Below are 112714 nucleotides of genomic sequence, written 5' to 3'. Positions count from 1 at the left end.
CGACGTCCACCCGGCCAGGTTGTGCAGATCCGCGACGGCGGACAGCAGGCGCGCCCGCACGGTGTCCGAGGCTTCGGCGGTCAGAAGCTGTTGCGCCCAATAGATCCGCACGACGACGGCGTCGCGGCACGCCCCTCCGCCGTACTGGTAGTCGACCGAGCGCAGCGAACGGGTCTGCGCCTCCAGTTGCTCCACATCGCTCGTGCCGATGCGGCTGGAGTGCGGAGGAGGGAAGTACGCAGGATCCGCCATGGAGTACACCTCTGCGCCGCCGTTGGAATCCGAGCGTAGGGCGTGTGCGACCTGCTGAGAAGGGGGCCGGAGTCGAATGGAATCCTGCGGAAGAAGTGATTGAGCAGGTATAAATCCGGGTATACCTGCTCTGGCCGGTGCGAGCATTCTGTGCCTTATGAGGCGACGTGCGCATCTGCGGCTGGTGACCTCCTGCGAGGTCGTGGACACGACGCTGACGGCGGTTCTCAACGCCGAAGACCTGGCTGAGGAGCTCGGCCTCGACCCTGAAGCCCGGGTGACGTGTGGCCGGCATCGCTGCTGGTTGCACCAGTGCGTGGCCTCACCGCCGGACACCGCGGCGAATCGCCAGTTCGTCCGGGCCTACCGGACGAGCATCGCGGCGATGAACGCCGGAACGCACACGCGGTAGAACGACCCGGAAGAACTAAGCCTGGTGGGTGAAGACGGCGGCCTCCGGGAGATGGCTCGGAGGCCGCTGGCTGTCCTCCGGCACGTCGAGCAACGCCCAGATGATGTGCCGGCCGCCACCGGCCGGAGTCTCGCCCATGGTGAAGTTGCAGACGGCGATGGACGCGATGTTGTGCCGCATGACGTGCCACTGCTTGAGGTCGAAGCGTGCGGTCGTGCGCACGGCAACGGACATCTTGTCGCCGCGCATGCGCAGCAGCAGCGCGAGAGGGCTGTCGTCCTCGATGTGCGACACGAGCTCCACGGCCACCTGCGGCGCCACGTCGAGCAACGACTGGACGCCCCACCGTTCGCAGGCGCGTTCGGTGATGCGCTCGGCCACGTGCGGCAGGCAGCGGCACGACGGCAGTTGCGCGTCCACCCGGTCCTCGTGCCTGAGCCGCACCACCGAGGCCAGCGCTTCCGGCGTCGTCGAGTACAGCGGGATGTGCCGGGGGAGACCGCGTGACTCCAGCGTCGACCGCAGCCGGTGATCACTCACGACGAGGCTCAGCGAGATGCCCGGCCAGCGCGCCGCGGACAGCCACACGACGTCGAACAGCACGAGCAGCGCGGGCGACTCGGCGACGAGATCGTCCAGCTCCACCACGACGCCGACGAGTTCCTTGGTCGCGCAGTCGAGCAGCACGTCCTGCGCGCGCATGTACGTCGTCCAGTCGAGTTGCCCGCTGAGCCGGACGACGAGCACGCCGTTCTGCTCCCGGACGTCCACCCCGAGGCTGTCACCGGCCACGATCCTGTCCCCTCCCACAGGCACGTTCCCCAAGCCCCCAAGCCTGATGGGGTCACCGCATGGGACCTAGGGGGTAACTACCCGTGTTTCGGCGTTGGTGCCTCCGGGGGACCGCGTTGCAGCGGGAGATCGCACCGACCTAGGGTGCGGCTGTGGGCGGTTCGCTTTCCCCAGTGCGCAGAGGCAATTTGCCTGCTGACACAACTACTTTCGTCGGCCGCAAGCACGACGTCGCCGAGGTGCGAAGGCTGCTGTCCGAGTCGCGCCTCGTCACTCTTACGGGTGTCGGTGGCGTCGGCAAGACACGGCTGGCGTTGCGTGCTGCCGCCGAGACGAGCAGGGCGTTCCGCGACGGGGTGTGGTTCGTCGAACTGGGTGGCGTCACCGACCTGGAACTGGTCGTGCACACCGTTCTGGAACAGCTGGGCGTGCACAACGACACGGTCCGCATGCACCGCACCGTTCTGATCGAACACTTGCACGACCGGCAGATGCTGATGGTCCTGGACAACTGCGAGCACGTCGTCGGGGCCGTCGCCGACCTCGTGGACGCGTTGCTGCGCGGGGTTCCCGGCCTGCGGGTGCTGGTCACGAGCAGGGAACGCCTCGGAGTCGACGGCGAGCACCTCCACCAGGTAACGCCGCTGCCGCAGGAGCCGGCGCTGGCGCTGTTCGCCGAACGGGCCGCCGCCGTCGAACCCGGATTCGTCCTCACCGCGCGCAACCACGCCGAGGTCAGCAGGATCTGCGCCCTGCTCGGTGGGATCCCGTTGGCCATCGAGCTGGCCGCGGTGCGCCTGCGCGTGTTGAGCCTTGACCACTTGTCGTCCAGATTGGACAACACCTTCCGGGTGCTCGGGGACGGCAAGCGCGGCGGCGATCCGCGCCACCAGACGCTGCACGCCGCGGTCGACTGGAGTTTCCACCTGTGCACGCGGCCCGAGCAGATCCTGTGGGCGCGGGCGTCGGTGTTCTCCGGCACGTTCGACCTGGAGGCGGCGGAACGGGTCTGCTCCGGTGACGGCGTCGCGCCCGAGCAGGTCATGCACTCGCTGATGGGCCTGGTCGACAAGTCGGTGGTGGTGTCGGAGCAGCACCCGTCCGGCACCCGGTTCCGGCTGCTGGAGCCGTTGCGCCAGTACGGCCTGGAGAAGCTGCGCGACGCCGGCCGCGAGCAGGTGTTGCGCGAACGGCACCGCGACCACTTCATCGAGTGGGCCGAGCGGCGCGAGCGGGAGTGGTTCGGTCCCGCCCAGCCGCAGATCTTCTCGCTGACACGCCTGGAACACCCGAATCTGCGGTCCGCCCTGGACTTCTGCTTCGACCAAGACACCGACCACTGCGTGCACCTGGCCAGCACGCTGTGGTTCTACTGGGCGGGCTGCGGCATGCTCGGCGAGGGCCGCCACTGGCTCGACCGCGCCGTGGCGAGCGCGAAACCCGGCCCCTTGCGGGCCAAGGCGTTGTGGGTCAACGGTTATGTGTCGACGTTGCAGGGAGATCTGCCCGCGTCGACGCGGATGCTGGACGAGTGTCGCGAGTACGCCGTCGCGTCCGGTGACGGTCCCGCGCTGGCCTACGCTACCCACCGTCTCGGTTGCACGCATCTGATCGGCGACGACCTGGACCTCGCGGACAGCCTGTTCGAGGAGGCCATGCGCCTCTACCAGGGCCAGGGCACGGTCAACAGCCACACCATGCTCGCCGGCGTCGAACTGGCGATCTCCGCGACGTTCCAGCACGACTTCGCCGCCGCGGAACGGCTCTGCGTCGAGGCCAAGGCCGTCGGCGAGGAACACGGTGAGCTGTGGGCGCAGGCGTACGCGGTCTACGGGCTGGCCCTGTGCGCGTGGGTCAGCGGTGACTTCGTGCGCGCCGACCGGCTCGGCCGGGAGTGCCTGCGGATGAAGCGCTCGTTCCACGACCTGCTGGGCATCGTGCTCGCGATAGAGGTGCTGGCCTGGATCTCCGCCTCGCAGGGGGACGCGGTGCGCGCGGCCACGTTGCTGGGCGCCACCAACGAGATCTGGCAGTCGGTGGGCTATCCGATGTTCGGGTCGCGCTACTTCGGCACCCCGCACGGCGAGTGCGAGTCGGCGACGGTCGCCGCGCTCGGCGAGCACGAGTTCCGGGAGATGTTCCGCAAGGGCATGGACCTCCGGCTGGAGGACGCCATCGCGTTCGCCATCGGCGAGGAACAGGCCGAGGACCCGGCTCCGGCCGTGACCCTGACCCCGCTGACCCGCCGCGAGCAGCAGGTCGCCGACCTCATCGCCGGCGGCAAGTCGAACAAGGAGATCGCGGCCAGACTGGTGATCGCGCGGCGGACCGCCGAGGGGCACGTGGAGCGGATCCTGCAGAAGCTCGGCTTCACCTCACGCGCGCAGATCGCCACCTGGGTCACCGAACGACGCAGCTAGTCGATGCACGGAATGCCGTCGTTCGGCGGCGGGGGCGGTGGGGCCGTGGCCAGTTCGGTCACCTTCGCCCGCACCTTGGCCTGGTCCACCTTGTTCACGTCGAGCCCGCCCAGGTGCGCGCCGCCCTCGATCGGCAGCGTGTCGAACCGCACCTCGGAGGGGATGTTCCCGGCGAACTCGACCAGGTCGAACCGCGCGTCCAGCACGACGTCCTGCTTCGCCATGTCGATCATCGCCTGCACGGCGGTGACGTCCGCCCCCTTGAGTCGCTTCGTCACGGCCGACAGGAACGCCTGCTGCCGTCGCGTGCGGTCCAGGTCGCCGTTCGGCAGACCGTGCCGCTGCCGCACGAACGACAGCGCCTGGCCCGCGTCGAGGTGCTGCGGCCCCGCCGGGAAGTCCGCGCCGGACAACGGGTCCTTCGCCGCGTTGCGCAGGCACACGTCCACGCCGCCGAGCCCCTCGGCGATGTGGAAGAACCCGATCAGCGAGATCTCCACGAGGTGGTCGATCGGCTGGCTCAGGAACGCCGACACCGTCTGCACCTGCGCCCTGCGCCCCGCCTCACGCCCGGCGCGTTCCAGCTCCCGCTTGTCGTGCGTGCCGGCCTCGCGCAGCCGGTCCTCCTCGACGATCTTGGCCCGGCCGTAGGCCTCCTTGATCTTGCCCTCGCCGCCCGAGGTCAGCGGCACGAGGTTGTCACGCGGCACGGACATCGCCACCGCGGGCCCGGAAACGGGGATGTGCAACAGGATCAACGTGTTCGCGTTGTAGCCGCCGCGGTCGCTCTCGCCCGCCTGCATGCGCCGCAGCACGTCGTCGGGCAGCGGTTCGCCGTGCAGGTCCAGCCTCGTGGTCAGGCCCATGATCAGGATGTTGCGGCCGGACTCCGACCGGGGCGCGTCGTCCGGGATCGCGTAGGACCGCTCGACGCCGGTCGAGAGGGTGGACACAGTGGACCAGGCGAACGCCGAGGCGGCGAGCAGGACCGCGCTCAGGGCCAGCCAGGCGGTGCGCGTCAGAACGAGAAAGACCGTGCGGTGATAGCCACCACCTGATTGCATGAACAGGACACCCCCTGAACTATTCTAGGTGCTCATGGGGGTTCAACTGCCCAGTCTCGCCGCGCTCGCGATGCTGGCGGTGTTCACGCAGACGGGGGTCTGGGTGGACGGGGGCGACATCGGCTGGGCCTTCGGCGTGTGGCTGGTGGGCGGCACGGTCGTGGCCTCGGCACTGGTTCGTCGCATCGGGTTGTGGACGGTGGCACCGGCGCCACCTCTCGTTTTCGTCGTCGTCGCGGTGGGCAACGCGGCCTGGGAACGGCAGTCGAAGAGGTACCCGCCGTGGGGGAGCAGCAAGGAGTTCGCCGCGGACGCGATCCCGTGGCTGGTGAACGGGTTTCCGTGGATGGCGGCGGCGGTCGTCGCGGCACTGGTGGTCGTGGTCGTCCGCGTTTTCATTGGGGGAAGAAGCAAATGCAGGTCTTCGTCGACAGAAACGGCGGTAGACGGGTAGCGGCGAGACTCGTCAGCTGGACCGTCGCGAGTGGACTGATCCTGTTCGCCGCGGTCGTGGGCGGCACGCTGCTGGGAGCGTGGTGAAGCACACGCCGCGGTTGCACTGGATCTCGATCCTGCTCGGGCTGCTCGTGCTGATGGGCGTGGTGTCGTTCCACGCCTACGCCGCGATCAAGCCCGGACCCGCGCGGATCGCCGGGGAGCACCGGGAACTGCCCGACGGCACGCTCGCACTGGCGTTCCACGGCGGCCCCGACCCGAAGTGGACGCCGCGCACCCTGGAGAGGCTGCGGGCCGCCGGCATCAAGGCGACCTTCTACGTCACCGGCGCCCAGGTCACCCGCCACCCCGACGTGGCACGCCGGATCGTCGCCGAGGGACACCGGATCGGCCTCGACGGCTTCCGCGCCGAGGGTGATCTCGCCAGTTCGCTCAACCTCGCCTTCGCCCAGGCCGCGCTCGCCGACGCGCTGGGAGTCCACACGCGACTGGTCGGCGCCCCGGCCGAGGTCGACAGCGGTGACCGCGAGTACCAGGACATCGGCACCCTGGTCCGAACGGCGTTGCGGGAGAAGGGCGGCGTCGTCAGGCTGCACGACGACGGCAGCATCGGCGGCGACATCGCCCGTGAGCTCGCGAAACAGCCCGGCTACCGGTTCGTGCTGATCAGCGACGAGCAGCCGGTCGCGGCCTCCGCGCGCGAACGGTTCACCGGCGCGGTCACCACGTGGTCGCAGCGCAACGGCGGCGTCGTGCTCGTGCTGTTCGGCACGGCCATCGCGATCGCCGCTTTGCTCGGCCTGCTGCGCACCCTCATGCAACTCGGCCTCGCGCACACCGACCGCCGGCTGCGGCGCGAGAGCGAGGAGGAGCCGCCGCCGTGGTTCGCGCCGCCGGTCTCGGTGGTCGTCCCGGCGTTCAACGAGGTGCTGAACATCGTCGCCACCGTCAGGTCCATCGCCGGGAACAACCACCTCGCCGACGTCGAGGTGATCGTCGTGGACGACGGCTCGACGGACGGCACCGCGGACGTCGCCGAGGAGCTGGACCTGCCCGGCGTCACCGTGATCAGGCAGACCAACCAGGGCAAGCCTGCGGCGCTGAACGCGGGCATCCGCGAGGCGACGCACGACGTGCTGGTGCTGGTGGACGGCGACACGATCTTCGAACCGGACACGGTCGGCCAGCTCGTGCAGCCGTTCGCGGACAACGGTGTCGGCGCGGTCTCCGGCAACGCGAAGGTCGGCAACCGGCAGGGCCTGCTCGGACGCTGGCAGCACCTGGAGTACTGCGCGGGGTCCAACCTGGACCGGCAGATCCTGCACGCGCTGCGCTGCATCCCGACGGTGCCGGGCGCGGTCGGGGCGTTCCGCAGGGCCGCGCTCGTCGACGTCGGCGGCGTCAGCGACGACACGCTGGCCGAGGACACGGACCTCACGATGGCCGTCACGCGCGCGGGCTGGCGGGTCGCCTACCGTCCGGAGGCCAAGGCCTGGACCGAGGCACCGGCGACCGTCCACGGCTTGTTCAAGCAGCGTTATCGCTGGTCGTACGGCACTTTTCAGGCGATGTGGAAGCACCGCGGCGCGTTGGTGGAGAACGGGCCGATGGGCCGGTTCGGCATCCTCTACCTGCTGGCGTTCCATCTGCTGCTGCCGTTGCTCGCACCGGTGATGGACCTCTTCGTGCTGTACGGGTTCCTCGTCGCGGACGCACCGCTCGCGTTGATCGTGTGGATGGTGTTCCTGCTGGTCCAGACGGCGAGCGCGGGCTACGCGCTGAGGCTCGACGGCGAGTCGCTCAAGCCGTTGTGGGCTTATCCGCTGCAACAGGTCGTGTACCGGCAGCTGATGTACGTCGTGGTGATCCAGTCGTTGATCACGGCGGTGCACGGCACGCAGCTGCGGTGGATGTCGGTGCGGCGCACGGGTCGGCTGGCGGATGCGCCCGGCGGTACGGTGCACGTCACCTGAGTCACGGGAGGCAGGCGTTGGGTCGCACGCCTTTGGACGCACCGGCGCGTCAGCAGGAGGTCTTCGCCGCCGTGCTCGGAGTGCTGGCCGAGGTCGGGTACGCCCGGTTCAACATGGACCTGGTGGCGGGCAGGGCGCGGGCCAGCAAGGCGAGTCTCTACCAGCGCTGGCCGTCCAAGGCGCGGCTCATCACGGACGCGCTGAAGGCGAACCTGCCCCAGTTGCCGCAGCCGGACGAGGGGACGTTCGCCGAGGACGTCCGCCAGATCCTGCTGGCGTGGGGCGAGCCGATGCCGTTCGACACCGCCGGGATCTTCCTCGGACTGCTCGAGGGCAGCCGCCAGGACGCCGATCTCGCGTGCCTGCGCGAGGAGCACGTCGACCGCGCCTACACCGAGCACCTCCGGGTCGCCGTGGACCGGGCGAAGGCGCGCGGCGAGCTGCCGGAGCGGCTCGACGCCGACATCCTCATCACCGCGCTGATCTCGACGTTCGTCCTGCGGTCCGAGGAACCGGGCGTGATCGACGGCATCGTCGACGGCCTGCTGAGACCGTTGATCAGTACATTTCGGACCAAATAACTCGTCAGATCGTAGTCGTTGCGCTACGTTCGGTCATGGATTCAAAAGAACAGTTCTGTTCTGTTGAGGGGGATTTCCCGTGACCGACACTGCCGTCTGCCCGGTCCCGCACGAGCGCGACCACCCGCTGCAGCCGCCGACCGGCTTTCCCGAGGCCGTCGGCGACGGACCGGTGAAGATGCTCTGGCCCAACGGCGTCGAGGCGTGGGTCGTGTCCAGCTACGCCGGTGTCCGGCAGGTGCTGTCCGACTCGCGGTTCATCACGCGCAAGGGCGGCCATCCCGAGATGCGCACCGACGAGGGCGAGACCGTGCTCGACCCCGACCAGCCGGGCAACATCAACGGCATCGACGGCGCCGAGCACATGCGGTTGCGCCGTCCTCTCTCGCGCGGCTTCATGGTCAAGCGCATGAACGAGCTGCGTCCGCGCATCCAGCAGATCGTCGACGAGCACCTCGACGTGATGGAGGCCAAGGGCGCTCCCGCCGACCTGGTCACCTCACTGTGCCTGCCGCTGCCGTCGCTGGTGATCGCCGAGCTGCTGGGCGTGCCGCCGGAGCACCAGGAGCTGTTCCAGGCCACGGCCGGTGACCTCTTCGGCAAGAACGGGTCGAAGGACGAGTACCTCGCGCACGCCACCAAGCTCGCCGAGGTGCTCGCGCCGATCGTCGCGGAGAAGAAGGCGGCCGGCACGAACGACGACATGATCGGCCTGATGGCCAACGACACCGACTTCAGCATGGACGAGCTGATCTTCCTCTGCATCGGCCTGCTGGCGGCCGGGCACGAGACCACGTCGAACTTCCTCGGCCTGTTCACGCTGCACCTGTTCGAGAAGCCCGACCAGCTGGAGATCCTCCGGCGGGACCCGAGCCGCGCCGACGTGGTGGTCGAGGAGCTGATGCGGTACACGGTCGGTCAGCTCGGCGGCGCCGGTCTGACCCGCAGGGCCACCGAGGACGTCGAGGTCGACGGCGTGCTGATCAGGGCGGGGGACTGGGTGAGCGTGTCGCTCATCGCGAACCTCGACGAGGAGCTCTGCCCGCGGGCCGAGGAGCTCGACCTGGACCGGGACGCCGTGTCGCACCTGGGGTTCGGCTTCGGGCCGCACCAGTGCCTCGGCGCCAACCTCGCTCGCGCGGAGCTGCAGATCGGGCTGCGGTCGCTGTTCGAACGGTTCCCGAACCTGCGGCCCGCCGTGCCCGTGACGGACATGAACTACCGCAACGACATGATCACCTACGGCGCGGCCGAGATTCCGGTGGTCTGGTGACGACAGTCCGGATAGACCAGACGAAGTGCATCGGATCGGGCCAGTGCGTGCTCGCCGCACCGGACGTGTTCGATCAGTCGGATGACGACGGGATCGGCGTCGTGCTGGTCGCCGAACCGCCCGCGGAGCTGCTGCCGGGCGTTCGTGACGCGGTGGACAGGTGTCCCGCTCAGGTGGTGAGCCTGGAAGAGTGACTTGATCGGCCGTTCCGGTGAGGAGCAATTACCGGAAATGGATTCAGTTCGGCGATGCTGACACCTTGTTGGCCCCTTTCCGATCACCACGGCCGTCCGAAATCGTAGGCGCGGCCACCACGGCGTTGTGGTGGCCGCGCCGACGTGTCCCGGGAGAGTCCAAAGACCCTTCCCGACCAGGCCCTACAGAGGGATGGTGGCGGCGGCGCGGTGAATACCGGCGGTGTGTAACGGGTATCTGCACAACGGGTGCGCGGCGCACGTCAGGAGGGCCAACCTATGTTCAGCAGCGATGCTTTTCCGGCTCGCGTGGACAAGACCGACGTGCGGCATGTCGAAACTCTGACAAATGCGCTGCGGGCACTCGACCACGAATACGGCGGCGGCGCCTGCCGGGACGCTTGCGTCGCATTGCTGAACTGGGCGAACCCGCTGCTCGACAGCGGCTCCGGCGGACAGGTCCTGCACCGCCTCCAGGTGGCCATCGCGGACCTGCACAACCTGGCCGGCTGGGCGTCGTTCGACATGGGACTGCTGGAGTCCGCGCACCTGCACTTCGGCCGTGCGATGGGCCTCGCGCGCGCGTCCGGCAACACCGCGCTGGAGGCGAACATCCACTACCGGATGGGCCGCGTGCACCTGCACTACGAGCTCGCCGAGGACGCTTTGTCCTCGTTCCAACGAGGTCTGCCCATCGCGCAGGCCAGCGGGTCCACGTTGGCCGTGTCGATCCTGCACGCCAACGAGGCGTGGGCGTTCGCGAAGATGGGCGCGGAAAGGCAGGCGCTGCGCCAGTTCGCGCGTGCCGAGGACGAGTTCGGACAGTCCGTCGCGGAGGACGCGCCGCCGTGGGCGCGGTTCTTCGACCTCGCCGACCTGGTGTCCATCGGCGGCATGGTGCACACCGAACTCGCGCGCACCTGCGACGTGAAGTACGCGCGGACGGCGATCCCGCTGCTCACCAGGGCCATTTCCACCGGGGGAGAGGAAACGTCGCGCAGCCAGTCGTTCCGGCTGGCCGCGCTGGCGATGAACTACCTGGTGCGGAACGAGACCGAACGCGCGCGCGAGGTCGGGGAACAGGCGATCGCGGTGTCCGGTCCCATCCGCTCGGCCCGCACCCGGGATCGCATGCGGCCGTTGAAGCAGGAGGCGGAACGGTTGCGGGGCAACGAGGCCGCGGACGATCTGGCGTCACGTCTGGGGAAGTTCATGACGTCACAGGGAGCAGCCTGACTCTGGAGGCGCCACCGGGACCCGAGGAGAGGTTTGGGCTTCGGGCCCCGGCGACACCGTCTGGGGAGGAGCGGCGCCCCGCTGGGGGGCCAAGACGCCGCTCCGGTCTGGTGCGTCAGCAGCGGATGCTGGTCTCGGCGCGGTAGGTCGCGGCGCCGGAGGACCACTCGGCGTACGCGTTGGTGCAGGTGTCCAGGGTGTCCGTTCCGTGCGACCAGAGTTCCTGCTGCCGGTAGCCGCCCCCGTGGGCGTACGACTCGCTGCCCCACTTCGCGATGATGAAGAACAGCGGGGTGTAGGGCGCGCCCGCGTTGTGCACGCCGTTCCAGGTGTAGATGTAGGCCCAGTTCTTGCCGCAGCCCTTGAACTGCTTGACCGAGGCCCACTTCTGCCCGCCGGAACCTAGGTAGCCGGTGGTGCCGATCGGAGTCACCGGTCCGCAGCCGGGGCGTTCTCGGCCTGGGCCTGGCCGGACATGGCCACTCCCAGGAACAACGCCGCGACGGCCAGGAAGGTTGTCCGCTTCATGGGCGAGAAGCATCACGCGGCCCGCTGACATTTCGCTGACACCTCGGGTTACCGGCTGGTTAGGATCGGGCCCATGCAACGCCGGTGGGAGTTCAAGGTTCTCGGATCGTTGCAGGTCACCGACTCGGGCCGGGCGGTGGAGCTGCGCTCGGCCAAACAGCGTGTCCTGCTCGCCGCGTTGCTGATGAAGGCGAACGCGCCGGTTTCGTCCTACGAGCTGATGGAACACCTCTGGGGCGACGAGCCGTCAGGTGCGGCGCGCGCGACGTTGCAGACGTACGTCATGCGGTTGAGACAGTCGCTGGACGACCTGGCCGACCGCAAACTCGTCCGCACGTGGCCGACCGGCTACTCGATCCACGTCGAGGACGACCAGCTCGACCTGCTGACGTTCCAGCGGCTGCGCGCGGAAGCCCGCCGTGCGCCCGATCTGGAGACGGAGGCGCGGCTTCTGGGCGAGGCCGCGGCGTTGTGGCGCGGACCGGCCCTGGACCAGGTGTCGTCGCTGCGGATGGAACAGACCGACGTGCAGCGCCTGAACGAACAGCGCTGGGAGGTGCTGGAACGCCGCAACGACGCCGAGCTGCAACTGGGCCGGCACGACCAGATCGTCGACGAACTGCGCTCGCTCGTCGCGGAACACCCGCTGCGCGAACGCTTCTGGTACCAGCTCATGCTCGCCCTGCACCGCACCGGCCAGCAGGCGCAGGCGCTGGACGTCTACCGCAGGGCCAGCGACGTGCTCGCCGACGAGCTCGGCATCGACCCGAACGCCGAGCTCCGCGCCCTGCACATGGAGGTCCTGGCGGGCTCTTCTGCACCCGTGGCCGTCCAGTCCGGACCGTCCTGGCTGCCGCCCGCGGTCGGTGACTTCTCCGGGCGGTCCGAGGAGGTCGTGCGGCTCACCGCCGGATTGCGCGCCGGTGGGACGTGGACGATCACCGGGCCTGGTGGCGTCGGCAAGACGTCGCTGGCCGTGCACTGCGCTCACGCCGTCCGGGACGCTTTCCCCGACGGGCAGCTGTACCTGAACCTGCGCGGTGGTGAGCAGAAGCCCGTCGAGGCCGCAGCGGCGCTGGACCGGTTGCTGCGCGGCCTGGGCGTGTCGGGTGGCGCCATTCCGTCCTCTGTGGAGGATCGGATCGATCTGTACCGGGACCTGTTGTCGGACCGGCGGATTCTCGTCGTGCTGGACAACGCGGTGAACGAGGCCCAGGTCCGGCCGCTGCTGCCGGGGACCACCTCGGGCGCCGCCCTGGTGACCTCGCGGGCCGCGCTGGCCGGGCTGGAGGCGGCGCACGTCGTGCCGCTGGACGTGCTGCCGTCCGCGGACGCGCTGGCGTTGCTGCGGGCCGCGGTCGGCGAGGCCCGGTGCGCCGCCGAACCCGGTGCCGCGCAGGAGATCGTGACCTACTGCGGCAAGCTGCCGCTGGCGTTGCGGGTGGCCGCGGCCCGCCTGGTGGCGCGTCCGCACTGGCAGCTCGCGAAGCTGGCCGGCCGGTTGTCCGACGAACGCCGCCGGTTCGACGAGCTGTCGCTGGGCGACCTCGACGTGCGGGCTTCACTCGCGTTGTCCTACGACGGCCTGGACAAGACGCACCAGACCGCGTTCCGGCTGCTGTCCCTGGTGGACACCCCGGACTTCCCGGCGTGGGTCGCGTCCCCGTTGCTGGGCCTCGATCTCGACGACGCCGAGGACCACGTCGAGGCGCTGGTCGACGCCCGCCTGGTCGACTACGCGGGCCGCGACGGGCTGGGGCAGGTGCGGTACCGGCTGCACGACCTGTTGCGCGCCTTCGGCCGGGAGGCCGCCTCCGAGGACCCGGCGGTCGCGCTCCAGGAGTTGTTCGAGCAGTGGCTCGACCTCGCGATGCGGGCCGACGCGGAGCTGCCGCACCAGGGCGTCCGGCTGGAACCCCTTGAGCTGGAACGGTTCGACCTCGGCGACGCGGCCGACTGGTTCGACGCGGAGTGGCTGAACATCCACGCCGTGATCACCCAGGCGGCGGCGCTGGGGCTGGGCGTCCTGGCCGCCGAGCTGGCGATCCGGTCGGCGGCGTTCTGCGACCTGCGGGCCCGGTTCGACGACTGGGAGCAGATCAACGACCTCGGCCTGTCCTGCGCGCCCGAGTCCCGCCGGCCGATGCTGTTCCAGCAGCGCGGGATCCTGAGCGCCCGACTGCACGACTACGCCGCGGCCTCGGCTCATTTCCAGGCCGCACAGGAGGGTTTCGCCGCCGCCGGAGACGTGTGGGGCGAGGCCTACGCCTGGTACGGCATGGGCTGGATGCACGAGTGGAGCGGACGGTCCTCGGAAGCCCGTGAGGCGCATCGCGAGGCCAAGGCGCGGTTCGCCGCCTCCGACAACCCGCACGGCGAGATCGAGGTGCTGTGCTCGCTGGGCGCCATCGAGCGCCGCGCCGGCGGACTGGTCGCCGCGCAGGGCTACCTGGAGCGGGCCTGCCGGCTCGCCGGGCAGATGGGGGACTCGCAGAGCGAGCTGATGGCCACGCTGGAACTGGGGCGGTTGCACCAGTTCACCGGCGAGCTGACGCTGTCGGTGGAGTTCCTGAGGGCCTCCCTCGCCGCCGCGCAGAAGTTCGGCGACCCGGACCTGGCCGCGAACATCCGGCTGTTCCTGGCGGACACGCTGATCCGGTCCGGGCAGGACTCCCTCGCGGAGGACCAGCTGCGGCAGGCCTGGGAGTTCTTCGAGGAGCACGACGACCGGCAGGGCCGCATCTGGGTGTGGCGTCTGAGGTCCGGGATGACCACCTCGGCGGAGGAGGCCCTGACGCTGGCGTCCCTGGCCATGGAACAGGCCCGCGAGATGGGGTCGCCGCCGGAGTTCGGGCGGTCGTTGCGGGTGCTGGGCAACGCCCTGGAACGGGCCGGGCGGCTGGACGAGGCTCGCGAGCACTGGCGGCAGGCGGAGGAAACGCTGACGGCGGCCGGGTTCCAGGCCGAGGTGGACGAACTCCGCCTGGCGACTAGCCCTGGTTCTGGCTGAGCACCGTGTCGACCGTGACCCCGGAAGCGATGATCATGCTGAGCAACGGGTCCGGCACCGGGCGGTGGAACTGCACGACGTAGTTGTCCGCCGTCGAGAACATGGCCTTCGCCATGCCCTGCCAGGTCTTGGTGATGCGCGCGACCTCGGTGTCGGTGTGGTCCTGCAGCGAGAAGTTCCACGCGCGCCAGTTCTCCGCGTAGATGCCGCCCACCTTCATCCCGTTGCACACGTAGGCGAAGCGGACCTTGCCGAAGACGTTCTCCTGCACGATCTCGCCGATCGGCATGCCGTCGCCGCGCTCGACCAGGACCTTGGACTTCCACATCGTCGCGGGACGGGTGACGCGCAGCAGCGGAAGTCCCTGCACGTCACGGATCTCCAGGCGGACGTCGAGCATCGCGTCCATCTTGGTGAAGGCGCGCAGGGCTTTGGCGGCGCCGGACTGACCGACCTGTTCCACGGTGCCGATGTGGCGGGCGTGCTGGTCGTAGATGACGTAGGAGTTCGACATCTCGACGAGCTTCGCCTTCTGGTTCACGACCAGGACGGGCTCGGTGAACAGGGTGCCACCGCCTCCGCCGACGACGCCCTGGACGCCGGCGCGCTGCACCTGCCGCGCCACCCGGTCCTGGCCGGTGCCGCCCATCTGCACCTCGGCGTGGTGGGCGTCGGCCTGTTCCTGGCGCGGCTGCACGTGGGGCGTCCACTGGGTGCCGTCCCACCACCGCACGAAACGCGGGTCGGCGTTGTCCGGGTACCAGCCCGGGGCCGTGTTCATGCCGAGAGCGTACGACTTCGCGCGGTCGTTGGAGCCAGGCGACGGGGCACGGGTGTCGCCTGGCCGCTCTTCAACGCGGCGCGGATCAGCTGATCGTGATCGCGCCCGCCGGGCACAGGCTCGCCGCTTCCTTCGCGGTGGCCTCGTGCGCGGCGTCGGGGTGTTCTTCCAGCAGTACGACGGTGCCGTCGTCTTCGCTCTGGTCGAAGAGGTCGGGGTCGGTCAAAACGCACATTCCCGAACCGCAGCACTTCGTCTGGTCGACGGAGATCTTCATGCCGTCCACGCTACTGGCAGCGAGTGAACCCCGTAGATCCCCATGTCGGTGCGCAGCGGCACCTCCTCGGGGTCGATGTCGAGCCGGAGGTCCGGGAACTCCTGGAACAGCCTGGAGAAACCGATCCGCATCTCGATGCGGGCGAGCTGCTGACCCAGGCACTGGTGGATGCCGTGCCCGAACGCCACGTGGCCGCCGGCCGGGCGGCGCAGGTCGAGCTCCTCGGGGTTGCCGGAGAACTTCTCCGGGTCGCGGTTGGCCGCCGGTACGTGCATCACCACGGTGTCACCGGCCTTGATGAGGTGACCGTCGATCTCCACGTCCTCGACGGCGGTGCGCGTCGGTCCGAAGTGGATGATCGACAGGTATCGCATCAGCTCCTCGACGGCGTTGTCGACGACCTCCGGCTCGTCGCGCAGGATCTTGAGCTGGTCCGGGTGCTGCAGCAGCGTGAACGTGCCGAGGCCCAGCATGTTCGCCGTGGTCTCGTGGCCGGCCAGCAGGAGCAGCAGCGCCATGTTCGACGCTTCCTCGTCGGTCGGCTCACCGGTGGCGAGCAGATCGCTGATCATGTCGTCGCCCGGGTCGGCCTTCTTGCGGACGACCAGCTCGCGCATGAACTCCTGGATGCGCGCCATCGCCTCCATGGCCTCTTTGAACGTCGACTCCAGGCTCAGCATCTTCGTCGTGTCTTCCTGGAACCTGTGCCGCTCGTCGTAGTCGACGCCGAGAATCGCGCAGATCACCAGCGACGGCACCGGAAGCGCGAACTCCTTCACGAGGTCCGCGTGGCCGTCGAACGTCCGCAGGTGCTTGAGCTGGTCGTCGACGATCGTGCCGATCCACTCGGCCAGCTGGTTCATCCGCCGGACGGTGAACTGGCCCTGCAACATCCTGCGCAGCCGGGTGTGGTCCGGCGCGTCCTGGTTCAGGAACATGCCCGGCTCGACCTTGCGCCTCTCCGCCGGTGCCTCGCCCTGGAACCTGACGTCCAGCAGGTGGTGCCTGGAGGGGTCGTTCGTGAACTTCGGGCTCCCCAGGACCTCACGCACCTGGTGGTGACCGGTGACGAACCAGCCGAGGTGACCGTCGGCGAACTTCAGCCTGCTGATGCGGGCCTGCTCGCGGATCGCCGTGACCTCGGCGGGCGGGTCGAACGGGTTCTGGCGCGTAGTGGGCAGTTTCTCGGAGATCAGTTCGGTCATCTCGCACACCTCCCAGTGCTCGGTAGAGGACCTATTTCGAAGCTACAGAACTTTCATGACTCCGTGAAGGTGGATCGAGGGCCACGGACCGCCACGAACCGAAATCTGTCCGCATCTGCCGGTCGTGGGTCGCGACGGCCACCGCCGCACGGGTCTGGTCGAGTGCTTCGGTCAGTTCGCCGACCAGGGCGATCGACAGGTGGTTGGTCGGTTCGTCGAGCAGCAGGACGTGCGGAGCGCTGCTCAGCAGGATCGCCAGCTCCAGGCGCCTGCGTTGTCCAGTGGACAGCCGGCCGACCGGGCGCACCAGGTCTTTTCCTCTGAGCAGACCGAGTTCCCCCACCCGCGAACACAACTGCGCGGCTGTGGCGTCCTCGTTCTCGAACGCCGACTCCTGGGCCAGCAACGCGACCCGGCCGACGTGGTGCACCGTGCCGTTCGACGGCCGCAGGCGGCCCGCCAGCACGTTCAGCAGCGTCGACTTGCCCGCCCCGTTCGGGCCGGTGACCAGCAGCTTCTCGCCCGCGCTGAGGGAGATCGGCTCGGTGAGGGTCAGCCTTCCGGGTACTTCGAGCGGGGTGGCGTGCAGCAGGTCCCCGCTCGCCTCCAGTTCCGGCGGCGTGAAGCGCATCGGCGGCGGGGGAGCGTCGACGCGCTGGTCGTCCAGTTCCTCCAACCGGCGTGCGACGTTGCGCATCTTGTTCGCCGCACGGGTGGTGCGCTGGTGCCTGCCCGTGCCCTTCGGCGGACGCCAGCCGTCGATCAGGCGGGACTGGGCGCGGTCGACCTTCTCGGCCAGTTCGCCGTGCTCGGCTTCCTCCTGGGCGAACCGCTGTTCCCAGCGCCGGCGTTCGGCACGTTTGGCCTCCTTGAACGCCCGGTAGCCGCCACCGTGCAGGTGCACCTCGCCGTCCGGGGACGGGTCGAGGTCGAGCAACTGGGTGCAGACGTCGTCCAGCAGCGTGCGGTCGTGGCTCACGAGCACCACGACGCCATGGTGCTGCTGCAGGCGTTCGGTCAGGAACGCCAGCGCGTGCGCGTCGAGGTGGTTGGTCGGTTCGTCCAGCAGCAGGACGTCCGCGCGCTCGGCGAGCAGGCAGGCGAGCCGGACGCGATACCGCTGCCCGACGCTGAGCCCGGACAGCCTGGTCGCCCTGGCGTGGTCGGCGTCGAGGGCCTTGAGTGCGATGTCGGCGCGGCGCTCGGCGTCCCACGCCTCGATGTTCTCCGCGTGGGCCAGGGCTTTCTCGTAACGCTGCTCGTCGAACGGCTCCGCCGCACCGTCCAGTTCGGACAGTGCCTGACGGCTTTCGCGCAGCGCCTCGGACAGCAGGTCCCCCACCGTTTCGGTTGCGTGGAACGGCATTTCCTGTTGCACGAGGCTCAACGAACCGTGCCGGGTGACAGTTCCCTGGTCCGGCACCAGGTCCTCGGCCAGCAACCGGAGCAGGGTGGTCTTGCCACGGCCGTTCTCGCCGATGATGCCGAGACGCTGGCCCGCGGAGACCTTCAGCGAGATGCCGTCGACGACGGGCCCGGCCTCATAGCCCTTGGTGAGATCTTGGGTCGTCAAATGAACGTGCGAACGCACGGGAATCCTCTTCTGGGTACGCGAAATCAGGACGTGTAGCGCGGTGGCACACGTCCGTGATCAGAGGTAGAAGACCCCGTACCCGAATCCCATGAAACCCACGGTACTTACGGTCGCAACGCTTTTTCGACGGCCTTGCGGAGGTCCCGCACGCTCTCCTCGGTGCCCGGCTCCGGCCCGACCGTGCTGCCGCCGCCGACGAGCCGGTAGAAGAGCAGGCCCTCCAGGAACGCGGTGAAGTGCGCGCCCGCCCGTTCGGGATCCTCGTGGCCCAGCATCTTCGCGATCGCGGTGGCCTGCTCGCGCGGGGAGTGGACCATGATCGACTTCAGCTCGGGGTGGTGCGTGGCCTCCAGCATCGCCGCGTACCGCGCGAGCGTCCTGTTCCGCTCGACGAGCCAGCTGTCGAGCGTCCTCGCGATGCTGCCCGCGACGTCGTCGGGATCGGGCACGACGTCCAGCCGCTCCTGGTCCGCGAGCCGCGCCACGAACCCCTCGATCAACGCTTTGCGCGTGCGGAAGTACGCGCTGGTGGAGCCTTCCGGCAGCCCTGCCTGACGGTCGACCGCGCGGTGGGTGAGCCCGCGCATGCCCTGTTCGGCGACGAGCTGGATCGCGGCGTCGGTGATCAGGTCCTTGCGCACTGTGCTCCTCATCTCTCTACAGCTGTAGTCTACAGATGTAGAGTCCTCTACACCTGTAGAGGAGGATGCGATGAAGGCGATCGTGGTGGGTGGCGGCATCGGCGGGCTGGCGGCGGCGGTGTCGTTGCGCCGCGTCGGCTGGGAGGTCGTCGTCCACGAACGCGCGGCCGCCTTCGGCGAGATCGGCGCCGGCGTGGGCGTGATGCCGAACGCGCTGCGGGCGCTGAAGTGGATGGGCGTCGCCGACGAGGTCCGGCGGCTGGGCACGCCACGCGTGTCCGGCGGCGTCCGGGCGGTCGACGGGCGCTGGCTCGTGCACCTGCCCGACGTCGGCCAGGAGAAGGTCATCGCGATGCACCGCGCCGACCTGCACGGTGTCCTGCTGCGCGCGCTGCCGTCCGAGATCCTCCGCACCGACACCGAGGTGACCAGCGCCGACGACCTCGACGCGGACCTCGTGGTGGCGGCGGACGGCATCAACAGCCGCCTGCGCGCGGAACTGCTCCCCGACGCGCCGGGACCGGTGTACGCGGGCGCCACGGCGTGGCGAGGGGTGGCGCCGGGCCCCTGTGACCTGCCCCTCTCGCAGACGCTCGGCCCCGGAGGCGAGGCGGGCGTCCTGCCGCTCGGCGACGGCAGGGTCTGCTGGTACGTCGCGGTCGTCGCGCCCGCCCAGGCCGACCTGGACCCGGTCTCGTTGTTCGCGGACTGGCACGACCCGCTGCCGCACCTGATCGTCTCGACAGCCGACGTGATCCGGCACGACATCTACGAACTGCCGCTGCTGCCCACGTTCGTGAAGGGCAGGGTGGCGCTGCTGGGAGACGCCGCGCACGCGATGACGCCGTACCTCGGACAGGGCGCCTGCATGGCGCTGGAGGACGCGGTGACGCTGGCCTCGGTCGACGGTGATCTCGCTCGCTACGACGCGCTGCGCAGGCCGCGCTCGCAGTCGGTGTGGAAGGGCTCGCGGATGGCGGGCCGGTTCGGCATCGAGGTCCGGTCGCCGATCGCGCTGGCGTTGCGGAACTTCGCCTTCCGGGTGGTGCCGTCGTCGCTGGCCGTGCGGGGGATGACCCGGTTCTCCACGTGGGAGATTCCCGCGATGCCACGATGATGCGTACACAATGGACGGCACGGAGCACGTCAGTGCGATGCGCGCGGTGGTCTCCGCGCGGTGGAATCGTGAAGTTCACTCGAACGGGTCGAATCCAGTGGTGAGCTGAATCACTGGTCAATGTTTGATGTCGGCGCGATAACGGACGAGAACCACCCTTTGTAGCGTCCATTGTCACCCGGTTGCGGTATCAAGTAATCGCTGTGCGTACCGGACGCGGTCCAGTGATCCAGATGGCGTAACGCGACAGGCGGTTCCCGCTCCACGAAAGCGCAACTACGGTGCCTCGCCATGACCCCCGTCCCGACTGATGTGCTGCCCCGTTCCCTCACGGCGCTTCCCCCGGCGCAGGTCGAGAACATCGGCGAGTTCGACATCTCCGAGGCTGAGGACTTCGTCCGGCAGCACCACGCCGAACACCCGGAACTCGGTCCCGTCGAGGCCAGGCTGGCCGAGGTGCACGCGGAGATCGCCGCGACCGGCACCTACCGCCACACGACCGCCGAACTGACCTTCGGCGCCCGTGTGGCCTGGCGCAACAGCTCACGCTGCATCGGCCGCCTGTACTGGCGGAGCTTGAAAGTGCGCGACCAGCGCGAGGTCTCGGCCCCCGCCGACGTGGCGGCGGACTGCGTCGAGCACCTCCGCGTCGCGACGAACAAGGGCAAGATCCGGCCCGTCATCACGATCTTCGCCCCCGCCGAGCCCGGCATGGACGCGCCGCAGATCATCAACGAGCAGATCATCCGCTACGCCGCCTACCGCGGCACCGACGGAGGAGTGCTCGGCGACGCGCGGAACCTGGCGCTCACCGACCTCGCGGTGAAGCGCGGCTGGCAACCGCCCGCCACGCGCGGCCCGTTCGACGTGCTGCCGCTCATGGTGTCCTGCAAGGGCCACGACCCCGCGCTCGTCGAGATCCCCGCCGACGCCGTGCTGGAGGTCCCGCTGGCGCACCCGGACTTCCCGTGGCTCGGGGCGCTCGGCGTGAAGTGGCACGCCGTTCCCGCCATCAGCAACATGCGCCTGCGCATCGGCGGCATCGACTACCCGTCGGCGCCGTTCAACGGCTGGTACATGGGCACCGAGATCGGCGCCCGCAACCTGGCGGACAACGACCGCTACGACCTGCTGCCGTACCTCGCCAAGCGAATGGGCCTGGACATGTCGTCGGAGGCGACGTTGTGGCGCGACCGAGCTCTCGTGGAGCTCAATCGCGCCGTCCTGCACTCGTTCGGCGAGGCCGGCGTGACGATCACCGACCACCACACCGAGTCGAAGAGGTTCCTGACCCACCTGGAGAAGGAGGAGGCCGCGGGACGATCCTGTCCCGCCGACTGGTCCTGGATCGTGCCACCCGTGTCGGGCGGGGTGACGCCGGTCTACCACCGCTACTACGACTCCGGTGAGCTGCTGCCGAACTTCTTCCCCGCGGACAAGCCCACCGGATGCCCCGTGTCCCACTGATTCGGAAGGCGCGTTCCCCCGGCCGCGGCGGCGGCCGGGTCCGGGCGCTCGTGAACGCTCGGTGAGCGCGTCGTACCGGCGATTGGGCTGGTGGGGTGCCTGACATCGGCCGGTGCGATGGACTGGCAACTGTGATGTGGCCCAGGTCACCTTTGATCGCGTAACGTGCGTACGGTGAAAGTGGGAACCCCCGCAGAGTCGCGGCCCGCCGAGCGCCGAGTCGCCTGCGTACCGGAAACGGTGTCGTCGTTGGTCGACGCTGGACTGACCGTGCACGTCCAAGAAAACGCCGGGCGTCATGCCCACGCCCCCGACGCCGCCTACCGCGCGGCCGGGGCGACCGTGACGCCCGAGGACCCGACGCCGGAATCCGACGTCGTCGTGTCCGTGCAACCGCTGACCACCGACCAGGCCGAGAAGCTCAAACCCGGCGCGGTCACCATCAGTTTTCTGCAGCCCCAAGGCGAGCGGGAACTACTAGAGGTCTATGCGCGGCGGAACGTCACGTCGTTCAGCTTCGACCTGCTGCCCAGGGTCACCCGTGCCCAGAGCGCGGACGCCCTGTCCTCCCAGGCGCTGGTCGCCGGCTACCGGGCCGTCCTGGTCGCCGCCGAACGACTGCCGCGGTTCCTGCCGATGTTCACCACCGCCGCCGGCACCGTGCCGCCGGCGAAGGTGCTGGTGCTGGGCGCGGGAGTGGCGGGCCTGCAGGCGATCGCGACCGCGCGCAGGCTCGGCGCCGTCGTCGAGGCCTACGACGTGCGCAAGGCGGCGGGCGAGGAGGTCCGCAGTCTCGGCGCGAAGTTCCTCGAACTCGAACTGGAGACCCAGTCCGGCGTCTACGCGTCCGTGCAGTCCGAGGAGTTCCTGGAACGCCAGCGAGAACTCATCGGCGAGCACGTCGCGGCGTCCGACGTCGTGATCACCACGGCCGCGATCCCCGGTCGCAAGGCCCCTGTGCTGGTCACGACCGACATGCTCAAGGCCATGACGCCCGGCTCCGTGCTGGTCGACCTGGCGGCGGAGTCCGGCGGCAACTGCGCTGCTTCCGTTGCGGGACAGGAGACCTGGGTCGGCGAGGTGCTCGTGCACGGCGCGTTGAACCTGCCGTCGTCCATGCCGGTGCACGCGAGCAAGCTCTACTCGCGCAACGTGCTGAACCTGCTCAAGCTGATGATCGCGGACGGGTCGGTGCGGCCTGACCTCTCCGACGAGGTGCTCGACGGCTGCTGCCTCACCCACGACGGTCAGATCCGCAAGGAGTTGCCGTGATCGACCTGCTGACGATCTTCGTGCTGGCCGTCTTCGTGGGCTTCGAGGTGGTCTCGAAGGTGTCCACGATCCTGCACACGCCGCTGATGTCCGGCGCCAACGCCATTCACGGCGTCATCCTGGTCGGCGCGATCCTGATCACGGGGTCCGCCGAGAGCACCCTGGAGCTGGTTCTGGGGCTGCTCGCGGTCTTCCTGGCCACGGTCAACGTGGTCGGCGGCTTCGTGGTGACCGACCGGATGCTGGAGATGTTCAAACGATGACGGTCCAGCTGATGTACCTCGTCGCGTCCGTGTGCTTCATCCTGGCGCTGAAAGGCCTGAGCTCGCCCAAATACGCGCGCTACGGCAACTTCATCGGCGCGTTCGGCATGCTGGTCGCGGTCATCACCGCGTACGTGCACGGCGTCGTCCACAACGGACTGTGGATCCTGATCGCCGTCGCACTCGGTGTCGTGGTGGGCATTCCGGCCGCGCGGTCGGTGAAGATGACGGCCATCCCGCAGATGGTGGCGCTGTTCAACGGCGTCGGTGGCGCGGCGGCGGCGCTGGTGGCGCTGGCCGAGTTCTTCGCGGTGCCGGGCACCGACGTCATGTTCCGGCTCGCGACCGTGCTGACGGTGCTGATCGGCTCGGTCAGCTTCTCCGGTTCGGTGGTCACGTTCCTCAAGCTGCAGGAGCTGATGACGACCCGCCCGGTGCTGTTGCCGGCCGGGCAGCAGCTCGCGATCGCGGCCGCCGTGTCGTCGGTCGCGTTGTGCGCCTTGACGATGGCGGTGCCGAACGGGTTCCTGCTCTGGCTGCTCGCCGTCGTCGGGCTCGCCCTCGGTGCGCTGTTCGTGCTGCCGGTCGGTGGCGCGGACGTGCCGATCGCGATCTCGTTGCTCAACGCGTTCACCGGCCTCGCGGTCGCCGCGTCCGGCTACGTGCTGGCGAACACGCTGCTGATCGTCGCCGGCACGCTCGTCGGCGCGTCCGGCACCATCCTGACGCGGCTGATGGCGCAGGCCATGGGGCGGTCGCTCACGAACATCCTGTTCGGCGCGTTCAAAGCGACGACCGTTGCGGTGCAAGGGGAAGAGCAGCGGACGGTCAAGTCGGGCACGGTCGAGGACGTCGCGATCCTGCTGGGATACGCGAACAACGTGGTCGTCGTGCCGGGGTACGGGCTCGCTGTCGCGCAGGCACAGCACGCCGTCCGTGAGCTCGTGTCGCAGCTCGAACGGCGTGGAGTGTCGGTGGCGTACGGAATTCATCCCGTCGCGGGCCGCATGCCGGGGCACATGAACGTGTTGCTGGCCGAGGCGGACGTGCCGTACGAGCAGCTCAAGGAGCTCGACGACGTCAATCCCGGCATCACGTCGGTCGACGTGGCCGTGGTGGTCGGCGCGAACGACGTGGTGAATCCGGGCGCGCGGGACGAGCCGACCAGCCCGATCTACGGCATGCCGATCTTCGACGTGGACCGCGCGAAGTCCGTGGTGTTCATGAAGCGCTCGATGCGGCCCGGGTTCGCCGGCGTGGACAACGAGTTGCTCTACAACCCGAAGACGACGCTGCTGTTCGGGGACGCGAAGGACTCGCTCACGAAGCTGCTGGCGGCGGTGAAGCAGCTGTAGTCAGCAGCTCGGTCACCTCGGCCGCGGTCAGGGCGGGCAGCAGTCCGATCACGCCGTCCGCGCCCGCCTGTCGCCAGTGCTCGGCGTCGGCGAGGGTGTGCACCTCGTCGACGCCGAACCGCACGCCGAAGCCGTGCACGGTCGCGATCAGGGCGCGCATCGCCTGGTACAGCGGGGAGTCCGGGCTGGGCGCTGGTGCGCGGGTGATCACCGAGCGGACCGGTACCTCGGTCAGCACGGCCAGTTCGTCGTGGCCGCCGTGGAACCCGTCCAGTGCCGTGACGATGCCGTTGTCGTGCAGCACCACCGCGTTGTCGTCGCCCGCCAGCACCGACGCGATGTCCAGGGAGATCCGCAGCCGCTCGGCCGGCAGGCCCGTCTCGTCGAGCGCTCGTTTGACGTCGGCGACCAGGTCCTCGTCGCGGGACTGCAAGGCGCCCAACGCGATGTGCAGCGTGGGCGCCCGGTCGCCGAACTCCGCCACCCATCTCGCGGCCTGCGCGCACGCCTCCCGCAACAGCCACCGGCCTATCGGCAGTGACAGGCCCGTCGAGTCGGCCAGCGCCATGGTGTCGTTGTGGCTCAGGTCGTCCCAGTGCAGCCGGGCGACGGCGCCGAGCACCTCGCTCGTCTCCAGGTCGTGCACCGGCGCGTAGACGATCTCGATCTCGCCGTGCTCCCACGCGCCCGGCATCGACGCGGCCAGCGCGTACTTGCCGCGGCGCCGGGCATCGTCGTGCGGGTCGTGCAACGCCCACTGCCGCTTGCCGCGCGCTTTCGCCTGGCGCAGCGCGGAGTTCGCGCAGCGCATGAGCTCGGCGGCCGTGACGAACGCCGGCGGCCGGTCCACCACGCCGATGCTCGCCGACAGCGCGATGCCGTGATCGTCCACGAAGGTCGGTTCGCCGAGGACCTCCTGGATCTCCTCGACGGTCGAGGTGACGGTGTCCGAGGCGACCAGGATCGCGAACTCGTCGCCGCCGACCCGCGCCACCATCGCGCCCTTCTCGGCGGCGAACCTGCCCAGCCTGGTCGCGACGATCTTGAGCAGCTTGTCGCCGGTTTCCTGGCCGAGCCCGTTGTTCACGACCGAGAACGCGTCCAGGCCCAGGTGGTACAACGTGATCGGCCGGCCGTCGAGCTGACGTTCCACCTGCGAGATGAAGTGCTGGCGGTTCGACAGACCCGTGAGCGAGTCGTGCAGCAGTTGGTGGTCGAGGCTGCGCTGCAACAGGTGCAGCTCGCTGATGTCCTCGACCATCGTCACGTGGTGCGTCGGCTCGCCGTCCGCGTCGCGCAGCACAGACACCGCGAGGTGCACCCACACCGGTTCGCCGTCCACGCGGATCAGCTTGCGCTGGTCGCGGAACCTGTCGACGTGCCCCTCCTGCACCTTCCGGTACGAGGCGCCCAGGGCGGCCACGTCCTCGGGGTGGTAGAAGTCGCGCAGGTCGCGGTCGTTGACGTCGGCGCCCGACTCCAGCCCCACGATCTCGGCGAGCGCGTCGTTCGCCTGGACGCACCTGCCGGTGAAGTCGGTGATCGCGATGCCCAGTGCCGCGGAGTCGAACACCTCTTGGAACCGCGCCTGGCTGACCATCAGCGTGCGCTCGACCCGCTGTTTGGCCCGCACGATCGCGACTTTGATCTCCTCCTGCTGGTCGAACGCGTCCATCCGCATTGCCTGGGCGTACGCGGAGGCCATGCGGGCCAGCACGGGTAGTTCGAACGCAGGCGAAAGGACCTCGATCGTGGCGCGCAACGAGTCGGGACCGGTTGCGTGCAGTGACACCAATCGATAGGCGACCGATTCAGGCGACCCCGGAAGCTCACGCAGCGAATCGAGCAACGCCTGCTCGATTTCGGCGTGGGACAGCGGGATGTACGCGGTGGGAGTCAGCGCGTGCATCCAGCGGGCGGCGAGTTCCGGAAGTTCCATGCTGTTCACAGAGCGTACGGATTCACCGCTGTCCGGCCAACAACAACAGGCGCACTACACCTTCCGGCCGACGGCGGCGTAGATGCCCGCCTTGTCCGGATCGTCGGTGTCCGTGCCCTCCGGCCGCCACAACGGCGTCGGCACGATGCCGGGCTCCACCAGTTCGAACCCGGCCAAGAGCGCCTCGATCTCGCTCTTCGTGCGCGGGTACATCGGGTTCTGGCTCTTCTTCATGACCTCGACGATCCCGGCCATCTCCTCGGGCTGCAGGTCCTGGGTGAACTGCGAGACCGCGAGGTAGCTGCCCGCGGGCACGGCGTCGCGGTAGGCCGCCACGACCGCGTTCGGGTCGGCCTCCGGTGGCACGAAGTGGAAGACGCCGGCCGTGAGCACTCCGACGGGCTGCGAGAAGTCGATCAGACCGCTGTCCCGCGCCGCCTGCAGCACCGCATCGGGCCTGGTCATGTCCTCCTGGATGATCGCCGCGAGCGGGTCGCCCTCCAGGATGAGCTGGCTGTGCGCGACCGCGACCTCCTCGAAGTCCACGTAGACGACGTGCGCCTCGGGGTCGGCCTTGCGGGCGATCTCGTGCACGTTGCCGACCGTCGGGATGCCGGAGCCGAGGTCGAGGAACTGGCGGATGCCCTCGTCGATCATGAGCAGCACGGCCCTGCGCAGGAACGCCCTGTTCTGCCGGGCGATCGTGCGGGCGTTCGGCTGGGCCTGCAGGAACTTCTCGGCGAGTGCCCGGTCGGCGGCGAAGTTGTGCCCACCCCCGAGCAGGTAGTCGTAGAGGCGCGCGGCGCTCGGCCTGCCCGTGTCGACGCCTTCCGGAACCCAGCTCACCCGTTCAGACATGTGACCAGGCTACTGAGACGCCACACGCGTGCGGCAGTGCTTGAGCGCCATTGCTCCAACAGAACGCTGCTATCACTGGAAAGTGTGAATCAGGAGCGTCGCCAGTGCGACGCCCAGTGCCGTGCCGAGGCCTCGCGCGACGTTGACCAGCCCGCTGCCGACACCGGCCGACCCGTCCGGAAGCACGCCCATCACCCGTTTTGTGCAGGCCGGCGCGATGATCCCGAGCCCGATGCCCGCGACGACGAGCTGAATCACCTGCGGCACAGGCAGGATCAGCGCAACAGCCGTGATCAGTGCTCCGGTCCTGATCCCCGTCCTGTTCAGCAGCGTGGCCGCGACCGCGAACCCGAGCGGCAGCGCAGCGACCATGAGTCCTATATGTGCCAAGGGTTGTTTCATGGTGAACGGCAGCAACGTCATCGGCGCGAACAACGCGGCGTAGGTGAGCAGCACGCCCACCAGCCCCGGCAGCACCTTCCACGTCGGCTTTCCCTTGTCCCGCGCGGTCTTCGTGCGGGGGAGCAGGTAGTGGCCCATGACCATCGCGACGACGCCGATGGGCACGTTGATCGCGAACACGGCCTGCCACCCGTAGTTCTCGGTCAGGTACCCGCCGAGCAACGGCCCCGCAGCCAGCCCGGTCGCCTGCGCCGCGGCCTGAACTCCGAGCGCCTTGCGCCGCTGCTCGGGCGCGACCGCCGTGGTGACCAGCGCGACGCTGTTCGCCTGCAGCATCGCCGCCCCCACGGCCTGCGCGATCCGGGCGGCGATGAGCGAGTCGAACCCCGGCGCGTACACGCACGCGATGGACGCTCCGGTGAACAACGCGAAGCCGTAGATGTAGACGATCTTGCGGCCGATCCGGTCCGCGATCCTGCCCATTGGGACGAGCAAGGCCACGAGCGTGATCAGGTAGCTGAGCGAGATCCACTCCGGATCGGCCTGGAAGTGGGCGCTCATCGCGGGGAACGCCAGCGTGACGATCGAGGCGTCGAGCTGACCCATGAACGCGCCGAAGCAGACCGTCGCGATGACCAGCCAAGGCGCGTACGACCGGCGGGCGATCCACGCCGGTCTGGGCGACTCCGTGACGAACCAGTTCATCGTGGTCAGATTATATCTGACACAGAGCTATTGCCCCGCGTTCAGTAAGATTTCCGCATGTCAGACGAAGCCCGCACGCTCACCGACGTCGTCACTCGCCTGCGCCGGGCGTTGCGGACGAGCATCCGGGCCGACTGGCCGTGGGAATCCCTGCCGATGGCGCAGGTAGAGCTGCTGCAGACCCTCGCGGAGCGCCCGCCGATGAAGGTCGGTGACCTCGCCGCGGCCCTGCGACTGGCCCCCAACACGGTGTCCGGGCTGGTGTCCCAACTGATCGACTCGGGCCTCGTCGTCCGCGGCGGAGACCCCAAGGACAGACGGGTAGCCCGGCTATCCGTCTCACCTCGTGGACACGAACAGCTGCTCGTCTGGCAGCGCGAACACGAGAAGCGGATCGGCGCCGCACTGGGCAAGCTGGAGTCCTCGGAACGGGAGGACGTCGTGCGCGCGTTGAAGGCCCTGGACCACCTGGTGGAGCACCTTGCCGAACCCACGACCTGAGTCTCGACCACTGGCGTTCGTCTCGTTGGTGTCGCTGGGCGGCGGGCTCGGGGGAGTGGCGCGCTACGGCCTGTCGGTGTTCGTGCCGGGCGCGTGGGGGCTGTTCGTCATCAACGTGCTGGGGTCGTTTCTGATCGGCGTGCTGATGGGGCTGGTGCCCAAGCCGTTGGTGCGCGCGTTCTTCGGGGTCGGGATGTTGGGCGGCTTCACGACGTTCTCGTCGTACGCGGTGTCTTGGTCGTGGGCGCTGCTCGCCACGCCGGTTTGTGCTGTGCTGGCGGCGTTTCTCGGGTTGCGGGTGACGCGGTGACCGTGCTGGTGGTGTTTCTCGGGGCTGCTTTGGGTGCACCTTGTCGGTACCTGCTCGACCGGTTCGTGCAGTCGCGGCACTCGTCGGACTTCCCGTTCGGGACTTTGACGGTGAACGTCGTCGGGTGCCTGCTCATCGGGTTCGTCGTCGGGACGTCGTGGATGCCGCTGCTCGGGGTCGGGTTCTGCGGTGGGCTCACGACGTACTCGACGTTCAGCTACGAGACGGTGAAGCTGCTGGAGGCGGAGAAGTACCGGTCAGCCCTGCTGAACGTCGTCGTCAGCGTGGTGCTCGGAGTAGGGGCGGCGGCCGTCGGTCTCGCTCTGGCGCACTGACCCCATCGCGGCACGACCTGGGGAGAGCCTGGGGGGCGAACAGCCGCCACCCAGGCTTTCGCTCGGCCGTTACGAAACGTCCTTCAGGCGGGACAACATGTCCGGCAGCGTCCCGGTGTGCACGACGCCGAGCCGTTGCGTGGCGCGGGTCAGCGCGACGTACAGGTCCGACGCGCCACGCGGCGACTCGGCGAGGATGCCGTCCGGGTCGACCACGACCACCGCGTCGAACTCCAGGCCCTTCGCGTCGGTCACCCCGAGCACCACGACCTGCGCCTCCTCCAGCTCGTTGCCGACGGACGACCCCGGAACGGCGGAAGCGATCGACGAACCCACCGACGACAGCAGTGCGGCCGGCACGATCACCGCGATCTTGCCGTCGCCGACCGCGGTGACCTCGCGCGCGATCAGTGCCGGCACCTCGGACGCGTACGACGTCACCGTCGAGACCCAGGGCGCCACACCGGTTTCCCGCACCGACGTCGGTGGCACCAGGGAGGCGTCGACCGAGGCGAGCACGTCCGCGGCCACCTCCATGATCTCGGCCGGCGTGCGGTAGTTGACCGTCAGTTCCGTGAGGCGCCAACGGTTCTGCACGTACGGCGACAGCACGGAACCCCACGAGGTGGCTCCGCCGATGTCACCGGTCTGCGCGATGTCGCCGACGACCGTCATGGACTTGCTGGGGCAGCGGCGCATCAGCGTGCGCCACGCCATCGCCGACAGTTCCTGGGCCTCGTCCACGATGATGTGGCCGAACGTCCAGGTGCGGTCGGCCGCGGCACGTTCCGCGGCGGTCTCGTAGCGGTCGACGCCGTGCCGCTCTGCCAGGCGGTACGCGTCCATCAGGTCCGTGGCCGTCAGCATGTCGGGGTCCGCGTCGTCCTCCAGGTCGAGGATGTCGAGAACTCCCTGGGCGTACTCGACGGCCTGGCGGCGCTGGCGTTCGGCGCGGGCCTTGGCCTCCGTGTCGTCCTCGCCGAGCAGTTCGGCGGCCTCGTCCAGCAACGGCACGTCGGCGGGCGTCCAGTCGTCCGTCGAGCGCTGCAGCAGGTCGCGCTCCTCGCGGGTGAACTTCGACATCGCGCGGTTGCGGCGCTTCGGGTTCGCGTAGAGCTCCGAGAGCAACGAGAACGGCGTCAGCACCGGCCACAGCGACGAGATCGCGGCCTGGACCTCCGGGGACTCGCGCAGCTCGCGGCGGATGTCGTCCACGTCCGCCTTGTCGAGCAGATGACCACCCAGCCGGTTCACGACCATGCCCGAGAGCGTCGAGACGATCTCGCGGGCGAACGTGCGGCGCGCCTCGTTGTGCGCGCGGCGGGTCCGGCGGGCCCTGCCCCGTGCCTCGGCGATCGCCCGCCGGTCCAGGCGCAGCACGTCGTTGTCGAAGCGGATCTCGACGGACGGCGGCGCCTCCTGGCGGTCCCGCACGGCCGCGGCGATCACGTCGGCCATCTCGAGGCGGCCCTTGACCGCGGCCGCCGCTGCCGACTCGCGGCCGGTGGCCGTCAGGTTGGGGTAGAGCTCGCCGACCGTGGACAGCAGGACGCCGGTCTCGCCCAGCGATGGGAGGACCTGACTGATGTATCGCAGGAACGTCGTGTTCGGGCCGACGACGAGAACACCGCGTTTCGCCAGCTGTCGACGGTGTGTGTACAACAGGTATGCGGCTCGGTGCAGGGCCACCGCGGTCTTGCCGGTGCCGGGCCCGCCCTGCACGACGACGACACCGTTGAGCTCGGACCGGATGATCTTGTCCTGCTCGGCCTGGATGGTCGCGACGATGTCGCTCATCTGGCCGGTGCGCGACTCGTTCAGCGCGGCGAGCAGCGTCGCCTCGCCGGTCAGGCTGTCCTTGGACGAGCGGCTGACCGAGTTGATGTCGAGCACCTCGTCGTCGAGGCCGATCACCTTGCGCGAGCGGGTCCGCAGGTGCCTGCGCCGCCGCACGCCGTCAGGGGAGGCGGCGGTGGCGAGGTAGAACGGCCTGGCTGCGGGTGCCCGCCAGTCCATCAGCAGCGGCTCGTAATCCTTGTCCTCGTCGAAGAGACCGATTCGGCCGATGTAGAAGCGGTCTTCGTTGTGGAAATCGAGCCGGCCGAACGCGAGTCCGTTCTCGACCGCGCTGTACTGGGCCAATTGATCTGTGTACATCGCGACGGAGGTGTCGCGCTCGGACCGCATCTGATGCGTGCCGCCGGTTTGTCGCAACGATTGTGCGAGTCGTTTCGACGTCTGTTCGCGGAGGTCGTCGAGCCGGCCGTACAACATGGCCACGTATTCCTGCTCCGGCTCCATTTCGGCGAGCCGGAGGTCATCGGAGGGGCTTGACAACTTGCCTCATTTCTCGATATCATGCGGCGTCGGCTTTTATTCCGATTCGCACTGTCCTGCCCGCGCTGTGGTCGCTGAGCGCAGACTGTCTAATCTACACGCATATCAGCGTGATGCAGGTACGCCTTACGCAGCAGTGTGGCCAACGTATCGCGCTCGTGCGGAGTCAACGGCGCCAGCAGCTCGTCCTCATGTGCCCGCGCTGCCTCCAGTCGCTCCAGCAGCGCCTGTCTGCCCTCTTCGGTGATCGACACGGTGAACCGCCGCCGGTCCCTCTCGTCCCGTCTGCGCTGGGCGAACCCGAAGCCCTCAAGCACGTCGAGCACCGACACGAGGTCGCTCGGGTCCATCCGCACCCGGTCGCTGATCCGCTTCTGCGCCACCGCCTCCTGCTCGGAGAGGTACGCGAGCACCGTCAGGTGAGGGCCCCGCAGGTCCGCTCGCCCGATCCGGCGCGCTTCCCTCACCAGCCCGAGCATCAGGTAGCTGGGAAGGCGCAGAAGCTGATCGATGCTCATGTCGTCAGTCTAGAAAAGATCTGTCCCCCGATCGTGGATAGCGCTGCGTGAGGAACCGCCTCGGACGGGGGCCGACAGGGTGAGCGTTGGGGTGACGTTTCTCCGCAAACCACCAGGAAACGGCAAGGTGGGGGTATGACGCGTGCGGAGATCGTCCGGCTCGCCCGTTGCGTGGTGCGCCGGCCCCGGTGGCAGCTCGTCGTGGCGGTCCTGCTGTCCGCGTGGACGCTCGCCTGGGTGCTCGGCCAGCTCGCCGAAGACCCCCTGAGCCCGCTCGGGCTACTCGCCTGGACCGGCATTCCCCTCGATTCGGCATCCCTATGGGCTCAGGAGCGCGCGGAGGTCCTGGCCTGGCTCGCCACGCTCGGCGGCTTGAGCTGGGCGGCCACCACCGAACAGGGTCAGCTGCCCGCTCTCGCCGGGTGGTTCGCCGTGCTGGTCGCGGGAGAGGCGGCCGGATACGAGCACGCGGTGCAGCGGGCGATGCTCAGCATGGTCGTGTTCCTGCTCGTCCTCGCGGCCGTGTCGATCACCGGGCGGCGCGCGTTCGTCGTCGATCGCGTCGCCGTCATGCCGAAGGACGTCGTGCGGGCGGGCATCACCGCCGCCGTGCTGACCGCCGTGGTCCCGCTCATCGCTCCTGGTCTGGCGCTGACCCGTCTCGTTCGCCCTTACGTGACGAAACCTCCACGCCAGTTGAGGCGGGTTGAGGTCCCTTTGCTGCGGGAAACCGGGTGAGGTGAGCGACTACCTGCCCCCTCCCGCACCCCCGCGCAGTGCGCTGACCTTGCGGTTGTGGCTGGCCGGGTTCGGGCTGGTCTTCAACTCGGTCGCGGGCTGGCTGGCGCTGCGAGCCGACTTCACCTGGCTCGGAATCCTGCTTTTACTACTCGCCGTCGTCTGCCTCGTTGACTTCGGCTGGGTGGTTCATCGCAAACGGCGCGGAGATCCGGGCTGAACCTGTCAGGAACCTGTGCTGGGCAATGAGCACACTTATGGATAAAGATGTTCGTGTGCATGAAGATCCGGCAAAAGGCAGGTTAGCCAGGGTGATGCGCCGGCAGCCTGTGCAACAGCGCGGCGCGGCGACTGTCTCCGCGATCCTGGACGCTTGTGCGAGCCTGCTGAACGAATACGACTACGACGACATCACCACGGCTCGCATCGTCGATGTGGCCGGAGTGCCCATTGGTTCCTTCTATCAGTACTTTCCCGACAAACGATCCGTTGTGCACGCTCTGGCACTTCGCGGTATGGAGACCTATCTCCGCGAGGTCGGGGAGCTGTTCGCCGCGGATCTGATCGCGGACACGTGGCGCGAGGCCATGGCGCAGATCGTCGCGGTGTACATGCGGATGCTGACGGACGTGCCGGGCTTCGGCCGGGTGCGGTTCAGCGACATGCTGGACAGCCACCGGCTCGACTCCAGCGTCGACCAGTACGAGCTGATGGCCGAACGGCTGGCGGAGATGTTCGTCAACCGGTTCGGCGCCCACGGCGACGCCCCGGTGATGCTGACGTTCCGGATCGCCGTGCAGACCGCGGACGCGCTGTTCAAGCTCGCCGAACGGGTCGACGAGGACGACCGCGCGTATGTGGTCGGCACGGCGAACGAACTGCTCACCGGCATGCTGGGGTCGGTGCTGGAAAAGCCCCAGGATCCGATTCAGAGCCCGTAGGACTCCAGCAACCGCAGCCACACCTCGCTGATCGTCGGGTACGAGGGCACCGCGTGCCACAACCGGTCCACGGTGACCTCCCCGACGATCGCGACGGTGGCCGAGTGCAGCAGCTCGGCGACGTCCTGACCGACGAACGTGACACCGACCAGCGTCCGCGTGCGCTCGTCCACGACCATCCGCGCCTTGCCCTTGTACCCGTCGGCGTGCAGCGACGACCCGGCGACCGCGATGTCCAGGTCGACCACCTTGACGTCGCGGCCCTGAGCCCGCGCCTCCTCGGCGGTGTGCCCGACGAACGCCACCTCGGGGTCGGTGAACACGACCTGCGGCACGGCCACGTGATCGGCCCACGCCTGGCCCGCCGACCACTGCTTCGGCTCGAACCCGCGCGACCGCTCCAGGATCGCCGTGCCGACTGCCCGCCCCTGGTACTTGCCCTGGTGCGTCAGCAGCGCCCGCCCGGTGACGTCACCGGCCGCGTACAGCCACCGGCCGTCCACACCGGACACCAGGCCGGAGTCGTCGATGGTCAGCGGCTTGCCGTCCTTGGTCGCCGGTACCCGCCCGGTCGCGACGAGGATGTGCGCCCCCTGCACGACCCGGCCGTCCTGCAACGTCAGCTCGCCCGGCTTGATCGACGAGGCGCGGCCGCCCAGCAGCACCTCGACGCCGTCCTCCTCCAGCCCCTCCACGACCAGCGGGCCGACGAACTCCTCGAACTTCGGCAGCGGCCGGTCGCCGGACACCACCAGCTTCACCTTCGAGCCGAGCCGCGCCCACGCCTGCGCCATCTCGACGCCGACGACACCGCCACCGAGCACGACCAGCGACTCCGGCACCTCACGGGCCGACGTGGCCTCGCGCGAAGTCCACACAGGAGTGTCGGCAAGACCTTCCAGCGGCGGCATCTTCGGCACGCTGCCGGTGCACACCACCACGGCCTGGCGGGCGCGGTAGACCTCTCCGCCCACGGTGACCTCGCGTTCGCCGGTGACCTCACCGTCGCCGCGGATGACGTGGATGTTCTCCGACTCGGCCCACTTGACCTGGCCGGTGTCGTCCCAGTTGGAGGTGAAGCCGGTGCGCCGCTCCAGCACCGCCGCCGCGTCGAGCGACCCGCCCACCACACCCTTGACCCTCTTCGCGGCGGCGAGCGCGTGCCCGGAACGCAGCAGCGCCTTCGAAGGCATGCACGCCCAGTACGAGCACTCGCCGCCGACGAGCTCCTTCTCGATCATGGCGGTGGACAGGCCACCCGCGGCCGTTCGCCAAGCCACGTTCTCACCTACGGGGCCACCACCGATGACGATGACGTCGAAGTCCATGGCCGCCAGACTAGGCCTGGATCAGGAAAGCCACATGAGGCAGAAGGGGTGCCCGACCGGGTCCGTGTACACCCGGAACGTGTCGTCGTTGTCCTTGCTCACCAGCTTCGCGCCGAGTTCCAGCACCTTCGGCTCGGCCTCCTCGACGTCCTCGACCAGCACGTCGAGGTGGAACTGCTGCGAGCCGCGCGGATCCGGGAACGTGGGTGGCTGGTACTCCGGCGCGAGCTGGAACGCGATCCGCGTGCCTCCGGTGACGATCACCACCCAGGTGTCGTCGTCTCCGGGAAGGCGTTCGGCGCCGAGCAGTTCCTCGTAGAAGGACGCCAGTTCGGAGGGATTCGGGCAGTCGAGCACCACTGAGCGAAGTTGTCCGACCATGCCCTCCACCCTCTACCGGGTGGTGGGAAGCCGCAACGCCTGCTTGGCGATCGGGTCGAGCGTCTGGTCGCCCGCGCCGCCCGACCACACCGCGAACGCCAGCGTCACGTGGCTGCCCTTGGTGCCGTTCGCGAAAGCCGCGCTCTCCAGCGGTTTGCCGTCCAGGCCGTGCACGCCACCGGATCCCGGCAGCACGACGACCGCGTGCAACGACTTCGCGCTGGGCGCGTCGTACAGGTCCATGTCCGCCACCAGTACGGTCGCCGGCTTGCCCTGCACCGTCGTCTCGTAGGTGGCGCGCAGCAGCACACCGCAGTCGTTCGCGATCAGCCACGCCTTCACGTCGCCGAACGCCTGTGCCTGGCAGTCCTGGTCCTTCTTCATCTCCTTCGGCACGAACGTCGTGCCGTCCACGACCACCGTCGTCGGCTGCGTGGACGTCGGTGCGGGCGTCGCGTCGGCCGGCTTGTCGTCGCCGGGCAGCGCCACCACCAGCCAGGTGACGAGGATCAGCGCGACCACCGCCGCGACCGCTAGGTAAGGCCAGGTCAGCTTGCCCGGCAAGCGTTTGCGCGAGATGAGCTGCCCCATCGCGGCCTTGGGGATCAGCATCGTGTTGGCGGACGCGAGATCGGACACCGCGTCGCTGAAACCCTCGGAGAGCAGTGACCGCGCGTCCGGCGGCGTGCCGGTGGTCTGCAGGATCGCGAGGAGCTTCACGGCGTGGTCGGCCGTGCAGGGCACGGTCGACGTCGCGAGTTCGCGGGCCGCACTGAGCAAAGTGGACGGTTTGGGGTGCAGCACCCGCACGCCGCGGTTGAGGTCGACCGTCGGCTGCACGACCTGGTCCACGAACGGGCCGACCGCCACGACGGTGCTCACCGGGAGCGGTTCCGCGCGCATCGCCTGGATCCGCTGCGCCACCGCGGTCGCCGCCGCCACGGCCTCGGTCGCCGGGTTGGGCGCGCCGTCCTGGGCGACCAGCGGCCAGCCGTCGATCGTCCACTGACCGCCGAGCGGTGCTTCCAGCTTCAGCGCTGGGTCGGGCAGGTCGACGCCGACGATCACGAGAACGCCCTTGGGCAGCACGACGATCGCGTCCAGCGGCACCGGGCAGTCGGGTGGTTGCACGCCGATGAGCGCAACGCCACCCAGAGCTTGGGTACCCGCGCCGCAGGCCGTGAGGGCGGCACGGACGTCCGCCCCAATGGCCGAGGGTTCAGCGCCCAGACGGATCAGCCGCACGAGTCCCTACCTTTCCGCACGGGGGGACACCGTAGCGGTCCGGGGTCATCCCAACGCAGCCGGTCGAGACATTGCGTGATGCCCGTCACCGATAAGTGGATCACTCGTTAGGTGGATTGCCTGCCAATGTTCACGGAGGGTCCATGTACACACGCGCTGCACTGCTCGCCGTACTGCTGGTGGCCGCCGCATCCCCTGTCGCGACGGCCGCACCGACCTCCACGGTCTACGTTCACGGAGCCGACATCACCGCCGCGGAACAGGCGGTGGAGGCTGCCGGTCTGCAGAAGCTCACGAGCTTCCGCAAGATCGGCGTCGTGGCCGCGCGGGGTGACTCCGCGCGGATCTCCTCAGCCAGGGCCAAAGCGGGCGTGACGCGCGTCGAGGTCCAGCAACCGATCAAGTACCTCGGATCGACCTCGCACACCGCCACGCGCGGCCTGGACGCCCGCAACAGTCTCGGGCTGACCGGCGCGGGAGTGTCGGTCGCGGTGATCGACTCGGGCGTCGATCCGAACCACCCGTCGTTCGGCGGCCGGATCGTCCGCAACCTGAAGAGCCTGTGCCTGGACGGCTCGACGCAGACGAACTGCATCGTGCCGGTGCCGAACTTCCTCGACACCGACACGACGTCGTTGGGCGGCCACGGCACCCACGTCACCGGCATCGCGATCGGCGGCGACGTGCAGACCACCGGCGGACCGGTGATCCACGGCGCGGCGCCGGGCGCGAAGGGCGTCGTGATCTCGACCGGCGCGGCGATCCTCATCCTCGGCGCGGACGCCGCGCTGAACTGGGTGCTGGAGAACCACCAGGCCCCGTGCGGCGCCGGCGTGCCCGCCTCGACCTGCCCGCCGATCAAGGTGATCAACAACTCCTATGGTCCATCTGGCGGCGGTGCGTTCGACCCTGAGTCGGTCACTGTCAAACTGCAACGACAGCTCGTGGCCGAAGGCGTCGTCGTGGTGTGGGCGAACGGCAACGACGGCGGTGATGGTTCAGCGAACCTGTCGAACCCGCCGGGCATCGACCCGACCCCCGGCGTGATCTCGGTGGCCTCCTACAACGACCAGGAGACCGGCACCCGCGACGGCGCCGTGTCGGACTTCTCGTCCCGCGGTCTCGCCACGGACTCCGCGACGTGGCCGGACATCTCGGCACCGGGGGAGAACATCACCTCGTCGTGCCGGCTGTACCTGCCGATCTGCGCGACCGGCCTGAAGCCGCAGAACGGGCCGGGACTGCTCGACCTCGGCACGTTCAACACGATCAGCGGCACGTCGATGGCGGCGCCGCACATCGCCGGGATCGTCGCACAGCTGTTCCAGTCCAAGCCTTCAGCGACGCCCGCCGACATCGAGCGGGCGCTGAAGTCGACGGCCCACAAGTACGGCACCGGTTACGGGCCCGCAGGCCCCTACACCTCGTCGTTCGACAAGGGCACGGGTCTAGTCGACGTGGTGGCCGCGGTAAACGCTCTGTAGATCACGATCAGGCATCGCTCGGCCGGGAGATCGGGACTTAAGACCTGTATCTGCCCCGGTCGGGTGATGATCGAGCTGGTTCTTATGGCGGACTTGCCTCAAGTCGAGGCAGAATGCAGCGAACGGGTTCCACGGTGATCACCTCACACTCGACAAAGGCGTAGGGGAAGACGTCCCTCGTCGAGTAGCGGAGGTCAGCAGTGAGCACCCGTGGCAGCACCAGTGGCGTGGTTTACGTCCACTCGTCGCCGTCTGCGGTCTGTCCGCACGTCGAGTGGGCGATCTCGGGCACCCTCGGTGTCCGGGTAGACCTCAGGTGGGCAGCGCAACCCGCGGCACCAGGCCAGTTGCGCGCTGAATGCGCATGGACCGGAGACGCCGGCACCGGCGCCAAACTAGTGGCTGCGCTGCGCGCGTGGCCCATGCTCAGGTTCGAGGTGACCGAGGAACCGTCCTCCGGTCAGGACGGCGAGCGCTTCTGTTTCGCACCCGTTTTGGGGCTGTGGCACGCCCGTACGTCGGCGAACGGTGACATCGTCGTGAACGAGGACCAGCTGCGTTCCCTGGCTGTACGTGCCAGAGGCGGCGAATCCTTCGCGCACGGCGTCGACGAGCTGCTCGGTGCGGCGTGGGACGACGCGCTGGAACCGTTCCGTCGCGCGGGCGACGGCGCTCCGGTGACCTGGCTGCACCGTGTCGGCTGACGGAACTGTTCAGTCCAGTGTGGACCCCGCTCACCGTTTGGGCAGCGGGGTTTCCTCGCGGTGGGTGGGATCCCAGGCCAGCATGAGCTGCCCGTAGAGCGCGGACGTCTTGAGCAGGTGCTCGTGGGAGCCGAGCAACGGCTTGCCGCCGTCCATGACCAGCACGCGGTTCGCTCGCAGCGCCGAACTCAGCCGGTGCGCGATCACCACGAGAATCCCTTCCCGTCGCGCGAAAGCCCGTTCGACCCTGGCTTCGGCGGCGGGGTCCAGATGTGAGGTCGCCTCGTCGAGGATGACGACGCTCGCGGACGTGACGAAGACCCGCGCGAGTGCCAGCAGCTGCGCCTCACCAGCGGAAAGTCCTTCTCCTCCATGGCCGAGCGGAGCGTCCAGGCCACCGAGTCCGTCCAGAAGTGGTTTGGCGCCAACCTTCTTCACCGCGTCGACGAGATCCTCGTCGGTCGCCCACGGCGCGAGAAGCGTGAGGTTTTCTCGCACAGTGCCCGTGAACAGGTAAGTCTCCTGCGGAATCAGTGCGATCGCGTGGTGCCTGATCGTCGGCGCCACCCGGTCGACGGGCGCGCCGCCGAACAGGACGCAGCCGTTGTCCGGTGGCATCAGCCCGGTGAGCAGACTGGCCATTGTGGACTTGCCGATGCCGGACGGCCCGACCACCGCCAGGTGGTCGCCGGGGCGCAGGTCGAGCGACAGGCCTCGCAGCACCGGTTCCGCGTCCGGGCTCCAGCCGAACGTGACGTCCCGCAGCACGAACTCGCCGTTGGCCGGGATCTCGGTGCCGATCTCCCTGCCGGAGCGCGGCGCGGCCTCCTGAAGTCGTTTGAGCGCGACCATCAACCGCATCACGACGGTGCTGGTGGTGCGGGCGAGGCCGTGCAGCGCGGGGTTCACGCTGCTGGTCAGGTAGACGACCGCCGCCAGGACCGCACCCGTGGTGAGCTGCCCCGAGGCGACCAGCGGGGGAGCGAACGCGACCAGCATCACGATCGGGGTGAAGCCGCCGATCGCGATCACCGTGGCGCGCAACGCGTTCGCCCACGCGACGGTGACCGAGGCTTTGGCCTGGTGGTCGACCTGCCTCGCGACGTCCTGGTACGCCTCGGCCGACGCGGTGCAGGCGGCGACGTCGCGCAACCCGGTCAGCACCGCGCCGGACGCCTCCGCCGTGCGTTCGTCGGCCATCACGACATCGCGTTGTCGTTTGGCCAGTGAGGGAAGCAGCAGGCCGAAGAGCACCAGTGCGGCCACGATCGGCAGCACGACCAGCCAGATCAGCGCGGCGGCCGTGGTCGCGAGGCCGATGAGCGCGGCGACCGTCGTGACCAGAAGTGCACGAGCCTGCACCAGAACGCCCGCGGTGGCGTCGCGAACCACCTCGACGTGCCGGGTGATCATGGCGACCGCGCTGGCGTCCGGTGTCCTGCGGTGCGTCGGGTCGTCCAGCACACCGTTCACGACCCGCGTGACCAGGGCGTCGCGCATGGGTTCGACCACGTCGCCGAGCCGCGCGAACACCTGCCGCTGGCCGAGTGCGCCCGCCACCGCGAGCGCGGCGAACGCGAGCAGCCACAGCACGCCCGCCAGCGGATTCCCTGCGGCGAAGCCCTGGTCGACGGCGGTGCCGACGAGCTTGCCGCCGAAGAACGCCGGGATGCCCTCGAGCATGGACCAGCCGAGCAGGATCAGGACGCCTCTGCGGTGCCCTGCCAGCGTGGAGAGGTAGAAACGCATCACTCGCCCCCGGTGAACACGGCGCGGTAGTCCTCGTCGGTCCACAGCTCCCGGTGGGTGCCGGTGCCGCGGATCCTGCCTTCTTCCAGCCACACCACGAGATCCGCTCTCGCGGCCGTGGCCGGGCGATGCGTCACCACCACCCTGGTCCGGCCGGGAAGTGCTGTCGTCAGCGCGTTGTCCACTTTGGCCTCGGTCACGGTGTCCAGACTGGCGGTGGCGTCGTCGAGGACGAGCACCTCGGGATCTCTCACGATCGCGCGGGCGAGGCCGATCCGTTGCGCCTCGCCACCGGACAACGGGGCGTCGGCCAGCGGCGTCTCGTAGCCCTGCGGCAGACGGATCAGCACGTCGTGCACCTGAGCGGCGACGGCCGCGTCCCGCACCTGGATCTCGTCCGCGTCCGTTCCATAGCCGATCGAACGGCCGATGGTCGCGCCCAGCAGCGCCGGACGCTCGAAGGCGTAGCCGACGGAGCCCTCTCCCGACACCTCACCCGAGTCCACAGGGGACAGTCCGCCGAGCACCGCCGCCAGCGTCGACTTGCCGGCGCCGGAGCTGCCGACCACGGCGGTGAACGCACCCGCGGGGATCGTCAGGCTCACGTCGCGCAGCGCGCCCTCCACGCTGACGTCGCGCAGCTGAATGCATCCGCTCGACGGCGCGGAGACGGTTTTTCCCGGTACCGGGGTGTCGAGGACCTCCGCGATCCTGGTGGCGGAGGCGCGCGTGCGTTCCAGGGCGGTGAGCTGCGGGATCTGCCCGACGATGCTCATGCCGAGCGCGGTGTAGCCGAGGGCGGCGAGCACGTCACCGGTGCTCAGCCTGCCCTGGAGAATGCCGAAACCGGCGGCGACGAGCACGGCCAGTTCCACCGCCGGCAGCAGGAGACCCGCGCGCCACATCATCTTCGCCTGAGTGCGCCACATGCCGCCGCCCGCCGCGGCGAGGCGGGGGAGTGGCTGCAACACCCGGCCGGACTCGCGTTCGGCGATGCCCGCCGCGGCGATCGTGTGCCTGCCGGCCACCGCGTCGAGCAGACGGGCCGAGATCTCGCCGGAGACCTCCTGGTAGGCCAGCACGTCGTCGGCGGTGAGCTGCATGTGGGAACGGACCAGGAACGTCGCCAGCGGGACACTCACCGCGAACACCGCGGCGAGCCGCCAGTCCAGCAGCGCCAGTGCGATGACGGCACCCACCGACGACACCGCGGCGATGATCAGGGACAGCACGGTGACCACGACACCGCCGGCATTGCCGCAGTCACCGGTCAGCCTGCTCACCGCGTCACCCGCGGCGAACCGCGGCGGATGACCGAGCAGGAGGAGATGGCGGGAAAGCCGCTTGCGCAGCCACGCGGTGGCGCGGGCGGTGATGCTCGCCGCGAGCACGATGCCGATCGCGTCCCCGACGATCTCAACGGCCGCGAGCAGGAGTAGCAACAGGACGGTGACCAGTACGAACGTTCCGCTCAACGCCATGTCCACGGCGTTGGCGAGCGCGGTGGGGAGCAACAGGGCGCTGGTGGTGGCCACCGCGGCGTTGATCAGCAGCAGCCACGGGCGCACGTCCCGCCGCACGACGGAGAACAGCAGAGCGTCACCGGGTCTGGCCATCGGCTGTTCCTCCGGGGGTCGTCAGGGCGCATCATGAGCAAGGGCCCGACAGCTGGCCGGCTGCCGGGCCCTGCAGTTGGCGGGTGAGCGGCATACTTCGCCTATGCCGCTCACTCACCGCGGTGGTTCAGTTGAGGCGATGTCAGCAGGCCAGCAGGCTGACGGTGCTGTGCGAGCAGGGGAGCAGCAGCGACGCGTTCGACGCGGTCGTGGAGCCGCCGCCACCGCCGCCGCCACCCGACGCCATCGCGTTGCTCGGCGCCTCGGGGGTCTCGAGGTCCTGCATGTCGAGGATGAAGCCCATGACTGTCTCCTAATTTCGAGGGATCGATCTTCTTGCTACCGGTCGGTGAGGACCGGCGTTCGTGAGCCCAGGAAGGGCAGTGGCGAGCGGCCGTCCACTGTGGACGCGATGGCGAGCAGAACGCCCGCGCCGCCGGTGTTGAGGTCCATGGAGAGCCGGCGCAGCTGAATGCCGGGGAACGCGATCCCGGCACCGAAGCGCACGGCGTGCCAGCCGAGTGCCCGCAGGTGCACCTGGACCGAGCGTTCGAGCTGTTCGTCCGGCCGGTGGCGCGTCGCGTGGGCGAGGGTGGCCATGAGTCCGGCCCTGCCCAGCGTGAAGGCGGGCTGGATGACGAACTCGCCGGTGCAGCCGCTGAGCAGACCTGACAGCTTCTCGACGCACGGGCGTTCCGGTGCCACCGCGGCGAACTCGGTGAGCACCATCGCGATGCCCGCACCACCGATGCCGACGTACGGCAAGGACCGGAAGGTGCCGTCGCGCACCTGCAGCGATCCGTCCAGCGCGACCATCGTCTCGGCCAGGTCGCGTTCGAGCGCCTGCTCGGACACCTTGAGCCAGCGTCGTTCGCCGGTGTGCTCGAACATCCGCAGGAAGAACAACGCGGGTCCCGACCAGCCGTGCAGCAGACCGGCCCTGGCCTTGTCGCCGGGTCCCGGTGCGCCGGCCAGTTGCTTCGCGAGCCGTTCGGCCAGCTCCTCGGCCTGCGCGGCGAAGCTGTCGTCGCGGCGGGTGTCCGCGAAGTGCAGGAGGTTGAGCCCGATGCCGGACAGTCCGGCACTCAGCCCGTGGTCCTGCGTGGCGGGGACGAGCGCGGCATAGCGCTCGACCAGTTCGGTCGCGACGTCGTGGTGGCCGAAGTTCTCCAGCACGTGCGCGATGCCGTGTGCGCCGACGAAGAAACCCGGCTGTTTCGGCGGGTCCCGCAGCACGGTCCTGATCAGCCAGTCCTCGTGCTCGGGGTAGCGGCCTTCACCGCTGACGTCGAGCGCGTGCAGCACACCCGCCGCGCCGTGACCGAAGCACGTGCCGCCGACCTCGAACTGCTCGATGTCGCCGGGGAACAGCCGGTCGGTCCGTTGTGGAGTCGCGCTGTGCAGGATCGCCGTGGCGATCTCCTTGCGCACGACCGTCCAGTCCGGGTTCTCCTCGTCGAACTGCGTGAACGCCGGGTCGGCCGGTGGGTCGACGCGCGACGTGAGCACGCCGGCGATCGACTGGCAGTACTCGTCGGAAAGCCCGAAGCGTCGCTTGATCACCTGCAGGTGCTGGGGAAGCTTCGCGGGTGCGAGCTCCAGCACCGTGTTGAGCGGCAGGAAGATCCACAGCTTGAGCGCGGCCAGCGGGTGCTCGTCGATCTCGAAGCCCTCGCGGTCCGCGGGCGCCTGGAAACCCGGCGCTCCGAGCGTGGGCCGGTGCACGTTCTCGATCGTGGACGACAGCTCGAAGTCGATCAGCGAGATCTCGTCGTCGTCATCGACCAGGATGTTGAGCGTGTGCAGGTCGCCGAACACGACCCCGCGGTCGTGCACCCGCGCCATCAGGTCCTCGACCCTGCCGATGAGGGCGAGCGCGCGCTCCCTGTACTCGACGAGCTTCTCGTCGGTGGCTTCCTTGTGCGTCAAGGGGTAGTTGTGGCCGAGCCACTGCCCGAGCGAGCGCCCCGGCATGAACTCCATCGCGACGAAGAGGTGCTCCCACTCGGTGAAGCGGTCGTACACCTCCGGCACGCCCTTGACGCCGCTCAGCCTGGTGAGGATCTGGTGCTCGAGCTCCAGCCGTGCCACGGCGTCGCGGCCCTCGCGGTCGAGTCCGGCGTGCGGCCGCGCCTCCTTGAGCACGACCTCCTTGCCGTCGCTCTTGCGCGTCGCCAGGTAGACACCGCCGCCGTTGGAGAAGTGCAGCGAACGCTTGATCTGGTACGGGAAGGCTTCCGGGTCGCCGGCGTTGCGCTCGGCGAGGTGCGGCGCCAGGAAGTCCGGCAACTCGACCCACTCCGGCACGCTGAAGACCGGCTTGCGCTTGTCCGCGACGAGCACGCCGTCCGGTCCCTCGATCGCGAGCACCTGCTGCCCGTCGACCTCGAGCCACTGCTCGGAGAATCCGCCGTAGCGCACGTAGAGCGGTCCCTTGCCGTACCGCAGGTCGCTGAGGACGTAGGCCCCGTGCTCGCCGGTGAGCACCGCGCCGAGCTCGGTGAGGATCTGCTGGAGCTGCTCCGTGCCCGTCGGGTAGATCGTGATCAGCTTGCCGCTGCCCTCACGGGGCGCGTACTTCGAGTTGCGGGCGAGCACGATCGAGATCGTCTGCAGGTACTTGAACGGGATCCGGCGCTCGACGCAGTAGTCGAAAGCCGCCTTGAGCACCTTGCCGGCGTTGTCGAGTCCAGCGGAAACGTGGATCTTCCAGCCCTGGTTGGGGAGCTGCACACCCGTCGGGTGGTGGTGCCTCCACACGTTGCGCTCCACCGTGACCCAGTCGGGAGGAAGCGCGGGGAGTTCGGTGGAGAAGTCGTCCTCGGGAGTGGTTTCGGTGCTGCTCTGCAGATCGTAGAACTGCCGATCCGCGAAGCAGTACGCCTCGTATCTGAGGTCCACCGAATTCGCCTCCCTGACTCGTTTTTCGTTTCTTTGATGCGCATATTTCCGCACAATCTCGGAGCTATGGGGAATCCGCCGTTAGGGTCATATGGGTCCCCCGTTCGTGTCCGAAAGAACATCGGTTACCGGTGCGTATGTGACTTCTCGTGATGAGGTTTGGGTCCATCTCACCCGGTTGAGATGTTTGCTGCCGGTCGGTTTGCCCGGGGTATGCCGTGTTTTCGCTAAACGGCACCGAGGCGTTCCTGATCTCGGGCGCCTCTGGGCTGCGGTATTCCAGCTCGATCGCGACGTATAGTTACATGGGTGCAAACGTCGTGTACGCGCTGTGTCGGTTGCTCTTTACGAGTGAAGCCAAAATTGGCTGCCATTGCGTGTTTGATACGGCCGAATGGCGGTAAGGCATGCCCCGTTGGAACCCATTCGTAGGATGAGATTGGTTACCGACTTATTATGTATCAAACATTGTCTTGCTACATGCAACTGCCCAAATCCCTATGTGATGTAATCGTTCGAGTGAAATCCATGTTTTGATGTAACGAGACACGTTTCGTGAGCGGCCCTCTGCTGCCCGGCGTGTCGTGCGGCTAGGCTGCGCGTGTGGGGAGCGTGGCAAGCCGCTGGCTGGTGCCGGCCGTGGTGGTGATCACCGGTGCCGCGGTGGCGGCAGGGATGGTGGGCCGGACCGTGTACTCGCGTCCGGCCGAGGCCAAGGGGGCGCCCGTGGTCGCGTCCTCGTCCGTCGCCGGGCCGTTGCCGGGGTCCGCGGAGGTCCGGCTGAGCCCGGACTCGTTCACACATCCCGATCGGACCGCTGTGCAGCGGGTGCTGCAGGCCTACTTCGACGCGATCAACTCCCGGGACTTCGACGCCTGGCGCGGAGTGGTGTCGGCTCGGCGGGTTTCTTCCACGCCCGAGGCTTCTTGGGTTGCCGCGTATGAGACCACTCAGGACGGCGGGATGGTGGTGCAGCGGGTCGAGACCGATGTGGTCACTCGGCGGCTGCGGGTGTTGATCTCGTTCGTGTCCACTCAGGACGTCGCCAAGGCTCCGCCCGCGTTGCCGGAGGGGTGTATTCGGTGGCGGGTGGTGTACGTGCTGGTGTGGGAGGGCGGGATGTTGAAGGTGGATGAGGCTGCGGAGAACCGGAACCCTCAGATGGAGAAGTGCTGAGGCGTTCGGCTTTGCCCCGCCTTGCCCCGCCTTCGGCGTGGGCGCGTTGGTTGCGTAGGTCGTCTCCCTGTTTCGTTGGCGGGCGCCGGTTTGTTGTTCGTAGGTGGGCTTGTTGAGTGCGTGCGTGGCGGCTGCTTCCTGGGGACTCCGCCCCCAGACCCCCACAATCTGATCAAAGACCGGCCCACGCCACACGCGGGTTGATGGCACGCCTGTTGCTTTGGGCGGAGGCGCGTTGCTTCGTGGGGTGCGTTGGTGGGGACCACCCCACCCTGACCGCGCGGTAAGGACAGCTCGCCTTCGGCATCGCGTGCGGTCTGGGGATCCCATGAGCGCGCGATCGGACGGGCTCGCCTTCGGCTTCGCGTGTGGGGTGCCTGCCCGTGAGCGCGCGGTAGGGACGGCTCGCCTTCGGCATCGCGTGCGGACCCCCGCCCAGCTCGGTGTTGCCTTGCTCCGCCCAGCTCGGTGTTGCCTTGCTCCGCCCAGCCCAGAGTTGCTCAGCCCAGCCCAGCCCAGCCTCGCTCCCCCTTGCCCCGCCTTGCCTTGCCCCGCTTGGCTCCGCCTCGCTCGGTCTCGCCCTGCTCCGTCCCGCTGTCCCGTCTCGCCTTGCCCCACCTGCCGTTCTCGCCCTCGCGGGCCTGTCAGACCCACTCGCTACGTTGGGTCGCGGGGGACGCTGAACCCAAGGGGACCCCTGCGCGAGCGTGCCCAAATCCCACGGCCACGGCGGAAAAGCGCAACGCCCCGGGCCGCTGGGCGGACCGGGGCGTTGCGAGTGGAACGGGTGGTGCTCAGGCCGGGGTGAAGGCCAGGGCCACGTTGTGGCCGCCGAACCCGAACGAGTCGTTCACCGCGGCGTCCAGCTTGATCTTGCGGGGTTCGCCCGCCACCACGTCCAGCGTGACGGCCGGGTCGAGGTTCTCCAGGTTGAGCGTCTGGGGAACGATGCCGTCGCGGATCGAGAGGACGGTGATGATGGCCTCGACCGCTCCTGCTGCTCCCAGCAGGTGGCCCAGGGAGCCCTTCGGGGCGGTCAGGACCGGGTGGTCGCCGATCGCCTTGCGGATGGCCACGGTTTCCGCGACGTCGCCCACCGGGGTGGAGGTGGCGTGGCAGTTCACGTGGCCGACGTCGGACGGGTCGATGCCGCCGGAGCGAAGTGCTGCGGCGATGGCGCGCGACTGGCCGACGCCCTCGGGGTCCGGGGCGGTGATGTGGTAACCGTCGGCCGACGTGCCGATGCCGGCGAGACGGCCGTAGATCTTGGCTCCGCGGGCCTCTGCGAACTCGCGGCGTTCCAGGACCATGACGCCCGCGCCCTCGCCGAGGACGAAGCCGTCGCGTGCCGTGTCGAACGGGCGCGAGGCCTTCTCCGGCTCGTCGTTGCGGGTGCTCATGGTGCGGGCCTGCGAGAAGCCCGCTACCGGGATCGCCGTGATGCACGCTTCCGCGCCGCCTGCCACGACCACGTCGGCTTCGCCGGACATGATCATGCGGTAGGCCCACGCGATGGCCTCCGCGCCTGACGCGCAGGCGGAGACCGGGGCGTGCACGCCCGCCTGTGCCTTCAGTTCCAGGCCCACGTGCGCGGCCGGGCCGTTCGGCATGAGCATCGGGACGGTCAGCGGCGACACCTTGCGCAGGCCGTGCTGCTCCAGGAGGTCGTCCTGGGTCAGCAGGGTGATCGCGCCGCCGATGCCCGTGCCGATGATCACGGCGAGGCGCTGGCGGTCGACGGTGTCGTCGTCGTGTCCCGCGTCGGACCAGGCCTGGCGGGACGCCACGATGGCGACCTGCTCGGAGCGGTCCAGGCGTCGAGCTTCCACTCGGGGGAGCACCTCGGTCGGGTCCACCACGAGCTCGGACGCGATCTTGACAGGCAGGTCGTACTTCGCGACCCACTCGTGGGTCATCGGGGCGACCCCGCTCTTGCCTGCCAGAAGCGCGTCCCAGGTGGACGTGACATCACCACCGAGCGGGGTGGTGGCACCCAGCCCGGTGATGACGACCTCGATGCCCGAACTCACTTGTTGCTGGTGATGTAGTTCACCGCGTCACCAACGGTCTTGAGGTTGGCCAGCTCGTCGTCCGGGATCTTCACGCCGAACTTGTCCTCAGCCTGGACGGCGATCTCGACCATCGACAGCGAGTCGATGTCGAGGTCGTCCACGAAGGACTTCTCAGCGGTGACGTCGTCGGCGGCAACGCCGGCGACCTCTTCGACGATCTCGGCAAGACCGGTCAGGACGTTGTCGCTCACTGAAGTTCCCTTTCGATTGAAACGATGAACAAACTCTGGGTGGTACTCATGGGCACCGGACCACCTGTCCTGCGTAGGACAGGCCCGCGCCGAACCCGACCATCAACACCACGTCTCCGGAGGAGATCTCGCCCGCCGACCGCATGTGGTCCAGCGCCATGGGGATGGAGGCCGAGGAGGTGTTGCCGGATTCGACGATGTCTCGAGCGACCTTCAGGTCCTCGCGCGCACCATTGTTGCGCAGGCGCTTGGCGATGGCCTCGATGATCCTGAGGTTGGCCTGGTGCGGGGCGAACACGTCCACTTCGGACAGTTCGACACCCGCGAGTTCGGCGGCACGGAGCGCTACCGGTGCGATCTGGGTCGTCGCCCACCGGAAGACCGTCTGGCCTTCCTGGTGGATGAACGAGTCGCGGTCGTCGATCCTGATGACCTCGGACATCGAGCCGTCCGAGCCCCAGGCGACGGGGCCGATGTGGTTCTCGTCGCTGGCGCCGACGACGACGGCACCCGCGCCGTCCGCGAAGATGATCGCGGTCGAGCGGTCGTCGGGGTGGGTCCAGTCGGTGAGCTTCTCCGCGCCGATGACGAGGAAGTTGCGCACCGCGCCCCCGCGGACGATGTCCGCCGCGGTCGCGACGGCGTAGCAGAAGCCCGCGCACGCGGCGTTCAGGTCGAACGCGGCCGCGGCGGTGATGCCCAGCCGGGTGGCGACCTGCGCGGCGGCGTTCGGGATCGTCGACGGCATGGTGCACGTCGCCACGATCACGCCGCCGATGTCGGCTGCCGTGAGGCCCGCGTCCGCGATCGCCTTGGTGCCCGCCGCGACGGACATGTCCACGACGCCCTCGTCCTTGGCCGCCACGTGCCGGTTGACGATGCCGACGCGCTCGCGGATCCACTCGTCCGAGGTGTCCATGCGCTGGGCGAGGTCGTGGTTGCTCACCACCGTCTCGGGCTGGTAGCTGCCGAGACCGATGATGCGGCTACCCGCAGCTGCCTGCGGGGACCGGAAGACTGTCACTTAGTGGCTCCAACGGTCTCGAAGAGCTCCGCGACCTTCTCGAACTGGTCAGGGGTCTTCAGGGCGAGGGTGGCGGTGCCCTTCATCGCGCGCTTGGCGAGACCCGTGAGCGCGCCGGCGGGCGGCAGCTCGATCGAGCCGGCGATGCCCTTCTCGACGAGGGTGGCCTGGCAGACGTCCCAGCGGACCGGGCTCGTGACCTGCGAGACCAGGCGCCGCAGCACCTCGGTGCCCTCGGTGACGACCTGACCGTCCTTGTTGGACAGCAGCGGCAGCAACGGGTCGTGCGTGGTGACTTCGGCGGCACGCGCGCGCACGGCGTCTTCGGCCGGCGCCATGTACTTGGTGTGGAAGGCACCCGCGACGGCCAGCTTGCGGACCTTCGCCGTGCCGGGTGGGTTCTCCGCGAGCTCGTCGAGCGCGGCACGCGGACCGGCCGCGACGATCTGGCCGGCGCCGTTGCGGTTGGCGGGCACGAGGCCGAGCTCCTCGAGGCGCGCGAGCACCTCCGGCTCGTCGCCACCGAGCACCGCGGCCATGCCGGTCGGCTCCAGGGCGCAGGCCTCGGCCATCGCGGCGCCGCGCACGGCGGCCAGGGCGACGGCGTCGTCGGCGCTGATGACGCCCGCGACCGACGCGGCGGCGAGTTCGCCGACCGAGTGGCCGCCGACGATCACGGCGGAGGGCAGTTCGACGCGGCGGCGCAGCTCACCGAACGCGAGCAGCGCGAGAGCCACGACGAGCGGCTGGGTGATCGCGGTGTCGACGATCTCGTCGGCCTCCGCGGTGGTGCCGAGACGCACGAGGTCCAGGCCCGTGATCTCCGACCACGACCGGACCTGCTTCTCGGCCCCCTCCAGTTCGAGCCAGGGGGTGAGCATGCCGGGCGTCTGGGACCCTTGTCCGGGCGCGAGGAGTGCGATCACGTCGATTACTAAAGCTGGTGAACCCACCGGTACCCCATGCTGTAAAGAACGAAGTACTGCGATCGTATTTGTAGAGATCCTACAAAAGTGTCTGCCAGGTGAACGCTCCGAGACGTAAGCCCAGCTCAGCGCGATGAGGGGTCGTTTGGTCCTCACCCTAACGGATGTGTGCGAAGTCCGTCACAGCCCGTTCGACTACCACAGGCCCCGGGCGCGAGCAAGGCGTCCTACAGACAAAGCGACGCGAAGCACAAGCGCGTCTCGAGCGTCATGTGCATTTCTTCCCGTCATTTCCTGAACGCGCCGAAGGCGATATCTGACCGTGTTCGGGTGCACGAACAGTCTTTTCGCGCACGTCTCCAGCACGCCCCCGACCTCCAGGAAGGCGTCCACGGTCTCCAGCAGCGCGCCGCCGGCGTCCTCCAACGGCCGCGCGACCCTGTCGACCAGCTGCCATTCGGCCTCCGGGTCACCGGCCAGCGCCCGTTCCGGCAGCAGGTCGAGCGAACGAACGGGCCGGGGCGCGGCGGGCCAGCCGACGACCGCGCGCAGGCCGCTCAGCGCGTCACTGGCACTGCGATGAGCCTCGGAAAGGCTGGTCACGGTGGGTCCGGCGACCACAGGACCCTCGCCAAAACCTTCGGCGATGCGACCCAGCACGTCCTCGCCGGTCTCGGTCGGGCCGCCGAGCACGACGACGAGCCGGGAGCCCTGCACGGACAGCAGCACCGGCCGGCCCGCGCGGGCGGCCTTGCTGCGCACCGAGTAGATGATCGTCGGGGGGTCCTCGCCGCCGGGATTGCCGACCAGCACCGTCGCCTCGATCGCCGGGTCCCAGCCGAGCGCGGCCGCGCGGGACAGCAGCGACTCCTCGGGGTCGCCACGCACGATGCCGTCCACGACCAGCGCTTCCAGCCGCGCGTCCCAGGCGCCGCGAGCCTCGGCGGCGGTCGCGTAGGAGGTGGCGGCCGAGAAGGCGATCTCCCGCCCGTACCGCAGCACGCCCTCCATCAGCAGCGCGCGCTCCGCCTCGTCCGCCGCCATCTGCGGCATCTGCTCCTCGAACAGCTCCAGCGCTATCCGGACCAGTTCCACGGTCTGGCGCAGGCTGACCCAGCGGGAGATGTCCTTGGGAGCGCTGCGGAACGCGTCCGCGGTGAGCCGGATCGCCTGCTGCCGGTCGTGCAGCCACTCCACGAACCCGGCCACGCCGTTCTGGATCAGCAGCAGCACGCTCGCGCGCTGGTCCGCGGGCATTCGCGCGAACCACGACAGCCGCCGTTCCATCTCGGCCACGCTGGCGGTGGCGAGTGAGCCCGACGCGCGTTCGATCTTGCGCATCGTGCGGGCGGAGAGCGTGGGCGGGTGCTCCTCCTTCGCCTTGCTGCTGGTCATACCCGCAGCTTAGGGCTCGGGAGGGGACATCACCGGGATGGGTGACAGAACCCATGTGGGTGTTTGCGCGGCCATACCGTCGGGCGGCAGAGCTCTATCAGTGCGGCGCGGAGGTTCGTCTTGCGTAGGTTCCCGGCACTTGCCCTGAGCGTGGTGGCGTTGCTGACGACGAGCGTGACCGCCGCGGCCGATCCGCCCGACCCGCTCGCCGAGTTCCACGCCCAGCCGGTGAAGTGGGCGCAGTGCGGCGGAAAGCTCGCTGAACTGGAGTGCGCCACGCTCGTCGCGCCGCTCGACTACGCCAAACCCGGCGGCGACAGGATCAACCTGACGATCAGCAGGAAGAAGGCGGTGGCGGCCGACCGCAGGCGCGGCGTGCTGTTCACCAATCCGGGTGGACCTGGCGGTTCCGGGCTCGGCCTGCCGCTGTTCCTGGGGAAGTCCGAGCTCTCGCAGGTCTACGACGTGATCGGCATCGACCCGCGCGGCGTCGGTGGTTCGACGGCGCTGAACTGCCGCACCGCGCCCGCGATCGCCGAGCCGGAGTCGCGGCCGGTGGACGGCGAGTTCGGCAAGTGGGCGGCCGAGGCGCGCGAGGCCGAGGAGGCCTGCCAGAAGTCGGGCGGCGGGATCCGGCAGTTCATCAGCACCGCGAACACCGCGCGGGACATGGACGTCGTGCGTGCCGTGCTGGGCGAGCAGAAGATCAACTACTTGGGCTACTCCTACGGCACGTACCTGGGCGCGGTGTACGGGACGTTGTTCCCGAACCGGCTCGACCGCAGCGTGCTCGACTCGGCCGTGCATCCGGAGTGGGTCTGGCACGAGCAGTTCCGCCAGCAGGCCGTGGCGTACCGGATGGACGTCGAGGCCTGGGCGGCGTGGGCGGGGGAGCGCAACGAGAAGTTCGGGCTGGGCAAGTCCCGCGACGAGGTGCTGGCCGAGGTCGAGAAGGTCGCGGCGAAGCTGCACTCGTCGCCGATCGGTGAGCACGACCGCTCTTCCTTCGACGGCGCAACGGGTGTCGGCGCCCGCTACCGTCCACTGTGGTCGGACCTGGCGTCGATCGTGATCAAGCTGCGGTCGGGGGAGAAGCCGGACAACGCCGAGGGCGCCAAGGCCGGTGAGGTGCTCGCGAAGACCGGGCTGGAGGAACTGCGGTCCGGCGTGTTCGACACGGTCACCTGCGAGTCGGACTGGCCGACCGACCTGCACGTCTACTACGAGGACATGCGGATGTTCCGCGAGCGCTACCCGTACGGCTTCGGCATCGTCCGCGCGGCACCGATGACCTGCACGTTCCGTTCGTTCACGCCGCCGGAGTCGCCGGTGAAGATCGTCCGCAACGGCTACCCGATCGGCGTCGTCGTGCAGTCGGAGGGCGACACGCAGACCCAGTACGCGAGCGGCCCGGCGATGGCCCAGCGGCTCGGGCACAACCTCATCACGGTCACCGACGAGGGCAAGCACGGCCTCTACAACGGCGGCAACAAGTGCGTCGACGACAGGGTCAACCGGTACCTGATCGACGGGGCGCTGCCGGGCAGCAGTTCCGAGTGCGCCGGCGACCCGCGGCCGGACGTGCCCAAGGACGGTCAGGGCGGGGCGGCCCCCGCGTTGTCCCCCGAGGGGATCCAGGCCTATCTGGACGGCCGGGGGCTGTCCGCGCGACCGTAGAAATGTGGAAGCGCCCGCCACGGAGCGTGGCGGGCGCTTCCCTCTCCCCGGTCCCCACCGGTGGTTCCACTCTGGACTGTATTGCGACAAAAATCCACGTCAGCCACCCTTTCGTGTAGCAGTGTCGAAGTTGTGGAGCGGTGTGATCCACGAAACGATCACCTCGTCTGATCTTCACTCACCGCAACTTTGTTCATAGGAGGGCCCGTGGGCTCGCAAATCACCGAGGGCCTGGGCCAGGCGTGGGCGATGATCGCCACGTTCGTGCCGAAGCTGCTCGGCTTCCTGCTCGTTCTGGTCATCGGCTGGTTCATCGCGAAGGCGCTCGCCAAGGGCGTCCAGTTCCTGCTCAAGCGCGTCGGCTTCGAGAAGCTCGTCGACAAGTCCGGCCTCAACGGCGCGATGCGGCAGTCGTCGATGGACGCCTCCGGCCTGATCGCCAAGATCGTGTACTACTTCGTGCTGCTCATCGCGCTGCAGCTGGCGTTCGGCGTCTTCGGCGCCTCGAACCCGGTGAGCACGCTGCTCAACGAGGTCATCGCGTACCTGCCGCGCATCGTCGTGGCGATGGTGCTCGTGATCGTCGCGTCGGCCATCGGCACGGCGCTGAAGGGCCTCGTGACCGGCGCGCTCGGCCAGCGCTCGTACACGAAGATCCTGGGCAACATCACCTACGGCTTCGTGATGGCGCTCGGCGTCATCGCGGCGCTCAACCAGCTGGGCATCGCCGTCTCGGTGACCATGCCGGTCCTGATCGCCGTGCTCGCCACCGTCGCCGGCGTGATCGTCATCGGTGTGGGTGGCGGCCTGGTCCGCCCGATGCAGCAGCGCTGGGAGGGCTGGCTGACCCGCGTGCAGGACGAGGCGCAGGTCCAGTCGCCGATGCCGCGTGCGTCGCAGGAGATGCCGTCCACCGTGGGTGCCCGCACGGGTGACATGCAGACGCCTCCGTCGGGCACCCCGATGTCCGAGAGGTAGTTCTCAGTACCTGGAGGGGCCCTGCGCGAAACATCTCGCGCAGGGCCCCTTTCTGGTGTTCTGACAGTTCTCCAGTTTCGATCCAGTGCCCGGCCGCAGCCTCGTGTCCACCCGAACTGTTCCGTCGCGGTGGAGGACCTATGAAAGCCCTTGTGCTGTCCGCGGGCGTACGCCCGGCCGGATACTCGCTGCCACGGCAGATCGTCCCCATCGCGAACAAGCCGGTGCTCGAGTACGTCGTGGAGAACCTGCGGGACATCGGGATCACCGACATCGGCATCGTCGTGGGTGATGGCGCGCAGGAGATCTCCGAGCTGTTCGGCGACGGTGCGTACCTGGGTGTCTCGATCACCTACATCCAGCAGGACGTGCCGCTGGGCCTCGCGCACTGCGTGCGGATCGCCCGGCCGTTCCTCGGCGACGAGGACTTCGTGATGTACGTGGGCGACAACGTTCTCGTCGAGGGCATCGCCCAGATCGCCGACGAGTTCGAGCGGCTGCGGCCGTCCGCGCAGGTGCTCGTGGACAAGGTCGAGGACCCGCGCCTGTACGGCGTCGCGGAGGTGGACGAGAACTCGCGCGTGACGCGGCTGATCGAGCACCCCCAGGAGCCGCGCAGCGACCTCGCGATGATCGGCGTCTACTTCTTCACCCCCGCGATCCACGCCGCCGTCGACGCGATCGAGCCGTCGTGGCGCGGCCAGTTCGAGATCACCGACGCGTTGCAGTGGCTGGTGACGCACGAACGCGATGTGCGGGCGCGGATGTACTCCGGGTTCTGGAAGGACACCGGCAAGGTCGAGGACGTGCTGGAGTGCAACCGCGAGCTGCTGATGGGGCTGCGGACCGACATCCAGGGCATCGTCGACGACGAGTCCCGGCTGATCGGTGACGTCGTGGTCGAGGAGGGCGCGCGCGTGGTGCGATCGTGCATCGTCGGGCCCGTGATCATCGGCGCCGGGACTCTGGTCGAGGAGTCGATCATCGGGCCGTACACGTCGATCGGCGCGGACTGCCGGATCGTCGAGTCCGGGGTGGCCGACTCGATCGTGCTGAACGAGGCGTCCGTGCACAACGTGTCGGGAATCGAGACGTCGCTGATCGGCCGCCGGGCCCGCGTCGGCTCGGCGCGCCAGCACCGGTTGGTCGTCGGTGACGGCGCGCACGTCGAAGTCGCCGCCTAGTTGATCCAGTCCTGAAGGCGGTCGCACTCCTCGGCGACCGCCTTCTGCCTGCTCCTGTCCAACTGGTCGATGTAGTCGACGGTGATCCGGCGCTCTTTGGTGATCGCCCAGGTGGCGACCACGTAGCCGTCGACGAGGACCGTGGGCCTGCCGCCGATGACGACGCCGAGCCGGTCGTCGGCGATGACCCTCCTGCGGTCGGCGTGGGCGAGCAGGATGTTGTCGAACTCGGGCAGGAGCCGGACGGGGACCGGGGTGTCCGGGTCGGGGCGCGGGGCGTCGGGGAGGTCGAAGAGCTCCTTGCCCGCCTCGCTGCGGAACGTCGCGAGCCGCGGGCGCAGTGCCGCGAACGTCTCGGCGAGTTTCGTGAGACCGGACCACTGCTGGGCGTCCATGACGGTGGCCGGCCCGAAGGCCCTGAGGTAGCGCAGGACGAGTTCTTCTTTGTCCATGGCGTTCTGAGGCCCGCCCAGCCAGTTCTCGACGGTCGTGCAGACGGCCCTGCCGCTGCTGTGCCACAGGCCGCGCGGCGGGAGCTGGACCAGGGCGAGCTTGTTGCGCAGCGCGTTGCCGAGAACGGTGTGTTCGCGGTCGGGCCAGCGTTGCTTGAGCTGCTTGCCGGCGTCCGCGGTGCCCTGCGGGGTCTCGTCGAGGATCTCGCGGCCCGCCTCGGCGATCTCGTCGAAGTCGAGGCCCCTGAGGCGAGCGGCGAACGGGCCGCTCTGCAGTTCGCGGTCGAGCCGGAGCTGCATGTGGGGGCGCAGACCGAGCGCGTCCCGTGCGCTGACCAGGTGGATCGTGCCGCGCATCAGGAGCATGCGGACGGCTTGTCTGGTGGTCAGGAGGTCTTCGAGCTCGTTCGGCTGGAAGTTCTGAAGGCGCGTCCAGAGGCCGACGTAGGGCGACTTCGGTTCCTGCGCCTGGATGCCGAAGAGGTGCTCGATGGTGGCGAGCGCGCTCTGGTTCGCGCGCTCGCGCAGCATCTGGCGTTCGATCAGCGCTCTGTTGAGCTGGTCCAGGCTCAGAGTCCCCATCGGGACAGGTTATGCCGGACGAACGCGAATCCGGTGCCGTTCGGGCGTTCGCCGTCGTGGACGACGAGCAGGTTCAGCTTGCCCAGGACGATGTCGGCGCCGTCGGAGTGCTCGACGTCCTTGATCCGGAAGTCCTTCAGCGGCTTCATGTCCGCCTTGCGATACGCGACGAACCGCGAGTCGCCCTGGCTGGACGCGAGCAGCACGTCGTTCGCGATCGTGAGGCCCTCGGCGTCGGCTTCGAGCCACTTGCCGCCGAAGCCGGGGTTCGGGCCGTCGGCCTCGCACTCCTCCGTCTCCGGGTTGTACTTCTGCGGCGCGCCCCACGTGCGGACCTTGTCGACGAGCTGCGGCCTGCCGAAGCCGTTGGAGCGCAACGGGATGCGCCAGATGCCGACGTCCTCCTGCGCGGCGTACAGGGTGTTCGTGCTCTCGTCGATCACCATTCCCTCGACCTGCGGGCCCTCGCCGGGCTCGCCGCACACGGTCCACTGCGTGCCGTTGGGCAGGGTGAAGGTGCTCGGAAGGTCCAGAGTGGACACCTTCCTGGTGTCGTAGGTCCTGCCCTTCTGAACCTGGAGGAGCGCGATGCTGGTCTCGTTGCGCCGGCTGGTGACGACGACGTCCTTGCCGTCGACGTGACCGGCGGCCAGGCCGTACGCGGTGTGCTGCTCGTCGACCTCTGCCTCGGTCGTGGAGAACACCGGCTTCGTGTCGGGGTTCGTGACGTCCTTCGCACCGCGTTCGTCCACTTGGAACACGCGGATGCGGTCACGGCCGCGGTCGCTGACGAACGCCAGGTCACCGAGCACGTCGACGTTGTTGAAGCGGCCGGGCTTCGCGTCCGGCGCGGGTGGCAGTGGCGCCGGGTGGACGCCGATCGTGCGGCCGTTCAGGTCGAACGCCGCCAAGCCGCCTTCCTTGAGTGTGCCCAGGACCACACTGCGTTCGGTGTTGCGCGGGTTCACCCAGATGGCGGGGTCGTCCGCGTCGGCGGGCTCCTCGAACGTCTGCGTGATGACCGTCGGTGTGATGACGGGCGTGGCCGGCGCGGTCAGGAACAAAGGGACGAGCGCCAGTGCTAAGGAAGATGACATGGTGGGACCGTAGGAAACACCGATGTACTGCGACTGAACCGCGGGGGAACAGACCGTGTGGTACGACGTGGGATTGACGCTCTTCGGCCAGAAGATCGCTTACACGGAGCTGGTCGGGCAGGTGCTGGCGCTCGCGGTGGTGTTCCTCGCGCAGCGCCGTTCACTCTTGACCTGGCCCGTTCAGCTGGTCTCTGTCGCGTTGCTGTTCACCGTCTACATGTCGGCGCACCTGGGTGGCCTGGCGACCAGGCAGGTCGCCGTTGGTGCGATCGCCGTCTACGGCTGGTACGCGTGGGTGCGTCGCCGTGACCCGGTCTTCGGTGTGGTGGTGCGCAAGGGTTCCTGGCGGGAGCGTGCCGCCGTGGCCGCCGCGTTCGTCGTCGGCACGGTCGCGTTCGCGCTGGTGCTGGACGCTCTGGACGCCTCGTGGGCACCGTGGCCGGACGCCGCGATCTTCATCGGCACGATCCTGGCCTTCGCGTTGCAGGGCCTGGGGTTGGTGGAGTTCTGGCTGGTGTGGCTGGTGGTCGACGCCGTCGGCGTGCCGCTGCAGATCCAGTCGGGCCTGTACTTCAGCGCGTTCGTCTACGTGATCTTCGCGGGCCTGGTGATCCACGGTTTCATCGACTGGAACCGCACCGCCCGCCGGTTGACACAGGCGGCAAAGTCTCCTCTATGAGGGGACTGTTGATCGCGTTACTGACCGCTGTCTCGTCGCTGGCAGCCGTTCCGGCCGTCGCCGCACCTGCGCCGCGCACCGGATTCGAGCTCACCGGCAAATGGACCACCGAGGCCGAGGAACAGGCCTACCTGCGCGCCACCGGCCTCCCCGTCACGGAGATCGGCGTCACCGCCCAGGGCCGTCCCGTCCAACTCGTGCGCGTCGGCTCCCGCTCCGCGCGCACGGTGGTTCTCTTCATCTGCTCCCAGCACGGCGACGAACCCGCCGGCCGCGAGGCGTGCCTGATCCGCATGCGCTCGCTGCCGCGTTCGTCCGACGTGACCTACCTGTTCGTCCCGAACGCCAACCCGGACGGCCGCGTCGCCGACACCCGCGGCAACTCCGCCGGCATCGACATCAACCGCGACCACCTGCTGCTGCGCTCCGCCGAAGCCCGAGCCATGGCCTCGGTGATCCGCGACTGGCAGCCCGACGTCATCCACGACCTGCACGAGTTCGGCCCGTCCGAGCCCTACTACGTGAAGGACGTCCTCTGGCTGTGGCCGCGCAACCTCAACGTCGCTTCTGGCGTGCACGACCTGTCCGAGTCGCTGTCCCGCTCCTACGTCCGGCCCTCGGTGGAAGCGGCCGGTCGCACGTCCGGCGTCTACGGCATCTACGTCGACCCGGTGACCGGCGAGCCCGTGCGCCAGGTGGCGGGCGACGGTCAGGAACGCATCCTGCGCAACACGGGCGGGTTGAAGCACGGCATGGGCCTGCTGGTCGAGACCAACGTCGACAACACCCCGGCCTACCGCGTCCAGTCCCACCTGCTCGCCCTGGACGGCACCCAGTCGTTCGTCCGCGCGAACCGGTCCGGCATCGAGACGGCCAACGCGGCGTCACGCGCGGTCCGCACCGGCCCGATCTACTTCGGCGGCGCCGACAACCAGGCCCCGGACCCCTCGGACGTGGTGACCACCCCGCCGTGCGGGTACGTGCTGACCGGCGCCCAGTACCACGACGTGCAGGACGAGCTGGCCCTGCACGGCGTCAAGTCCCAGTACCTGCGAGGCGGCGACCGGATCGTGCCGCTGAAGCAGGAGGCCCGCGCCCTGGTCCCGCTGCTGCTGGACGCGCGGGCCGACGGCCCGCTGCTGAGCGCCCAGCCCGTCGCCCAGTGCTAGGCCGACTGATATATCGGCTGCTCTGACCTGCGCTTACCCACCGGATGCAAAGGACGTTTGCGGACGCCCGCAAACGTCCTTTGCATAACCGATATATCAGCCAGCCTGGTCGTCGTGAGCCGCAGTGCCGTCCTACAGGCCTCTGAGGACGGTGAGGCCGTCCACCGGCGTCTCGGGTTCACCATCGCCGGTCAGCTCACCGAGCACGCCCTCAGGGCGTGCAAAAGGGCCGCCCCGCGTGTGCGGAGCGGCCCCTCGGTTCAGCGAGTGGCTACGCCAGGCCCGCGTCGCCCGTGGAAGGCCCAGCGGCCTGCACGTCGTTGATGCGGTACTTGCGGGACGCCTCGACGACCTTGGCCTGCTCGACCTCGCCGCGCCGGGCCAGTGCGGCCAGCGTGGCGACGACGACGGACTCCGCGTCCACCAGGAAGTGGCGGCGTGCGGCCGGGCGGGTGTCGGAGAAGCCGAAGCCGTCCGTGCCCAGGGTCGTCATGTCGGTCGGGACGTACGGGCGGATCAGGTCCGGGATCGCCGACGCCCAGTCGGACACCGCGATCACCGGGCCCTGCACGTCCTTGAGCACCTGCGTCACGTACGGCACGCGCGGCTCGGCGTCCACGTGCAGCAGGTTGTGGCGGTCGGTCTCGACGGCGTCGCGGCGCAGCTCCGAGTACGACGTGGCGGACCACACGTCCGCCGACACGCCCCACTCCTCGGCGAGCAGCTTCTGCGCCTTGAGAGCCCACGGGAGGCCCACGCCCGACCCGAGGATCTGGGCACGCGGGCCACCGGTCTGCGGGCCGTCCTGGTACTTGTAGAGGCCCCGCAGGAGGCCTTCCACGTCCAGGCCCTCCGGCTCGGCCGGCTGCACGTACGGCTCGTTGTAGACCGTCATGTAGTAGAAGATGTTCTCGGCGTTCTCGCCGTACATCCTGCGCAGACCGTCCTTGACGATGTGCGCCACCTCGAAGGACCACGCCGGGTCGTACGAGACGACGGCCGGGTTCGTGTGCGCCAGCAGCAGCGAGTGGCCGTCGGCGTGCTGCAGGCCCTCACCGGTCAGCGTGGTGCGGCCCGCGGTGGCACCCAGCACGAAGCCGCGCGCCATCTGGTCCGCCGCCGCCCACAGGCCGTCGCCCGTGCGCTGGAAACCGAACATCGAGTAGAAGATGTAGATCGGGATCATCGGCTCGCCCTGCGTGGCGTAGGACGTGCCGACCGCCGTGAACGACGCCGTGGAACCCGCCTCGTTGATGCCCTCGTGCAGGATTTGGCCCTGCTCGGACTCCTTGTAGGCGAGCATCAGGTTGGCGTCCACCGAGGTGTACGCCTGGCCGTTCGGGTTGTAGATCTTCTGCGTCGGGAACATGGAGTCCATGCCGAACGTTCGTGCCTCGTCCGGGATGATCGGCACGATGCGCGGGCCGATCTCCGGGTCCTTCGCGAGGTCGCGGACGAGCCGGACGAACGCCATCGTCGTGGCGACCTCCTGCTTGCCGGAGCCGCGCTTGATGCCCTCGTAGACCTTGTCGCCCGGCAGCACCAGCGCCTTGGACTTCGTGCGGCGCTCCGGCAGGAAGCCACCCAGCTGACGGCGGCGCTCCAGCATGTACTGGATCTCCTGGTTGTCCTGCCCGGGGTGGTAGTACGGCGGCAGGTACGGGTCCTTCTCGAGCACCTCGTCGGAGATCGGGATGCGCAGGCTGTCCCGGAAGCCCTTGAGGTCGTCCAGGGTCATCTTCTTCATCTGGTGCGTCGCGTTGCGCGCCGCGAAGTGCTTGCCGAGCGAGTAGCCCTTGATCGTCTTGGCGAGGATGACGGTCGGCTGGCCGACGGTCTCGGTTGCCGCCTTGTAGGCCGCGTAGACCTTGCGGTAGTCGTGGCCGCCGCGCTTGAGGTTCCACACCTCGTCGTCGGTCATCGGGTCGACGAGCGCCTTCGTCCGCGGGTCGCGGCCGAAGAAGTGCTCCTTGATGTACGCGCCGTCGTTCGCCTTGTACGTCTGGTAGTCGCCGTCGGGCGTGTTGTTCATCAGGTTGACGAGAGCGCCGTCGCGGTCCGCGTGCAGCAGCGCGTCCCACTCGCGGCCCCAGACGACCTTGATGACGTTCCAGCCGGCGCCGCGGAAGAACGACTCCAGCTCCTGGATGATCTTGCCGTTGCCGCGCACCGGGCCGTCGAGGCGCTGCAGGTTGCAGTTGACCACGAACGTCAGGTTGTCCAGCTGCTCGTTCGCGGCGAGCTGGAGCAGGCCGCGCGACTCGGGCTCGTCCATCTCGCCGTCGCCGAGGAACGCCCACACGTGCTGGTCGGACGTGTCCTTGAAGCCGCGGTCACGCAGGTAGCGGTTGAATCGCGCCTGGTAGATCGCGTTCATCGGGCCGATGCCCATGGAGACCGTGGGGAATTCCCAGAAGTCCGGCATGAGGCGCGGGTGCGGGTACGACGGCAGACCGCCGCCCGGTCCGGCGTGCGAGTACTCCTGGCGGAAGCCGTCGAGCTGGTGCTCGCTCAGCCGGCCCTCGAGGAAGGCGCGAGCGTACACGCCGGGGGAGGCGTGGCCCTGGATGAAGATCTGGTCGCCGCCGCCGGGGTGGTTCTTGCCGCGGAAGAAGTGGTTGAAGCCGACCTCGTAGAGCGACGCGCTGGAGGCGTAGGTCGAAATGTGTCCACCGACACCCACGCCGGGCCGCTGCGCGCGGTGCACCGTCATCGCGGCGTTCCAGCGGATCCACGCACGGTAACGACGCTCCACCTCCTCGTCACCGGGGAACCACGGCTCCCGCTCGGTGGGGATGGTGTTGACGTAGTCGGTGCTGGTCAGCGAGGGGATGCCGACCTGGTTCTGGCCCGCGCGTTCCAGCAGGCGAAGCATCAGATAGCGAGCCCGCTGTTGCCCGCCGCCCTTGAGCACCTCGTCGAACGACTCCAGCCACTCGGACGTCTCTTCGGGGTCGATGTCCGGCAGATGGGCTGCGAGACCGTCGCGAATGACACGTACCCGCTCGGGGCCTGTGTTCTGCGGGCTCAAGGTGTCTCCTCGGCTTCGTTGGCGGTACACGCGATGGCCCGGAAACCGTGCCACGCGCTCCTATCGTTGTCCTTGCGTGGCGACTTCGTCATCGCTACCGGTCGGTAGTTCTGGATCGTGTCGCTCACGCGCGCGCGATAAGAGGTATGTAGAGCGTGCCTCATGCCAGTCTAGGGAACTCCACAGGGGTACCCGTTACGGCGTGTCAAGTGGTCAACAGTTGCGCCGGAGGTAGCTGACAGTGTTCGCTAGCCCGAGTAACGGACTCTGGCGGCAGTCTTAGGGCTGTCGCTCTTGCGTAGTTGGAGGAGTGAAAACCGTGGTCGCCGCGGAAGACGCCGGCAAGATCGGCGTCGCCGAGAAGCTCGGGATCGAATCGGGCATGGTCGTCCAAGAACTCGGCTGGGACGAGGACGTCGACGACGCCTTGCGTGCCGCAGTCGAGGAGCGGATCGGGGGAGATCTCCTCGACGAGGAGGCCGATGAGACCGTGAGCGTCGTGCTGCTCTGGTGGCGGGAGGACGACGGCGACCTGGTTGACGCCCTTCTCGAGGCCACCGGCGTGCTCGCCGAGGACGGCGTGATCTGGGTTCTCACCCCGAAGACCGGCCGCCCCGGCCACGTGGAGCCGAGCGACGTCGCCGAAGCGGTCCCCACCGCTGGCCTGTCCCAGACCTCCAACATCAGCGTCGCCGACGACTGGGCGGGCATCCGCCTGGTGTGGCCGAAGTCGGCCAAGGCCAAGCGCTGACCCTCATCGGGCTGACATAGGGTTGAACCACGGGCGCCCAGCGCGTTCGTGGTCCTTTGTCGCACCGGAGGGGTTTGGCTCATGGCGGTCGAGGTCGGTTCGGAGGCCCCGGACTTCACGCTCAACGACTACAACAAGCAGCGTGTGACGTTGTCGTCGTTCCGTGGCGGGAAGAACGTGCTCCTGGTCTTCTATCCGTTCGCGTTCAGCGGCACCTGCCAGGGCGAGCTCTGCCAGTTGCGCGACGAACTGGCGACCTACGAGGACGAGAACGTCCAGGTGCTGGGCGTGTCCGTGGACTCCCCGTTCGCGCTGAAGGCGTGGGCGAACCAGGAGGGCTACCAGTTCCCGCTGCTGTCGGACTTCTGGCCGCACGGGGCCGTCGCGCAGTCCTACGGCGTGTTCAACGAGGCCGTCGGCATGGCGCTGCGGGGCACGTTCCTGATCGACACCGCCGGCGTCGTCCGCTTCGCCGAGGTGAACGCGCCGGGTGAGGCCCGCGATCAGGACGCCTGGAAGAAGGCCGTAGCCTCGCTCAAGGCATGATGTAGCTGTACCCCAGCGCTTCGTGGCGCCGGGCCGGGGCGTGTAGCTCAGCGGAAGAGCACTCGGTTTACACCCGAGCGGTCGCAGGTTCGATCCCTGTCGCGCCCACCAGCCAAAACGGCCCCTCTGAGAGTTGCTGAGGGGCCGTTGACATCACCGATTGACATCAGTCGGGGTCTGAAAGCCGGTCCATGCTGGCTGCCAGCTTCCGTTTCGCCTCGTCCAGCACGTGCCCGTAGATATTGGCGGTGGTCGAGATCGAGGCGTGGCCGAGCTGCTCCATGACCTCTCTGATCGTTGCGCCGTCCAGCAGCAGCAGGGTCGCTGCCGTGTGCCGGAGGTCGTGTACACGCGCCGGATCCAGCTCGGCCCCCTTGAGTAGCCGCCGCAGCATCGTGTTCACATTGCGAGGCTCGATCACTCTGCCCGTTGCGGTGACAAAGATCAGGTCGCTCGGCTGACCTGGCGCTGGGTTGAGCTTTGTTCTCTTGCGCTTCGCGGTCTTCTCTTGATGCTTGGCCAGAGCGGCCAGGCATACGCGGCCGAGGTAGAGCGTCCGAGTGGACTTCTTCGTCTTCGTTTTTCCGAAGAGCAATTTTCCTCGGACTCGCTGTACAGTCCGGCGGACTTTGAACGCGCCGGTCTCAAGGTCTACGTCCGACCAGGCGAGTCCAAGTACCTCACCCTTGCGAAGGCCTGTCGTAATGAGGATCAGCCATAGCGCGTAAAGCCAGTGCTCGGTGGCGGCCCTCACGAACTTGCGAGCCGCAGACTCAGGCATCGGGTCTACCTCAAAAGTTCCCCGTTTTGGAGTCTCAACTAGCTTTGCGACATTGCGGCCAATCAGTTCCTCTCGCACTGCCGTGGTGAGGGCGCTCCGCAGGGTTTCAAATACGTTCTGCACGTACCTGTCTGACAGCGGCTCTCCGAGAACGGTCTTCGCCTTGCGGAGCTTGGCGATGAACTGCCGGACGTGCGTAGGCGTCAACGCGTTCAGCTTCTTCGAGCCCAGGTTGGGCCTGATGTAGCGACGCACAACGATCTCGTAGCCCGAGTAGGTCGACTCCCCGCGCTCCGCCTTGATGACCTCTTCCAGCCACCACGTGAGGTAGTCGTCCAGCTTCATGCTCGATGAGATCGACGGCACGCCTTTTCGGTTGTTGTCGAGCATCTCAACGCGCTTGTTGTTCGCGTCCTCCCAGCTCGACCCGTAGACGTACTTGCGTTTGCTTTCTCCGGTGGAGGTGAGCACGTAGACGGCCGCCTGGTAACGGCCATCCTTGCGCTTGACGATCGTGCCCATTCCATTTGCTGCGCGACCAGCCATCAGGCGGCCTCCGGTTCCTGGAGAAGCGTCTCGATGTACGCGTGGATCGACGTGAGAGGAACTCGGCGAGCGCCAAAGATCTTCACGGACTTCAGTTGGCCCATCCGAATGAGGTCAAAGACGCGGGTCCGTCCGATGTTGAGCAAGCGTGCGGCCTCCTCAACCTTCAATAGCAGTGGAGGAGAAATGAGGGGATTCGGGCTTTCGGCCACGGCTGTGTTCCGATCTGTGAGGTGGTGCGGTGGCCGTCCGGGCGGTGCGTGGTTGGCGGTTCGAGCCGTCCGGACGGGCGGGAGGTTGGTGAGCGCGGGTGTGCGGGGAGCGACGGTAGAAACCCGGAAACCCGGAACTGTGCCTTGGCAGGGCTGTGAGCTGCGGTGATGTGGGCCGGGTTTGGCGCGCGGCTAAACCCGGCGCAAACCCGGTGGAAACCCGGAGGCGGGTCTAAACCCGGTCCGACGGGGCGGGGTAGCCCTGCTAGCCGCGGCTAGATCAAGGCCGTCTGTTGCTCGACGGCCGGCGTCTGGTCGTGCTCGGCTTGGTCGGGTTCGGTGTTGGTCTCGACCCAGAACACGAGGGAGTTGGCGCTCTTGTCGTGCCTGCTGCGCAGGACGTGGCCGCCGTGCCAGCGTCCGATGTGGCCCGTGAGCAGCTTGCCCATGCTTTTGGAGGTGGGGATGCGGTCGCGTTCGTCGGTGAGGAACGTGCCATCCCACCGGTCGGTGACCTTGGTCCCGTTGACCTCGGGTTCGGCGCTGTGGCACAGCACGCGCGCCCGCAGCTCGTTCTTGCCGTGCAGTTCGTGCCACTTCGCGAGGAACGCGGTCCATTCGGTGTTCTCGTCGTCGGCCTCGCGCATCTCGGCGAGGTTGTCGAGGAACCCGTCTACGCCGTGGTGGGCGAGGAATCCGCCGGCCGCGCCCGCCCAGGTGCTGAACTGGCGCATGGTGTGCCCGGAGCGGGGTGCTCCGGCGTTGATCCAGTCCATGACCAGGATGAGCAGGTGCCGCAGCACGGTGACGCGATTGGCCGGCTTCTTGAGCCACTGGTCCAGGTGCGGGATGCCGAACCCGGTCTGGTCGCGCTGGTCGGGGTGCGGGTCGTTGGGGTCCAGGCGCACCAGGGCGGTGCGGGTGGCCATGTCCCCGCCCAGCCGGATGTTGTTGCCCGTGGCCAGCCACAGCCGATCGTTGACGGCCTCGAACCCGGCGCTGTTGGAGCCCAGGTTGCGGTCGTCCCACTTCGGGCCGGTGAGCAGCTTGGCCAGCACCGCGGAGGAGACCTCGGTTCCTTCGGCGAGGTTGTCCCACAGCATCACCGCGGCGGTGCTGTGCAGGGCGCTGGTGATGGACTTCTGTAGCTCGTTCTCGTCGTTGTTGCGCCACACCAGGTGCTTGAGTCCGTAGATGTAGCCGGGGATCTCCGCCAGCAGCGTCTTGCCGGAGCTTTGCGTGGTGGCGGAGATGAGGCCGAACGGGGTCAGGCACCCGAGGTAGGGGCGCAGGATGGGGGCGATCATGAGGCCGATGTGGTTGGCCTTGTCGGCCGGGGCGACGAACGGGAAGTCGCGCAGCAGCGTGCTTGTCACGAACTCCAGTGCTTCGCTGACCTGCTCTTGGGACGGTTGCGCGGGAATGGCCGGCATCGCCACGGTGGGCGCGTAGTACAGGCCGGTGCCGATGTCGTATCCGGCGGTCTGCAACAGGGTGCCGTCCGGGCGCAGCACCGGCGAGGTGACCACACCGACCAGCGGACGCACGTCGGGCCAGTAGCGCGACGACAGCACCGCGGACAGCGCGGCTTTGGTGGGGCTGGCCTCCGCCTCCTCCCACTGCTCGGTGTCCTTGTTCTTCTTGCGGCGGAACACGAACGCGTGGTGCGCGAGCAGCCACGCCAGCGACGGCGAGGTGATCGGATCGGCCTGCACCGGCAGCGCTGCGGCGTCGACCTGGTGGGCGTGCTCGGCGGCGCTGGCGGCCTTGCCCGACACCCGCGACAGGTGCACCAGCTGCCCGCCCGAGACGTAGACGTCGGGCAGCGCGCCCTGTCCCAGCGCGGACGTCAACGCCCGGATCGTCTCGGCTTCCCCGCCGATCTGAATGGCCGGCTTCTCCGCGGGCTCTCCCGCCGACACGTCGGTGGTGCTGGTGTTGGTCATCAGGGCGGTGATCTCGTCCGGGTCGGTGAGGTTCGGGGTGGTCATCGGCGGGTCCTCCTTCCTGGCTGGGGTGGGGCTGGTAGTCCGGATCAGGCTCACGCGGCGCTCCGGATGTCGGGGACAGGAAGCGGGCGGCCGAACCCGGACGCCAGGACGTAGCGGATCTCTGCGGCCGGGAGTCCGGCGTGCCGGGCCGCGTCGATGAGAGCGGCCTCGACCACCGTGCGGTCGATCCATCCGGCCTGCGCCATACCGGCCAGGCGGGTGGTGGAGCGGAACAGCTTGCGGTTGCGGCCGGTGTCGGGCTCCATCGCCGCCAGCTCGGCGCACGCGGACCGCAGGGCACCGGCGGCGTAGCGGGCCGGGCCGGTCTGCGCGTCGACCACGGGCATGGCTGCGGCGAGCCTGGCGGCGGCCGGGGCGGTGGTGGTGCGGTCGTGGCCGGTGCGGGTCAGGGCGTCGGCGAGCCAGGTGTCCATGTGTCGGGGGGGTCGTGGTGGTTGAGGAACGCTGGTACAGACCCGCTTCGCTGGTGGAGCCGGGTAGTACCACATAGCCGCCGTAGCACTTGATGTCGATCTGCCAGCCCAGTCCGGTTCGGACAGTGTCGTCACCGTCGCGGACCTTGCCGTGACTGCCTTTCCACTGTCTGGTGGTGCTGTAGATCAGGTGCAGGCCACCAGACGGGGTGTCGGTGGTGAAGGTGTCGGTGCCGACCGTGCCGCCGGACAGCGCGGCGAGGGTGGCGTAGGTGTCGAGCCCATCGGCCGGCGGCGGCTCATCCTGCGGCCAGGGCAAGCCATTGAGCGGCTGACGCGGCGGCGCAGTGGGACGGGTGTCGAGGTCTACGGCCAACAGCCCGGACGTCCACAGGTGTACGGCCCAGACGCTGGTGTGCCAGCGCTGTGCCCAGCGGGCGATCACGCCGGGGTCGGTGGTGGCGGCCCACACGCCGTGGCACAGCGCCCCGTCGCCGCGTGCCAGGCACGGGCAGGTCTGCGGGGTGTGGTCGCAGTGTTCGGCGCGGCAGTCGACGCAGCCGCGCATCGGGGTTTTGGTGCCGTAGTTGAGCGGCAGGACGTGCCAGCCGCGGTGCACCGCCAGCCACAGCGCGGCGTTGGCGGCGTTCTGCACGGTCCGGTTCGTGGTCATGGTCGCGTGTCCTTCCCTGGGCTGTGGTGGTTGTGGTGCAACGGGAAGCGGGGCACGGCCTGGTGTGGTCGTGCCCCGCTTCGGGTGGGGGTGGGCTAGCTCGTCAGCTGTGGCGGCGGGTCGCTGTCGAGGTGGGCGGGCAGCACCGTGGCGGTGACGTAGACACGGCCCAGCATCGACGTACCCCGGTTGGGATAGAAGCTGCTGACCTGCAGCACCTCGAAACCGTGGGCGAGCGCGGGCACGGCCGCGTCGATCTCGTCACGGGTGCCCTCCAGGCGGATCTTCATCGCTGCGCCTCCTGCGGGGTGTCGACGCGCAGCACCAGGGCGGTGGTGTTGTCGCGCTCGGATGTGGACGGCACGGACAGGGCGGCGGCCACGAGGGCGTGGGCCAGCTTCTGAGGGTCGTATGCGAGAGCGATGGCCACGTCGGCGATCTCGTCGTTGGTCAGTACTTTGTGGACGCCGTCGCTGGTGAGGATCACCAGGTCTGCCACGACATCGACGACGGGAATGCTTGCCACGATGGCGTTGGCGATGCTGGTCCGTACCCAGTTGTCGTGCAGTTCGGCGTGGTGCTCGTTGACGCCGACCATGCGCAGTAGCTCGCCTACGGTGTGGTCGGCGGTGTGCTGGGTGAGCACGTCGCTGGTCAGGGAGTAGACGCGGCAGTCGCCGACGTGCGCGATGACGGTCGCCCGGTCGGAGGGGTAGACGACGGCGACCGCGCCGACGGCGTTGGGCTTGGGCGTCTCCGGGCCTGGACCGGAGATGAGTTCGTGCGCGGCCAGCAGTCCGGCGACCGGGCCGCGGCGGGCGGCGACGCGGGCGCTGACCTCTGCCAGCAGTCCGGCCGTGCGCTCGACCTCGGGCGTGCTGCCGATGCCGTCGATGATCGCGGCGGCCGTGGTGGACGCGGTGGAGTGCACGGCGGCGGCGTCGCAGTTGTGGGATCGGTCGCCGATGTCGGTGGCGATGCCCACGGTGACGGTCATCGCGGGGTGCTCGTGGCGGTGGCTGGTCACGGTTCTCCTGATCATGGTTGCGGGTTGGGTGCTGCCGGGTGATCGCCGCAGCTCAAGGGCAGGCCCTACTAATCCGCGCGGGGGTAGTAGGGCCTGCCGGTGAGCCGGGCGGCTGGAAGGTGCCGAGACGGGGTGCGGGTGTGGCCGGGTTTCCGGGTTTGGTGTTCCGGGACCGGGTTTGGCGTTGCCGTAAACCCGGTCCGTGTTTGCGCAGATCAGAACCTGTTCGATGGCGCGGTTCCGGGTTTACGGGTTTGTTTTCGACTCTGAAGAAGGGTTGTTGTGGTTAGGCGTCACCAGTCGCCTGCGCGCATGCGCTCCAGGTCCTCCGCGCACGTCTGGCACAGCGGCGGTCCGAAGCACCTGGCGGAGAAGTCGGGGACGTACGGCGCGAGGGGTTCGGCCTCCTCACCGACCCAACACCCGTGCTCAGGAGTCCACAGCCACGGGATGATCGGGTGCTCGGCATCTTCGCCGCCGATCAGGAACACCCGGCCACCGTCGAGTTGAACGTGGTAGGCGGGGTCGTCCGGCGGTGAGTCCAGGACCGTGACGACGATCGCGGGTTCAGTCGGGTAGTGGCCGACCAGGAGCCGGGAGCCGACGGCGATGTGCGGTGTGGGGATCGGTTCGAACGGACGTGGACGAGTCACAGTGGTTCCTCTCGGGTTGCGGGTCGTGCTGTCGTCTCACCGCGCCTTGTGCACGGCCTCGCACGTCGGGCACCTGGGGTTGCTCGACAGCCACGCGAACCAGTACGTGTTCGGCTTGGGGATCGTGATGCCGCACAGCGTCTTGGCGGAGCCGTTCCACCAGGACCGGGACGCTTCGATGTGCATGACCTCGTGCTCCATCAGAAACTCATTTCCGTCACCGTGAGTGACTGCATGTGGGTGTGCGGGAGCGACACAGGGAGGCGGAACCACCCTGTGTGGGAACCCCGTTTCCGGGGGTTTTCGCTGGTCGGAGCCGTGTGCCTCCCTGGCTCCCTGAACTGGCGTTGATGCTGTTCAGGGCAGGGAGTCAGGGGCAGGGAGGCGGGTAGGGAGTTCTCCCTGCGCGGTGCGTGACTCCCTGATCTTCGAGCGGGGCCTCCCTGCCCTACTCCTCCTCGTTTTCGTCACGCTGTGCGACCGCTTCGTGGACGGCGGCGGTGCGGACGCTCATGACGCCGTCGCTCTTGTAGGGCGTGATGCCGGCGGCGGTGAGCCTGCCGGTGAGGTCGCCTGCGCTCATGCCCTCGTAGGTGCCGGGGTGCAGTTCGCGCAACCGCTGGCGGATGACCTCGGTACGCACGCGGGTCTCCGTGCCCATGACGGCGGTGAGGTCGGCGAGGAAGTCCCGCTCCGGTTCGGTCTCGCCGGTGCTGGTGGTGACCGGGGAGCGCAGGGCCTTGGCCCGGTCGGCGATCTCGGTCGCGGCCTCACCGTCGATGAAGTTCGTGCGCACGGTGATGGAGGGCTGGCCGGTGGGCAGCTGGACGCCGTCACCGGTGATGACCAGCGTTCCCTTGTCCAGGCCCTGACGCAGCTTGTGTGGTGCCGCTCCGGCGTTGACTGCCTTGTCTCCCAACGCCATCTTCGATTCCGACTCGGTACCGAGCACGAGCGAGCCGCGGATGTGCGCACCCTCGCGCACGAGTTTGGGCAGGTTCTCGTCCGTAGGGTTCTGCGTGCCCTGCCACAGGACCACGTTCACCGCGCGGCCCTGGTTGTGGATTTTGCGGGCGGCCATGAAGTACCGCGACGTGGCCTTTTTCCCGCCGTAAGGGCGCTTGTCGTCGCCGACCACCGGCGACATGAACGCCTGCTGTGCCTCGTCCACGATGAGGATCAGCGGGTGGAACCCCTCACCGGAGCGGGCCAGGTCGCGCGTCACGCCGTTCTTGTGCACCTCCGGATCGACGGCGGCCAGGCGGCGTTCCATCTCCGCCACACCGTCTTCGACCATGTGCGTTGCGGCGATGACGTGCTCGTCGGCGGGTCCGGCGATCATCGTCGTGGCCAGGCCGGTGAACATGTGCCAGTCACCGATGCCCTTGAGATCGGCGACGCGGAACTCGACCGTGGGGTCGAGCGCCAGCCACAGCGCCAGCGCGCGCAGCGCGGCGGTCTTGCCCTGATTGGACAGACCCGTGAGCAGCAAATGCCGCTGCATCAACGACATCGCGACCAGGTCACCGCGCAGGTCTTGGCCCCACGGGGCGCGGCCGGTGTAGTAGTCCGCGGTCATCGTGTCGTCCAGGACCAGCGGCGACGGGCCGATCGGCTCATCGAGCGCGCCGGGGTCGGCGATCCACAGCCGCACGGTGCGGGCGGCCTGCGGCACGGTGATGAACACCTCGTGTTCGTGGCGGTTGAGGTTTTCCGCCAGCCGCAGATGCTTGTCCATCACTTCCTTTGTGGACACACCCGACGGGAGCGAGACCTCCAGCTCGACACCGCACCCGGCGATGACGATCGGCGAGAGCATCCCCGCTCCGGCATCGTCCATGTCGTTGATGGCCTTGCGCAGCTCCTTGATGCCGAGGTCACGCAGGGCCTTGACGACGATCGACGGGGTGATCGGCGGGGCGTCGTCGCGGGCCTGGCGGGCGGACGCGAGCCAGGTCGGGACCTCGGTGGTGCGGCCGATGTTCCACAGCACACCCAGCCCTACGGCGGGTACCACGACAGCGACCGGCACGAACAGCACCGACGCCAGCCACACTAGCCACGCGATCGCGTCGATGACCGCCCGGATAGGGCCGATGACCTGCGCGAACTCGCCGGTGGACACGGCCAGGATGATGCCGAGGATCAGCAGCAGCACCGTCACGGTGACCAGGCTGACCGCCGTGGCGCGGGCGATCTGCACGGGTGCGTGCATGAGGGCCTGGTGGCGGCGGTGACGGCGTTCCCGCTCGGCTTCCTTGCGCGCCTCCCACTCCGCGACGCGGGCGAAGTCGCCGGCCAGTTCGGCCTGGCGCATCATCCGCTCGTAACGAGAAGAGGTCTGCGACTCCCACACCCGCTTAGTGACCTTGTAGGCACCGGCCGGGACGTAGAGCAGCACGTTGCGCCCAATCGCCTTGGCGACAACGCGGGTGCGCTCCTCGCGGGACCACTGCACGGCCGCGTTGCCGCCGCGCCGCACCGCCACGACTGCGGCCGTGGCCTTGGCGCGGGCCTGTTCGGCCAAGCGCCGATCGAGCGCGGCGGACTGCTCCGGCGTCATCAACTCGCCAGTGAGCACCTCGTCCGGCGTGACCGCGCCACCCTCTCCGGCGGGCAGCGCGAGCGGGCCGGGGTGGTGCGCGGAGAAGTCGTACACCCGCGCGCCGGACTCGTCTACGGGCTCGCCGTCGCGGTCGGGCTGGGGGTTGTCGAGGGTGGTCATGCTGTCACCTCCTGGCGGCCGTCGTCGGGGCCGTTGTCGTGGTCAGTCGCGGCCTGCCAGACGGCTGCCGCGTAGGTGGCGCGGATGCGCAGGAACTTGCGCACCGCGTCCTTGCTCGGGGAGGCCGGGAGCTTGCCGGAGTCGATCGCCGCGCGGACGCGGGCGACGTAGCCGCCGAACTTGTCGGCGATCTCCGCCGGAACCTCCACGGGCGGCGTTTCCCCTCTTCCCGGGCCGTGCGCGCCCTTCCCGGACGGCGTCGCGCCGGGGGCGGGCAGGGCTGTGAGGTAGGCGGTGATCTCGTCGGCCAGGCCCTCGCCCAACTCGGCTCCCAGGCCCTCGACGGGAAGCCCCGGAACGGTCGCCGGAACAAGGCGGGCGCCGCCGAAGCCGCCGCGCAGGATGAACGTGCCGGGCCGGTAGACCAGGCTGGCCGTGCCGTCGACGGCGACCTCGGCGACGGCCTGCCGGACGGCCGCGCGGCGCACCCGGTGCAGCCGCTTGTGGGCGTCACGCTCGACCCGGCGGGCAGCGCGTTCGGCGGCGGTGCGGCGTGCACGCATCGGAGCGGCGTGCACCAGCTGGTGCACCACGACGCCGCCGATGGACACCAGCGCCATGACCACGCCGTGCCCGATGCCGCCGGGCTGCTCTGCGCCGTGCACGAAGTTGAGGACGGCGGCGATCGCGGCGAACACCCACGTGCCGGTGTGCAGCCACGCGGTGGATCGGCCGGCACGTGCGGCCATCGGCACGGCGAACGCGAACACCCACATCGCGCCTTCGGAGAACAGCGGCAGCAGCACACCGGCCGGGCCGAAGATCTTCACGCCGTACACGGCCATGGCCGTCCACGCGAGCACCGCCGGAACGACGATGACCGGCACGAACATCAGGTCCAGCACGTGCGCGCGGACCCAGCCGGTGAGCTTGGCGCGGCCGGCGGCGCGGCGGTCGCGGGCGGCCTGCTCGACCTGCGCGCGCAGGTGGGTGTCGTGGTCGCGGTCGGCGCGGCGCTGCTCCAGCAGCATCCGGCGGTCCTCGCGTGCCTGCTCTGCGGCGGCCACACGGTCGGCGCGGCGGTTCTCGGCCCAGCTGCTCATGCCATTGCCTCCCAGCGAATGCGGCCCGCACGGCGACGCGGGTTGAACGAGGTGTGCGGACGATGGACACGGCCCTGCGAGAAAAGGCCAGCCGTGCGCGGCAGGTACAGCAGCGTGCACGCGGCCAGCAGCGCGGGCACCGCGAACGCGGCGGCCTGCACGGCCGGGTTGTCGGCAAAACCGGTCACCACGGCCCACTGCACCGCGGCGATGCCGCCCGTGAGGACCAGCAGCTTCCAGAGCAGCACCGCGAACACGAACACGAGGCCGGAACCGAGCAGTAGCAACAACATTGTCGGTTCGTCGGTCATCGCGTCGCCCCGTTCGTGCGGGCGGCGCGGGCGTCGGCGGAGTACTTGGCGGCCAGCTCGCAGGCCTCGTCGTGCTCGGGGTGGGTGCGGTCGCGGACGATCGGGCGCAGCAGTGCCACGCCGTGTGCGAACCAGGCGGCGACCTCATCCGGTGTGGCCTTCATGGACGGGCAGCGCTCCGACATCGTGGTGACGACGTCGCGCAGCGACAACGTGGTGACAGCAAGGGGATTGACGGTGGAAGGCATGACACATGGGGTCCTGTCTGTGAGGTGGTGGTGAGAACCCCAGGCGGGCGGAGCGCGTTCGTGGCGGTTCGAGCCGCCCAGCCTGGGGAGAAGGGGGTGTGCGGGTTGGTGACGGAAGAGTCCAGGACGGAAACGTCACCAGGGGTCGAGCCACAAACGTCACGCGGATCAGGTCAGGTACCCGCGGCTCTCTGCTTCTGCCCACGCCGCGGCTTTCTCGGCTCGGGTGCAGTTGGCCTCGATCGTCTGGCGCTTGCGGGTGGCCGCTTCAGCACCGTCCACATGGGAGCGGTGACCCGACGCGCTGAGGAAGTCCGCGTGGTTCTCCTCCCTCAGCGCCCTGACCAGGGTGGTGACCTTGTCCGTGCGGATCTGTTCCGACTTCATGCCAGCCAGCTCCTTTCTTTGCTGTGGCTGGGCTTCACGGCCGCTCAGCGGCGCTGCTGGTGCGACTGCGCGACGGTGTCGCGCTCGATCTCGCCGATGCGCTGGCGGATCGCGGTGGCGGCGTCGGGTTTCACGGTGTCGGCGAGTTCGGCCAGCACACGGCGCAGCTCTTCAACGGTGCTCATGGCGCTGTCCTTCCGGACGGGGCTGTCTGGTGTGGACGGTTACCGGCACGCGGCGTAGAGCTGGCAGTTGTAGTTGCTGCACACCGCGCCGTCGCTCTGGCGGAGCTTCTTGCCGCAGTGCTTGCCGTTGCGGCCGGTCGGGGCGGTGCAGTGGGTGGCGCTGGACTTGGTTCCGGCCTGCTTGATGCTGAACATGGGCGTGCCTTTCTCGGTCTGGTGATCGGGTGAGGTGGTGAAAGGCCCGGTCCGGCGGTGCGTGCGTGGCGGTTCGAGCCGCCGGACCAGGTGCAGCGAAGATCAGGAAGCGCGCCAGATGATTTGTCGGCCGCCGTGCTTGGTGACGCGGCCACTGGTGTTGCTGTGGCGTGTGATGCCGTAATCGATGAGCCGGGCGGTTAGTTCGCCGGAGGTCAGGCCGCGTGCGATGTAGACGCGGCTGTTCTCCGTGGCGCTCGGGTCTCCGGGGTACAGCAGCCCGGACAGCAGGTCGTAGGTGGTCATCAGGTCTCCCGTAGATGAGTGCGGGTGAGGTGGTCACCGCCAGGCGGGCGGGGGCGCTAGGGCCAGGGCGGTTCGAGCCGCCCGCCTGACGGCAGTTGGGTCAGCGCCAGGTGCGTGCGGCGCTCTCGCCGTTGATGTGCGGGTCGGCGAGCCAGTCCGGCACCGTGCCGTCACCGGCGCAGGTCGAGCACGTGGCCTGGGTGCTGGTCGAGCAGTTAGGGCACTGCATGCGCGGTCTCCGGTGCTGCTCAGGCCTGGTCGAGGTGGCGCACAGCCGCGGTGAGCAGCGGCAGGTGAGCCGGGTAGAGACGTCCGCCGACCTTGTCCAGGCCGTCGGCGAGCGCGCCCAGGTCGGTGAACGGGAACCAGGCGGCGGCCAGTGCGTCGTCCGCGCCGACCGCGAGCACGGTGTGGTCGAGCCGGTACAGGGCGGCGGTGGTGCAGATCCAGGCGTGGTCGGAGTTGCGCGGGTCATCGACGTAGCCGCAGGACAGGATCGTCGGGGTGTGACCGGCCAGGTCCACACCGGTCTCCTCGCGCAGCTCGCGCACCAGCGCGGCCGGGGCGGTCTCGCCGGGGTCGACCATGCCGCCGGGGATGGCCCACTGCCCGGTGTCGCTGCGCTGGATCAGCAGCAGCCACCGTTCCCCGTCGCGGTCGAGGTCTCCGGCCACGACGATCGGGTCGGCGGCGCAGTTCTCGCCCCACTTGCCGAGGTTGCGGCCGGTCTTGCCGGTGCGGCCGGTCGGGTTGAGCGGCCAGTGGTAGGCGTCGAACGTGAACGGCACCAACGCCCTTGCCGCGCGGTTCGGCCAGTTCGGCACGTCCTCCGGGGTGACGTGCGGTTCCGCCCAGCCCTCAGCGACGCTGGCGGGCAGGCCCTTGCGGGTCAGCTCGGGCGGGGTGATGTCCACCGGCGTGTAGGAGGGCCACGGCGTGGACCACGGCCGCAGGTCCTCGGGGATCGGGATACCGGCGGGCGTGTGCTTGTTCTTGGGCATGGCGAACAGGCCCTTTCGGGTCGAGGTGGACTGGAGGGGAGTTCGCGCTTTGCCCGCGTGCACGTGTGTGCGGAACACTGTGCGGGCCTGCGCTCGGTCCTAGCGGACCGTGTGAGGTGGTGAACCTGGTCCGGCGGTGCGTGCTTGGCGGTTCGAGCCGCCGGACCAGGGCGAAGTCACTTCTTCTGCCGCTTCTCCCAGCTGGCTTGTGCCTTCGTGGGACCGCACTTGCAGCTCGGGCAGAAGCACTTGAGGTCGGCCTTCGCTTTGAGCTGGTGGCCGCACCGCGTGCACCAGGTGATGTTCACGGGTTCAGGCATGGCGGGACCTTTCGTTGTGGGCAGTGCGGGGGCAGCGGTATTCGTAGGTGCCGGCGTGCACCCAGACCGGGTCACCGAAACCGGGATCGACCTGCACCGTCTTGAGGTCGCAGCCGGACGGGCAGTCGCGCACGGTGTGCGGCAGCGCTTTCACGAACGCCACGCTCATGACGACACCGGCCTGTCTGGCTTGCGCTGTCCGGTCCAGGGCAGCGGCAGGCCGTCGTTCTCGCGCCGGGGCACGAAGTGGATGTGCAGGTGGAACACCGTTTGTGTGGCAAGGGAACCGCGGCTGGTGATGAGGTTGAAGTCCCCGCCGCAGCGCACCGCGTACACGGCCGCGAGCTTCATTGCCGCTGCGGTGACGTCCGGGTCGTGGGCGGCGTCGGTGACGTGCAGCCGGGGCACGATCAACCGGTGTCCCGGGGTGACCGGGTGGCGTGGTGAGAAGATCACCGCGTTCCGGTCGCTCTCGTTGTACTCACCGGCCATCACGCGCTGGCAGAACACACAGCCGGGCTCGTAGAGCAGCTTGGTCGTCACTGCTCACCGCTCTCGGTAGGCCGGTTCTCCAGCAGCTCCAGACGCAGGTGGCGCGTGTCGATCGGGTAGCCGCGCCGGGTGAGTTCGGCGGCCAGCCGCTCGATCAGCGCGACCGACCGGTGACGGCCGTGCGAGCAGCCGACCGCGATCACACACGACTTGTCCTGAAAGGACATCGTGTCCACGTACACGGTCGCGAGGTGCACTACCACCTCCGCGGTGGGACTGCACATCACGACCCGCTGAACCTGTTCGTCGCGGCCGTCGCGGTGCGCCAGGTCCTCCCCCAGCGCGGCCGGGTCATGCAGGCTGCGCCGCACGTCGAAAACCAGGTCCGCTTCTGGCGGCTGGTTGTGCAGGTAGCCGAACGAGATCAGGCGATACGACACGGTGTTCTTCACGCGGCCTCCGTCATGTCGTCGGTGTCGTGGGTCAGTTCGAAGCAGGGCCAGCACTGCCGGGTGCTGGTGGGCAGCACGTACAGCGGGTCCCGTCCGCAGGTGCGGCAGATACGCCGCGCGAGGTTGGCTTTGGCCAGCGCGGTCCATTTCGCCGGCGTCATCGGCCGGACCGGCACCGCGCGAGCGATCAGATAGAGGTTGGCGAACCACTTCGCCTTGGAACCGCGGTGTCGCCCGTACATCACCGCCACCGGGTCAGCCCCGCCAGGACGCAGGCCCAGCGCACGCAACTGGCGGCGGGTGGCCAGCACATCGCGGGGTGCGCAGCCGTGTGAGAGCAGCGGCAGCCCATCGAGAGTGCCGTGTGTGTACTGCTGGGCGTCCGACCACGCCACCGTGGCGAGCACCCACGGGTACTGGCGGCGGCCCACGGCTACAACGCCGCCGTCAGCAACGCCACGTTGTGCGCCACCAGCAGCGCGGGCAGCACCACCGCGAACGTCACCGCCGACGCGTTCACGCCGCCACCAGCACGGGCGCGCCGGCCTTGTTCGAGGCGGCCCAGAACGCATCGGCCCGGACCTGCGCGTTCTGGTAGCGCCTCCAGGCCAACCCGGTCCGCAGTTCTGCGTCGACCTTGTTCCCCATCACCTCCCCCAGCACCTTCCGGTAGTCGGCTCGCGCCGGGTACTGCCCGACCAGAAGAGTCAGCGACGCCACGCGGGCCGCGAGGCTAACCAGCGCCTTACGTGCGTCCAGGTAGCCAGCGCACGCCTGCTCTTCAGCCAGCCGCAGCGCGGTCAGCGGCGACGCAACGAACGTGGTCTTGAACATGGCAGAACCTCCGTAGAAAGAAAGTGAGTAAGAAAAGGGGATCTGGTGGCGAGCCAAAGGCACGGCTTCGCCACCAGATCCCCGGTTCGGCCTCCTACCTGCGTAAACAGGTTGTTCGAAGGCCTCTTCGCACACCTGAAAAAGGGTGCACGAAATAAGCGTTATGTAGCCCCGCTCCCGGGGTTCTTATCTCACGTGGTGCTTGCGCATGCAGGACGAATTACCCATCGACTCCCGGAACTCCGGGCTACCTCAGGAACGTCGTGCGCAATGGCCCCAAAGCGGAGCGACCACCTGACGACACGTGAGTGCCGCTCACACGAAGCGAGATTGAGTTGTGGATCTCGCCGCCTCCTGACCCCCTGTGACCTGGGTCGCTCTGGCGACAAGACAGAAGCTAACAGTTGATATGTGACCTGGTCAACAGTTAGGCATGACTTGCCCAAAACTGGCGTTCTACCTGCGCAAACGCTGGTAGGTAGCCTGTTAGGCCACTGGTAGGCTGTGGCCGTTGTCAACGAACGGAGGCCCCATGTCAGGCGAGAGCCCGCGAGCCGAGCGGAGGGAGTCGCTGCGGCATCAGGTCGTGCGGAACATCCGCAACCAGATCGACGCTGGCAAGCTTCGTCATGGACAAGCCCTGCCGTCGACGCGCGAACTGGCGGAGCAGTGGGACGTCAGCGTTTTTACGATCAATGAGGCGATGAAGGACCTCGTTAAAGATGGATTTGTCGTGACGAAGTCGCGTTCCGGGCGCGTCATCCACGCTCCTGATCAAGCGGAGCATCATGAAGTGCTAACCGCAACGCCTCATGTTCTACTGATCGGCGGATACGCTGGAAGTGGAAAAACGGAGCTTGGTCGTATCTTGGCGCGAGAAACCGGCTGGCCAATGCTCGACAAAGACACGCTTACCCGTCCGGTGGTTGAAGCTGCGCTTGAAATCCTTGGGGCGTCTCCGAATGATCGAGAGTCCGAAGATTACCTCACAATGGTGCGTCCGCGTGAGTACGAAGCACTGATTAACGCAATGACGGAGAATGTCCAATGCGGAAATAGCGCAATCGTGACCGCTCCGTTCATCAAGGAGTTCAAGGACACGGCTTGGCTTAAGAGAATTGAGGCGGGCTGCGTTGACTTGCACGCGAAAGTGACCGTGGTTTGGGTCTACTGCGATGCGGACACAATGAACACCTATATCCGTCATCGGGGCGCGGCTCGTGACATGTCAAAGCTCGACAACTGGTCAGGTTACCTGGGCGGCATTGACGTTGATTTCCGGCCGCCCGTGCCGCATGAAGTTATCGACAACAGCGCGTCCGGAGTTCCGTTGCAGACTCAAGCGCGCGACTTGATCTCGCGTATTACAGCGTAGGCTTGAGCCTAAAACCCGACGAAGAGGATAAAGACGGTGGCGGCAGCGGTTCTGGTAAGCAATGAGGTCGATGACAGGGTTGGACACGAATACCTGAGCGCAGTGCCAGGATTGAAGATCGTGGAGTACGACCCGAACGAGTTGACCCTGACGGAGGTGCAGCGGTCTTCTGACCTGCTCATGCCTCCCTACAGGGGAAGTCATCGTCCTTTGGGCTTGATTGCGGAGTTGCCTAATCTCCGTATGGTGCAGTTGCTCTCAGCGGGTGTTGATGAATGGCGTCCCCACGTACCCAATCATGTGACCGTCGCAAGCGCGCGCGGTGCGCATGCTGGGCCAGTATCTGAGTGGGTGTTGTCCGCTATATTGACTCAGCTGCGCCAGTGGCCTGCTCTCGTGCGTTTCCAGGATGAGCATGTCTGGGCGCATCGACGCTTTAATGCGGATACTCTTGCTGGCAGCCGAGTGCTTATCCTAGGCGCCGGGAGCATCGGCATGGCTGTTGCTCGCAAGCTTCAAGCATTCGATGCCACGGCAACACTAGTGGCAAGTACTGCCCGTCCTGGTTTCCATGGTCCTGAGGAGCTTCCTCAGTTGGTCACCGGACACTCCGTCGTGGTCGTAACTGCGCCGTTGACAGAGCGTACATTTCGTCTTGTGGACACCAATTTTCTTGCTGCCATGGATGATGGTGCATTGCTTGTGAATGCCGGTCGCGGGCAAATTGTCGACACAGATGCGCTCGTTGTCGAACTTGATTCTGGCCGCTTGCGTGCCGCCCTAGACGTAACTGATCCGGAGCCTCTGCCTGCCGATCATTCACTGTGGCGTCATCAGGCCGCGATAATTAGCCCACACGCCGCTCGCACCGTTCCTGGAACCAATCGGCTTTGCTATGAAGTAGCCGCTGAGCAGATTCAGGCGTTTCTCTCTGGTGACACGCCGTCGAACGTGGCGCATGCCTAGCTAGCCATCCACGTGGAGCTAGAACGGTGGTTCGTTCTCGTCGGGCGTTCTCTTGTGCAGCGCATCACGAGCGACAAAATGTCTTACTGGGACCACGCCCAAGCCGGTTACAGAGATGGCGTAAGTGGTGAGCGCCAGCCATGAGCCGTTCTGCGCCCTGCTCCATGCGGCTACTTCACCCATGGTCAAAGGCAGGCGGTCAGGGTTGAGGCCTTGTGTGCGAACGGCAGTCGCCGGCGGCCTGGTTGGCGGGCTGCCTTGCGCATGCCGATAGACCTGGCGGAGGTCGACCCAGACGAGTTCGGGTGGGTCGCACGTGCGCCACAACGGCGACGGCTGGTGCTCACGCGAATCGACCATGCGTTCGATCGTGCAACCTTGGCTCATGCCGAGCAAGCCCGAGCGTTCTGATAGCCGCGGGCAAAGCGTCACGACGGCGCGGCGCTTGGCCGCCGTGGTTGGCGGACTTAGTGGCGAACTGGCGGCGAAGTGGCTTGCTAGAGGGCGTTCGGCAGTGCGGAACGGCAGGTCAGAGGCCTACCGTGCGCCCTGTGGCAAGCCCCTTAAAAGGACCACAGCGCTGTCTCGGTGATCAGAGGCGCTTCAAGCCGACGAAAGGTGGTGTGCTCGTGACGCTTCAGGTGTAGCGCGAGCCGGGCGTCCGACGACTTAGGAACATGGTTGACGCCAGGAACCCGACGCCATCCGATACGTCTGCTAGCGCAGAGCCTAAGCGGCAACTGCCCCCGGTCCTGGACAAGCTCAGCCCACTCGAAGAAGCGGTCATCGATGCCGCTCGCCGAGGAACCTGGGTACAACCTGGCGCCACACTGGCGGCTGGCGATCTCATTGCCGCCGAGGACCTGGGACTGCGAGTGCGGGCGGACCTGATCCGCGAACTGCTCATGGGACGCCGCGGCGAACTCGATCCGCAGGGCGTGCTCATCCGGGGTGTGCGGGTGATCGGCCGACTAAACCTGGATCACCTCACTGCAGTCACCGGCGTGGCGCTGGTCGACTGCGCGTTACCGGATGGCATCACATGTCAACAGGCACGCCTCCACCAGGTGAGCGTGTCCAGCAGTGTGATCTTCTCCTTGAACGCCGAAAACGTCCGGATCGACGGGCACTTCCTTATGAGTGACGCGCGCATCACCGGCTCTAGCGAAGACGGAGCCCTACGGCTGGCCGGCGCGCACATCGGCGGCAAACTCGACCTCGACGGCGTCACCATCACCGACACCACCGGCCCCGCCCTGGACGCCGACGGCATCCGCATCGACAGCGATCTGCTCGTGCGTAGCGCGCGCATCACCGGCTCTAGCGAAGACGGAGCATTCCGGCTGGTCGGCGCGCATATCGGCGGCTATCTCAACCTCGACGGCGTCACCATCACCAACACCACCGGCCCCGCCCTGCACGCCGACGACGTCCGCACCAACAGCAACCTGTTTCTGCGTGACGCGCGCATCACCGGCACCGGCGAAAGGGGAGCATTCCGGCTGATCGGCGCGCACATCAGCAGTCAACTCGACCTCGACGGCGTCATTATCACCAACATCGCCGGCCCCGCTCTGGTCGCCGACGGCATCCGTATCGACAACCATGTGTTCCTGCGCAACGCGCACATCACAGGCGCCGGCGAAAAGGGAGCCCTACGGCTGCCCGGCTCGCACAGCGGCGGCCAAGCTCATCTGACCGGAACACAGGTGACCAACGAATCGGGTCCACTGGTGATGCTGTCGGAAGCTCAGGTCATTCAGCAGCCGTTGTTCTTCTCGGCCGCGCTGGTGTGCCCACAGTCCCGCCGGGAGGTCGTCAACCGTCCCTGCCCCGACGGAGCACGCCGCATGGTCGTGCGAGGGTTTGTGTTCACCCAGCTTCGGGACGTCACCTGGCGGGAGTGGCTGCATTTGTTGGTCCACCACACCCCCGAGTACCTGCCCCAGCCCTACCAGCAACTTGCCGCAGTGGAACGCGCCGCCGGGCATGACAACAACGCTCGCACCATCCTCATCACCCAGCAACACGATCTACGCCGCCGCGCACCCGACGCGCTCGGCGGCTCCCTCGCACGCGCACGCCACTGGTTGTGGGGCTGGCTGGGCCACTACGGCTACCGCGCCCACCGTCTGGTCACCGCCCTGCTCATTGCCCTGATCCTCGCCGGCGCCACCGGCTACACCGCAGGACAGATCACTACCCGACCAACCCATCACACCGCCGAACGCGTTCAATCACCCACCACCCCCGCCACCGCGCCCGGTATTCCGTGCTCCACCGCCGAACTCATCGGCCTCGGCATCGACCGCGGCCTGCCCGTCGGCGCCACCGGCCTCCGCGCCCGCTGCGACCTCGACACCACCACCCGAAGGGGCCAAGCCTTCACCTACCTGCTTTGGGCCCTTCAAGCCCTCCTCTGGGCACTGGCCACCCTCACCATCGCCGCTTACACCGGCCTCATCCGCAAAACCACCTGACCACCCACACCAACGCCGACAACCTCCGCCACACGACGACGCGGCGCTTGCCGCCGTGGCTGGCGGACTTAGCGGTGAAGTAGCTCACTGAGAGGCGATCGGTGGCGCGAAGCGGCAGATCAACGGCCTGTCATTCGTCATTCGGCGAGCCTTAAAGTTCGTCTCGTGGTCGTATTCGATTGTATACTCGGCTGAAGGCTTGCCGATGAGCGCAAGGACGGCGTTTCCGCTACCTCGTCGCGGTACTGCCCTCTAAGACAGACGTAGCGGCAGATCCGACAGGAGGCAGGGCCTTGAACGTATACCGACCGATCCCAAGCATCGAAGACTTTCCGGCTATCGGAACTGACTATGCTATTGAGCATTACGAGCGCGTTCTGCAAAGCGCCTCGAAAGCGGCTAGTTCTGAAATAGTAGAAGATGTTATTTGCAAGCTGGGTCGAGAAGCTGCGGCGGAGACCGGTGCGATTGAGGGACTGTATGAACTCAGGCCGGGAGACACTCGTACTATCGTGTCAGAGCGCCCGGATTGGGAAGAAGTTTTCCAGCGTCAGAATGAGATAGCGCTCGCAATGTTTGAAGCGCAGCGAGACTCATACGAGTATATACGGGAACAAGCGCACGAAGACTTTGAAATTAGTGAGCACTGGATTAAAGAGCTTCATGCGCGAGTATGTGCAAGCCAGGGAACATACCAGGCAGGACACATACTTCCCGATGGGGGTGTGGGACAGAGTCCTCATGAACTGCTTCGTGGTCAATACAAGACTAGCGAGAACGAAGCTGTTCGTAGGGACGGTCAAAGATTCAAATTTGCACCGGTGATGGATGTGCGACCGGAGATGCATCGACTAATTGAGCAAGTCCGGTCTCAGCGATTCGCTAAGTCGGATACTGTAGTGAAAGCCGCCTATGTTCAATACTGCTTGACTCATATACACCCGTTCTCGGATGGAAATGGTCGCACGGCAAGAGCATTCGCTTCCCTCTTCACCTATCGAGAATTCGGCGTTCCCGTGATTGTGTACGCCGACCGAAAGCAGCGATACCTTCAGGCTCTTGAGAATGCAAACGTCGGAAGATATAACGAGTTGGTCCAGCACTTTCGTTACCGTGTCATTGATACTTTGGAGCGCGCTTCTCGGGAGATAGGGGCAGCGGTCGAGAAGTCTGCATCTGAGACATTTTACGCTCTCCTCCGTATGCGTGCATCCGATGGTCAAGTTACGGTGGCGGATAAGAGGCTCGTTGCTGGAAGCATCCTGACGCACCTTATATCCGAATTGAAAAGATCTACTACCGAGTTTGATGCGAAAGCGGATGGAGTGCTTTTCTTCGAGTTGGATACGGGCTATAACGGCTCAACTTCCAACTTTCCTGGGCCGTACACTCATTCGGGGCACAGCTTCATTGTTCGAGCTGGGATGACCCGACCAGCGGAGGTTCACACGTCAGTCATAATTGCCGTTGGGATCGCGAACGACCTCGATGACATGTATGTTTTCAAGGTTGAGGCCAGAAAGCCAACTGGTCGAGCCTCAACGTTTACTGCTGTGGAATTGAATGCTACATACGAGGATGCTTTTCCTGATCTGGGGACCAGTGTCATCGAACGGCTGCGACTTTTCTGTGAAAGTGTCATGAGGTTTCTGCTTAATGACCTGCATGGCCTCGCTAAATCGGCTTTGCATCAGGCGGGTGCGGCAGTTGTTGACGATCGCGATGATTGATGAAGTGAGATGATCAGCTCGGCGATTGCGTGGATTCTTGCGGCTATCTCCTGCCTTATGGACGGCATATCGCCGAACGTGACCGACGCGCAGAGATTGCGGGAGAGCATCAGAACGGCGACTCATCCTCGTCCTGCACGCGTTTATGCAGCGCGTCGCGAACGGCCACCGAGCGTGGAAGACGCGACTAGCACTCACTCTGGCTAGCAGCCCCCAAGGCCGCTCTGAAACCAGTTGCTCGGTTGAGACCTGGCCTGCACCACCGATACCGGCACCAGCCGCAGCATGCCCTGTGCTTCACCAGGTGCCGCAGTCTCCTGGGCGGTCTGGGTGCCGTGCTGGCCCAAGCAGGGGCGCTATGACGAAGCCGTAGTCATGACAGGAGAGAAGGCCGGGGGACGCCTGCCGACTGAACGCTTCGGACGCTCGTGTAGACCGATGCTGGCCAATACCCCTACCAGCATCTATCCGATCGTGCGCAGGTTGTAGCAGATGCTGTACCAAGTTCAGGACGAGGTCGCAGTTCCAAACCGAGGTGGGCCCTGACATCACCACGCGACATCAACGGCGGTGGACGGCCGTGAACTGACCTGGTGTGAAGCGAACCTCCCGGAGGCGTCCGCGTGGGGAACATGCAGTTCAACGAAGCAAACCACCTGATTTACACCCGAGCGGTCGCAGGTTCGATCCCTGTCGCGCCCACCAAATACGCGTCATTCAAACCACGCACCGTAGAGAACCATCTGCGGTGCGTGGTTTTGTTTCTGCTATCTGTTACATCGTTCTTGGGGGATGACGAGCTGCTAGCCCTCGAGTTTGAGGGCGAGTACGTCAGCGGTGATGGGTTCGTTCCCGTCGATGACGGTTGCGCCGCCGATCGCCAACAGTGAGCCGTTGGATTCCGCAGCGGCAACCAGAGACACCTTCGGCGTCGGCAGCTGCGCATCGAGGGTCTGCCAGCGGTCGGTGTGCGTGTCGTACACCTCGGTCGTACGCAGGAAAGTGGAGCTTCCGGCAGCCCTGGTGTAGCCGCCGACCACCGCGATGCGGTGGCCGATCACGGTCATCCCGGAAAACGCGCGACTCTCGAGCATTGGAGCGATCGCCGTCCAGGTGTTGGTGCCTGGGTCGTAGCGTTCTGCTGTGGGGATCGTGTCGAAGTCCTGGTTTTCCCCGCCGATGGCGTACAGGTGACCGCCGGCCGCTACCAGCCCGTGGCGCGCACGAGTGACCAACATAGGCGCGACCTGTTTCCACCCCAACACCGGTTTCCTGGGGTTGAAGACGATGACTGAATCGGTGTTCCTGTCGCCACCGTTGTCGGGAACACTGCCCCCTGCCACGTACAGCAGGTCTCTCAGTCCGGCGGCCGCAGCTTGGAGGCGCTGTTCTGGCAGGGCCGGGCTCGTCGTCCACTCGCGCGTGCGCGGGTCGAACCGCTCGACCACGTCCAGAAACCCCGTGCTGTTGATCCCGCCGACGACGTACATCATGCCGTCGACCTCGGCTGCCGTCGGGTTGCCCCGCGGCGTGGGCATGGGAGGCAGGGATTGCCACTCACCCTTGCCTGCTGCCCGGCGCGCCTCAACGGAAGCGACCGGGGGTTTCGTGTCGTCGGTGATGCCTCCCGCAACGAGAATGCGCCCATTCAGCGCAGCTCCGCAGCTGGCTTTTCTCGGGCTCAGCAATGACGCACGATTCTTCCACTCGGCCATGATGTCGACTCCTTCGCGTCGAACGGGAAGATTTCACCCCCAGGCCTTGAACGTTTTTGCAACGACATCCGCCGGTGATCGGATCGGTCAACTGTTCAGGGGTCATCTGGCATTCCCAGGACAGCTGTTGATATCTTCCGTATCGGATCCGCAGGGCGGGCGTTACTCAATGAATGAGGCGGCCACCTGATCAGACCAACCTTGAAGATTGGTGTGTCCAGCGGTAATCGAACGACTGCTCTGTGTGGGTCGAAGCGCAACTTTGATGCGGCAACAAGTCGACTCCAATGCCGAAGTGCTGTGGCGTCGATACCCAGGTCTCCTCGCGTGGAATTCCGTAACACCTCATCGATCTCGGTCGAAGCAGCAAGGGCGTAGATCCCCGCTGCGGCGCAGGAGGTCGTCCGGTGCACGAGAGACCCGAGCAGGGCCCGCCTTCCCAGACCACCAACACCGTCGACGGTGACGCGGGCACGGTCTTCCAGCTGGGCAGCAGCCACGGCAACATCGGCGTCTTCCGCGGCAACAACTTCATGTTCAACCTCGGGCCGCGGTGGGCGGTCGTGATCGTCGTCTGCTTTCTCGCGGCGGCGACGGCGGTGGCTGTGGTGTACGTGCGGAGCGCGCCTTCCGAGCCCGCCGAACCGCTGGCCATTGCCGTCACGCCCACTGTGAAGGAGTGCGATTTCCGCTGGGTCGTGCCGAAACCGCTGGCGGAGGTCAAGGCGGCGGCGGACCCGGCGATCAAGCCGGACCGGTACGCCACGTGGGAGCACTCCAGGGATGGTGTGCAGGCGAGCACGGCGAAGTTCACCATGACCGTGCAGGGGCACGACGCGACCAGCAACGTCGTGATCACCGGTATCCGGGCCAAGGTGCTGGAGAAGAAGCCGCCGCTGACGGGGACGCTGCTCACCGGCGAGTGCGGAGCGCCGACTACCGCGCACTACGTGAGAGTCGACCTGGACCGCGAGCAGCCTGTGAGCTTTCCGGACGAGCTCGACGCGGACACTGCGGCGGACATGGTGGCGCGAGGGTTGCGGGCGGACCCGGTCCGGCTTCCCTACAGCGTCTCCTCGACCGAGCCGGAGGTGTTCACCGTTGTCGCCGGCACGGAGTCGTGCGACTGCACGTGGGTGATCGAGCTCGACTGGTCGGCCGGGGGCAAGAGCGGCGTCCAGACGGTCGGCAACGACGGGAAACCGTTCCGCACGACCAGCACGAGCAACGCGGTCCCGTGCGTCATCCACAACTCGGACTGGTGTGTGTGATCGCTGGAACGAATTGAGACGGTGCCGTACTTTGTTCGAGGTTCGCCATCTCCGAAGGACGACGACTACCTGTGAAGCGCAAGGGCAAGGCCGCGAAACCCGTCCCCACCACCGTCACGCAGGAGCAGGTCAAGCTGCTCGCCCTCGTGGAGCAGGGCGGCGTGCACCGCGGCGCCACGCGCTGGTACCTGGAGCACCGGCCCGCCAAGCAGTGGGATTCGGACGACCTCGAGGTCCTGCGGCTGCGGGACTGGATCACATGGGTCGCGCCCGACCGGGCAATGGAGCACGGGATGGCGGCGCCGGTCGACATCACGGCTCAGGGGCGTGCGGCGCTGCGGCATCACCTGCCGGAGTGGGTGCTGGGGCGCAAGGCCATCGCCGCGGAGCCGCCCAGACTGCCCGCCGTCGAGACGATCACCGCGTTGGACTCGTTCAGATAGACGGCGATCACGGTAGAACGGTCTTAGTCGAATCCAAACGGAGGCGAAGACCGGCCATGTCGAACTTGTTGACCGGCGGCGATTTGCGCGCACGTGACCACCACCGGATCGAGGACGACGCACGGGAAGAGGGGCCCCTGCACGCCGTGACGTTGCCCAACGGCGTCGAGATGCAGGTGGTCACGGTCGGGTTGGAGCTCACCCGTCAGTTGCTCACCGACCAGCGGCTCTCCAAGGACAGCGCGGCCCTGCAGCGCGAGATCAAACGCCAGCTCGCCGAACTGGGAAGCACGCAGACGGACCTCGCCGGTCTCTTCGGGCCGAGCATGCTCAACAGCGACAACCCGCAGCACGCCCGGCTCAGGGCGCTCGCGGTCAAGGCGTTCAACGGCAAGGCGGTGCAGCAGCTCGCGCCGCGCATCGAGGAGATCAGCGCGGAACTGATCGCCAGGCTTCCCGAGAACGAGGAGATCGACCTCGTCGCGGAGCTGGCCGTGCCGATGCCGATGCACGTCATCGGCGAGGTGCTCGGGCTGCCGGCCGAAGATCGTCCGCACGTCCGCACGTTGATCGAGACGATGATGTCGATGGAACCCGAGGTGTCGCAGCCGGCGAGCGACGAACTGGGCGGCTACTTCCACGCGCTGCTCACGAGCAACGGCCTGGACCCCCGATCGCTGTTCGGCGCGTTGAGCACGGCCGCGGGCGACGATGGTGACCACCTGAGCCACGACGAACTGATGGCGATGGCGTTCCTTCTCGTCGTTGCGGGGCACGAGACGTCAGCGAGCCTCATCGCGAACGTGGTGCACGACGCGTTGGACAACGACCTGTGGCACGAGGCCGTCGAAGACCCAGACCTCGTGCCACGCCTTGTCGAGGAGACGTTGCGTCACAACCCGCCGGTCCGCAGCGCCACGCACCGCATCACCACCGAGCCTGTCGAGATCGGCGGTACGACGGTTCCGGAGAACACGCTGCTGCTGATCAACCTCGGCGCCGCCGGACGGTGCCCGCGGGCACACGACAAGGCCGACGAGTACCGGCTCGACCGCGAGACGACCGGTCACGTGACGTTCGGCCACGGCCCGCACTTCTGCCTGGGATCGGCCCTCGCCCGGCTGGAGACCGAAACCGTGCTTCGGCACCTCACGAGCCGGTTCCCGCTCGCCACCTACTCGGGCGACGAGCAGCCCGCGGTGACGCACAACGACATCATGGCCAGCCTTAAATCGCTTCCGGTCGTGCTCCGGCGCTGACACGCTGGACCGCGTGGAGATCATCCGAGGGGGACCGGAACACGTCGACACGGCCGCGTTGATCTGGGCGCACGCGGTCGCCAAGAGGGACGGCTACGACGAGGTTCCGTCGCTCGAAGCGGCGCGTCCCGGGATTGAGAGTGCTCTCGCGAACGAGCCTTCGCTGCTGCTGATCGCGCAGGAAGGCGGTGAGGCCGTGGGTTTCATCGCCGGAGGTCCACATGAGACGGACACGGCCGGCGTCGCCTACATCAACTACGTCGGTGTGCACCCCGACGCGTGGGGCAAGGGCGTCGGCGAGGCGTTGCTGCGCGCGCTGCCTGACGCGTTGATCAAGAATGGATACGAGAAGGCCGAGTTGCTGGTCTACGTCGACAACGTCCGGGGCGTGCGGCTCTACGAACGCCTCGGGTGGGTCAAGGTCGGTGCCCCCGCGCCGCATCCGCGCAACGGCCGTGTGGAGCAGCGTTACGCGTTTTCGCCCGCATCGCGGGACTCGGGGGCGTGAGAGCGTTTAGCGGGGGATTAGGGGATCAACCCCAATGCGGCTGACCAGGGCTATCCTCAAGTCCATTTGAGACGTAACTTTTGCTCATGTCAGTGCGCACGTTCGCCTTCGTGGTCGGTCTCGCGTTCTTGCTCGGTGGGGGTGCGATCCTGTTCGTGACGCTGGCCGTCGAGGCGCCGAGCGGGTCGCTGATCCCGTGCGGCAACAGCCTCGGTCTCGGCTTCGACGAGCCCGCGGCCTCCGCGGTCAGTCCGGCCTATGTGGACATCTGTGCCGATCTCAGGCATCGACGGCTGCTCTGGGCGTTGCCGATGGCAGCGGTGGGTGTGCTCCTGCTGATCGGCTCTTTGGTCGGTTCCCGACGGGCTACTCGCCGGTAAGGTCGCGGCATGACGTGGATGGTCTACGGCGCCAACGGCTACACCGGACGCCTCATCGCCGAGCTCGCGGTCCAGCGCGGGGAGCGGCCGATCCTCGCCGGGCGTTCGCTCGAGAAGGTCGAGCCGATCGCCGCCGCCCTCGGGCTCGAGCACCGGGCGTTCGACCTGAGTCAGGCGCGGGCGCATCTTGAAGACGTCGACGCCGTCGTGCACTGCGCGGGACCGTTCGCGCACACGTCCACCGCGATGGTGGACGCCTGCCTGAGGAGCCGCACGCACTACCTCGACATCACGGGCGAGATCGACGTCTTCGAGTCCATCGGCCTGAGGGACATCGACGCGCGCAAGGCCGGCATCGTGCTGTTGCCGGGCGCCGGGTTCGACGTCGTCCCCACGGACTGCCTCGCCGCGATCCTGAAGAACGCCCTGCCGTCCGCGACGCACCTCGACCTCGCGTTCGTCGTCGGGGGAGGGGCGAGCGCGGGCACGACCAAGACGTCCGTCGAGGCCGCCGCCGTGGGTGGGCGGATCCGCGTGAACGGCGACCTGAAGAGCGTCCGCATCGGGCATCGGCGGCGCACCGCCTACTTCCGGTCCGGGCCGCGCGAGGTCGGCAGCATCCCGTGGGGCGATGTGAGCACCGCCTACCGTTCGACCGGCATCCCGAACATCACGACGTTCACCACCGTGCCGGGCATGCTCGGGCAACTGCAGCAGGTGTTCGCGCCCGTCTTGCAGACGCCGTTCGTGCAGAACGTCGCGAAGACCGTCGCCGGCAAGGTGAAGGGCCCCGACGAGCGCAAGCGCGCCAACACCAGGGCCGAGGTGTTCGGCGAGGCGTGGGACGCGCAGTCGAAGGTCGAATGCGCGATCACCACCCCGAACGCCTACAGCCTCACCGCAGACTCCGTGCTCCGCGCCATCGGCAAGATCAACGGCGTGGCGCCCGGCTCGCACACGCCGTCCAGCGCGTTCGGCGCCGACTTCGTGCGCGAGCTCGACGGCGTCGTCGCGGGCGAGGTCCGCTTCACCTGAGTTAGGGCCTCTAACTCCTGCTTGAGATCATTACTGTTTGAGATTCTTTACTTCTTGAGGTGCTTGGCGACGCTGTCGACGACCCCGCCGACGGCGTCCTTCACCTTCTCCACGCCGTCCTTGACGGCCGCCTTCGCCTGATCGGCGCGGCCCTCGTTGGCGAGCTGCTCGTCGCCGGTGACCTCACCCGCGGTCTCCTTGGCCTTGCCGCCGAGCTCTTCCGCCTTGTTGCCGATCTTGTCCGACAGCGACATCGCGTCCTCCTGAGCTGGTTGGTCTGACGCCTGTTCGATGTCCGTCCCCGCAGCTTCGTCACGCCACGGTCGGGTGAAAACCGGGTGAGAGCGATCACGGGTGGGAAATCAGGGAACCGCGTGACGTTCCGCGTTCGAACGTGTCCATCGGGCGACGAAGCAAAATTGGGCGGGGGTGTGCGCATGAGCGTGGCCGAAGCAGCCGCACTCGACGATGCCACGCTGGTGGCAAGGTCCCGTGACGGCGACGTGAGGGCATATGAGCAGCTCGTGCGCCGTTATCAGGGTCCGATGTACCGGCTGGCGTTGCGCATCGTGGGCAGCACCGGCGACGCCGAGGACGCGGTGCAGGACGTGTTCCTCACCGCGTGGCGGCGGCTCGGGCAGCTCAACGACGACGCGGCGTTCATCGGCTGGCTCTACCGCACCACCACCAACCAGTGCCTGAACGTGCTGCGCAAGCGCAAACCGCACGCCGACACCGAGCTCGACGAGCACGAGTCGCCGGCGCCGCGCACCCGGCCCGACCGCGCGGTGGAGGTGAGCGCGCAGCTCGACGCGCTACAGGCCGCACTGCGCGGCCTCACCCCTGAGCAGCGGGCGTGCTGGGTGCTGCGCGAGGTCCACGGCCGGTCCTACGACGAGATCGCCGAGGCGATCGGCACGACCCAGCAGTCGGTGCGCGGCAGGCTCGCGCGGGCACGGGCACAACTCGCGGAGGTGATGGCGCCGTGGCGGTGACGTCCGACTACGTCCTGCCGTGCGGGCGGGACGTAGAAGAAGTCTGGGAGGCGATCGACCTCTCCGACGAACACACGCGCTCGTGTCCGCACTGCGGGGCGGTGCGGGAGAGTCTGCTGGTTCTGCGCGAGGCGACCGCGGAGATGGTCCGCGAAGAGGTCGAGCCACCGTTCGACCTGGTCAGCCGCGTGATGTCCGCGGTGCGCGCCGACGTGCGGCGGTCCGACGTCGTGCCGTTGCCCGGCGACGGACTGGCCCGGATCAGCACGCGCGCGGTCGCGGCGGTGCTGCGCTACGCGGCGGACGGTGTGGACGGCGTGCGGGCGCGGGGATGCCATGTCGTCGAAGCGCCGGAGTCGACCGGCGTGGACCCGGTGATCGAGGTCGAACTGAGCATCGCGATCACCGCAGGCCAGGTCACGCACCAGGCGTACGACGAGGTGCGGCGCCGGGTGCTGGCCGCGGCCTCCGCGCGGATCGGTGTGCGGCTCGCCCGCCTGGACCTCGTCGTGTCCGACGTTCTCGAAGGATGAGCGAGTGATCGAAACAGTCGTGTCCGCTCCGGCGGTGGCGGCGGTCGCGGTGCACGCGGCCGAGCAGGTCGCCGGCGTGCGCGTGCAGCCGGGTGTGGCCGGCCTGGTGAGTTCTGTGGTGCGCGCGGCGAGGCAGCAGATCAAGGGATTGCAGCCCGCGCCGGTGGAAGGCGTGCGGGTGCGGTGGTCGGGAACGGCCGCGGTGCTGGAGGTGGACGTGGTGATCTCGGGCCAGGACCAGGCCGCGGCCGTCGCCCGCGCCGTGCAACGGTCGGTGCGCGCGCTCGTGCCGGAACTGACCGGCGTCGAGGTGGAGTCCGTCCTCGTGACGATCGTGGACGTCGCATGGTGATCGTGACGGAGTTGTTGAAGGCACTGGAGAAGGTCGACGGACTGCGGCCGTCGGCGCCCGAACCCGCCCGCTCGTGGATCTCCTGGGACGTCGACGCGCTGGCCGTGGACGTCGAGGACGAACTGGTCTGCGTCCGGGTCGTCGCCACCCGGCTGCCGCTGGCGCTCACGGAGGCCGGTGCGGCGTTGAAGTTGGTTCTCCTTGGCACGCAATGGGAAACGGCCGTCGTGCGGATCGTGGTGACCGATGTGGACAAACGTGCCCTCGATCACCTGAACGGGTCGTGACGAATCGGTCGCAGCCGGTGTCTTTCTGATGTGAACGCTTCGAAGGAAGGGATTGCGATGAGCACGCAGACTGCGGAGAAGAACGGTGTCGCGGGCGGGAAACTGGTGACCGACAAGGGATCCACCACCATCGCGGACGTCGTCGTGCAGAAGGTCGCCGGCCTCGCGGCGCGGGAGATCCGGGGCGTGCACGCCCTGGGCGGCGGCGCGACGCGGGCATTGAGCGCGTTGCGCGACCGCATCCCCGGCGCCACGGCGAGCGCGGGCCAGGGCGTGTCGGTCGAGGTCGGCGAGAAGCAGGCCGCGGTCGACCTGGAACTCGTGGTCGAGTACGGCGTGCCGATCGCGGACCTCGCGAAGTCGGTGCGCACCAACGTGATCACGGCGATCGAGCAGATCACCGGCCTCGAGGTCGTCGAGGTCAACATCAACGTCAACGACGTGCACATCCCGAGCGACACCGAGGGCGAAGAGCCCGAAACCGCTCGCGTGCAGTGAGGGGAACCGCCATGAGCACCACCGCACTGGGCCTGTTGACCGGGCTCGCGCTCGGCCTGGCCGCGGCGTTCGGGGGCTTCAGCGCGTTCCTGCTCGTGCTCGTCTTCGGCGCGCTCGGCCTGGTCGCGGGCCGGGTCGCCGAGGGCAAGCTCGACCTCGCGCAACTGCTCGGCAGGGATCGGGACTGACGATGATCACACCGCTCGCCGCCCAACCAGGTGTCGTACAACCTGGTGCGGCACAGCCAGGTCTGACCACCGTCGCGGACCGCGCGGTGGGCCGCATCGCCGGGCGCGCCGCCATGGAGGTGCCGGACGTGCTCGACTGCGCCGTCACCGCACGGGTGACCGGGGGAGTGACCACGCTCGACGCGCGCCTCGACCTGCGTTACCCGGCACCGGTCGCGTCGACCGCTGCCAGGGTGCGCGCCCACCTGGTCGAACGGGTCGCCGAGCTCACCGGCCTGCGAGTGTCCGTTGTGGACGTGTCGATCGGTGTGCTGCGCGCGGACACGGCTCCGGTGAGGAGGGTCCTGTGACCCGCCGCTCCCGCCGGGCCCTGCCCGCCACGCTCACGGCGCTCGTCCTGCTCGCCGCGTCGGTCCTGGTGGCGGTGTGCGCGATCCAACTGGCCGTGGGCGAGACGCCCCTGCTGCCGTACGACTCCCTGGCCGGCCTGCTGCACGACACGACCTGGTCGGCTCAGGGGGTGGCCGTGGCGGGCGGGGTCGCCGCGGCCATCGGACTGGTGCTGTTCCTCGTCGCGGTCGTGCCCGGCAGAGCGCGGACGGCGGCCCTGGACCAGCACACCGCGGTGTCTGTGCGCGGCCTGCGCAACGCCCTGCGGTCCGCCGCCGTCGTCGACGGCGTCGAATCCGCCGCCGTGAAGGTGCGCCGCCGCCGGGTTCGCGCGGTCGTGCGCACCCGGCGGGCCGTGGTCGACGGCCTGGGTGACACCGTCCGTGCGGCGCTTGAACACCGCGTCGGCGAGTTCGCCCTCGCCCGGCCTCCGCAGGTCGTGGTGCGGGTCAAGGCACTCAGGAGCACACCGTGAACCGATTCCTCCTCGGCCTGCTGGGCCTGGTGCTGATGCTGGCCGGCGCGTTCGCACTCGCTGTCCACTTCGGCTACGTGCGCCAGATGGACCGCTCCGCCGCACTGCTGCCCGGCACCGCGCTGCCACCGACGTGGGTGCTGTGGGTGATCGCGGCCGCGGCGGTGCTGATCGCACTGCTGTGCCTGCGCTGGCTCACCGCCCAGATCCCGCGCCGCAAGGTCGCGGCCTGGCGCTGGGCCGACGAGGCCGGCGCCACCCGCATCACCACGGCGACGGCCGCCGCGCCGTTCGCCGAAGAGGTCACCGCCTACCCCGGTGTGCGCAAGGTCGAGGCCGCGCTGACCGGTCCGCACACCGCCCCGCGCCTGGCCCTCGTCGTCCGCGCCCACGGCGACGCCGATCTGCGGGGGATCCGCCGCCGCATCGACGACGAGGGCCTTCCACGCCTCCGGGAAGCGCTCGGCACACCCGACCTGCACGCCACCGTGGAGTTCCGGATGTCGCCCTCGAAAGCCGACGCCCGAGTGCACTGATATATCGGTTGCGCGAGGACGTTGCGGCGTCCGCCCCGTCCTCGCGCTAGAAAGCGGCTGTACTCAAGTCAGGAGACTCAGCAGAAGAGCTCCGGTGACCGCGCCGAAGACGAAGACCAACGGAATCAACCAGAGGTATAGGCGGGGATCTGCGTTTCGGGTGACGACTTCCGGTGACGCCAGCGGTTCATCCTCGCGAAGGTTGTCATCAGGGTCGTCCACCTCTTCCGGCGGTGTCCACACCAATCGCGACCTCCCAGAGTTCTCCTCGCCAGATTCGCAGAGACTGGTGGTCACGGAACCGTCCGCGGTGTCCTTCGCGCCGAGGGACTCAGTCTCTGTCGTAGCGTCGACGAGCAGTTGGCGAGCGACCTCGGCGTCGGCGGCCAACTCGGAAGGCACTCTTGTCGCCGGTGTCGAATCGACAGGCGCCTGCCGCAGACGCTGCCATGTGGCCGCCCATCGGCGCTGCATGCGAAGGTCACCGCCGCAGACCTCGATGAAGCACTGAACGGAGTCGACACTGGCCGGCAGTTTTGGCTTGGTGCACATACCGTGAACGGTGCTGGAGGCTAACGGGTAGTTGGTGTCGTTCGTTGCTTGGGCGAGCATCTTGTACGAGAGGCCGGTGCCCTTCTTGATGCTCTCCAGCGCCTGGGCAAACTCTGCGGCGGAACGCAAGAGATCTGGATCGGGCCACAACGACGAGTCCGCCTTCGACACTTGAGCCGCTCGTCGCCATGCGGGCTTGGACAACGTCAACCTAGTCTCCTGGCGATTGATCGCAGCTGGGCGTCGGCCACGGCTATGTGCCGTGGCGGCGGAGTCTGAAGCAATTTCCAGCAACGGCGGGCCCGACATGATCACCGTCGTCTCAAGCAGGGTTTCCTCGTGATCAAGGTTTGGCCCTGACCGCATCGGCGGCTTGGCGGACGCCCGCATGTCACGACGGGCGTGCCGACGTGCGGTGTGATCCTTGTGTACCAGCGACCACAATTTGAGCACGTGAGCCCGTGTGCGGGGATCGTCGTCCACCAGTTCGAGGTAGGCGTGTAAGTGAGTTCGTGCGGGGATGGCAGCGGCGTCCTCGATGAACCTCACTTGCAGCGGAGAGATCTTGTACTCGCTGGCGAAGTCCTCGAGGGTGGTCCCGGCGGCCAGCCGGAGCCCACGAAGGACTCCGGCTAGCTCGCGTTGCTGCTCCGCCCCGGGAAGGTCGTTCCGTTCGGCGGTGATCATGACTAGCTCGCAGTCTCCGGGCTGGAAGTTCCGACTTGCGGCACGCGAACGGTTGTGGCGCTCTGCACCCAGCGGGCGATGGGTTCTGCGGCAGAGGCTGTGCAACCCAGCAGGGCCAGGACCGTCAACGGATCCTGTCCCTTGGAGAGTGCGATGAAGACGGCAGTTGCCATGGCTCCCCAGATCAACAGGCGCATGGCTGGCCAGATCAGGGCGCGCAGCGAACGCCTGAGGCGCTCGGACATGTGTCGAGTTCCTTCCGAAGGTTTTTCTTGATCATTTTTGTGTCGTGGAGCGGTACGACCCAGAGGCCAGCGTGAGCGGTTGCAGCCGCATCGCGCTGGCGAAGCCCAAGTCGTGTGCGGAACATTTTGACACCAACGGCCCGTGGATGTGAAACCGCGACACGCTCGTTCATGTCGCCGCCGCAATGCAATGTGTGCGTTGGGCTAGATGGGTTAGCCGCTGTGTTCGTGAACATTTTCGAACGTCCGGAAATTTGATGAACTACTAACGTGCGGCTGGTTTTCGTGACCGAGAGGCGGCTGACTCCGGGCACACGAAGGTAGGATCACAGATCGCATCCGCGCTGGTCAGCGCGATCGAACGTTCGTGGACATCTATGAACGCCACTACACTGTTGAGCATGCACTGCTGTGCGCCGCACTCTTGAGGGGCAGCAGTTGAGGCCGAAGGTGTGTCCGTGGAGCGGATACGACCCCGGGAGTGGTAGTGCCCGGCACTACGACCGTTGCAGCGGTCGCCGGGCACTACTCACTGATCTTGTGGATGAAGGGCTTGCGCCGACCGGTTCTCGTGTGGCGCTTAGCGGTAACTGTGGTTCAACCCGACTGATCACCTTCGCTGAACTCGGCGCGGTGGTCGCAGGATGAACCCGACTCCGCCGTAGTCGCGTACAACGCGGTCGAGTCCCAGAAGTTGTGGTCGCGCTGAGCGGGAATTCTGCGTCGGAGAGAATTGCCGTGGAAGTGGCAGTCGAATTCGCACACTCCGCACGGCATCGCCAAGGTGTTCATAACGAAGAAGCAGGGCGGCCTTCGAGGCCGCCCTGCTTCTTCGTTGGTTCGCCGTCCACTCCGCTCAGCGCGGGGCGAGCAGGCTCGTGATCTCCTGGGACGCGGACACCGTCAGCAGGTGCTGGAGGTTCTCCGGGAGGTCCTCGCCGCGCTTCTGCTTCGCCTGCGCGTAGAGGCGGCCGGCGCGGTAGGAGGAGCGGACGAGCGGGCCCGCCATCACGCCGAGGAAGCCGATCTCCTCGGCCGTCTCCTTGTGCTGGACGAACTCCTCCGGCTTCACCCAGCGCTCGACCGGGTGGTGCCGCGGCGACGGGCGCAGGTACTGGGTGATGGTGATGATGTCGCAGCCCGCGTCGTAGAGGTCGGAGAGCGCCTCCGTGACCTCCTCGGGGGTCTCGCCCATGCCGAGGATCAGGTTCGACTTGGTGACCAGGCCGAACTCGCGGGCCTTGGTGATCACCTCGAGGGAACGCTCGTAGGTGAACGCCGGGCGGATGCGCTTGAAGATCCGCGGGACGGTCTCCAGGTTGTGCGCGAGCACCTCGGGACGGGACTCGAAGACCTCGGCCAGCTGCTCGGGGACCGCGTTGAAGTCCGGGATCAGCAGCTCGACGCCGGTGCCGGGGTTCATCTCGTGGATCTGGCGGACGGTCTCCGCGTACAGCCACGCGCCGCCGTCCTCCAGGTCGTCGCGGGCGACGCCGGTGACCGTGGAGTAGCGCAGGCCCATCGCCTGGACCGACTCGGCGACGCGACGCGGTTCGTCGCGGTCGAGGTCGGCGGGCTTGCCCGTGTCGATCTGGCAGAAGTCGCAGCGCCTGGTGCACTGCTCGCCGCCGATCAGGAACGTGGCCTCGCGGTCTTCCCAGCACTCGTAGATGTTGGGACAGCCGGCCTCTTCGCAGACCGTGTGCAGGCCTTCGCGTTTGACCAGACTCTTGAGCTCCCGGTACTCGGGGCCCATCTTCGCCCTGGTCTTGATCCACGAGGGCTTCTTCTCGATCGGCGTCTGGCTGTTGCGGACCTCGAGCCGCAGCAGCTTCCGACCCTCAGGTACCACAGTCACGTCATCACCCTACGCTGCGCGCTCAAGTGTCCGGGGTCACGCACTACCAGGTCAGGCTAAGCGCCAGAACCAGGCTTCCGGTGGAGCGCTCGTTGTTCACGATCTGTTGTTCACGCAGGTCGCGCCGAACATGAACAACACTCCCGGGCTGAAGATGTTCCCGGCCCGGAGGTGACGACCGGGCCTCGTCGGCGCCTTCCCACTCCCCCCAGGTGAGGGCGCCGACACCCCTACGGAAGATCTGGAGCGATTCCGGTCAGCTTGATCGTGAGCTCCCAGAGGCGGTTCGCGGCCAGGTCGTCACGCGCGGCGGCGGTCATCCGCGCCACGGCGGGGTGGCCGCGGAAGCCGTTGAAACCGTCCGGGCCGTAGTACTCGCCGCCACGCGCTTCGGGTGACGTCGCCGCGTAGAGCTGCGGCAGCGCGCCCATCTCGACGGACTGCGAGAACAGGTGGCTGATCTTGCCGCCGACCCGCAGGACCACCGACTTGTGCGCGTCGGCCATGTTGTTGGTGAGCTCGGTGGCCGTCAGACCGGGGTGGGCCGCGATGGACGTCACGTCCGATGAGCGGCGCTCCAGTTCACGTGCGAACAGGATGTTGGCGAGCTTCGACTGACCGTACGAACCGCGCAGGGTGTACGGGCGGCGGTCGAAGTTCGGGTCCGCGAAGTCGATGTGGCCGTACTGGTGCGCGAGAGAAGCGACGGTCACGACGCGTGCGCCCGGACGTTGCCTCAGAGCGGGCAGCAGCAGCCACGTCAACGCGGCGTGGCCCAGGTGGTTGGTGCCGAACTGGCGCTCGAAGCCGTCGACGGTCCGGCCGTTCGGAACGGCCATGATGCCCGCGTTGTTGACGAGGACGTCGAGCTTCTCGACCTTCTCCGCAGCGGTGCGCACGGAGGCGAGGTCGGCGAGGTCGAGTTCGAGGACCTCGGCCGACCCCTTGACGGTGCGTCGCGCGGTCTCCCCGCGCTGGACCGAGCGACAACCCATGAGCACGTGGGCGCCCCTGGCCGCGAGCACCTGGGCGGTGCGCAGGCCGAGACCGGAGTTCGCACCGGTCACCAGGACTGTGCGGCCGGTCTGGTCGGGGATGTCGGCTTCGGTCCAACGACTCATGGAGTCATTCCTACCGTCCGGTAACTGCCGAGCGATAGGTGTGTGTCCAGTACCGCTTGCAGCACGGGTTCCTCAGCGGCGAGTTCGGCGACGACGCGGTCCTCGTCGACGTGGCCGTTCAGCCCGGCGTTCTCCATGCGGGCGGTCAGCTTGTTCTGCCAGCGGTGGTCGAGTGCCAGCAGCAGTTCCTGCAGTGAGCCGAAGACGTCGGGATCGACGATCAGCGGCGCGGACGGGTCGCGGCGGGCGTCGCGCAGGACGGCGTCGAGCGCGTCGCGGCGACGGTAGTGGTCTGCCCAGCCCATGTCTCGTACCCCCGGTTTCTCGCATACCCTCGGTATGACATGAACATACCACCGGTACGTACCGTCGGTATGTGAGATACGTTTCGGTCGTGCGAACTCGACGCTCCGAGTACTCGGAGTCGACCAGGCAGGCGTTGGTGGACAGCGCCGTCGACCTCTTCACCAAACGCGGCTACGCCGGCACCTCGCTCGACGAGGTCGTCAAACGCGCCCGCGTGACGAAAGGTGCGCTCTACCACCACTTCAGTGGCAAGCAGGCGTTGTTCGAGGCGGCCTTCACCCAGGTGGAGACCCGGTCGATCGCCTCGTTGACCGCGGTGATCACGGCGGAGGGCGACCCCTGGGAGACCGCGGTCGCCGGTCTGCGCGCGTACGTCCGCAAGTGCCTGGAACCGGAGTACCAGCGGATCATCGTCCACGAGGCGCCGGTGGTGATGGGCTGGGAACGCTGGCGTGAGGCGGAGGAGCAGTTCAGCTTCGGTCTGCTCCGCACGGCGGTGCAACTGCTCGTGGATGCCGGCGAAATCGAGGAAGCGCCGGTGGAGATCATGGCCCGGCTGCTGTTCGGCGCGCTGTCCGCGTGCGCGAGCACCATCGCGAGTTCGTCCGATCCGAAGCGCACCGGGCGTGAGGTCGAACGCGCGATCCTGCGTGTTTTGGAGGGTTTGCGCAAGAAGTAGTCGAGTTCGGCCCTAGCGGCCGGGCGCAACGTCGATCACCACGCGGACAACAGAGGTGGTCGGCATCATGATCGAACCTGTCAACACGCGCCTGGGACTCGACGGCAAGATCGCAGTTGTCACGTCGGGAACGCACGGGCTCGGCCTCGCCATCGCGAGCAAGCTCTGCGACAACGGCGCCCACGTCATCCTGACGACATCCGACGAGGACAACGTCGACCTGGAGCGCGCGAAGACCGTGCTCGCGGGCAAGCCCGGCTCGGTGACGGTCACCAAGCTGAACATCCACGACGAGCACTCGGTTCGCTTCCTGCTCGACCAGGTCAAGCAGGAACGCGGGCAGCTCAACTTCTTCGTGCACCACGCCGTGTCGCCGGACCTCACGCCGTTGCTGAACATCGTGGAGCCGCTTGCCAAGGCTCTCGTCGACGGCGGCCGCGTGGTCATCGCCGGCTACACGGTGACACCGGTGCACGGCGTGATTCGGACGCTCGCGCTGGAAATGGCTTGGTACAAGGTCGCGGTCAACGCCGTCGTCACCACCGTTGTGGACAACGGCCCCATGAACATCGATCCGGACCTCGTGGACCGGCTCGCGATCAAGAGCCCGTCCGGTCGCGTCACCCTGCCGCAGGACATCGCGAACGCCGTTTCGTTGCTCTGCACCGACGAGGCCGCGTGGATTCAGGGTCAGGTGATCACCGTCGACGGCGGCCTGGAACTGCTGGAGCGGTGGGGCGAGACGCGCTGAGTCGTCGCCGCGATGATCGCTTCAGAACCTGCTTCGGGGATCGAATCGCTTGTACCGCTTTGTGCTCGGGCAGTGCTCGAGTCGTCCCGGTACCCGATTCGGTCCCTGAGCTATCTGTGAGCGAGTGGTGACCCCAGGTCATCCGCCGATTAACCTCATTAATTGCTCCTAGCGCATTTGGAGTAACGCTCGGCGCACCCGGGCTCAATGCTTGTCCTGCATGGTCACCGAGTGTAAGACTCGAAATGGTGACCTGGGGGCAAGCAAGGGGGTCGGATGATCAGAGTGCTACTAGCCGAGGACGTGCAAATGGTCCGCGGTGCTTTGGTCGCCTTGTTGAATCTTGAACCGGATATTGAGGTCGTCGCGTCCGTCGCAACGGGTGACGAAATCATCGCGGCGGTCGAGAAGAACAAACCGGACGTAGCGGTGCTCGACATCGACCTGCCGGGTATGGACGGCCTTTCCGCCGCCACCGTGATCCACGACACCGCACCGGAGACGCGCACACTCATTCTCACGAGCCTCGGCCGGCCAGGCACTCTGCGCCGCGCGCTCAACGCACGTGTGAATGGCTTCATCCTCAAGGATGCTCCAGTCGGAGAACTCGCTGACGCCATTCGCGGTGTCTCAATTGGTCGGCGCGTGATCGACTCGCAGCTCGCTCTTTCCGCGTGGGACACCGATGAGTGCCCACTGACACCACGCGAACTGGAAGTGCTGCGACTCGCCTCCGACGGCGCGGACGCCATGGAAATCGCCACGACGCTGTTCCTGTCGGTCGGCACGGTCCGCAACTACCTGACGGCGGCGACGGCCAAGCTCGACGCCCGCAACCGGGTCGACGCCGTCCGCATCGCCCGCAAGTCCGGCTGGTTCTGAGCCGGCTTCTGGGTCGGCCCTGGGCGGGCTGCTCTTGATCTTCGCCGAGCTCTCTCCGGGGCCATTGCAACGAGTCTTTTGACGACGAAGTCCAAAGACTCGTTGCTAAGGGCCAGGTCGGAGGGGTGCGGGAAGATCGTCTTTGGGGTCAACGGCGGCGGAGCGCGCTGATATATCGGTGTCCGCTGTGGTCGCGGGGCCCTGGAAGCTAGGGCTCCGGGGTCGCCGGGATGGTGGCGTGGACGTGGAACGAGCCGTCGCCGATGTGGCGGGCGCTGAACGTGCCGCCGACGGCCTTGATGCGTTCGGCCTGGTTGCGGACGCCGTTGCAGTCGGCGGAAACCGCGCGGTCGGCGGCGCCGTCGTTGATGACGTCGAGCAGGATCGTGGCGCCGCGCTGGTGCACGCCGATGGTGCAGGTGCTGGCGTCGCTGTGGCGCAGGACGTTCGTGACGGCCTCGCACAGGACGGCGGCCAGGACGGTCTCGAGCGGCTCCGGGAGCGGGTCGTGGGCCAGTTCGACGCGGACGTCGATGTTCGACGCCGCCAGCATCGCCTTGGCCGAGTCGGACGTGTCCGCCAGCGACAGTGGGCGGTAGGCGCGGGCCAGGGAGCGCACGTCGGCCAGGGCGTGGTGGGTGATATCCAATATGTCGGCGATGTGTTCCTGCATGAACTCCCAGCCGTGGTCCGGGCGGTCGGCGACGATCCGGTGGGCCAGTTCGCTCTTCAGCTTGATCGCGCTGAGGCTGTAGCCGAGCAGGTCGTGCAGGTCGCGGGCGACGCGGACGCGTTCGGCGGTGACCGCCGCGGTGGTGGTGACCACGGGGTCCACGACCAGGGGAGCGACCGGCTGGGGTTCTGGGGCGACAGGGGCGGGCCAGTCGCGGTGGGTCGCGAAGCCCGTGGCCAGGCCCGCGAGCAGCAGTGCGGTGGCCGTGGTGGCCATCATCGCCTCGCCGTGGGCGGCCTGGGCGAGTCCGGTCGCGACCACTGTCGCCACGAAGATCGACCAGCCGAACGCCGGGCGCAGGATCAGGAGGGCGTTGCCTGCGACGAGGCCCGCCACGCCCGTCCAGGAATAGCCGAAGAGGGCGTACGGCAGGATCAGGAGTGCGGCCTGGGCTGCCAGTGCGAGGTGTCGCCGGAGTGCGCTCAGACGCCTGAAATACGACACTTGCAGTAGGACAAGTACCGCTAAATCAATGACCGACACCGCCAATTCGGTGACTTCGCCGGTGAGAAGTAGCGCGCGCGTCAGGTCGGTCAGGCACACCGCGGCGAACACCGCGACGATGATCGCGCGGTATCTCGGTATCGCAGGCGAAGCATTCACGTGCCCCCCAAGAGCAAACCGCTCCAGAGCAAAGTCTGAGTGTCAACGCCGGTCAACACCTCGCACGGCGTGCGCCCAGGCCGAATACTAGACATGTGAGAGCAGTTCGGGACGGCAACTGAATCGGTTCAGGATGCGAAGTCGCATTGACTCGCCACTCAATGTCACGCCAATGGACGAGTATTTCTCGCAATTGTCACCGCTCGTGGTCGGACGATTACGAGGCGGGACGGTTTGGGTTCGTTTGAGCATATGAATATCTCACACCGGGTGCAGTAGTTCGCCATCCGAGAGTCATGGCCGGATACGTGGCGTCCGATAGCCCGCCTCAGGTGAACTTGATGGCACGACCAAGTCGTCCGCCGCTGAGCAGGGGAGCTCCAATGGAGATCAAGGTTCTTGGACCGCTGGAGGCACGGGAGAACGGCGTCTCGATCGCGCCGAGCGCGGTGAAGCCCAGGCAGGTGCTCTCGCTGCTCGGACTCCAGGCAGGGCACGTCGTCACGGTTCCGACGTTGATCGAAGAGTTGTGGGGGATGACACCGCCACGCAGCGCACTCACCACTTTGCAGACCTACGTGCTGCAGGTGCGCCGTCGCATCGAGGCGGCCATGCCAGGGGAGGGTCCCGGTGTCGCGAAGAACGTTCTGGTGACCCGCTACGGCGGCTACATGCTGGACGTTCCGCCGGAGAGCGTCGACGTCCGCAGCTACGAGCGGCTCGCGAGCGCGGGTCAGCGGGCGTTCGAGATCGGCGACCTGGAATCCGCGAGCCGACTGCTGCGCAGTGCCGCCGAGGTGTGGCGCGGACCGGTGCTCGTGGACGTGCAGATCGGCGTCCGGCTCGGCATGGAGGTCACCCGTTTGCAGGAGAGCCGCCTCGGCGTGCTGGAGACCCGCATCGAGGCCGACCTGCAGCTGGGCAAGCACCAGTCGCTGCTGTCCGAGCTGTCGGTGCTCACCGCGCAGCACCCGATGCACGAGAACCTGTGCGCGCAGTACATGCTCGCGCTCTACCGGGCGGGCCGGCAGTGGAAGTCGCTGGAGGCCTACCAGTCGCTGCGCGACACGCTGATCGAAGAGCTGGGGCTTGAGCCGTCCGAAAGGCTGCGTCAGTTGCAGCGGGCGATCCTGAGCTCCGAGCCGTCGCTCGACAAGCCGTTGTCGCCGCGCCAGCTGGAGCGCCAGCTCGCGGGCTGAAAGTTCGGGGAGCAACCGTGGATACCACCGGTGCAGGTGCGTTGATCAAGGCGCTCGAGGACGTCGGCTGCGAGGTGATCTTCGGAATGCCCGGCGGGGCGATCCTGCCCGCCTACGACCCGCTGTTCGACTCGAAGATCCGGCATGTGCTGGTGCGCCACGAACAGGGCGCCGGCCACGCTGCCCAGGGGTACGCGCAGGCGACCGGACGAGTGGGCGTCTGCATGGCGACATCAGGGCCTGGGGCCACGAACCTGGTGACGCCGCTCGCGGACGCCTACATGGACTCGGTGCCGATCGTGGCGATCACCGGCCAGGTGGCGAGGTCGGTGATCGGGACGGACGCCTTCCAGGAGGCGGACATCCGCAGCATCACGCTGCCGATCACCAAGCACAGCTTCCAGGTGCACGACCCGGCCGACATTCCGCGGGTGATCGCCGAGGCGTTCCAGCTCGCGTCAACGGGGCGGCCGGGCCCGGTGCTGGTGGACCTGCCCAAGGACGTGCTGGCCACCGCCACGACCTACACACCGGCGAAGCTCGTCACGCCGTCGCGCCCGGTGCTCTCGCCGGTGCAGATCCGCAACGCCGCCCAGCTGATCGGGTCGTCGAAGCGGCCGGTGTTCTACATCGGCGGCGGCGTGATCCGCAGCGGCGCGGCGGGAGAGCTCCGCAAACTCGCGGAGAAGACCGGAATCCCGGTCGTCACCACGCTCATGGCTCGCGGCGCGTTCCCCGACTCGCATCCGCTGCACCTGGGGATGCCGGGCATGCACGGCACGGTGCCCGCCGTCGCCGCGCTGCAACGGGCCGACCTGCTGATCGCGCTCGGAACCCGGTTCGACGACAGGGTCACCGGACTGCTGCCGGAGTTCGCCCCGCACGCCGCGGTGATCCACGCCGACATCGACCCCGCCGAGATCTCCAAGAACCGCAAGGCGGACGTCGGCATCGTCGGCGACTGCCGTGACGTCATGGCAGCGCTCTCAGCCGTCATCACCAGGAAGACCGATCTCACGGACTGGTGGAACTACCTCGGCGGACTGCGCACCACCTACCCGCTCGGCTACGACTGGCCGGCCGACGGCATGCTCGCGCCGCAGTACGTGATCGAACGGATCAGCAAGCTCGCCGGCCCGGAGACCATCTACGTCTCGGGCGTCGGCCAGCACCAGATGTGGGCGGCGCAGTACGTGCAGTACGAACGCCCCGGCTCGTTCATCAACTCCGGCGGCGCGGGCACGATGGGCTTCGCGGTGCCGGCGGCGATGGGCGCGCAGACGGGCGCACCGGACCGCACGGTGTGGGCCATCGACGGCGACGGCTGCTTCCAGATGACCAACCAGGAACTCGCGACCTGTGCCGCCGAAGGCATCCCGATCAAGGTCGCGATCATCAACAACGGCAACCTCGGCATGGTCCGCCAGTGGCAGACCCTGTTCTACGAGGGCCGTTACTCCAACACCAGGCTCGGCACGCACCAGCGCCACCCCGACTTCGTGAAGCTGGCCGACGCGCTCGGCTGCGTCGGCCTGCGGTGCGACAGTCAGTCCGAAGTGGACGGAACCATCCTGGAGGCGATGGCGGTCCACGACCGGCCCGTCGTCGTCGACTTCGTGGTGGGACAGGACGCCCAGGTCTGGCCGATGGTCGCCGCGGGCACCGGCAACGACGAGGTCATGGCCGCGCGGGGCATCCGGCCCCTGTTCGACGAGGAAGAGTGATGACCAGACATTCGCTTTCCCTGTTGCTGCGCAACGAACCCGGAGCGCTGGCACGGATCGTGGTGCTGTTCTCCAGCCGTGGCGTCGACGTCGAGTCGCTCAGCCTCGCGCCGGCGGAGCGGGGCGATCTGTCCCGCCTCGACGTCGTCGTCGAGCTGCAGCCGGGTCGCACGATCGTCCAGCTGATCAAGCAGCTCGGCCGGGTCGTCGAGGTCAAGAGCGTCGTCGACCGCACGCACGACGAAGCGATCGAGCTCGGCGCCTAGAACGCACGAAGAAACGGCCGCCCCGGAGGCTTGGGGCGGCCGTTTCTTTTGTGTGCCTGAGATTCCGGGCTCAGGCAGCCTTCGGGACGTGCTTCTCGATGACGCGGGCGTACGTCTCCAGCGTCTCGCCCGGCGACGGGCCGTCGAGCGCCTTGTGGATGCCCTCGGCGATCTCGCCGTGGCGGTGCAGGTCGGCGTGGGTCAGCGTGACCTTCGTCGTCGTCGGGCCGACGACCTCGAAGTCGACCTTGATGAACGAGGCCTTCTCGTCGTCGAAGATCGGCTGCCAGTAGGGGCCGACGCGCCACGTCATCACGAGACGCTTCGGCGGGTCCCACTCGGTGATGGTGCCCCAGGCGATCTCCTCGCCGTCCGCGCCGCGCTCGAAGTAGCGCCCGCCGACGAACGGTTCGATCGTGATGGCCTGCCGGTCCTTGACGAACACGTGCGACTCCGGCCACCACTCGATCGGCTTCGACGCGAAGATCGCGAACGCCTGCTCGATCGTCGCCTCGACCGTCACCGACTTGGCGACATCGGGAGTTGAGGCCATGTGGCCCTCCTCGCGAGTTCTAGTAAGGGAGATGTCGCCTTCGACCCTGCCCGGTTCGTCTCAACCCCACCTGGAACCGGGGTCGAACCAGGACGGCTCGACCGGATGTCCAGCGGCCGCACCCATATTCGCGGTAGCGAAACCGGCAGACCGAGGAGTTGTCGTGTCCCCTGTCAATGTTGCGGTCCACATCGAGGTTCAGACGTTCTACGCCCGGCAGATGCGGCTGCTCGACGCGTTGGACGTGGAGGGCTACGCCCAGACGTTCACCGAGGACGGGGTCACCGACCACGCCCACCGGAGCGAGAAGGTCGAGGGCCGGGCGGCCCTGATCGCCGGCGCCAGCGCCGCGCTGCCCCGTTACAAGGGCGTCGCCGTGCGGCACTGGAACGACCACTACCTGATCGAAGAGGTCGACGAGAACACGCTGAACGTCAGCTACGCGTCGCTCGTCACCCGCACGACCGCCGAGGGCGTGGTCAGCTTCGAGCCGACCTTCTCCATCGACGACGTGCTCGTGCGCATCGACGGCACGCTCTACACCAAGTCCCGCACCATTCACCGCGACCTGCCCGTTCAGGCTGCGTGAAGTTCCCCAGGAGGTGACGAGGTGACTGCTCAGAACACCGGGCTCGTCGCGCTCGCGGAAAAGGTCAAGCTGATCGCCGCGGAGCACGCGGCCGACGCCGACGCCACCCGCAAACTGGCTCCCGAGGTCGTGGAGGCACTGCGCGAGGCCGGGTTCGCGCGGCACTTCGTCGCAGCCGAACGCGGTGGCTCGCAAGGCACTTTCGAAGAACTGACCCAGGCGGTCCTCACCGTCGGACAGGGCTGCTCGGCCGCGGCGTGGTGCGCCTCGCTGTCCGCGTACTCGTCCCGGTTCGCGGGGTTGCTGCCCGAACAGGGTCACGACGAGATCTGGGCGTCCGGCCCGGACACGTTCATCGTGACCGGCCAGCCGCCCATGGGCAAGGGCACCGTCGTCGACGGCGGCCACCGGCTCAGCGGCCGGTGGACCTACGTCAGCGGCGTGGACTTCGCCGACTGGGCTTTGCTGTGCGGCATGGTCGGCGAGGAAGGTCGCTTCTTCGCGCTGCCGCGCAAGGACTTCACCGTCCTCGAGACGTGGGACAGCGTCGGCATGAAGGCCACCAGCAGCCATTCTGTTGTGGTGGACGACGTGTTCGTGCCGTCCCACCTGTCGCTCAACCGGGCGGATCTCCTCACCGGCACCAGCTGGTCGCCGGTGCCGAGCCACAACGTCCCGTTCCAGGCGGTCGGCGGCCTCACGTTCGCCGCTCCGGCCGTCGGTGCGGCGATGGGAGCGCTCGACGCGTGCGTTGCGGTGCTGTCGGGGAAGAAGCAGGCCGTGACGTCCGCGGTCGACCTGGTCCGCGCGTCGGGCCAGGTCGAGTCGGCGAGACTGCTCGTGGAGCAGAACGCCAGGGTGCTCGACGACCGCGAGTTCACCCCGGCCGCGATGGCGCGCAACGAGCGCAACGTCGCCTACGCGGCCGAGGTCCTGGTCGACGCGGTCGGTGGCCTGGTGCGGGCCGCCGGCACCAGCGGACTCGCGGAAGGCGGTGCGCTGCAACGGTTCTGGCGTGACGTGGTGAGCTCCTCCAGCCACGTCGCCCTGCGGTACGAGACCGCGTCCGTGCGCACCTATCCGGCGTCGCTTTACGGCTGACCCCGGGCTCGAGAAGGCCCTGGTGCCCACCTCCCCGGCACCAGGGCCTTCGGCGTGCGCGCGAAACGCTCCGCCGCGACCTGACCGGGACTCAAGCGGAGGGGATCACCCTGAAGGTCATCGACCGGCAGTCGTTTTTCAGGCAGGAGGTGGGACCTCGTTCAACTCGACCGGCTTTCAGCCATCGACGAGTCCAGACCCATCGCCTGTCGTGCGCAGCGAAACAAGTCACTTGAGGAGAAATCGTGACCTCCACCAATACCAATCCCGACCTGGAGTCGCCACCGGCGACTGCCGCTGCGCAGGCGGCTGAGGTCGTTGACGCGCCTTCGGCGGCAGACCCGCGCCGCTGGATCGCGTTCATCATCATGACCGTCGCGACGTTCATGGACATGCTGGACGGCAGCATCGTCAACGTCGCGCTTCCCGCGATCCAGCACGGCATGGGCGCGAGCTTCGTGCAGCTGCAGTGGATCACCGCCGGTTACGTGTTCGCGTTCGCGCTCACACTGATCACCGGTGGGCGTCTCGGCGACATCTACGGCCGTCGCCGCATGTTCCAGCTCGGCGTGCTCGGCTTCGTCGTCACGTCGTTCCTGTGCGGCATCGCGGTCAACCCCGAGATGCTCGTGATCTCCCGTCTGGCCCAGGGTCTCGCGGCCGGCCTGATGGTCCCGCAGGTCATGTCGATCATCCACGTCACCTTCCCCGACAAGGAGAAGGGCGCGGTCTTCGCCATCCAGGGCACCATCGGCGGCCTCGCCGCCACGATCGCGCCGCTCGTCGGTGGCGTGCTCGTCGCCGCGAACATCTTCAACTGGGAGTGGCGGACGATCTTCCTGGTCAACGTCCCGATCGGCCTGATCGGCTACGTGCTGGGCTGGAAGTACATCAACGAGTCGAAGGCGCCGAGCCGGATCAGGCTCGACCTGATCGGTGTCGTCATCGCGACCGTCAGCCTCACCGCCCTGCTGTTCCCGCTCACCTTCGGCCGCGAACTGCACTGGCCGGCGTGGGGCTTCGTGCTGATGGCCGCATCCGTCGTGGGCTTCATCGGCTTCGTCGCCTACGAGCGCGCCAAGCAGCGCAAGGACGGCATGCCGCTGGTTCCGCTGAGCCTGTTCAAGTCCCGCAGCTTCTCCGCGGCCCTCGCGCTGATGCTGGGCATGTTCTCGTTCACCGGCATGTTCATGCTGGCCCTGTACCTGTACCTGCAGGAGGGTCTGGGCTTCTCGCCGCTGCGGACCGGTGTCACGCTGCTGGCGTTCTGCATCGGCGCCTTCATCACCGCGTCGGCGTCGGTCATCGCGCTGGTGCCGAAGTTCGGCCGCGCCGTCCTTCAGGTCGGTGCCGTCGTGATCGCCGTCGGTGTCGCGGTGCTGCTGTTCTCCGTCAGCCCCGACATCACCAGCTGGGGCCTCGTGCCCGGACTGCTGCTGATCGGTCTCGGCTTCGGCATGACGGCCACCCCGATCGCGCTGTTCGCCCTGCAGGAGGTGCCGCACGAGGACGCGGGTGCGGCATCCGGCCTGATCAACACCAAGCAGCAGCTCGGTTTCGCGGTCGGCATCTCGGTCGTGACGCTGGCGTTCTTCGCGCCGCTGGCCTCCCACGGCGCCACCAACGCGGAGTCGCTGGCTCCGCAGGTCCGCCAGGAGCTCGTGACCGCCGGTGTCGCCGACGCCAAGGCCACCGAACTCGCGGGTGCCTTCCAGACCTGTGCCGCCACCACGTTCTCCGGTACGCCGGACGCCGCGGCGTGTGGTGCGGTCCAGGCCGACCCGCAGGCCAAGGCGATCGCCGACAAGTACTCGCACCAGGCAGCGGGCCAGTCCTTCACGGACGCGTTCCGCACCACCCTGTACGTGGGCTTCGGCTTCGCCGCACTGGCGCTGCTGCTGGCCTCCTTCCTGCCTCGCTGGCTGAAGCAGGAGGAGTGGGGCGCGCCGGCTGAGGAAGGCGCCGAAGAGGGCTCTGAGGAGACCGCCAAGGCGTAGTTCTCTCCCGTTGGAATCCCCTGAGGCCCCAGGCGATCCGCCTGGGGCCTCAGGGCATTTCAGAGCCCGATGTGCGAGAAGGCCCCCCACCACCGGTGAGGGGCCTTCTCGCACAAGAGCTTCAGATGCGCTTGGCGTCACCCTCGACGTCGACCGGTCCCTGCCACGGGGTGCCGTCGTTGAGGTTGATGTAGGTGTGCGCCTTGGTGGTGAACTTCTTCTTGTTCGCGCTGATCTTGCCCAGATGGCTCGCGTTGATCGAACCGACCGGGTTGCCGTTCTCGTCGCGGTGGGCGTGGTGCGTGATCCAGAAGCTGAACTGGCCGTCCTTCTGCGCGGTCCAGACTCCCCGGCCCTCCAACTGGTCCGGGTAGCCGGGCTTGGTCTCGCAGTGCAGCTGGTAGTCGGCGGTGAAGTCGCAGAACAGCGGCGTGAGCAGCGGCGGTTCCTCGATGTGGATGGTCACGGTGAGGTCCCAGCGGCCGACGAGC

At 67.9% G+C, this 112714-nt stretch carries 119 protein-coding genes, 1 tRNA gene and 4 pseudogenes (2 of these 124 cut by a window edge); 60 read left to right on the top strand and 64 right to left on the bottom strand.

Translation table 11 applies throughout. From position 1 onward, the window contains the following. On the bottom strand, positions 1–252 hold the 5' end (the start) of the coding sequence (locus SK854_RS30555) for a hypothetical protein (RefSeq protein WP_319978566.1). It extends 621 nt beyond the left edge of the window; 252 of the gene's 873 nt are visible here — the first part of the coding sequence; the start codon lies at positions 250–252; its stop codon lies beyond the left edge, outside the window. A gap of 157 nt (positions 253–409) precedes the next feature. Between SK854_RS30555 and SK854_RS30550 the strand changes: the two genes are divergently transcribed. Beyond that, positions 410–664, top strand: coding sequence for a hypothetical protein (locus tag SK854_RS30550; RefSeq protein WP_319978565.1), 255 nt, complete (start codon positions 410–412; stop codon positions 662–664). A 15-nt stretch (positions 665–679) separates the two neighbouring features. Here SK854_RS30550 and SK854_RS30545 read toward each other — a convergent pair whose 3' ends face one another. Continuing rightward, positions 680–1480 (bottom strand): STAS domain-containing protein, encoded by an 801-nt coding sequence (locus SK854_RS30545; RefSeq protein ID WP_406601845.1) that lies wholly within the window; start codon positions 1478–1480, stop codon positions 680–682. A 149-nt stretch (positions 1481–1629) separates the two neighbouring features. On the opposite strand from SK854_RS30545, the gene SK854_RS30540 reads away from it, so the two are divergent. After that, the gene (locus SK854_RS30540; protein WP_319978563.1) at positions 1630–3876 is read left to right on the top strand and encodes an ATP-binding protein; all 2247 of its coding nucleotides are present in this window, start codon (positions 1630–1632) and stop codon (positions 3874–3876) included. On the opposite strand, the gene SK854_RS30535 is transcribed toward SK854_RS30540, so the two are convergent. Further along, the gene (locus tag SK854_RS30535; RefSeq protein WP_319978562.1) at positions 3873–4940 is read right to left on the bottom strand and encodes an LCP family protein; all 1068 of its coding nucleotides are present in this window, start codon (positions 4938–4940) and stop codon (positions 3873–3875) included. The two genes, SK854_RS30540 and SK854_RS30535, sit on opposite strands and share 4 nt — an antisense overlap. 34 nt (positions 4941–4974) lie before the next feature. On the opposite strand from SK854_RS30535, the gene SK854_RS30530 reads away from it, so the two are divergent. From SK854_RS30530 to SK854_RS30505, 6 genes are all read left to right on the top strand, one after another. Then, on the top strand, positions 4975–5394 hold the full coding sequence (locus tag SK854_RS30530; protein ID WP_319978561.1) for a DUF6542 domain-containing protein: 420 nt from the start codon (positions 4975–4977) through the stop codon (positions 5392–5394). Between the two features lie 82 nt (positions 5395–5476). After that, entirely contained in the window at positions 5477–7369 is a 1893-nt protein-coding gene (locus tag SK854_RS30525) for a glycosyltransferase (RefSeq protein ID WP_319978560.1), read from the top strand. A 17-nt stretch (positions 7370–7386) separates the two neighbouring features. After that, complete coding sequence (locus SK854_RS30520) at positions 7387–7950, top strand: TetR/AcrR family transcriptional regulator (RefSeq protein WP_319978559.1); 564 nt, start codon at positions 7387–7389, stop codon at positions 7948–7950. 79 nt (positions 7951–8029) lie between these two features. Next, positions 8030–9223, top strand: coding sequence for a cytochrome P450 (locus SK854_RS30515; protein ID WP_319978558.1), 1194 nt, complete (start codon positions 8030–8032; stop codon positions 9221–9223). Continuing rightward, positions 9220–9417, top strand: coding sequence for a ferredoxin (locus SK854_RS30510; protein WP_319978557.1), 198 nt, complete (start codon positions 9220–9222; stop codon positions 9415–9417). Before SK854_RS30515 ends, SK854_RS30510 begins: the two co-directional genes overlap by 4 nt. Before the next feature lie 279 nt (positions 9418–9696). Further along, on the top strand, positions 9697–10653 hold the full coding sequence (locus SK854_RS30505; RefSeq protein ID WP_319978556.1) for a hypothetical protein: 957 nt from the start codon (positions 9697–9699) through the stop codon (positions 10651–10653). Positions 10654–10768: 115 nt separating this feature from the next. Here the strand turns inward: SK854_RS30505 and SK854_RS30500 are convergent, their stop codons facing one another. Then, entirely contained in the window at positions 10769–11086 is a 318-nt protein-coding gene (locus SK854_RS30500) for a hypothetical protein (protein ID WP_319978555.1), read from the bottom strand. A gap of 168 nt (positions 11087–11254) precedes the next feature. Here SK854_RS30500 and SK854_RS30495 point away from each other — a divergent pair, with 168 nt between their 5' ends. Further along, entirely contained in the window at positions 11255–14191 is a 2937-nt protein-coding gene (locus SK854_RS30495) for an AfsR/SARP family transcriptional regulator (RefSeq protein WP_319978554.1), read from the top strand. On the opposite strand, the gene SK854_RS30490 is transcribed toward SK854_RS30495, so the two are convergent. The 5 genes from SK854_RS30490 to SK854_RS30470 form a co-directional block, all read right to left on the bottom strand. Beyond that, the gene (locus SK854_RS30490; RefSeq protein ID WP_319978553.1) at positions 14172–14972 is read right to left on the bottom strand and encodes a phospholipid scramblase-related protein; all 801 of its coding nucleotides are present in this window, start codon (positions 14970–14972) and stop codon (positions 14172–14174) included. The two genes, SK854_RS30495 and SK854_RS30490, sit on opposite strands and share 20 nt — an antisense overlap. An 85-nt stretch (positions 14973–15057) precedes the next feature. Beyond that, positions 15058–15249: a ferredoxin gene (locus SK854_RS30485; RefSeq protein ID WP_319978552.1), complete on the bottom strand. Its 192-nt coding sequence runs from the start codon at positions 15247–15249 to the stop codon at positions 15058–15060. Further along, complete coding sequence (locus SK854_RS30480; RefSeq protein WP_319978551.1) at positions 15246–16454, bottom strand: cytochrome P450; 1209 nt, start codon at positions 16452–16454, stop codon at positions 15246–15248. Before SK854_RS30480 ends, SK854_RS30485 begins: the two co-directional genes overlap by 4 nt. Positions 16455–16485: 31 nt before the next feature. Beyond that, complete coding sequence (locus SK854_RS30475; protein WP_319978550.1) at positions 16486–18045, bottom strand: ABC-F family ATP-binding cassette domain-containing protein; 1560 nt, start codon at positions 18043–18045, stop codon at positions 16486–16488. 107 nt (positions 18046–18152) lie between these two features. After that, on the bottom strand, positions 18153–18701 hold the full coding sequence (locus SK854_RS30470; protein ID WP_319978549.1) for a TetR/AcrR family transcriptional regulator: 549 nt from the start codon (positions 18699–18701) through the stop codon (positions 18153–18155). Positions 18702–18759: 58 nt separating this feature from the next. Between SK854_RS30470 and SK854_RS30465 the strand changes: the two genes are divergently transcribed. From SK854_RS30465 to SK854_RS30445, 5 genes are all read left to right on the top strand, one after another. Next, positions 18760–19806 (top strand): FAD-dependent monooxygenase, encoded by a 1047-nt coding sequence (locus SK854_RS30465; protein ID WP_319978548.1) that lies wholly within the window; start codon positions 18760–18762, stop codon positions 19804–19806. 291 nt (positions 19807–20097) lie between these two features. Then, positions 20098–21273: a nitric oxide synthase oxygenase gene (locus tag SK854_RS30460; RefSeq protein ID WP_319978547.1), complete on the top strand. Its 1176-nt coding sequence runs from the start codon at positions 20098–20100 to the stop codon at positions 21271–21273. A 174-nt stretch (positions 21274–21447) separates the two neighbouring features. Beyond that, on the top strand, positions 21448–22545 hold the full coding sequence (locus SK854_RS30455; RefSeq protein ID WP_319978546.1) for a Re/Si-specific NAD(P)(+) transhydrogenase subunit alpha: 1098 nt from the start codon (positions 21448–21450) through the stop codon (positions 22543–22545). Next, positions 22542–22808: an NAD(P) transhydrogenase subunit alpha gene (locus SK854_RS30450; RefSeq protein ID WP_053737731.1), complete on the top strand. Its 267-nt coding sequence runs from the start codon at positions 22542–22544 to the stop codon at positions 22806–22808. The genes SK854_RS30455 and SK854_RS30450 overlap by 4 nt, the downstream gene beginning before the upstream one ends. Next, positions 22805–24163 carry an NAD(P)(+) transhydrogenase (Re/Si-specific) subunit beta gene (locus SK854_RS30445; RefSeq protein WP_319978545.1) on the top strand — a complete coding sequence of 453 codons (1359 nt, stop codon included), beginning with the start codon at positions 22805–22807 and terminating at the stop codon, positions 24161–24163. Before SK854_RS30450 ends, SK854_RS30445 begins: the two co-directional genes overlap by 4 nt. Here the strand turns inward: SK854_RS30445 and SK854_RS30440 are convergent. The 3 genes from SK854_RS30440 to SK854_RS30430 form a co-directional block, all read right to left on the bottom strand. Then, positions 24129–26102 (bottom strand): putative bifunctional diguanylate cyclase/phosphodiesterase, encoded by a 1974-nt coding sequence (locus SK854_RS30440; protein ID WP_319978544.1) that lies wholly within the window; start codon positions 26100–26102, stop codon positions 24129–24131. The genes SK854_RS30445 and SK854_RS30440 overlap by 35 nt on opposite strands. 54 nt (positions 26103–26156) lie before the next feature. Beyond that, on the bottom strand, positions 26157–26960 hold the full coding sequence (locus SK854_RS30435) for an SAM-dependent methyltransferase (protein ID WP_319978543.1): 804 nt from the start codon (positions 26958–26960) through the stop codon (positions 26157–26159). A gap of 72 nt (positions 26961–27032) precedes the next feature. Then, positions 27033–28067, bottom strand: coding sequence for an MFS transporter (locus tag SK854_RS30430; RefSeq protein WP_319978542.1), 1035 nt, complete (start codon positions 28065–28067; stop codon positions 27033–27035). Between the two features lie 57 nt (positions 28068–28124). On the opposite strand from SK854_RS30430, the gene SK854_RS30425 reads away from it, so the two are divergent. Genes SK854_RS30425 through crcB form a run of 3 tightly spaced genes read left to right on the top strand, consistent with a single transcriptional unit; the run spans position 28125 to position 29213 of the window. Beyond that, positions 28125–28568, top strand: a complete 444-nt coding sequence (locus tag SK854_RS30425; RefSeq protein ID WP_258950829.1) for a MarR family winged helix-turn-helix transcriptional regulator — start codon at positions 28125–28127, stop codon at positions 28566–28568. After that, positions 28549–28878, top strand: a complete 330-nt coding sequence (locus SK854_RS30420) for a fluoride efflux transporter FluC (RefSeq protein ID WP_319978541.1) — start codon at positions 28549–28551, stop codon at positions 28876–28878. Before SK854_RS30425 ends, SK854_RS30420 begins: the two co-directional genes overlap by 20 nt. Then, positions 28875–29213 carry a fluoride efflux transporter CrcB gene (gene crcB / locus SK854_RS30415; RefSeq protein ID WP_319978540.1) on the top strand — a complete coding sequence of 113 codons (339 nt, stop codon included), beginning with the start codon at positions 28875–28877 and terminating at the stop codon, positions 29211–29213. The genes SK854_RS30420 and crcB overlap by 4 nt, the downstream gene beginning before the upstream one ends. Before the next feature lie 69 nt (positions 29214–29282). Here the strand turns inward: crcB and SK854_RS30410 are convergent, their stop codons facing one another. Together SK854_RS30410 and SK854_RS30405 are read right to left on the bottom strand one after the other, a co-directional pair. Next, positions 29283–31550: a HelD family protein gene (locus SK854_RS30410; RefSeq protein WP_406601843.1), complete on the bottom strand. Its 2268-nt coding sequence runs from the start codon at positions 31548–31550 to the stop codon at positions 29283–29285. Between the two features lie 89 nt (positions 31551–31639). After that, positions 31640–32068 (bottom strand): MarR family winged helix-turn-helix transcriptional regulator, encoded by a 429-nt coding sequence (locus tag SK854_RS30405; protein ID WP_319978539.1) that lies wholly within the window; start codon positions 32066–32068, stop codon positions 31640–31642. A 135-nt stretch (positions 32069–32203) separates the two neighbouring features. Between SK854_RS30405 and SK854_RS30400 the strand changes: the two genes are divergently transcribed. From SK854_RS30400 to SK854_RS30390, 3 genes are read left to right on the top strand one after another with little or no spacing between them, the layout of a single operon-like run. After that, complete coding sequence (locus tag SK854_RS30400; protein ID WP_319978538.1) at positions 32204–32806, top strand: hypothetical protein; 603 nt, start codon at positions 32204–32206, stop codon at positions 32804–32806. A 1-nt stretch (position 32807) separates the two neighbouring features. Beyond that, positions 32808–33026: a DUF6343 family protein gene (locus SK854_RS30395; protein ID WP_319978537.1), complete on the top strand. Its 219-nt coding sequence runs from the start codon at positions 32808–32810 to the stop codon at positions 33024–33026. Positions 33027–33051: 25 nt separating this feature from the next. Beyond that, the gene (locus tag SK854_RS30390; protein WP_319978536.1) at positions 33052–33747 is read left to right on the top strand and encodes a TetR/AcrR family transcriptional regulator; all 696 of its coding nucleotides are present in this window, start codon (positions 33052–33054) and stop codon (positions 33745–33747) included. Here the strand turns inward: SK854_RS30390 and SK854_RS30385 are convergent. From SK854_RS30385 to SK854_RS30375, 3 genes are read right to left on the bottom strand one after another with little or no spacing between them, the layout of a single operon-like run. Further along, on the bottom strand, positions 33735–35075 hold the full coding sequence (locus SK854_RS30385) for a dihydrolipoyl dehydrogenase family protein (protein WP_319978535.1): 1341 nt from the start codon (positions 35073–35075) through the stop codon (positions 33735–33737). The two genes, SK854_RS30390 and SK854_RS30385, sit on opposite strands and share 13 nt — an antisense overlap. Positions 35076–35096: 21 nt before the next feature. After that, entirely contained in the window at positions 35097–35456 is a 360-nt protein-coding gene (locus SK854_RS30380) for a VOC family protein (RefSeq protein WP_319978534.1), read from the bottom strand. 12 nt (positions 35457–35468) lie between these two features. Continuing rightward, the gene (locus SK854_RS30375) at positions 35469–36701 is read right to left on the bottom strand and encodes a hypothetical protein (protein WP_319978533.1); all 1233 of its coding nucleotides are present in this window, start codon (positions 36699–36701) and stop codon (positions 35469–35471) included. A gap of 143 nt (positions 36702–36844) precedes the next feature. Between SK854_RS30375 and SK854_RS30370 the strand changes: the two genes are divergently transcribed. After that, a complete protein-coding gene (locus SK854_RS30370) occupies positions 36845–38185 on the top strand; it encodes a S8 family serine peptidase (protein WP_319978532.1) in 1341 nt (446 codons plus the stop codon). A gap of 200 nt (positions 38186–38385) precedes the next feature. Continuing rightward, complete coding sequence (locus SK854_RS30365) at positions 38386–38889, top strand: DUF3145 domain-containing protein (protein ID WP_030474501.1); 504 nt, start codon at positions 38386–38388, stop codon at positions 38887–38889. Between the two features lie 30 nt (positions 38890–38919). Here SK854_RS30365 and SK854_RS30360 read toward each other — a convergent pair whose 3' ends face one another. The 4 genes from SK854_RS30360 to lanKC form a co-directional block, all read right to left on the bottom strand. Then, on the bottom strand, positions 38920–40638 hold the full coding sequence (locus tag SK854_RS30360) for an ABC transporter ATP-binding protein (protein ID WP_319978531.1): 1719 nt from the start codon (positions 40636–40638) through the stop codon (positions 38920–38922). Then, positions 40638–42254 (bottom strand): ABC transporter ATP-binding protein, encoded by a 1617-nt coding sequence (locus tag SK854_RS30355; RefSeq protein ID WP_319978530.1) that lies wholly within the window; start codon positions 42252–42254, stop codon positions 40638–40640. Before SK854_RS30355 ends, SK854_RS30360 begins: the two co-directional genes overlap by 1 nt. 142 nt (positions 42255–42396) lie before the next feature. Then, positions 42397–42558, bottom strand: a complete 162-nt coding sequence (locus tag SK854_RS30350) for a SapB/AmfS family lanthipeptide (RefSeq protein WP_086665831.1) — start codon at positions 42556–42558, stop codon at positions 42397–42399. Positions 42559–42593: 35 nt separating this feature from the next. Further along, positions 42594–45155: a class III lanthionine synthetase LanKC gene (gene lanKC / locus SK854_RS30345; protein WP_319978529.1), complete on the bottom strand. Its 2562-nt coding sequence runs from the start codon at positions 45153–45155 to the stop codon at positions 42594–42596. 603 nt (positions 45156–45758) lie between these two features. On the opposite strand from lanKC, the gene SK854_RS30340 reads away from it, so the two are divergent. Further along, on the top strand, positions 45759–46331 hold the full coding sequence (locus SK854_RS30340; RefSeq protein WP_319978528.1) for a hypothetical protein: 573 nt from the start codon (positions 45759–45761) through the stop codon (positions 46329–46331). Positions 46332–47125: 794 nt separating this feature from the next. Here the strand turns inward: SK854_RS30340 and fabF are convergent. The 4 genes from fabF to SK854_RS30320 are packed head-to-tail and all read right to left on the bottom strand — an operon-like array spanning position 47126 to position 50544. After that, positions 47126–48361, bottom strand: a complete 1236-nt coding sequence (gene fabF / locus SK854_RS30335; protein ID WP_319978527.1) for a beta-ketoacyl-ACP synthase II — start codon at positions 48359–48361, stop codon at positions 47126–47128. Next, a complete protein-coding gene (locus SK854_RS30330; protein WP_089950824.1) occupies positions 48358–48594 on the bottom strand; it encodes an acyl carrier protein in 237 nt (78 codons plus the stop codon). Before SK854_RS30330 ends, fabF begins: the two co-directional genes overlap by 4 nt. Positions 48595–48640: 46 nt before the next feature. Further along, a complete protein-coding gene (locus SK854_RS30325) occupies positions 48641–49618 on the bottom strand; it encodes a beta-ketoacyl-ACP synthase III (RefSeq protein ID WP_319978526.1) in 978 nt (325 codons plus the stop codon). Beyond that, on the bottom strand, positions 49615–50544 hold the full coding sequence (locus SK854_RS30320) for an ACP S-malonyltransferase (RefSeq protein ID WP_319978525.1): 930 nt from the start codon (positions 50542–50544) through the stop codon (positions 49615–49617). The genes SK854_RS30325 and SK854_RS30320 overlap by 4 nt, the downstream gene beginning before the upstream one ends. A gap of 164 nt (positions 50545–50708) precedes the next feature. On the opposite strand from SK854_RS30320, the pseudogene SK854_RS48295 reads away from it, so the two are divergent. Next, positions 50709–50813: pseudogene (locus tag SK854_RS48295) on the top strand (hypothetical protein); the annotation flags it as partial. Here the strand turns inward: SK854_RS48295 and SK854_RS48290 are convergent. After that, positions 50788–51555 (bottom strand): annotated as a pseudogene (locus SK854_RS48290) (PucR family transcriptional regulator); the annotation flags it as partial. The pseudogenes SK854_RS48295 and SK854_RS48290 sit on opposite strands and share 26 nt — an antisense overlap. Before the next feature lie 504 nt (positions 51556–52059). On the opposite strand from SK854_RS48290, the gene SK854_RS30310 reads away from it, so the two are divergent. The 3 genes from SK854_RS30310 (at position 52060) to SK854_RS30300 (ending at position 55778) form a co-directional block, all read left to right on the top strand. Then, positions 52060–53616, top strand: coding sequence for an alpha/beta hydrolase (locus SK854_RS30310; protein ID WP_319978523.1), 1557 nt, complete (start codon positions 52060–52062; stop codon positions 53614–53616). 207 nt (positions 53617–53823) lie between these two features. Further along, positions 53824–54594 (top strand): mechanosensitive ion channel family protein, encoded by a 771-nt coding sequence (locus SK854_RS30305; protein ID WP_319978522.1) that lies wholly within the window; start codon positions 53824–53826, stop codon positions 54592–54594. Between the two features lie 140 nt (positions 54595–54734). Beyond that, positions 54735–55778, top strand: coding sequence for a glucose-1-phosphate thymidylyltransferase (locus SK854_RS30300; RefSeq protein WP_319978521.1), 1044 nt, complete (start codon positions 54735–54737; stop codon positions 55776–55778). On the opposite strand, the gene SK854_RS30295 is transcribed toward SK854_RS30300, so the two are convergent. After that, entirely contained in the window at positions 55775–56812 is a 1038-nt protein-coding gene (locus SK854_RS30295) for a winged helix DNA-binding domain-containing protein (RefSeq protein WP_319978520.1), read from the bottom strand. The genes SK854_RS30300 and SK854_RS30295 overlap by 4 nt on opposite strands. Continuing rightward, positions 56800–57909 carry a phytase gene (locus SK854_RS30290; RefSeq protein ID WP_319978519.1) on the bottom strand — a complete coding sequence of 370 codons (1110 nt, stop codon included), beginning with the start codon at positions 57907–57909 and terminating at the stop codon, positions 56800–56802. Before SK854_RS30290 ends, SK854_RS30295 begins: the two co-directional genes overlap by 13 nt. 55 nt (positions 57910–57964) lie before the next feature. Between SK854_RS30290 and pnuC the strand changes: the two genes are divergently transcribed. After that, on the top strand, positions 57965–58588 hold the full coding sequence (pnuC, locus tag SK854_RS30285) for a nicotinamide riboside transporter PnuC (protein WP_319978518.1): 624 nt from the start codon (positions 57965–57967) through the stop codon (positions 58586–58588). After that, complete coding sequence (locus SK854_RS30280; protein WP_319978517.1) at positions 58585–59757, top strand: M14 family zinc carboxypeptidase; 1173 nt, start codon at positions 58585–58587, stop codon at positions 59755–59757. Before pnuC ends, SK854_RS30280 begins: the two co-directional genes overlap by 4 nt. 271 nt (positions 59758–60028) lie before the next feature. On the opposite strand, the gene aceE is transcribed toward SK854_RS30280, so the two are convergent. Further along, positions 60029–62788 carry a pyruvate dehydrogenase (acetyl-transferring), homodimeric type gene (aceE, locus tag SK854_RS30275; RefSeq protein WP_319978516.1) on the bottom strand — a complete coding sequence of 920 codons (2760 nt, stop codon included), beginning with the start codon at positions 62786–62788 and terminating at the stop codon, positions 60029–60031. 319 nt (positions 62789–63107) lie between these two features. On the opposite strand from aceE, the gene SK854_RS30270 reads away from it, so the two are divergent. From SK854_RS30270 to SK854_RS30260, 3 genes are all read left to right on the top strand, one after another. After that, complete coding sequence (locus tag SK854_RS30270; RefSeq protein WP_191305365.1) at positions 63108–63539, top strand: DUF3052 domain-containing protein; 432 nt, start codon at positions 63108–63110, stop codon at positions 63537–63539. An 81-nt stretch (positions 63540–63620) separates the two neighbouring features. Continuing rightward, positions 63621–64085 (top strand): peroxiredoxin, encoded by a 465-nt coding sequence (locus SK854_RS30265; RefSeq protein WP_319978514.1) that lies wholly within the window; start codon positions 63621–63623, stop codon positions 64083–64085. A 36-nt stretch (positions 64086–64121) separates the two neighbouring features. Then, positions 64122–64196: transfer RNA gene (locus tag SK854_RS30260), tRNA-Val, on the top strand. A 55-nt stretch (positions 64197–64251) separates the two neighbouring features. Here the strand turns inward: SK854_RS30260 and SK854_RS30255 are convergent. From SK854_RS30255 to SK854_RS30140, 25 genes and pseudogenes are all read right to left on the bottom strand, one after another. Then, entirely contained in the window at positions 64252–65388 is a 1137-nt protein-coding gene (locus SK854_RS30255; protein ID WP_319978513.1) for a tyrosine-type recombinase/integrase, read from the bottom strand. Between the two features lie 23 nt (positions 65389–65411). Continuing rightward, positions 65412–65624: a helix-turn-helix domain-containing protein gene (locus SK854_RS30250; RefSeq protein ID WP_319978512.1), complete on the bottom strand. Its 213-nt coding sequence runs from the start codon at positions 65622–65624 to the stop codon at positions 65412–65414. A 275-nt stretch (positions 65625–65899) separates the two neighbouring features. Continuing rightward, the gene (locus tag SK854_RS30245) at positions 65900–67615 is read right to left on the bottom strand and encodes a hypothetical protein (protein WP_319978510.1); all 1716 of its coding nucleotides are present in this window, start codon (positions 67613–67615) and stop codon (positions 65900–65902) included. Between the two features lie 50 nt (positions 67616–67665). After that, positions 67666–68049: a hypothetical protein gene (locus SK854_RS30240; protein ID WP_319978509.1), complete on the bottom strand. Its 384-nt coding sequence runs from the start codon at positions 68047–68049 to the stop codon at positions 67666–67668. A 28-nt stretch (positions 68050–68077) separates the two neighbouring features. Then, positions 68078–68722: pseudogene (locus SK854_RS48285) on the bottom strand (bifunctional DNA primase/polymerase); the annotation flags it as partial. Positions 68723–68817: 95 nt separating this feature from the next. Further along, a complete protein-coding gene (locus SK854_RS30235) occupies positions 68818–69012 on the bottom strand; it encodes a hypothetical protein (RefSeq protein WP_319978508.1) in 195 nt (64 codons plus the stop codon). Next, on the bottom strand, positions 69009–69749 hold the full coding sequence (locus tag SK854_RS30230; RefSeq protein WP_319978507.1) for a PP2C family protein-serine/threonine phosphatase: 741 nt from the start codon (positions 69747–69749) through the stop codon (positions 69009–69011). Before SK854_RS30230 ends, SK854_RS30235 begins: the two co-directional genes overlap by 4 nt. Before the next feature lie 293 nt (positions 69750–70042). After that, the gene (locus tag SK854_RS30225) at positions 70043–70402 is read right to left on the bottom strand and encodes a hypothetical protein (RefSeq protein ID WP_319978506.1); all 360 of its coding nucleotides are present in this window, start codon (positions 70400–70402) and stop codon (positions 70043–70045) included. 36 nt (positions 70403–70438) lie between these two features. Then, a complete protein-coding gene (locus SK854_RS30220) occupies positions 70439–70603 on the bottom strand; it encodes a hypothetical protein (protein WP_319978505.1) in 165 nt (54 codons plus the stop codon). A gap of 247 nt (positions 70604–70850) precedes the next feature. Further along, complete coding sequence (locus SK854_RS30215; protein WP_319978504.1) at positions 70851–73127, bottom strand: ATP-binding protein; 2277 nt, start codon at positions 73125–73127, stop codon at positions 70851–70853. Further along, entirely contained in the window at positions 73124–74230 is a 1107-nt protein-coding gene (locus tag SK854_RS30210) for a hypothetical protein (RefSeq protein WP_319978503.1), read from the bottom strand. Before SK854_RS30210 ends, SK854_RS30215 begins: the two co-directional genes overlap by 4 nt. Then, the gene (locus SK854_RS30205) at positions 74227–74541 is read right to left on the bottom strand and encodes a hypothetical protein (RefSeq protein ID WP_319978502.1); all 315 of its coding nucleotides are present in this window, start codon (positions 74539–74541) and stop codon (positions 74227–74229) included. Before SK854_RS30205 ends, SK854_RS30210 begins: the two co-directional genes overlap by 4 nt. After that, complete coding sequence (locus tag SK854_RS30200) at positions 74538–74789, bottom strand: hypothetical protein (RefSeq protein ID WP_319978501.1); 252 nt, start codon at positions 74787–74789, stop codon at positions 74538–74540. The genes SK854_RS30205 and SK854_RS30200 overlap by 4 nt, the downstream gene beginning before the upstream one ends. A gap of 168 nt (positions 74790–74957) precedes the next feature. Next, positions 74958–75176, bottom strand: a complete 219-nt coding sequence (locus SK854_RS30195) for a hypothetical protein (RefSeq protein ID WP_319978500.1) — start codon at positions 75174–75176, stop codon at positions 74958–74960. A 44-nt stretch (positions 75177–75220) separates the two neighbouring features. After that, positions 75221–75361: a hypothetical protein gene (locus tag SK854_RS30190; protein ID WP_319978499.1), complete on the bottom strand. Its 141-nt coding sequence runs from the start codon at positions 75359–75361 to the stop codon at positions 75221–75223. A gap of 39 nt (positions 75362–75400) precedes the next feature. Continuing rightward, positions 75401–75556: a hypothetical protein gene (locus SK854_RS30185; RefSeq protein ID WP_319978498.1), complete on the bottom strand. Its 156-nt coding sequence runs from the start codon at positions 75554–75556 to the stop codon at positions 75401–75403. Positions 75557–75658: 102 nt separating this feature from the next. Beyond that, positions 75659–75862 carry a hypothetical protein gene (locus SK854_RS30180; RefSeq protein ID WP_319978497.1) on the bottom strand — a complete coding sequence of 68 codons (204 nt, stop codon included), beginning with the start codon at positions 75860–75862 and terminating at the stop codon, positions 75659–75661. A 100-nt stretch (positions 75863–75962) separates the two neighbouring features. Then, entirely contained in the window at positions 75963–76091 is a 129-nt protein-coding gene (locus SK854_RS30175) for a hypothetical protein (RefSeq protein ID WP_319978496.1), read from the bottom strand. Positions 76092–76110: 19 nt separating this feature from the next. Further along, positions 76111–76863 (bottom strand): NUDIX domain-containing protein, encoded by a 753-nt coding sequence (locus SK854_RS30170; RefSeq protein ID WP_319978495.1) that lies wholly within the window; start codon positions 76861–76863, stop codon positions 76111–76113. A gap of 176 nt (positions 76864–77039) precedes the next feature. Then, positions 77040–77183: a hypothetical protein gene (locus SK854_RS30165; RefSeq protein ID WP_319978494.1), complete on the bottom strand. Its 144-nt coding sequence runs from the start codon at positions 77181–77183 to the stop codon at positions 77040–77042. Further along, complete coding sequence (locus SK854_RS30160; RefSeq protein WP_319978493.1) at positions 77176–77352, bottom strand: hypothetical protein; 177 nt, start codon at positions 77350–77352, stop codon at positions 77176–77178. The genes SK854_RS30165 and SK854_RS30160 overlap by 8 nt, the downstream gene beginning before the upstream one ends. Further along, a complete protein-coding gene (locus tag SK854_RS30155; RefSeq protein WP_319978492.1) occupies positions 77349–77726 on the bottom strand; it encodes an HIT family protein in 378 nt (125 codons plus the stop codon). Before SK854_RS30155 ends, SK854_RS30160 begins: the two co-directional genes overlap by 4 nt. Further along, the gene (locus SK854_RS30150; RefSeq protein ID WP_319978491.1) at positions 77723–78127 is read right to left on the bottom strand and encodes a RapZ C-terminal domain-containing protein; all 405 of its coding nucleotides are present in this window, start codon (positions 78125–78127) and stop codon (positions 77723–77725) included. Before SK854_RS30150 ends, SK854_RS30155 begins: the two co-directional genes overlap by 4 nt. Further along, positions 78124–78534 (bottom strand): RRQRL motif-containing zinc-binding protein, encoded by a 411-nt coding sequence (locus SK854_RS30145; RefSeq protein ID WP_319978490.1) that lies wholly within the window; start codon positions 78532–78534, stop codon positions 78124–78126. Before SK854_RS30145 ends, SK854_RS30150 begins: the two co-directional genes overlap by 4 nt. A gap of 109 nt (positions 78535–78643) precedes the next feature. Further along, positions 78644–78961, bottom strand: coding sequence for a hypothetical protein (locus SK854_RS30140; protein WP_319978489.1), 318 nt, complete (start codon positions 78959–78961; stop codon positions 78644–78646). A gap of 532 nt (positions 78962–79493) precedes the next feature. Between SK854_RS30140 and SK854_RS30135 the strand changes: the two genes are divergently transcribed. The 4 genes from SK854_RS30135 to SK854_RS30120 all read left to right on the top strand — a co-directional run bounded on the left by SK854_RS30135 (position 79494) and on the right by SK854_RS30120 (position 85512). Then, on the top strand, positions 79494–80336 hold the full coding sequence (locus SK854_RS30135) for a GntR family transcriptional regulator (RefSeq protein WP_319978488.1): 843 nt from the start codon (positions 79494–79496) through the stop codon (positions 80334–80336). 36 nt (positions 80337–80372) lie between these two features. Further along, a complete protein-coding gene (locus SK854_RS30130) occupies positions 80373–81302 on the top strand; it encodes an NAD(P)-dependent oxidoreductase (RefSeq protein WP_319978487.1) in 930 nt (309 codons plus the stop codon). A 677-nt stretch (positions 81303–81979) separates the two neighbouring features. Further along, positions 81980–83782: a hypothetical protein gene (locus tag SK854_RS30125; protein ID WP_319978486.1), complete on the top strand. Its 1803-nt coding sequence runs from the start codon at positions 81980–81982 to the stop codon at positions 83780–83782. A gap of 293 nt (positions 83783–84075) precedes the next feature. Then, complete coding sequence (locus tag SK854_RS30120) at positions 84076–85512, top strand: Fic family protein (RefSeq protein WP_319978485.1); 1437 nt, start codon at positions 84076–84078, stop codon at positions 85510–85512. A gap of 803 nt (positions 85513–86315) precedes the next feature. Here SK854_RS30120 and SK854_RS30115 read toward each other — a convergent pair. Then, complete coding sequence (locus SK854_RS30115; RefSeq protein ID WP_319978484.1) at positions 86316–87227, bottom strand: Kelch repeat-containing protein; 912 nt, start codon at positions 87225–87227, stop codon at positions 86316–86318. Positions 87228–87634: 407 nt separating this feature from the next. Here SK854_RS30115 and SK854_RS30110 point away from each other — a divergent pair, with 407 nt between their 5' ends. The 6 genes from SK854_RS30110 to SK854_RS30085 all read left to right on the top strand — a co-directional run bounded on the left by SK854_RS30110 (position 87635) and on the right by SK854_RS30085 (position 92123). Beyond that, on the top strand, positions 87635–88498 hold the full coding sequence (locus tag SK854_RS30110) for a hypothetical protein (RefSeq protein ID WP_319978483.1): 864 nt from the start codon (positions 87635–87637) through the stop codon (positions 88496–88498). Positions 88499–88569: 71 nt separating this feature from the next. Continuing rightward, positions 88570–88941, top strand: coding sequence for a hypothetical protein (locus tag SK854_RS30105; protein ID WP_319978482.1), 372 nt, complete (start codon positions 88570–88572; stop codon positions 88939–88941). 56 nt (positions 88942–88997) lie between these two features. Continuing rightward, positions 88998–90200: a cytochrome P450 gene (locus SK854_RS30100; RefSeq protein ID WP_319978481.1), complete on the top strand. Its 1203-nt coding sequence runs from the start codon at positions 88998–89000 to the stop codon at positions 90198–90200. Between the two features lie 13 nt (positions 90201–90213). Next, entirely contained in the window at positions 90214–90708 is a 495-nt protein-coding gene (locus SK854_RS30095) for a GNAT family N-acetyltransferase (protein ID WP_319978480.1), read from the top strand. Between the two features lie 86 nt (positions 90709–90794). Continuing rightward, positions 90795–91088 carry a hypothetical protein gene (locus SK854_RS30090; RefSeq protein WP_319978479.1) on the top strand — a complete coding sequence of 98 codons (294 nt, stop codon included), beginning with the start codon at positions 90795–90797 and terminating at the stop codon, positions 91086–91088. Positions 91089–91097: 9 nt separating this feature from the next. Continuing rightward, positions 91098–92123, top strand: coding sequence for a saccharopine dehydrogenase family protein (locus tag SK854_RS30085; protein WP_319978478.1), 1026 nt, complete (start codon positions 91098–91100; stop codon positions 92121–92123). 47 nt (positions 92124–92170) lie between these two features. On the opposite strand, the gene SK854_RS30080 is transcribed toward SK854_RS30085, so the two are convergent. Further along, positions 92171–92377 carry a CsbD family protein gene (locus SK854_RS30080; RefSeq protein ID WP_266043508.1) on the bottom strand — a complete coding sequence of 69 codons (207 nt, stop codon included), beginning with the start codon at positions 92375–92377 and terminating at the stop codon, positions 92171–92173. Between the two features lie 183 nt (positions 92378–92560). Between SK854_RS30080 and SK854_RS30075 the strand changes: the two genes are divergently transcribed. From SK854_RS30075 to SK854_RS30035, 9 genes are read left to right on the top strand one after another with little or no spacing between them, the layout of a single operon-like run. After that, positions 92561–93118: an RNA polymerase sigma factor gene (locus SK854_RS30075; RefSeq protein WP_319978477.1), complete on the top strand. Its 558-nt coding sequence runs from the start codon at positions 92561–92563 to the stop codon at positions 93116–93118. Further along, positions 93109–93651, top strand: a complete 543-nt coding sequence (locus SK854_RS30070; RefSeq protein WP_319978476.1) for an Asp23/Gls24 family envelope stress response protein — start codon at positions 93109–93111, stop codon at positions 93649–93651. Before SK854_RS30075 ends, SK854_RS30070 begins: the two co-directional genes overlap by 10 nt. 4 nt (positions 93652–93655) lie before the next feature. Then, positions 93656–94003: an Asp23/Gls24 family envelope stress response protein gene (locus SK854_RS30065; RefSeq protein ID WP_319978475.1), complete on the top strand. Its 348-nt coding sequence runs from the start codon at positions 93656–93658 to the stop codon at positions 94001–94003. Beyond that, positions 93997–94290: a hypothetical protein gene (locus tag SK854_RS30060; RefSeq protein WP_319978474.1), complete on the top strand. Its 294-nt coding sequence runs from the start codon at positions 93997–93999 to the stop codon at positions 94288–94290. The genes SK854_RS30065 and SK854_RS30060 overlap by 7 nt, the downstream gene beginning before the upstream one ends. A 57-nt stretch (positions 94291–94347) precedes the next feature. Further along, entirely contained in the window at positions 94348–94788 is a 441-nt protein-coding gene (locus SK854_RS30055; protein WP_319978473.1) for an Asp23/Gls24 family envelope stress response protein, read from the top strand. Positions 94789–94799: 11 nt separating this feature from the next. Next, on the top strand, positions 94800–94976 hold the full coding sequence (locus SK854_RS30050) for a hypothetical protein (protein WP_093600157.1): 177 nt from the start codon (positions 94800–94802) through the stop codon (positions 94974–94976). 2 nt (positions 94977–94978) lie between these two features. Next, positions 94979–95326, top strand: coding sequence for an Asp23/Gls24 family envelope stress response protein (locus SK854_RS30045; RefSeq protein ID WP_319978472.1), 348 nt, complete (start codon positions 94979–94981; stop codon positions 95324–95326). After that, positions 95323–95841 (top strand): DUF6286 domain-containing protein, encoded by a 519-nt coding sequence (locus SK854_RS30040; protein WP_319978471.1) that lies wholly within the window; start codon positions 95323–95325, stop codon positions 95839–95841. The genes SK854_RS30045 and SK854_RS30040 overlap by 4 nt, the downstream gene beginning before the upstream one ends. Further along, positions 95838–96377: an alkaline shock response membrane anchor protein AmaP gene (locus SK854_RS30035; RefSeq protein WP_319978470.1), complete on the top strand. Its 540-nt coding sequence runs from the start codon at positions 95838–95840 to the stop codon at positions 96375–96377. The genes SK854_RS30040 and SK854_RS30035 overlap by 4 nt, the downstream gene beginning before the upstream one ends. Before the next feature lie 63 nt (positions 96378–96440). Here the strand turns inward: SK854_RS30035 and SK854_RS30030 are convergent, their stop codons facing one another. The 5 genes from SK854_RS30030 to SK854_RS30010 form a co-directional block, all read right to left on the bottom strand. Next, on the bottom strand, positions 96441–97616 hold the full coding sequence (locus SK854_RS30030) for a helix-turn-helix domain-containing protein (RefSeq protein ID WP_319978469.1): 1176 nt from the start codon (positions 97614–97616) through the stop codon (positions 96441–96443). A gap of 2 nt (positions 97617–97618) precedes the next feature. Then, entirely contained in the window at positions 97619–97861 is a 243-nt protein-coding gene (locus tag SK854_RS30025) for a hypothetical protein (RefSeq protein WP_319978468.1), read from the bottom strand. 856 nt (positions 97862–98717) lie between these two features. Further along, positions 98718–99719, bottom strand: a complete 1002-nt coding sequence (gene lipA, locus SK854_RS30020; RefSeq protein ID WP_319978467.1) for a lipoyl synthase — start codon at positions 99717–99719, stop codon at positions 98718–98720. A gap of 230 nt (positions 99720–99949) precedes the next feature. Next, positions 99950–100840: an oxidoreductase gene (locus SK854_RS30015; protein ID WP_319978466.1), complete on the bottom strand. Its 891-nt coding sequence runs from the start codon at positions 100838–100840 to the stop codon at positions 99950–99952. After that, positions 100837–101145 carry a hypothetical protein gene (locus SK854_RS30010; protein WP_319978465.1) on the bottom strand — a complete coding sequence of 103 codons (309 nt, stop codon included), beginning with the start codon at positions 101143–101145 and terminating at the stop codon, positions 100837–100839. Before SK854_RS30010 ends, SK854_RS30015 begins: the two co-directional genes overlap by 4 nt. Before the next feature lie 89 nt (positions 101146–101234). On the opposite strand from SK854_RS30010, the gene SK854_RS30005 reads away from it, so the two are divergent. The 3 genes from SK854_RS30005 to SK854_RS29995 all read left to right on the top strand — a co-directional run bounded on the left by SK854_RS30005 (position 101235) and on the right by SK854_RS29995 (position 103458). Next, positions 101235–101825: a TetR/AcrR family transcriptional regulator gene (locus SK854_RS30005; protein WP_319978464.1), complete on the top strand. Its 591-nt coding sequence runs from the start codon at positions 101235–101237 to the stop codon at positions 101823–101825. Between the two features lie 67 nt (positions 101826–101892). Next, positions 101893–102576: an SDR family NAD(P)-dependent oxidoreductase gene (locus SK854_RS30000; protein ID WP_319978463.1), complete on the top strand. Its 684-nt coding sequence runs from the start codon at positions 101893–101895 to the stop codon at positions 102574–102576. 276 nt (positions 102577–102852) lie between these two features. Then, positions 102853–103458, top strand: coding sequence for a response regulator transcription factor (locus SK854_RS29995; protein WP_093600134.1), 606 nt, complete (start codon positions 102853–102855; stop codon positions 103456–103458). Positions 103459–103666: 208 nt separating this feature from the next. Here the strand turns inward: SK854_RS29995 and SK854_RS29990 are convergent, their stop codons facing one another. After that, positions 103667–104635, bottom strand: coding sequence for a sensor histidine kinase (locus SK854_RS29990; protein ID WP_319978462.1), 969 nt, complete (start codon positions 104633–104635; stop codon positions 103667–103669). A gap of 542 nt (positions 104636–105177) precedes the next feature. Here SK854_RS29990 and SK854_RS29985 point away from each other — a divergent pair. The 3 genes and pseudogenes from SK854_RS29985 (at position 105178) to ilvN (ending at position 107983) form a co-directional block, all read left to right on the top strand. Beyond that, entirely contained in the window at positions 105178–105993 is an 816-nt protein-coding gene (locus SK854_RS29985; RefSeq protein WP_030474542.1) for an AfsR/SARP family transcriptional regulator, read from the top strand. Between the two features lie 5 nt (positions 105994–105998). Beyond that, positions 105999–107717, top strand: a pseudogene (locus SK854_RS29980) (acetolactate synthase large subunit); the annotation flags it as partial. Beyond that, positions 107717–107983, top strand: a complete 267-nt coding sequence (gene ilvN / locus SK854_RS29975) for an acetolactate synthase small subunit (protein ID WP_319978461.1) — start codon at positions 107717–107719, stop codon at positions 107981–107983. The pseudogene SK854_RS29980 and the gene ilvN, both read left to right, overlap by 1 nt. A gap of 70 nt (positions 107984–108053) precedes the next feature. On the opposite strand, the gene SK854_RS29970 is transcribed toward ilvN, so the two are convergent. Beyond that, positions 108054–108536: an SRPBCC domain-containing protein gene (locus tag SK854_RS29970; protein ID WP_093600122.1), complete on the bottom strand. Its 483-nt coding sequence runs from the start codon at positions 108534–108536 to the stop codon at positions 108054–108056. Between the two features lie 163 nt (positions 108537–108699). Here SK854_RS29970 and SK854_RS29965 point away from each other — a divergent pair, with 163 nt between their 5' ends. The 3 genes from SK854_RS29965 (at position 108700) to SK854_RS29955 (ending at position 112223) form a co-directional block, all read left to right on the top strand. Beyond that, on the top strand, positions 108700–109125 hold the full coding sequence (locus SK854_RS29965; RefSeq protein ID WP_319978460.1) for a nuclear transport factor 2 family protein: 426 nt from the start codon (positions 108700–108702) through the stop codon (positions 109123–109125). A gap of 21 nt (positions 109126–109146) precedes the next feature. Continuing rightward, on the top strand, positions 109147–110226 hold the full coding sequence (locus tag SK854_RS29960; protein WP_319978459.1) for an acyl-CoA dehydrogenase family protein: 1080 nt from the start codon (positions 109147–109149) through the stop codon (positions 110224–110226). Positions 110227–110471: 245 nt separating this feature from the next. Continuing rightward, complete coding sequence (locus SK854_RS29955; protein ID WP_319978458.1) at positions 110472–112223, top strand: DHA2 family efflux MFS transporter permease subunit; 1752 nt, start codon at positions 110472–110474, stop codon at positions 112221–112223. Between the two features lie 121 nt (positions 112224–112344). Here SK854_RS29955 and SK854_RS29950 read toward each other — a convergent pair whose 3' ends face one another. Next, positions 112345–112714: the 3' portion of a hypothetical protein gene (locus SK854_RS29950; RefSeq protein ID WP_319978457.1), read on the bottom strand. Its footprint extends 104 nt past the window's final position; the window shows 370 of its 474 coding nt (coding positions 105–474); its start codon lies beyond the right edge, outside the window; it ends in the stop codon at positions 112345–112347.

The organism is Lentzea sokolovensis, from assembly GCF_033949975.1.
Lineage (GTDB): Bacteria > Actinomycetota > Actinomycetes > Mycobacteriales > Pseudonocardiaceae > Lentzea > Lentzea sokolovensis.
This window is presented reverse-complemented; position numbering and strand designations above follow the sequence as displayed.

Bases quoted from the DNA above. Each gene is read 5' to 3' on its own strand.
- SK854_RS30185 (WP_319978498.1), bottom strand. From the start codon at position 75,556: ATGTTCAGCATCAAGCAGGCCGGAACCAAGTCCAGCGCCACCCACTGC.
- SK854_RS30170 (WP_319978495.1), bottom strand. From the start codon at position 76,863: ATGCCCAAGAACAAGCACACGCCCGCCGGTATCCCGATCCCCGAGGAC.
- SK854_RS30210 (WP_319978503.1), bottom strand. From the start codon at position 74,230: ATGAGCAGCTGGGCCGAGAACCGCCGCGCCGACCGTGTGGCCGCCGCA.
- SK854_RS30400 (WP_319978538.1), top strand. From the start codon at position 32,204: ATGACGCGTGCGGAGATCGTCCGGCTCGCCCGTTGCGTGGTGCGCCGG.
- SK854_RS30175 (WP_319978496.1), bottom strand. From the start codon at position 76,091: ATGCAGTGCCCTAACTGCTCGACCAGCACCCAGGCCACGTGCTCGACC.
- SK854_RS30055 (WP_319978473.1), top strand. From the start codon at position 94,348: ATGAGCACGCAGACTGCGGAGAAGAACGGTGTCGCGGGCGGGAAACTG.
- SK854_RS30000 (WP_319978463.1), top strand. From the start codon at position 101,893: ATGATCGAACCTGTCAACACGCGCCTGGGACTCGACGGCAAGATCGCA.
- SK854_RS30550 (WP_319978565.1), top strand. From the start codon at position 410: ATGAGGCGACGTGCGCATCTGCGGCTGGTGACCTCCTGCGAGGTCGTG.
- SK854_RS30435 (WP_319978543.1), bottom strand. From the start codon at position 26,960: ATGTCTGAACGGGTGAGCTGGGTTCCGGAAGGCGTCGACACGGGCAGG.
- SK854_RS30245 (WP_319978510.1), bottom strand. From the start codon at position 67,615: ATGACCACCCCGAACCTCACCGACCCGGACGAGATCACCGCCCTGATG.
- SK854_RS30240 (WP_319978509.1), bottom strand. From the start codon at position 68,049: ATGGACACCTGGCTCGCCGACGCCCTGACCCGCACCGGCCACGACCGC.
- SK854_RS30050 (WP_093600157.1), top strand. From the start codon at position 94,800: ATGAGCACCACCGCACTGGGCCTGTTGACCGGGCTCGCGCTCGGCCTG.
- SK854_RS30300 (WP_319978521.1), top strand. From the start codon at position 54,735: ATGAAAGCCCTTGTGCTGTCCGCGGGCGTACGCCCGGCCGGATACTCG.
- SK854_RS30115 (WP_319978484.1), bottom strand. From the start codon at position 87,227: ATGGCCGAGTGGAAGAATCGTGCGTCATTGCTGAGCCCGAGAAAAGCC.
- SK854_RS30090 (WP_319978479.1), top strand. From the start codon at position 90,795: ATGTCAGTGCGCACGTTCGCCTTCGTGGTCGGTCTCGCGTTCTTGCTC.
- SK854_RS30160 (WP_319978493.1), bottom strand. From the start codon at position 77,352: ATGAGCGTGGCGTTCGTGAAAGCGCTGCCGCACACCGTGCGCGACTGC.
- SK854_RS30460 (WP_319978547.1), top strand. From the start codon at position 20,098: ATGACCCCCGTCCCGACTGATGTGCTGCCCCGTTCCCTCACGGCGCTT.
- SK854_RS30385 (WP_319978535.1), bottom strand. From the start codon at position 35,075: ATGGACTTCGACGTCATCGTCATCGGTGGTGGCCCCGTAGGTGAGAAC.
- SK854_RS30470 (WP_319978549.1), bottom strand. From the start codon at position 18,701: ATGAGGAGCACAGTGCGCAAGGACCTGATCACCGACGCCGCGATCCAG.
- SK854_RS30290 (WP_319978519.1), bottom strand. From the start codon at position 57,909: ATGTCATCTTCCTTAGCACTGGCGCTCGTCCCTTTGTTCCTGACCGCG.
- SK854_RS30180 (WP_319978497.1), bottom strand. From the start codon at position 75,862: ATGACCACCTACGACCTGCTGTCCGGGCTGCTGTACCCCGGAGACCCG.
- SK854_RS30030 (WP_319978469.1), bottom strand. From the start codon at position 97,616: ATGATCACCGCCGAACGGAACGACCTTCCCGGGGCGGAGCAGCAACGC.
- SK854_RS30485 (WP_319978552.1), bottom strand. From the start codon at position 15,249: ATGAAGATCTCCGTCGACCAGACGAAGTGCTGCGGTTCGGGAATGTGC.
- SK854_RS29995 (WP_093600134.1), top strand. From the start codon at position 102,853: ATGATCAGAGTGCTACTAGCCGAGGACGTGCAAATGGTCCGCGGTGCT.
- SK854_RS30370 (WP_319978532.1), top strand. From the start codon at position 36,845: ATGTACACACGCGCTGCACTGCTCGCCGTACTGCTGGTGGCCGCCGCA.
- SK854_RS30015 (WP_319978466.1), bottom strand. From the start codon at position 100,840: ATGAGTCGTTGGACCGAAGCCGACATCCCCGACCAGACCGGCCGCACA.
- SK854_RS30530 (WP_319978561.1), top strand. From the start codon at position 4,975: ATGGGGGTTCAACTGCCCAGTCTCGCCGCGCTCGCGATGCTGGCGGTG.
- SK854_RS30280 (WP_319978517.1), top strand. From the start codon at position 58,585: ATGAGGGGACTGTTGATCGCGTTACTGACCGCTGTCTCGTCGCTGGCA.
- SK854_RS30255 (WP_319978513.1), bottom strand. From the start codon at position 65,388: ATGGGCACGATCGTCAAGCGCAAGGATGGCCGTTACCAGGCGGCCGTC.
- SK854_RS30235 (WP_319978508.1), bottom strand. From the start codon at position 69,012: ATGAAGATCCGCCTGGAGGGCACCCGTGACGAGATCGACGCGGCCGTG.
- SK854_RS30220 (WP_319978505.1), bottom strand. From the start codon at position 70,603: ATGGAGCACGAGGTCATGCACATCGAAGCGTCCCGGTCCTGGTGGAAC.
- SK854_RS30165 (WP_319978494.1), bottom strand. From the start codon at position 77,183: ATGCCTGAACCCGTGAACATCACCTGGTGCACGCGGTGCGGCCACCAG.
- SK854_RS30265 (WP_319978514.1), top strand. From the start codon at position 63,621: ATGGCGGTCGAGGTCGGTTCGGAGGCCCCGGACTTCACGCTCAACGAC.
- SK854_RS30200 (WP_319978501.1), bottom strand. From the start codon at position 74,789: ATGCCTTCCACCGTCAATCCCCTTGCTGTCACCACGTTGTCGCTGCGC.
- SK854_RS30085 (WP_319978478.1), top strand. From the start codon at position 91,098: ATGACGTGGATGGTCTACGGCGCCAACGGCTACACCGGACGCCTCATC.
- SK854_RS30480 (WP_319978551.1), bottom strand. From the start codon at position 16,454: ATGACCGAACTGATCTCCGAGAAACTGCCCACTACGCGCCAGAACCCG.
- SK854_RS30135 (WP_319978488.1), top strand. From the start codon at position 79,494: ATGTCAGGCGAGAGCCCGCGAGCCGAGCGGAGGGAGTCGCTGCGGCAT.
- SK854_RS30490 (WP_319978553.1), bottom strand. From the start codon at position 14,972: ATGAACACGGCCCCGGGCTGGTACCCGGACAACGCCGACCCGCGTTTC.
- SK854_RS30190 (WP_319978499.1), bottom strand. From the start codon at position 75,361: ATGAGCACCGTTGAAGAGCTGCGCCGTGTGCTGGCCGAACTCGCCGAC.
- SK854_RS30440 (WP_319978544.1), bottom strand. From the start codon at position 26,102: ATGGAACTTCCGGAACTCGCCGCCCGCTGGATGCACGCGCTGACTCCC.
- SK854_RS30025 (WP_319978468.1), bottom strand. From the start codon at position 97,861: ATGTCCGAGCGCCTCAGGCGTTCGCTGCGCGCCCTGATCTGGCCAGCC.
- SK854_RS30045 (WP_319978472.1), top strand. From the start codon at position 94,979: ATGATCACACCGCTCGCCGCCCAACCAGGTGTCGTACAACCTGGTGCG.
- SK854_RS30430 (WP_319978542.1), bottom strand. From the start codon at position 28,067: ATGAACTGGTTCGTCACGGAGTCGCCCAGACCGGCGTGGATCGCCCGC.
- SK854_RS30295 (WP_319978520.1), bottom strand. From the start codon at position 56,812: ATGGGGACTCTGAGCCTGGACCAGCTCAACAGAGCGCTGATCGAACGC.
- SK854_RS30215 (WP_319978504.1), bottom strand. From the start codon at position 73,127: ATGACCACCCTCGACAACCCCCAGCCCGACCGCGACGGCGAGCCCGTA.
- SK854_RS30195 (WP_319978500.1), bottom strand. From the start codon at position 75,176: ATGAAGTCGGAACAGATCCGCACGGACAAGGTCACCACCCTGGTCAGG.
- SK854_RS30205 (WP_319978502.1), bottom strand. From the start codon at position 74,541: ATGACCGACGAACCGACAATGTTGTTGCTACTGCTCGGTTCCGGCCTC.
- SK854_RS30505 (WP_319978556.1), top strand. From the start codon at position 9,697: ATGTTCAGCAGCGATGCTTTTCCGGCTCGCGTGGACAAGACCGACGTG.
- SK854_RS29970 (WP_093600122.1), bottom strand. From the start codon at position 108,536: ATGGCCTCAACTCCCGATGTCGCCAAGTCGGTGACGGTCGAGGCGACG.
- SK854_RS30075 (WP_319978477.1), top strand. From the start codon at position 92,561: ATGAGCGTGGCCGAAGCAGCCGCACTCGACGATGCCACGCTGGTGGCA.
- SK854_RS30535 (WP_319978562.1), bottom strand. From the start codon at position 4,940: ATGCAATCAGGTGGTGGCTATCACCGCACGGTCTTTCTCGTTCTGACG.
- SK854_RS30405 (WP_319978539.1), bottom strand. From the start codon at position 32,068: ATGAGCATCGATCAGCTTCTGCGCCTTCCCAGCTACCTGATGCTCGGG.
- ilvN (WP_319978461.1), top strand. From the start codon at position 107,717: ATGACCAGACATTCGCTTTCCCTGTTGCTGCGCAACGAACCCGGAGCG.
- SK854_RS30495 (WP_319978554.1), top strand. From the start codon at position 11,255: ATGCAACGCCGGTGGGAGTTCAAGGTTCTCGGATCGTTGCAGGTCACC.
- SK854_RS30080 (WP_266043508.1), bottom strand. From the start codon at position 92,377: ATGTCGCTGTCGGACAAGATCGGCAACAAGGCGGAAGAGCTCGGCGGC.
- SK854_RS30380 (WP_319978534.1), bottom strand. From the start codon at position 35,456: ATGGTCGGACAACTTCGCTCAGTGGTGCTCGACTGCCCGAATCCCTCC.
- SK854_RS30360 (WP_319978531.1), bottom strand. From the start codon at position 40,638: ATGCGTTTCTACCTCTCCACGCTGGCAGGGCACCGCAGAGGCGTCCTG.
- SK854_RS30445 (WP_319978545.1), top strand. From the start codon at position 22,805: ATGACGGTCCAGCTGATGTACCTCGTCGCGTCCGTGTGCTTCATCCTG.
- SK854_RS30350 (WP_086665831.1), bottom strand. From the start codon at position 42,558: ATGGGCTTCATCCTCGACATGCAGGACCTCGAGACCCCCGAGGCGCCG.
- SK854_RS30390 (WP_319978536.1), top strand. From the start codon at position 33,052: ATGAGCACACTTATGGATAAAGATGTTCGTGTGCATGAAGATCCGGCA.
- SK854_RS29985 (WP_030474542.1), top strand. From the start codon at position 105,178: ATGGAGATCAAGGTTCTTGGACCGCTGGAGGCACGGGAGAACGGCGTC.
- SK854_RS30010 (WP_319978465.1), bottom strand. From the start codon at position 101,145: ATGGGCTGGGCAGACCACTACCGTCGCCGCGACGCGCTCGACGCCGTC.
- SK854_RS30355 (WP_319978530.1), bottom strand. From the start codon at position 42,254: ATGGCCAGACCCGGTGACGCTCTGCTGTTCTCCGTCGTGCGGCGGGAC.
- SK854_RS30140 (WP_319978489.1), bottom strand. From the start codon at position 78,961: ATGTTCAAGACCACGTTCGTTGCGTCGCCGCTGACCGCGCTGCGGCTG.
- SK854_RS30425 (WP_258950829.1), top strand. From the start codon at position 28,125: ATGTCAGACGAAGCCCGCACGCTCACCGACGTCGTCACTCGCCTGCGC.
- SK854_RS30100 (WP_319978481.1), top strand. From the start codon at position 88,998: ATGTCGAACTTGTTGACCGGCGGCGATTTGCGCGCACGTGACCACCAC.
- SK854_RS30060 (WP_319978474.1), top strand. From the start codon at position 93,997: ATGGTGATCGTGACGGAGTTGTTGAAGGCACTGGAGAAGGTCGACGGA.
- SK854_RS30125 (WP_319978486.1), top strand. From the start codon at position 81,980: ATGGTTGACGCCAGGAACCCGACGCCATCCGATACGTCTGCTAGCGCA.
- SK854_RS30465 (WP_319978548.1), top strand. From the start codon at position 18,760: ATGAAGGCGATCGTGGTGGGTGGCGGCATCGGCGGGCTGGCGGCGGCG.